Source organism: Streptomyces sp. 2P-4 (assembly GCF_030167965.1).
GTDB classification, from domain to species: domain Bacteria; phylum Actinomycetota; class Actinomycetes; order Streptomycetales; family Streptomycetaceae; genus Streptomyces; species Streptomyces globosus_A.
In genome coordinates this window covers 1-112,409 of sequence record NZ_CP095011.1, presented here as the reverse complement: position 1 = coordinate 112,409, position 112,409 = coordinate 1, and the positions used below count along the sequence as shown (strand labels likewise).

The 112,409-nt window shown below is 73.9% G+C and carries 101 protein-coding genes and 7 pseudogenes (1 of these 108 running past the window's edge); 61 read left to right on the top strand and 47 right to left on the bottom strand.

Annotated elements, in window-relative coordinates; genetic code table 11:
* Positions 1-111: the 5' portion of a carbohydrate ABC transporter permease gene (locus MUK52_RS00535; RefSeq protein ID WP_114055803.1), read on the bottom strand. 849 nt of this gene lie to the left of the window's left edge; the window shows 111 of its 960 coding nt (coding positions 1-111); its start codon is at positions 109-111; the stop codon falls past the left edge of the window.
* Positions 112-248: 137 nt separating this feature from the next.
* Complete coding sequence (locus MUK52_RS00530) at positions 249-1,550, bottom strand: ABC transporter substrate-binding protein (RefSeq protein ID WP_114055804.1); 1,302 nt, start codon at positions 1,548-1,550, stop codon at positions 249-251.
* Positions 1,551-1,825: 275 nt separating this feature from the next.
* Here MUK52_RS00530 and MUK52_RS00525 point away from each other — a divergent pair, with 275 nt between their 5' ends.
* The gene (locus MUK52_RS00525; protein WP_284574071.1) at positions 1,826-4,612 is read left to right on the top strand and encodes a glycosyl hydrolase; all 2,787 of its coding nucleotides are present in this window, start codon (positions 1,826-1,828) and stop codon (positions 4,610-4,612) included.
* Positions 4,613-4,702: 90 nt separating this feature from the next.
* Here the strand turns inward: MUK52_RS00525 and MUK52_RS00520 are convergent, their stop codons facing one another.
* The gene (locus tag MUK52_RS00520; RefSeq protein WP_114055806.1) at positions 4,703-5,752 is read right to left on the bottom strand and encodes a LacI family DNA-binding transcriptional regulator; all 1,050 of its coding nucleotides are present in this window, start codon (positions 5,750-5,752) and stop codon (positions 4,703-4,705) included.
* Between the two features lie 116 nt (positions 5,753-5,868).
* A complete protein-coding gene (locus MUK52_RS00515; protein ID WP_284574067.1) occupies positions 5,869-6,246 on the bottom strand; it encodes a thiol-disulfide oxidoreductase DCC family protein in 378 nt (125 codons plus the stop codon).
* 185 nt (positions 6,247-6,431) lie between these two features.
* Here MUK52_RS00515 and MUK52_RS00510 point away from each other — a divergent pair, with 185 nt between their 5' ends.
* Positions 6,432-6,857 (top strand): hypothetical protein, encoded by a 426-nt coding sequence (locus tag MUK52_RS00510; RefSeq protein WP_284574065.1) that lies wholly within the window; start codon positions 6,432-6,434, stop codon positions 6,855-6,857.
* Between the two features lie 22 nt (positions 6,858-6,879).
* Here the strand turns inward: MUK52_RS00510 and MUK52_RS00505 are convergent, their stop codons facing one another.
* Together MUK52_RS00505 and MUK52_RS00500 are read right to left on the bottom strand one after the other, a co-directional pair.
* Positions 6,880-7,908, bottom strand: coding sequence for an SPFH domain-containing protein (locus tag MUK52_RS00505; protein WP_114055809.1), 1,029 nt, complete (start codon positions 7,906-7,908; stop codon positions 6,880-6,882).
* A gap of 3 nt (positions 7,909-7,911) precedes the next feature.
* On the bottom strand, positions 7,912-8,343 hold the full coding sequence (locus MUK52_RS00500) for an NfeD family protein (protein ID WP_114055810.1): 432 nt from the start codon (positions 8,341-8,343) through the stop codon (positions 7,912-7,914).
* Between the two features lie 382 nt (positions 8,344-8,725).
* On the opposite strand from MUK52_RS00500, the gene MUK52_RS00495 reads away from it, so the two are divergent.
* From MUK52_RS00495 to MUK52_RS00485, 3 genes are all read left to right on the top strand, one after another.
* Positions 8,726-10,519: an N-acetylglutaminylglutamine amidotransferase gene (locus MUK52_RS00495; protein ID WP_114055811.1), complete on the top strand. Its 1,794-nt coding sequence runs from the start codon at positions 8,726-8,728 to the stop codon at positions 10,517-10,519.
* 58 nt (positions 10,520-10,577) lie between these two features.
* Positions 10,578-12,812, top strand: coding sequence for a prolyl oligopeptidase family serine peptidase (locus tag MUK52_RS00490; protein ID WP_284574060.1), 2,235 nt, complete (start codon positions 10,578-10,580; stop codon positions 12,810-12,812).
* Positions 12,813-13,143: 331 nt separating this feature from the next.
* The gene (locus MUK52_RS00485) at positions 13,144-14,283 is read left to right on the top strand and encodes an ATP-binding protein (protein ID WP_162793212.1); all 1,140 of its coding nucleotides are present in this window, start codon (positions 13,144-13,146) and stop codon (positions 14,281-14,283) included.
* A 118-nt stretch (positions 14,284-14,401) separates the two neighbouring features.
* On the opposite strand, the gene galK is transcribed toward MUK52_RS00485, so the two are convergent.
* The 4 genes from galK to MUK52_RS00465 form a co-directional block, all read right to left on the bottom strand.
* Positions 14,402-15,559 (bottom strand): galactokinase, encoded by a 1,158-nt coding sequence (galK, locus tag MUK52_RS00480; protein WP_284574057.1) that lies wholly within the window; start codon positions 15,557-15,559, stop codon positions 14,402-14,404.
* Entirely contained in the window at positions 15,556-16,584 is a 1,029-nt protein-coding gene (gene galT, locus MUK52_RS00475; RefSeq protein ID WP_284574055.1) for a galactose-1-phosphate uridylyltransferase, read from the bottom strand. The genes galK and galT overlap by 4 nt, the downstream gene beginning before the upstream one ends.
* Positions 16,585-16,734: 150 nt before the next feature.
* Entirely contained in the window at positions 16,735-17,481 is a 747-nt protein-coding gene (locus MUK52_RS00470; RefSeq protein ID WP_284574053.1) for a DUF4190 domain-containing protein, read from the bottom strand.
* A 77-nt stretch (positions 17,482-17,558) separates the two neighbouring features.
* On the bottom strand, positions 17,559-17,930 hold the full coding sequence (locus tag MUK52_RS00465) for a hypothetical protein (RefSeq protein WP_114055817.1): 372 nt from the start codon (positions 17,928-17,930) through the stop codon (positions 17,559-17,561).
* Positions 17,931-18,106: 176 nt separating this feature from the next.
* On the opposite strand from MUK52_RS00465, the gene MUK52_RS00460 reads away from it, so the two are divergent.
* From MUK52_RS00460 to MUK52_RS00440, 5 genes are all read left to right on the top strand, one after another.
* Positions 18,107-18,307 (top strand): hypothetical protein, encoded by a 201-nt coding sequence (locus MUK52_RS00460; RefSeq protein ID WP_114055818.1) that lies wholly within the window; start codon positions 18,107-18,109, stop codon positions 18,305-18,307.
* Positions 18,304-18,618: a DUF4190 domain-containing protein gene (locus tag MUK52_RS00455; protein WP_246042549.1), complete on the top strand. Its 315-nt coding sequence runs from the start codon at positions 18,304-18,306 to the stop codon at positions 18,616-18,618. Before MUK52_RS00460 ends, MUK52_RS00455 begins: the two co-directional genes overlap by 4 nt.
* Positions 18,619-18,847: 229 nt before the next feature.
* Positions 18,848-19,948 (top strand): LLM class flavin-dependent oxidoreductase, encoded by a 1,101-nt coding sequence (locus MUK52_RS00450; RefSeq protein WP_284574051.1) that lies wholly within the window; start codon positions 18,848-18,850, stop codon positions 19,946-19,948.
* Positions 19,945-20,598, top strand: coding sequence for a CE1759 family FMN reductase (locus MUK52_RS00445; protein ID WP_284574049.1), 654 nt, complete (start codon positions 19,945-19,947; stop codon positions 20,596-20,598). Before MUK52_RS00450 ends, MUK52_RS00445 begins: the two co-directional genes overlap by 4 nt.
* Before the next feature lie 119 nt (positions 20,599-20,717).
* The gene (locus MUK52_RS00440) at positions 20,718-21,344 is read left to right on the top strand and encodes an ATP-binding protein (protein WP_284574046.1); all 627 of its coding nucleotides are present in this window, start codon (positions 20,718-20,720) and stop codon (positions 21,342-21,344) included.
* 26 nt (positions 21,345-21,370) lie between these two features.
* Here MUK52_RS00440 and MUK52_RS00435 read toward each other — a convergent pair whose 3' ends face one another.
* Complete coding sequence (locus tag MUK52_RS00435) at positions 21,371-22,477, bottom strand: glutamate--cysteine ligase (RefSeq protein WP_284581627.1); 1,107 nt, start codon at positions 22,475-22,477, stop codon at positions 21,371-21,373.
* Between the two features lie 322 nt (positions 22,478-22,799).
* Between MUK52_RS00435 and MUK52_RS00430 the strand changes: the two genes are divergently transcribed.
* Genes MUK52_RS00430 through MUK52_RS00420 form a run of 3 tightly spaced genes read left to right on the top strand, consistent with a single transcriptional unit; the run spans position 22,800 to position 25,290 of the window.
* Entirely contained in the window at positions 22,800-23,558 is a 759-nt protein-coding gene (locus tag MUK52_RS00430) for an aspartate/glutamate racemase family protein (protein ID WP_284574045.1), read from the top strand.
* 48 nt (positions 23,559-23,606) lie between these two features.
* Positions 23,607-24,269 (top strand): HEAT repeat domain-containing protein, encoded by a 663-nt coding sequence (locus tag MUK52_RS00425; RefSeq protein WP_284574043.1) that lies wholly within the window; start codon positions 23,607-23,609, stop codon positions 24,267-24,269.
* Between the two features lie 13 nt (positions 24,270-24,282).
* Positions 24,283-25,290, top strand: a complete 1,008-nt coding sequence (locus tag MUK52_RS00420; protein ID WP_284574041.1) for a MerR family transcriptional regulator — start codon at positions 24,283-24,285, stop codon at positions 25,288-25,290.
* Positions 25,291-25,495: 205 nt separating this feature from the next.
* Here MUK52_RS00420 and MUK52_RS00415 read toward each other — a convergent pair whose 3' ends face one another.
* Entirely contained in the window at positions 25,496-26,545 is a 1,050-nt protein-coding gene (locus tag MUK52_RS00415; RefSeq protein WP_284574039.1) for an AraC family transcriptional regulator, read from the bottom strand.
* Between the two features lie 127 nt (positions 26,546-26,672).
* On the opposite strand from MUK52_RS00415, the gene MUK52_RS00410 reads away from it, so the two are divergent.
* The 4 genes and pseudogenes from MUK52_RS00410 to MUK52_RS00395 all read left to right on the top strand — a co-directional run bounded on the left by MUK52_RS00410 (position 26,673) and on the right by MUK52_RS00395 (position 29,670).
* Positions 26,673-27,047: a LysR substrate-binding domain-containing protein gene (locus tag MUK52_RS00410; protein ID WP_284574037.1), complete on the top strand. Its 375-nt coding sequence runs from the start codon at positions 26,673-26,675 to the stop codon at positions 27,045-27,047.
* 230 nt (positions 27,048-27,277) lie between these two features.
* Entirely contained in the window at positions 27,278-27,982 is a 705-nt protein-coding gene (locus MUK52_RS00405) for a carbohydrate binding domain-containing protein (RefSeq protein WP_350204888.1), read from the top strand.
* Positions 27,964-28,923 (top strand): annotated as a pseudogene (locus MUK52_RS00400) (chitinase); the annotation flags it as partial. The gene MUK52_RS00405 and the pseudogene MUK52_RS00400, both read left to right, overlap by 19 nt.
* Before the next feature lie 105 nt (positions 28,924-29,028).
* Positions 29,029-29,670, top strand: coding sequence for a GOLPH3/VPS74 family protein (locus tag MUK52_RS00395; protein WP_284574031.1), 642 nt, complete (start codon positions 29,029-29,031; stop codon positions 29,668-29,670).
* Positions 29,671-29,846: 176 nt separating this feature from the next.
* Here the strand turns inward: MUK52_RS00395 and MUK52_RS00390 are convergent, their stop codons facing one another.
* The 4 genes from MUK52_RS00390 to MUK52_RS00375 all read right to left on the bottom strand — a co-directional run bounded on the left by MUK52_RS00390 (position 29,847) and on the right by MUK52_RS00375 (position 34,580).
* Complete coding sequence (locus tag MUK52_RS00390) at positions 29,847-30,005, bottom strand: hypothetical protein (RefSeq protein ID WP_174250401.1); 159 nt, start codon at positions 30,003-30,005, stop codon at positions 29,847-29,849.
* Between the two features lie 86 nt (positions 30,006-30,091).
* Positions 30,092-31,138, bottom strand: coding sequence for a Gfo/Idh/MocA family protein (locus MUK52_RS00385; protein ID WP_284574028.1), 1,047 nt, complete (start codon positions 31,136-31,138; stop codon positions 30,092-30,094).
* A 71-nt stretch (positions 31,139-31,209) separates the two neighbouring features.
* Positions 31,210-32,286: an adenosine deaminase gene (locus MUK52_RS00380; protein ID WP_114055829.1), complete on the bottom strand. Its 1,077-nt coding sequence runs from the start codon at positions 32,284-32,286 to the stop codon at positions 31,210-31,212.
* A gap of 797 nt (positions 32,287-33,083) precedes the next feature.
* Positions 33,084-34,580: a glycoside hydrolase family 6 protein gene (locus MUK52_RS00375; RefSeq protein WP_284574024.1), complete on the bottom strand. Its 1,497-nt coding sequence runs from the start codon at positions 34,578-34,580 to the stop codon at positions 33,084-33,086.
* A 326-nt stretch (positions 34,581-34,906) separates the two neighbouring features.
* Between MUK52_RS00375 and MUK52_RS00370 the strand changes: the two genes are divergently transcribed.
* Positions 34,907-35,761 (top strand): hypothetical protein, encoded by an 855-nt coding sequence (locus MUK52_RS00370; RefSeq protein ID WP_284574023.1) that lies wholly within the window; start codon positions 34,907-34,909, stop codon positions 35,759-35,761.
* On the opposite strand, the gene MUK52_RS00365 is transcribed toward MUK52_RS00370, so the two are convergent.
* Together MUK52_RS00365 and MUK52_RS00360 are read right to left on the bottom strand one after the other, a co-directional pair.
* On the bottom strand, positions 35,686-36,735 hold the full coding sequence (locus tag MUK52_RS00365; RefSeq protein ID WP_246042550.1) for a PP2C family protein-serine/threonine phosphatase: 1,050 nt from the start codon (positions 36,733-36,735) through the stop codon (positions 35,686-35,688). The genes MUK52_RS00370 and MUK52_RS00365 overlap by 76 nt on opposite strands.
* A 387-nt stretch (positions 36,736-37,122) precedes the next feature.
* Positions 37,123-37,269, bottom strand: coding sequence for a hypothetical protein (locus MUK52_RS00360; RefSeq protein ID WP_174250402.1), 147 nt, complete (start codon positions 37,267-37,269; stop codon positions 37,123-37,125).
* Between the two features lie 496 nt (positions 37,270-37,765).
* Between MUK52_RS00360 and MUK52_RS00355 the strand changes: the two genes are divergently transcribed.
* The 5 genes from MUK52_RS00355 (at position 37,766) to MUK52_RS00335 (ending at position 44,134) form a co-directional block, all read left to right on the top strand.
* Complete coding sequence (locus MUK52_RS00355; protein WP_284574018.1) at positions 37,766-39,943, top strand: YcaO-like family protein; 2,178 nt, start codon at positions 37,766-37,768, stop codon at positions 39,941-39,943.
* 8 nt (positions 39,944-39,951) lie between these two features.
* Positions 39,952-41,211 (top strand): MDR family MFS transporter, encoded by a 1,260-nt coding sequence (locus tag MUK52_RS00350; protein WP_284574017.1) that lies wholly within the window; start codon positions 39,952-39,954, stop codon positions 41,209-41,211.
* Positions 41,204-41,740: a GNAT family N-acetyltransferase gene (locus MUK52_RS00345; protein WP_284574014.1), complete on the top strand. Its 537-nt coding sequence runs from the start codon at positions 41,204-41,206 to the stop codon at positions 41,738-41,740. The genes MUK52_RS00350 and MUK52_RS00345 overlap by 8 nt, the downstream gene beginning before the upstream one ends.
* Positions 41,737-42,336, top strand: a complete 600-nt coding sequence (locus tag MUK52_RS00340) for a response regulator transcription factor (protein WP_114055836.1) — start codon at positions 41,737-41,739, stop codon at positions 42,334-42,336. Before MUK52_RS00345 ends, MUK52_RS00340 begins: the two co-directional genes overlap by 4 nt.
* A 103-nt stretch (positions 42,337-42,439) precedes the next feature.
* Positions 42,440-44,134 (top strand): DUF885 domain-containing protein, encoded by a 1,695-nt coding sequence (locus MUK52_RS00335; RefSeq protein ID WP_284574011.1) that lies wholly within the window; start codon positions 42,440-42,442, stop codon positions 44,132-44,134.
* Between the two features lie 51 nt (positions 44,135-44,185).
* On the opposite strand, the gene MUK52_RS00330 is transcribed toward MUK52_RS00335, so the two are convergent.
* Positions 44,186-45,400 carry a glycosyltransferase gene (locus MUK52_RS00330; RefSeq protein WP_114055838.1) on the bottom strand — a complete coding sequence of 405 codons (1,215 nt, stop codon included), beginning with the start codon at positions 45,398-45,400 and terminating at the stop codon, positions 44,186-44,188.
* A 35-nt stretch (positions 45,401-45,435) separates the two neighbouring features.
* Between MUK52_RS00330 and MUK52_RS00325 the strand changes: the two genes are divergently transcribed.
* The 3 genes from MUK52_RS00325 (at position 45,436) to MUK52_RS00315 (ending at position 47,413) form a co-directional block, all read left to right on the top strand.
* Positions 45,436-46,371 carry an adenosine kinase gene (locus MUK52_RS00325; protein ID WP_114055839.1) on the top strand — a complete coding sequence of 312 codons (936 nt, stop codon included), beginning with the start codon at positions 45,436-45,438 and terminating at the stop codon, positions 46,369-46,371.
* 128 nt (positions 46,372-46,499) lie between these two features.
* Positions 46,500-46,910 (top strand): phage holin family protein, encoded by a 411-nt coding sequence (locus tag MUK52_RS00320; protein WP_284581626.1) that lies wholly within the window; start codon positions 46,500-46,502, stop codon positions 46,908-46,910.
* On the top strand, positions 46,907-47,413 hold the full coding sequence (locus tag MUK52_RS00315) for a DUF3618 domain-containing protein (RefSeq protein ID WP_284574007.1): 507 nt from the start codon (positions 46,907-46,909) through the stop codon (positions 47,411-47,413). Before MUK52_RS00320 ends, MUK52_RS00315 begins: the two co-directional genes overlap by 4 nt.
* 24 nt (positions 47,414-47,437) lie before the next feature.
* Here MUK52_RS00315 and MUK52_RS00310 read toward each other — a convergent pair whose 3' ends face one another.
* Positions 47,438-47,851: a hypothetical protein gene (locus MUK52_RS00310; RefSeq protein WP_284574005.1), complete on the bottom strand. Its 414-nt coding sequence runs from the start codon at positions 47,849-47,851 to the stop codon at positions 47,438-47,440.
* Positions 47,852-48,134: 283 nt separating this feature from the next.
* Between MUK52_RS00310 and MUK52_RS00305 the strand changes: the two genes are divergently transcribed.
* Both MUK52_RS00305 and MUK52_RS00300 read left to right on the top strand, forming a co-directional pair.
* Complete coding sequence (locus MUK52_RS00305; RefSeq protein WP_284574003.1) at positions 48,135-49,838, top strand: PP2C family protein-serine/threonine phosphatase; 1,704 nt, start codon at positions 48,135-48,137, stop codon at positions 49,836-49,838.
* A gap of 10 nt (positions 49,839-49,848) precedes the next feature.
* Positions 49,849-50,826 carry an L-threonylcarbamoyladenylate synthase gene (locus tag MUK52_RS00300; RefSeq protein ID WP_114055843.1) on the top strand — a complete coding sequence of 326 codons (978 nt, stop codon included), beginning with the start codon at positions 49,849-49,851 and terminating at the stop codon, positions 50,824-50,826.
* Between the two features lie 42 nt (positions 50,827-50,868).
* On the opposite strand, the gene MUK52_RS00295 is transcribed toward MUK52_RS00300, so the two are convergent.
* The gene (locus MUK52_RS00295; protein WP_284574001.1) at positions 50,869-51,870 is read right to left on the bottom strand and encodes a helix-turn-helix transcriptional regulator; all 1,002 of its coding nucleotides are present in this window, start codon (positions 51,868-51,870) and stop codon (positions 50,869-50,871) included.
* Between the two features lie 61 nt (positions 51,871-51,931).
* Between MUK52_RS00295 and MUK52_RS00290 the strand changes: the two genes are divergently transcribed.
* From MUK52_RS00290 to MUK52_RS00275, 4 genes are all read left to right on the top strand, one after another.
* Positions 51,932-53,074, top strand: coding sequence for an epoxide hydrolase family protein (locus MUK52_RS00290; protein WP_114055844.1), 1,143 nt, complete (start codon positions 51,932-51,934; stop codon positions 53,072-53,074).
* Positions 53,075-53,216: 142 nt separating this feature from the next.
* Positions 53,217-54,209: a BtrH N-terminal domain-containing protein gene (locus MUK52_RS00285; RefSeq protein ID WP_284573998.1), complete on the top strand. Its 993-nt coding sequence runs from the start codon at positions 53,217-53,219 to the stop codon at positions 54,207-54,209.
* Between the two features lie 88 nt (positions 54,210-54,297).
* On the top strand, positions 54,298-54,825 hold the full coding sequence (locus MUK52_RS00280; RefSeq protein ID WP_284573996.1) for a hypothetical protein: 528 nt from the start codon (positions 54,298-54,300) through the stop codon (positions 54,823-54,825).
* A 29-nt stretch (positions 54,826-54,854) separates the two neighbouring features.
* The gene (locus MUK52_RS00275) at positions 54,855-55,766 is read left to right on the top strand and encodes a DUF1963 domain-containing protein (protein ID WP_284573994.1); all 912 of its coding nucleotides are present in this window, start codon (positions 54,855-54,857) and stop codon (positions 55,764-55,766) included.
* A gap of 12 nt (positions 55,767-55,778) precedes the next feature.
* Here the strand turns inward: MUK52_RS00275 and MUK52_RS00270 are convergent, their stop codons facing one another.
* Entirely contained in the window at positions 55,779-56,720 is a 942-nt protein-coding gene (locus tag MUK52_RS00270) for a MerR family transcriptional regulator (RefSeq protein ID WP_284573991.1), read from the bottom strand.
* A gap of 102 nt (positions 56,721-56,822) precedes the next feature.
* Here MUK52_RS00270 and MUK52_RS00265 point away from each other — a divergent pair, with 102 nt between their 5' ends.
* Entirely contained in the window at positions 56,823-58,358 is a 1,536-nt protein-coding gene (locus MUK52_RS00265; RefSeq protein WP_284573990.1) for an alpha/beta fold hydrolase, read from the top strand.
* Positions 58,359-58,424: 66 nt separating this feature from the next.
* On the opposite strand, the gene MUK52_RS00260 is transcribed toward MUK52_RS00265, so the two are convergent.
* Entirely contained in the window at positions 58,425-59,582 is a 1,158-nt protein-coding gene (locus MUK52_RS00260) for a S8 family peptidase (RefSeq protein ID WP_284581625.1), read from the bottom strand.
* A gap of 450 nt (positions 59,583-60,032) precedes the next feature.
* On the opposite strand from MUK52_RS00260, the gene MUK52_RS00255 reads away from it, so the two are divergent.
* From MUK52_RS00255 to MUK52_RS00230, 6 genes are all read left to right on the top strand, one after another.
* Positions 60,033-60,596 (top strand): hypothetical protein, encoded by a 564-nt coding sequence (locus MUK52_RS00255; protein ID WP_284573989.1) that lies wholly within the window; start codon positions 60,033-60,035, stop codon positions 60,594-60,596.
* The gene (locus MUK52_RS00250; protein ID WP_284573986.1) at positions 60,577-61,230 is read left to right on the top strand and encodes a vitamin K epoxide reductase family protein; all 654 of its coding nucleotides are present in this window, start codon (positions 60,577-60,579) and stop codon (positions 61,228-61,230) included. Before MUK52_RS00255 ends, MUK52_RS00250 begins: the two co-directional genes overlap by 20 nt.
* Positions 61,231-61,351: 121 nt before the next feature.
* The gene (locus MUK52_RS00245) at positions 61,352-62,683 is read left to right on the top strand and encodes a globin domain-containing protein (RefSeq protein WP_284573984.1); all 1,332 of its coding nucleotides are present in this window, start codon (positions 61,352-61,354) and stop codon (positions 62,681-62,683) included.
* A 150-nt stretch (positions 62,684-62,833) separates the two neighbouring features.
* The gene (gene ctaD / locus MUK52_RS00240; protein ID WP_284573982.1) at positions 62,834-64,570 is read left to right on the top strand and encodes an aa3-type cytochrome oxidase subunit I; all 1,737 of its coding nucleotides are present in this window, start codon (positions 62,834-62,836) and stop codon (positions 64,568-64,570) included.
* A 66-nt stretch (positions 64,571-64,636) separates the two neighbouring features.
* Positions 64,637-65,074, top strand: a complete 438-nt coding sequence (locus tag MUK52_RS00235; protein ID WP_246042555.1) for a hypothetical protein — start codon at positions 64,637-64,639, stop codon at positions 65,072-65,074.
* A gap of 582 nt (positions 65,075-65,656) precedes the next feature.
* A complete protein-coding gene (locus tag MUK52_RS00230; protein ID WP_284573980.1) occupies positions 65,657-68,041 on the top strand; it encodes a phosphoketolase family protein in 2,385 nt (794 codons plus the stop codon).
* Between the two features lie 347 nt (positions 68,042-68,388).
* Here the strand turns inward: MUK52_RS00230 and MUK52_RS00225 are convergent, their stop codons facing one another.
* On the bottom strand, positions 68,389-68,715 hold the full coding sequence (locus MUK52_RS00225; RefSeq protein WP_114055853.1) for an STAS domain-containing protein: 327 nt from the start codon (positions 68,713-68,715) through the stop codon (positions 68,389-68,391).
* 165 nt (positions 68,716-68,880) lie between these two features.
* Entirely contained in the window at positions 68,881-69,756 is an 876-nt protein-coding gene (locus tag MUK52_RS00220) for a universal stress protein (RefSeq protein WP_114055854.1), read from the bottom strand.
* 413 nt (positions 69,757-70,169) lie between these two features.
* Between MUK52_RS00220 and MUK52_RS00215 the strand changes: the two genes are divergently transcribed.
* Together MUK52_RS00215 and MUK52_RS00210 are read left to right on the top strand one after the other, a co-directional pair.
* Positions 70,170-70,583, top strand: a complete 414-nt coding sequence (locus MUK52_RS00215; protein WP_114055855.1) for an SsgA family sporulation/cell division regulator — start codon at positions 70,170-70,172, stop codon at positions 70,581-70,583.
* A 221-nt stretch (positions 70,584-70,804) separates the two neighbouring features.
* Positions 70,805-72,058: an NAD(P)/FAD-dependent oxidoreductase gene (locus tag MUK52_RS00210; protein ID WP_284573976.1), complete on the top strand. Its 1,254-nt coding sequence runs from the start codon at positions 70,805-70,807 to the stop codon at positions 72,056-72,058.
* Between the two features lie 37 nt (positions 72,059-72,095).
* Here MUK52_RS00210 and MUK52_RS00205 read toward each other — a convergent pair whose 3' ends face one another.
* A complete protein-coding gene (locus MUK52_RS00205; RefSeq protein WP_284573974.1) occupies positions 72,096-73,586 on the bottom strand; it encodes a cryptochrome/photolyase family protein in 1,491 nt (496 codons plus the stop codon).
* Positions 73,587-73,833: 247 nt separating this feature from the next.
* Here MUK52_RS00205 and MUK52_RS00200 point away from each other — a divergent pair, with 247 nt between their 5' ends.
* The gene (locus tag MUK52_RS00200) at positions 73,834-74,349 is read left to right on the top strand and encodes a GNAT family N-acetyltransferase (protein WP_216827086.1); all 516 of its coding nucleotides are present in this window, start codon (positions 73,834-73,836) and stop codon (positions 74,347-74,349) included.
* A 63-nt stretch (positions 74,350-74,412) separates the two neighbouring features.
* Here MUK52_RS00200 and MUK52_RS00195 read toward each other — a convergent pair whose 3' ends face one another.
* On the bottom strand, positions 74,413-74,931 hold the full coding sequence (locus MUK52_RS00195; protein ID WP_114055859.1) for a ricin-type beta-trefoil lectin domain protein: 519 nt from the start codon (positions 74,929-74,931) through the stop codon (positions 74,413-74,415).
* A 292-nt stretch (positions 74,932-75,223) separates the two neighbouring features.
* Between MUK52_RS00195 and MUK52_RS00190 the strand changes: the two genes are divergently transcribed.
* A complete protein-coding gene (locus MUK52_RS00190) occupies positions 75,224-76,111 on the top strand; it encodes an RICIN domain-containing protein (RefSeq protein WP_284573969.1) in 888 nt (295 codons plus the stop codon).
* 37 nt (positions 76,112-76,148) lie between these two features.
* Here the strand turns inward: MUK52_RS00190 and MUK52_RS00185 are convergent, their stop codons facing one another.
* The gene (locus tag MUK52_RS00185; protein ID WP_246042556.1) at positions 76,149-77,114 is read right to left on the bottom strand and encodes a glycoside hydrolase family 183 protein; all 966 of its coding nucleotides are present in this window, start codon (positions 77,112-77,114) and stop codon (positions 76,149-76,151) included.
* A gap of 375 nt (positions 77,115-77,489) precedes the next feature.
* Between MUK52_RS00185 and MUK52_RS00180 the strand changes: the two genes are divergently transcribed.
* Entirely contained in the window at positions 77,490-78,377 is an 888-nt protein-coding gene (locus MUK52_RS00180) for a DUF4436 family protein (RefSeq protein ID WP_114055862.1), read from the top strand.
* Between the two features lie 78 nt (positions 78,378-78,455).
* On the opposite strand, the gene MUK52_RS00175 is transcribed toward MUK52_RS00180, so the two are convergent.
* Together MUK52_RS00175 and MUK52_RS00170 are read right to left on the bottom strand one after the other, a co-directional pair.
* Complete coding sequence (locus tag MUK52_RS00175) at positions 78,456-78,602, bottom strand: hypothetical protein (RefSeq protein WP_284573963.1); 147 nt, start codon at positions 78,600-78,602, stop codon at positions 78,456-78,458.
* Positions 78,603-79,197: 595 nt separating this feature from the next.
* Complete coding sequence (locus MUK52_RS00170; RefSeq protein ID WP_284573961.1) at positions 79,198-79,416, bottom strand: hypothetical protein; 219 nt, start codon at positions 79,414-79,416, stop codon at positions 79,198-79,200.
* A 299-nt stretch (positions 79,417-79,715) separates the two neighbouring features.
* Between MUK52_RS00170 and MUK52_RS00165 the strand changes: the two genes are divergently transcribed.
* Positions 79,716-80,927: a serine hydrolase domain-containing protein gene (locus MUK52_RS00165; protein ID WP_502963612.1), complete on the top strand. Its 1,212-nt coding sequence runs from the start codon at positions 79,716-79,718 to the stop codon at positions 80,925-80,927.
* A gap of 355 nt (positions 80,928-81,282) precedes the next feature.
* Positions 81,283-82,278 (top strand): DPP IV N-terminal domain-containing protein, encoded by a 996-nt coding sequence (locus MUK52_RS00160; RefSeq protein WP_284573957.1) that lies wholly within the window; start codon positions 81,283-81,285, stop codon positions 82,276-82,278.
* Between the two features lie 118 nt (positions 82,279-82,396).
* On the opposite strand, the gene MUK52_RS00155 is transcribed toward MUK52_RS00160, so the two are convergent.
* The 3 genes from MUK52_RS00155 to MUK52_RS00145 form a co-directional block, all read right to left on the bottom strand.
* Positions 82,397-82,648, bottom strand: coding sequence for a hypothetical protein (locus MUK52_RS00155; RefSeq protein ID WP_284573955.1), 252 nt, complete (start codon positions 82,646-82,648; stop codon positions 82,397-82,399).
* Between the two features lie 191 nt (positions 82,649-82,839).
* Positions 82,840-83,070: a hypothetical protein gene (locus MUK52_RS00150; protein ID WP_284573953.1), complete on the bottom strand. Its 231-nt coding sequence runs from the start codon at positions 83,068-83,070 to the stop codon at positions 82,840-82,842.
* Positions 83,071-83,270: 200 nt separating this feature from the next.
* The gene (locus MUK52_RS00145) at positions 83,271-83,720 is read right to left on the bottom strand and encodes a VOC family protein (RefSeq protein ID WP_114055867.1); all 450 of its coding nucleotides are present in this window, start codon (positions 83,718-83,720) and stop codon (positions 83,271-83,273) included.
* Between the two features lie 99 nt (positions 83,721-83,819).
* Here MUK52_RS00145 and MUK52_RS00140 point away from each other — a divergent pair, with 99 nt between their 5' ends.
* The 3 genes from MUK52_RS00140 to MUK52_RS00130 all read left to right on the top strand — a co-directional run bounded on the left by MUK52_RS00140 (position 83,820) and on the right by MUK52_RS00130 (position 86,841).
* Positions 83,820-84,401: a TetR/AcrR family transcriptional regulator gene (locus MUK52_RS00140; protein ID WP_284573950.1), complete on the top strand. Its 582-nt coding sequence runs from the start codon at positions 83,820-83,822 to the stop codon at positions 84,399-84,401.
* A 141-nt stretch (positions 84,402-84,542) separates the two neighbouring features.
* A complete protein-coding gene (locus tag MUK52_RS00135) occupies positions 84,543-85,574 on the top strand; it encodes an alpha/beta fold hydrolase (protein WP_284573948.1) in 1,032 nt (343 codons plus the stop codon).
* A 1,126-nt stretch (positions 85,575-86,700) separates the two neighbouring features.
* Positions 86,701-86,841: a hypothetical protein gene (locus MUK52_RS00130; RefSeq protein ID WP_284573946.1), complete on the top strand. Its 141-nt coding sequence runs from the start codon at positions 86,701-86,703 to the stop codon at positions 86,839-86,841.
* A gap of 78 nt (positions 86,842-86,919) precedes the next feature.
* On the opposite strand, the gene MUK52_RS00125 is transcribed toward MUK52_RS00130, so the two are convergent.
* Positions 86,920-87,678: an alpha/beta fold hydrolase gene (locus MUK52_RS00125; RefSeq protein WP_284573945.1), complete on the bottom strand. Its 759-nt coding sequence runs from the start codon at positions 87,676-87,678 to the stop codon at positions 86,920-86,922.
* Between the two features lie 133 nt (positions 87,679-87,811).
* Between MUK52_RS00125 and MUK52_RS00120 the strand changes: the two genes are divergently transcribed.
* A complete protein-coding gene (locus MUK52_RS00120; RefSeq protein WP_284581624.1) occupies positions 87,812-88,339 on the top strand; it encodes a PadR family transcriptional regulator in 528 nt (175 codons plus the stop codon).
* A 1,017-nt stretch (positions 88,340-89,356) separates the two neighbouring features.
* On the opposite strand, the gene rph is transcribed toward MUK52_RS00120, so the two are convergent.
* Positions 89,357-91,969: a rifamycin-inactivating phosphotransferase gene (gene rph, locus MUK52_RS00115; RefSeq protein ID WP_284573943.1), complete on the bottom strand. Its 2,613-nt coding sequence runs from the start codon at positions 91,967-91,969 to the stop codon at positions 89,357-89,359.
* 182 nt (positions 91,970-92,151) lie between these two features.
* A complete protein-coding gene (locus tag MUK52_RS00110; protein ID WP_284573941.1) occupies positions 92,152-92,847 on the bottom strand; it encodes an HD domain-containing protein in 696 nt (231 codons plus the stop codon).
* 104 nt (positions 92,848-92,951) lie between these two features.
* Here MUK52_RS00110 and MUK52_RS00105 point away from each other — a divergent pair, with 104 nt between their 5' ends.
* On the top strand, positions 92,952-93,971 hold the full coding sequence (locus tag MUK52_RS00105) for a GlxA family transcriptional regulator (RefSeq protein ID WP_284573940.1): 1,020 nt from the start codon (positions 92,952-92,954) through the stop codon (positions 93,969-93,971).
* A complete protein-coding gene (locus MUK52_RS00100) occupies positions 93,946-94,170 on the top strand; it encodes a hypothetical protein (RefSeq protein ID WP_284581807.1) in 225 nt (74 codons plus the stop codon). Before MUK52_RS00105 ends, MUK52_RS00100 begins: the two co-directional genes overlap by 26 nt.
* A 334-nt stretch (positions 94,171-94,504) precedes the next feature.
* Here the strand turns inward: MUK52_RS00100 and MUK52_RS33260 are convergent, their stop codons facing one another.
* The 3 genes and pseudogenes from MUK52_RS33260 to MUK52_RS00090 form a co-directional block, all read right to left on the bottom strand.
* Complete coding sequence (locus tag MUK52_RS33260; protein ID WP_502963527.1) at positions 94,505-94,804, bottom strand: hypothetical protein; 300 nt, start codon at positions 94,802-94,804, stop codon at positions 94,505-94,507.
* Positions 94,805-94,812: 8 nt separating this feature from the next.
* Entirely contained in the window at positions 94,813-95,091 is a 279-nt protein-coding gene (locus tag MUK52_RS33255; protein ID WP_502963640.1) for a hypothetical protein, read from the bottom strand.
* Positions 95,037-95,472 (bottom strand): annotated as a pseudogene (locus MUK52_RS00090) (hypothetical protein); the annotation flags it as partial. The gene MUK52_RS33255 and the pseudogene MUK52_RS00090, both read right to left, overlap by 55 nt.
* 207 nt (positions 95,473-95,679) lie before the next feature.
* Between MUK52_RS00090 and MUK52_RS00085 the strand changes: the two are divergent.
* Both MUK52_RS00085 and MUK52_RS00080 read left to right on the top strand, forming a co-directional pair.
* A pseudogene (locus MUK52_RS00085) lies at positions 95,680-96,151 on the top strand (GNAT family N-acetyltransferase); the annotation flags it as partial.
* A 646-nt stretch (positions 96,152-96,797) separates the two neighbouring features.
* Positions 96,798-97,235, top strand: coding sequence for a hypothetical protein (locus MUK52_RS00080; protein WP_472914256.1), 438 nt, complete (start codon positions 96,798-96,800; stop codon positions 97,233-97,235).
* A gap of 154 nt (positions 97,236-97,389) precedes the next feature.
* Here MUK52_RS00080 and MUK52_RS00075 read toward each other — a convergent pair whose 3' ends face one another.
* The 4 genes and pseudogenes from MUK52_RS00075 to MUK52_RS00060 all read right to left on the bottom strand — a co-directional run.
* Positions 97,390-98,052 carry a maleylpyruvate isomerase mycothiol-dependent enzyme family protein gene (locus MUK52_RS00075; protein ID WP_284573937.1) on the bottom strand — a complete coding sequence of 221 codons (663 nt, stop codon included), beginning with the start codon at positions 98,050-98,052 and terminating at the stop codon, positions 97,390-97,392.
* Positions 98,053-98,307: 255 nt separating this feature from the next.
* The gene (locus MUK52_RS00070; RefSeq protein ID WP_284573935.1) at positions 98,308-99,792 is read right to left on the bottom strand and encodes an oxygenase MpaB family protein; all 1,485 of its coding nucleotides are present in this window, start codon (positions 99,790-99,792) and stop codon (positions 98,308-98,310) included.
* Positions 99,789-100,475 carry a polyprenyl diphosphate synthase gene (gene uppS, locus MUK52_RS00065; RefSeq protein WP_472914257.1) on the bottom strand — a complete coding sequence of 229 codons (687 nt, stop codon included), beginning with the start codon at positions 100,473-100,475 and terminating at the stop codon, positions 99,789-99,791. The genes MUK52_RS00070 and uppS overlap by 4 nt, the downstream gene beginning before the upstream one ends.
* A gap of 439 nt (positions 100,476-100,914) precedes the next feature.
* Positions 100,915-101,088 (bottom strand): annotated as a pseudogene (locus MUK52_RS00060) (MmyB family transcriptional regulator); the annotation flags it as partial.
* Positions 101,089-101,117: 29 nt separating this feature from the next.
* Here MUK52_RS00060 and MUK52_RS00055 point away from each other — a divergent pair.
* The gene (locus MUK52_RS00055) at positions 101,118-101,495 is read left to right on the top strand and encodes a hypothetical protein (RefSeq protein ID WP_284581623.1); all 378 of its coding nucleotides are present in this window, start codon (positions 101,118-101,120) and stop codon (positions 101,493-101,495) included.
* Positions 101,496-101,549: 54 nt separating this feature from the next.
* Here MUK52_RS00055 and MUK52_RS00050 read toward each other — a convergent pair.
* A pseudogene (locus MUK52_RS00050) lies at positions 101,550-102,327 on the bottom strand (IS5 family transposase); the annotation flags it as partial.
* Between the two features lie 84 nt (positions 102,328-102,411).
* On the opposite strand from MUK52_RS00050, the gene MUK52_RS00045 reads away from it, so the two are divergent.
* The 5 genes and pseudogenes from MUK52_RS00045 (at position 102,412) to MUK52_RS00025 (ending at position 106,461) form a co-directional block, all read left to right on the top strand.
* Positions 102,412-103,119, top strand: a complete 708-nt coding sequence (locus MUK52_RS00045; RefSeq protein WP_284573932.1) for a winged helix-turn-helix domain-containing protein — start codon at positions 102,412-102,414, stop codon at positions 103,117-103,119.
* Entirely contained in the window at positions 103,116-103,691 is a 576-nt protein-coding gene (locus MUK52_RS00040) for a transposase (protein WP_284573930.1), read from the top strand. The genes MUK52_RS00045 and MUK52_RS00040 overlap by 4 nt, the downstream gene beginning before the upstream one ends.
* Positions 103,692-103,781: 90 nt before the next feature.
* Positions 103,782-104,321 carry an NUDIX domain-containing protein gene (locus MUK52_RS00035; protein WP_114058692.1) on the top strand — a complete coding sequence of 180 codons (540 nt, stop codon included), beginning with the start codon at positions 103,782-103,784 and terminating at the stop codon, positions 104,319-104,321.
* Positions 104,322-104,600: 279 nt separating this feature from the next.
* A pseudogene (locus MUK52_RS00030) lies at positions 104,601-105,819 on the top strand (IS256 family transposase).
* 471 nt (positions 105,820-106,290) lie between these two features.
* Entirely contained in the window at positions 106,291-106,461 is a 171-nt protein-coding gene (locus tag MUK52_RS00025) for a hypothetical protein (protein WP_284573925.1), read from the top strand.
* A gap of 359 nt (positions 106,462-106,820) precedes the next feature.
* On the opposite strand, the gene MUK52_RS00020 is transcribed toward MUK52_RS00025, so the two are convergent.
* From MUK52_RS00020 to MUK52_RS00010, 3 genes and pseudogenes are all read right to left on the bottom strand, one after another.
* The gene (locus MUK52_RS00020; RefSeq protein ID WP_284573924.1) at positions 106,821-107,399 is read right to left on the bottom strand and encodes a hypothetical protein; all 579 of its coding nucleotides are present in this window, start codon (positions 107,397-107,399) and stop codon (positions 106,821-106,823) included.
* Positions 107,396-107,851 (bottom strand): PKD domain-containing protein, encoded by a 456-nt coding sequence (locus tag MUK52_RS00015; RefSeq protein WP_284581622.1) that lies wholly within the window; start codon positions 107,849-107,851, stop codon positions 107,396-107,398. Before MUK52_RS00015 ends, MUK52_RS00020 begins: the two co-directional genes overlap by 4 nt.
* Positions 107,852-108,539: 688 nt before the next feature.
* Positions 108,540-111,172, bottom strand: a pseudogene (locus tag MUK52_RS00010) (helicase associated domain-containing protein).
* 677 nt (positions 111,173-111,849) lie between these two features.
* Between MUK52_RS00010 and MUK52_RS00005 the strand changes: the two are divergent.
* Positions 111,850-112,224, top strand: coding sequence for an ankyrin repeat domain-containing protein (locus MUK52_RS00005; protein ID WP_284573923.1), 375 nt, complete (start codon positions 111,850-111,852; stop codon positions 112,222-112,224).
* The last annotated feature ends 185 nt before the right edge of the window (positions 112,225-112,409 follow it).

The following is a 112,409-nucleotide window of genomic DNA, read 5'->3' as shown; positions in this document are numbered from 1 at the left end:
GGGGGCGATATAGGCGTACGGGGAGGCCTTGCGCCAGGCGCGCCGGGCGCCGGGGGCGCGGCCGGGCGGCGCCGGCGGGGGCGCCGTCCGGGCGGGTGCGGTCAGGGTCACGGTGCGGCCCTTCGGGGAAGTCGGGGCGGATGGAGCAAATGGAGTGGGTGGGGCGGCCCGGGGCGGGCGGCGCGGAGGCGGCGCGGGGGGCGGCGCCGGCCCGCGGCCCCGCCTCCGGGCGGCCGGTCGCGCGGGTCTCAGCCGATGGTGTTCCGGACGCCCTTCCTGGCGTTCCCCCACGCCTGCTCGGGCGCCGTGCCCTTGCGCTCGACCTCGCCGAGGGCATTGGTGATCTGCTGGGCGATGTTCTGGTCGTGGACGCCGAGCACCTGCACCGGGGCCGCCTTCGCCGCCTCGCCGAAGATCCGCCCGATCGGCGCGCCGGAGAAGTACGGGTCGGTCGCGTCGGCGATCTGCGCGATGGCGCCGGTGGCCGACGGGAAGTTGCCCTGCTTGCGGAAGAGCTTGGCCTGCTGCTCGGGTGCGGTGAGCCAGGCGATCAGCTCGTACGCCTCCTTCTTGTGCTTGGCGGCGCGCGGCACGGCGAGGTACGAGCCGCCCCAGTTGCCGGCCCCGCCGGGCAGCTTCGCGATGTCCCACTTGCCCTTGCCGGCCTCGCCGGCCTGGCCCTTGATGTAGCCGAGCATCCAGGCCGGGCAGGGGAGTGTGGCGAAGGAGCCGGCCGCGAACGCCTGGTTCCACTGCGGCGACCACTGGTCCAGCTTGGCGCTCAGCCCGCTCTGCGCCGCCGACACCGACGTGTCCCACGCCGTCTTCAGCGCCGGGTTCGTCTCCCAGACCAGCGTGCCGGAGGCATCGTAATAGCGCTCCTTCTGCTGGCCGATCATGACGGAGTAGAGGCTGCCGACGCTGTCGATCCAGGCGCTCTTCGCGGGGGCCTTCGCCTGGTACTGCCGGCCCAGCTCCAGGTACCCCTCCCAGGTGGACCACCGCTGCGCGAGCTCCTCGCGGTCGGTGGGCAGCCCGGCCTGCGCCAGGAGGTCGGTGCGGTAGCACATGGCCTCCGGGCCGACGTCGGTGCCGAGGCCGACGATCCGGCCGTCCTTCCCGGTGGCAGCCGCCCACTTCGCCTCGGGGAAGCCGGACCTGAGGCTCTCGGCGCCGTAGGCGCGGAGGTCCTCGAACCGGTCGCCCTGCTGCTGGACGGCGGAGGCGATCCGGCCGACCTCGATGGCCTGGACGTCGGCGAGGCCGCCCCCGCCGGCCAGGCGGGTCTGCAGCGACTTCCAGTAGTCGGCCTCGTCCTCGGTGTCGGTCTGCTTGACGGTCACGCCCGGGTGCAGCTTCTCGTACTCGGCGTAGAGCCCGGCCTCCTCGTAGCCGAAGGAGCCGAAGAGGTCCACGGTGACGGTGACCTTGCCGTCCGCGCCGCCGGCGGCGCCCTCCGGTGCACCGCCGCAGGCGGCAAGCAGCACCGCGGCGAGGGCGGCAGCCCCCAGGCGGACGGCGGTTCTTCCGGCGGCTCGGGCGTGGGACATGGGGGCCTCCTGGGCTCCGGGATCGGGGGAGAACTCTTCTGAGAGCGCTCTCATCAAGCGAGGGGAGCGTGCCCACGGCGCGCGCCATCCGTCAAGACTCGAAGCCGCGACAGACCGGAATGGGCATCAACTTCCCGTCCTGCATTCTCTCTTGACACCCCTCTTTCGGGAGTTCTACGTTTCCGGCCAGCTGAGAGCGCTCTCTCCTGTGTTTCCCGGACGCGACCCCGACACCGCCTGCGCACGTCCCCCGCCACGACACGAGGTGTTCCCGCATGCCCGTCCTCCTCCCGCGCCGAGCCGCCCCGCCCCTCCTCGCCGCCGCCCTCGCGGCCGCCGGACTCGGCATCGGCCTCGGACCGGCCGCGGCCCCCGCCGCGGCCGCCACCGTCCCGGTGGGCGCCGGAAGCTACTCCGACACCCGCCCCGCCGGCACCTCCGGCCCCACCAACAACACCGGCACGCCCGTCGCCCCCAAGGTGACCCCGGCGGCCCAGGGCAGACCCGTCCCCACGAACGACTGGTGGTCCTCCCTCGCCTTCCAGCGCTACGGCGACAACCCGTACTCCACCCCCATGTACGGCCACCCCCTCACCTACCAGGCGGCCGCCGGCGGACTGGACGTCGGCTACCCCACGACCCCCGCCGTCGTCGGGGACGGCCGCCAGTACGAGTTCGCCCACAGGCGCGACCTGACCATCGGCCTCGCCGGCCTGAACTCGCCCGACACGAAGGCCGACGCCTGGTCCGACTGGACGGTCACCCCCTACTGGTCCGACGGCGCCCGCACCCTGCGCACCACCATCGGCCACGGCAGCCCGTTCGTGTACGCCCAGGGCTCCGGCGGCGACGCCCGGATCACCACCGCGTCCGCCCCGGCCGTCTTCGCCGACCAGGGCAACGTCCTCGGCATCACCGTCGCCGGGCACCACTACGCCCTCTTCGCGCCGACCGGCACCGACTGGACCGTATCCGGGACCGCGATCAGCGCCGCCCTCGGCGGCCGGAACTACTTCTCCGTCGCCGTCCTGCCCTCACCGGACGCGCTCGCGACCTACCGCACGTACGCCTTCAGCTTCGTCACCGGCTCCCGCGTCGACTGGAGCACCTCCGGCGGCACCGTCCGCGCCACCTACACGCTCTCCACCGAGGCCAAGGAGGGCACCGAGCGCGGCACCCTCCAGGCCCTCTACCGGCACCAGTGGCTGCACACCAGCGACCCGCTCACCCCGTACACGTACGTCTCGCCGCGCGGCACGATGAAGGTCCGCGAGGGCGCCTCGTTCACCACCGCCCAGAAGGCGGCCCCCGTGCTGCCGGCCCTGCCGCGCACGGGCGCGGCCGACACCCCCGCGCTCCGCGCCCGGCTGAAGGAGGCCGCGAACGCGCCCGACCCGTTCTCCGGTGCGGTGGACACCTACTGGACCGGCAAGGCGCTCGGCAAGCTGGCCCAACTCGTGCCGATCGCCGACCAGATCGGCGAGACCGCCGTCCGCGACCGGCTCCTCGGCCTGCTCAAGGGGCGCCTGCAGGAGTGGTTCACCGCCGGCGGCGCCGGTGAGTTCTCCTACGACCGCACATGGCGCACCCTGACCGGCTACCCCGCCTCCTACGGCAGCGACACCGAGCTCAACGACCACCACTTCCACTACGGCTACTACGTGTACGCGGCCGCGATCACCGCCCAGTACGACCCCGGCTGGGCCGCCGACTCCGCCTGGGGCGGCATGGTCAAGACCCTGATCCGCGACACCGCGAACCCCTCCCGCACCGACACCGCCTTCCCGTTCCTGCGTGGCTTCGACGTGTACGCCGGCCACAGCTGGGCCTCCGGCCACCAGGGCTTCGCCGCCGGCAACAACCAGGAGTCCTCCTCCGAGTCCACCAACCTCAGCGCCGCCCTCGTACTGTGGGGCTCGGCCACCGGCGACACCGGCCTGCGCGACCTCGGCTCCTACCTGCTGGCCACCGAGGGCGAGGCGATCGCCCAGTACTGGTTCGACGCCGACGGCCAGGTCTTCCCGGCCTCCTTCGGCCACGACACCGCCGGCATGGTGTGGGGCAGCGGCGCCGCGTACGCCACCTGGTGGACCGCCAACCCGGAGGAGATCCACGGCATCAACGTGCTCCCGGTGACCGGCGGCTCCCTCCACCTCGGCGGACACCGGCAGGCGATCCGCCGCAACATCGCCGAGATGGAGCGGGAGAACGGCGGACCCGCCGTCGAATGGCGCGACATCCTCTGGGAGTTCCAGTCGCTCGCCGACCCGGCCGCCGCGAAGGCCAAGTGGGACGCCGGCAACGCCGGCTACACCCCGGAGGCGGGCGAGTCCAAGGCGCACACCCAGCACTGGATCACCAGCCTGGACGCACTCGGCGCCCCCGACCCGTCCGTGACCGGATCCATCCCCACCTCGGCGGTCTTCAACCGGAACGGCACCCTCACCTACGCGGCCCACAACCACGGGGCGACCGCCCGCACCGTCACCTTCTCCGACGGCAGGACCCTCACCGTGCCGGCCCGCTCCACCGCCTCCGGCACGGGCACGGGCCCCGGCCCCGGCCCCGGCCCGGAGCCCTCGACCGGGAACACGTTCCGGCTCCGCTCCGGCGGCGTCCTCACCACCGCCGGCGGCGGCACCGCGGGCAGCGACACCGTCCCGTCGGCCGGCGGCGCCAACCACGACGGCACACCGTACCGGCCGCTCGTCTACGAGGCCAAGGGCGTGAACGGCACGCTCAGGGCGGGCGCGGCCACCGCGTTCCGGCTCCCCGTGGACGCCGGCACCGCCGTCGGCCTCGGCCAGCAGGCCCGGATCTCGTACGACCTCACCGGCGACGGCACCTTCGACCGGACGGAGACCTACCACTACTTCGCCACCGACCCGGTCGCCGGCTGGGAGGAGTACCGGCAGGCCCGCGGCCTGAAGTCGGCCACCGGCACGCTCGGCGACCTGCGCGGCGGAACGGTACGCCTGGAGGTGTGGAGCGCCATCGGCAACGCCGACTCCCGGCTGCAGACGGGCACCGACACGGCCGTGGTCGTCATCCCGTACGACTGACCCACCCGCGGCCACGGCACAGGCGGCGGGTGCGGGGCCTCCCGCACCCGCCGCCGTCATGCCGCCCCCCACCCCGCCGTCACCGCCCCGTCAGGCCGATTCCCGCCGCACCAGCCCGGTCGGCGTGATGACGGAGGCCGGGGCCGCGTCCACCGCACCGTCCAGCATCCGCATCAGCAGCCGGACCATCAGCCGTCCCATCCCCTCGATGTCCTGACGCACCGTGGTCAGGGCCGGCTCCGTGGCCCGCACCACCGCGTCCATGTCGTCGAACCCCACCACCGCCACGTCCTCCGGCACCCGGATCCCCCGCTCGCGCAGGGCCCCCAGCGCCCCTGCCGCCATCAGGTCGTTCGCGGCGAACACGGCGTCCACGTCCGGCCGCCGCTCCAGCAGCCCGGCCATCGCGCGGGCCCCGCTCTCCCGGGTGAAGTCGCCCTGGCACACCAGCGCGGGATCGGCGTCGACCAGCACGTCCCGGTAGCCGGCGAGTCTGTCGAGCGCGGACGTCTGCGTGCCCGGCCCGGCGATGTGGCCGATGTTCCGCCGCCCGAGCGACACCAGGTACCGGACGGCTTCCCGCGCCCCGCCCCGGTTGTCGCAGTCGACGAACGGCACGGCCGGCTCAGCCCCCGACACCGGACGTCCCCCGAACACGACGGGGACCCTGCTCCGGGCGATCAGCGCGGGCAGCCGGTCGGCGGTGTGCAGCGAGAACGCCAGCGCCCCGTCCACGTGCCCGCCGTCCAGGTAGCGCGAGATGCGCTCGTGGTCGCCGTGTCCCTCCACCCACAGCAGCACGAGCTGGGTGTCGTGGGCGGTCAGCTCCCGGCTGATCCCGCGCACCTGCTTCTCGAAGAACGGGTCGGAGAATATCCGGAACTCGGGCTCCGCGATGATGACGGCGACCGCTCCGTGGCGCCGGGTGACCAGCGAGCGCGCCGCGTGGTTGGGGACGTATCCCAGTTCCCGGACCGCCTCGCGGACCTTCTCCGCCAGGGGGAGCCGCACTCCCGCACCGCCGTTGACGACCCGTGAGGCCGTGGCCCGTGAGACGCCGGCCCGCGCGGCGACGGCTTCCAGCGTGGGGCGGGACGACCCCGTGGTCTGCTCCGGCACGGCAGGCTCTCCTGACTCCATCCGCGGCCGACGCCGCGCCGCTGTCCGACGCGGAACAGGATAAACGCCGGACGCCCGCTCTGAGAGCGCTCCCAAACACATTGCGCCAGTACGGCTTCCCGCACCGGGGGAGCCCCTTACCGATCGCGGGGGAGCGCGCAGGCCGCCGTCCCTCCCGGCAGCCGGTACCGGTTGGCCGCGACGACCCGGTACACCGCGTCCGCGGCCCGCCGCACCCCGGGCAGCCCGAGCACGCCGCCGAGCACCGGCCAGGCGCCGCCCGCGCTCAGCAGCGCCTTCGCGACGGCCCGGGCCCCGCCGTGCACCGCACCCGACGGGGTCACCCACAGCACCTCGTACGCGGCGCGGTCCCGGCTCACGCCGAGCGCGCCGAGGTCGGCGGACTGCCAGGGGACGACGTCGCAGCGGGGCCGCACGCGCCGCTCGGCGAACCGCGCCGAGGTCGTGCAGAAGCCGCAGTCACCGTCGTAGACGAGCACAGGCCGGGTACGCATGCCCCCATCATGCGGCGTCCGCCCCGTCCCGCGCGGGGGCCGTCGATCCGGCAGGCCGCCCGGCAGGCGGCGCGGCCCCGCCCGGGTGCGGGAACGGTCCTGCGCGGGCCTGCGTCCTCCCCTCCGACAGGGCCGGCCGGACCGGCTCCGTGGGCCGGCGCCGCGGCGCCGGGGGAGGAGGGGCCGTGCGGGCAGGGCAAGGGGCGGGCGGATGGGCGGTGGCCCTCGCGGTGGGGCTTCCCCTGGCCGCCGCCGGGACCGTCGTGGCCGTCGTCCTCGGCGGCGGCGGCTCCGCCGCCCCGAGCCCGCTGCACCAGGCGGTGGACTCCTACCTGGAGCCGGTCGGGCGGGGAGCCCGCGCGCCCGCTCCCGGGCCGGACACCCGCTGCCCCGCCGGGGGCGACCCCGAGGGCTCCCTCCGCGCCCTCGCGGCGGAGTTCGGGCACCGCATCGTCTCCTCCACCCGCAGCGGCGACGGCGCCGTCGTCAACGTCGACCTCGCCCCGCCCGCCGGGGACCGGATCGAGGCGGCCCTGGAGCTGCGCCGCAGCGGCGACCGCTGGGACGTCTGCTCGGCGTCCCGGGGCCATGTGGAGATCGACCCGTTCTGACTCCCGCCGCGCCCGGCGCCGGCTACGGCAGCCGTCCCGTGGAGGCGTCCGCCTCGGCCGCGTCCGCCAGGGCCTCCGCGGCGGCCTCCGCGGCCCGGGCGGCGTCGCTCGCGGCCCGCGTCGCGGTCTCGTCGGTGCCGTCCGCCGCCCGCTCCCGGGTCGCCGGCGACGGCGGGAGGACCTCCCCGAAGGCCCGGGAGACCGCCCCCAGCGCGGAGGTCACCTCGCCGGGGATCACCCAGAAGGTGCTGCCCTGCCCCTGCGCGAGCTGCGGCAGCACCTGGAGGTACTGGTAGGCGAGGAGCTTGGGGTCCGGGTCGTTGCGGTGCACCGCCTGGAAGACCTCGTCGATCGCCCGGGACTGGCCCTCGGCCTTGAGGATCTCCGCCGTGCGGGCGCCCTCGGCGCGCAGCACCGCGGACTGCTTGTCGCCCTCCGCCGTCAGGATCTGCGCCTGCCGCTGGCCCTCGGCCGCCAGGATCGCCGCCCGCTTGTCCCGTTCCGCCCGCATCTGCTTCTGCATCGCGTCCTTGATCGACTGCGGCGGGTCGATGGCCTTGATCTCCACGCGGTTGACGCGCAGTCCCCACTTGCCCGTCGCCTCGTCCAGCACACCGCGGAGCTGGCTGTTGATCGTGTCGCGCGAGGTCAAAGTCTTCTCCAGGTCCATGGAGCCGACGACGTTGCGCAGCGTGGTGACGGTGAGCTGCTCGACCGCCTGGAGGAAGTTCGCGATCTCGTACGAGGCCGCCCGCGGGTCCGTCACCTGGAAGTACAGCACGCTGTCGATCTCGACGACCAGGTTGTCCTCCGTGATCACCGGCTGCGGCCGGAAGGAGACGACCTGCTCGCGCAGGTCGATCACCGGGTACACGCGGTCGACGTAGGGGATGACGACGTTCAGGCCGGGCTTCAGCGTCCGGTGGTAGCGGCCGAGCCGCTCCACGTTGCGGGCGCGCGCCTGGGGCACGATCCGGACGGCCCGCACCACGGTGAACACGGCGAGGACGGCGACGACCAGGGCGATGATCAGGGACCCCGATGCATCCATGGCTCACTCCCGGGGGTAGACGAGGGCGGTGCTGCCGCTGATCTCGATGACGTCGACGGCCGTGCCGGGAGGGATGACCAGCGTCTCGTCGTAGGCGCGGGCGGTCCACTCCTCGCCGCCGATCCGCACCCGGCCGTCCCGCCCGGACACCTCGCTGACGACGTACGCGACCCTGCCGATCAGCGCGTCGACGCCGAACCGCGCCTCCTGCGCGGGCTGGAGGCGGCGCAGCACGGTCGGGCGTACGAACAGCAGGCTGAGTGCGGCGACGGCGGTGAACAGCAGGAACTGCCAGGGCACCGGCAGGCCGAGCGCGGCGGCGCCCCCGGTCACGGCGGCGGCCGCGGCCAGCAGCCCGAGCGCCGCGGTGAGGGAGAACACCTCCGCGACGGCCAGCCCTGCCGCGGCGATCAGCCAGAGCAGCCACGGTTCCATGCGAGCCCTCCCTCCCACACATACAGGCGAGCGATATGCCGGAATTATTAGCGTATCTACCCATGGGAGGGGCGGGGGAACCCGCTGTTCACACCGCATTCCCTGCCGCCGGCCGCGTTCCGCTCGGCCGCCGCCCGCCACGCGCGCACGGACACCGCGGGGCATATTGGAGGAAGCGCCCAAAGATCGGCCCGGGGAACCGCCTCGAATGGAAACCGCCTGGTGGGGCAGGCGGCCTGTACGTCGATCGCCCGTCCCGCCGGTGTTTCGCCCGGACGGGCAGCACGAGGGAGTGAACTCACATGGTGCAGGTGTTCCGGACCCCCGGAGCAGGAGCAGCCACGGGCCGGCCCGCCGGCGTGCCCACCCAGGGGGGTGCGGCATGTGCGGTCTGAGCGGCGAGGTGCGCTTCGACGGCAGGCGCCCGGACCTGGCGGCGGTCGAGCGCATGACCGACGAGATGTCCGACCGCGGTCCGGACGGCAGAGGTGCCTGGTCGCAGGGCGCCGTCGCCCTCGGCCACCGGCGGTTGAAGATCATCGACCTGTCCGAAAGCGGCGCCCAGCCGATGACGGACCCCCACCTCGGCATCACCGCCGCCTTCAACGGCTGCATCTACAACCACCGCGAACTGCGCCGGCGCCTGGAGGGGCTGGGCCACCGCTTCTTCTCCGACTCCGACACCGAGGTCCTCGCCAAGGCGTACGGGCAGTGGGGCCCCGCCTGCGCGGAGCACCTGCTCGGCATGTTCGCCTTCGCGGTGGTCGAGCACCACACCGGGCGCGTGGTGCTGGGCCGCGACCGGCTCGGCATCAAGCCCCTCTACCTCACCGAGGACGCCGACCGGCTCCGCTTCGCCTCCACCCTGCCCGCCCTGCTGGCCGGCGGCGGCGTCGACACCGGCATCGACGCGGTCGCCCTGCACCAGTACCTGAGCTGGCACGGCACCGTTCCCGCCCCCCGCACCGTCCTGCGGGGCGTGCGCAAGCTGCCGCAGGCCACGGTCCGGGTGATCGAGCCCGACGGCACCTCCACCGACCACTGCTACTGGCAGCCGTCGTACACCCGCGGCGCCGGGCCCGGCGCCGGGCTCGGCGACGACCCCGAGGCCTGGCGGGAGGCCGTCCACGAAGCGCTCGGCCGGGCCGTGCGCCGGCGCATGGTCGCCGACGTCCCCGTGGGTGTCCTGCTGTCCGGCGGGCTCGACTCCAGCCTGATCGTCGCCCTGCTGGAGGAGCACGGCCAGAGCGGCACCGCCACCTTCGCCATGGGCTTCGAGTCCGAGAGCGGACAGGAAGGCGACGAGTTCCACTACTCCGACCTGGTCGCCCGCCGGTTCGGCACCGACCACCACCAGTTCATGATCCCCTCCGACCGGCTCCCCGCCGCGCTGGAAGGGGCGATCGCCGCCATGGACGAGCCCATGGTCAGCCACGACTCCGTCGCCTTCCACCTGCTCGCCGAGCAGGTGGCCAAGGACGTCAAGGTCGTGCTCTGCGGCCAGGGCGCCGACGAGGTCTTCGCCGGCTACCACTGGTACCCCGGCATCGCCGGGGCCGCCCGCCCCGACGCCGCCGACGCGTACGCAGACGCCTACTTCGACCGCACCCACCACGGCGTCAACGACCTGCTCCACCCCGACCTGGCCGCCGACCGCGACACCCCGCGCGAGTTCGTCGCGGCCCACATGGCCGCGCCCGGCGCGCAGACCGCGCTCGACGCCACCCTGCGCCTCGACGTCCACGCCCTGATGGCCGACGACCCCGTCAAGCGCGTCGACAACATGACCATGGCCTGGGGCCTGGAGGCGCGCGTTCCGTTCCTCGACCACGAACTGGTCGAACTGGCCGCCGCCTGCCCTCCCCGGCTGAAACTCGGCCAGGGCGGCAAGGGCATCCTCAAGGACGTCGGCCGCCGCGTCCTGCCCCGCGAGGTCGTCGACCGGCCCAAGGGCTACTTCCCGGTGCCCGCCGTCCGGCACATGGCCGAACCGGTCCTCACCCGCGTACGCGACGCGCTGACCGCACCCGAGGCCCGCCGGCGCGGTATCTTCGACCAGGGCCGCGTGGCCGACATGCTCGCCAACCCCGCACGCCACCGCACGAAACGCGGAGCCAGCACCCTGTGGCAGGTGGCTTCGCTGGAGATCTGGCTCCAGACCCACGGCATCGCCTGACCACCGACACCCGACACCGAGCGGTGACAGTCCCCCGGAAGCCCTCGAAGAGGCCCGCATGCCCCTTGACCGCTCCCCGCAGCGACACCGTCCCCGCACCGCCGGCGCCCCCGCTCCCGCCCCGGACCCGGCAGCGGACCCCGCGCCCGCACGGGACCACGCCCCGGCCCCCGCTCCGGCGCCCGCCGGAGCCGCCCCGGCCGTGCTCCACCTGGCGGACACCGGCGCCGCGGACCCGCCGGCGGTGCTCACCGTCCACGGCTGCTGGTACCCGTCGGCCGACCCCACCGGCGACCGCGTGGCGTTCATCTGCGACCGCGCCGGCGTCCCGCAGCTGTGGAGCGGCCCCGCGAACGGCTCGGAGGCCCATGTCCTCGACGCCGACCCCGACCCCGTCACCGAGGTGTCGTGGTCGCCCGACGGCCGGTGGATCGCGTACACCTCGGCGCCCGGCGGCGGCGAGCACACCCGCGTCCTGGTGGTCCGCCCGGACGGCACCGGCCGGCACGTCCTCGCGGGCGCCGAGCCGGGCGCCTCCGCCCACATCGGCAGCTGGAGCCGCGACGGCTCCGTCCTCGGCGTCACCGTCGCCCAGCCCGCCGGCCCCGGCGCGCACAGCAGCCCGGGCCACATGCCGCAGGACACCGACCCGGGCTTCGCCGACGGCGCCCTCCCCGACGGCGCGTATGCGGCTGCCCGCACCGGACGCGTCGGCCAGGCGACGCTCCTCCTCCCGCCCGGCCACCCGGCGGCCGCCCCCGCCGCGCACATGAACGGCACCCCCGTCCGCCCGCCCGAAGCCGCCCCCCCGGCCGCCGACGGCGCCCTGTCCGCGTACCTCATCGACCCGGACGGCACACACGCCCCCGCCCTCCTCCACACCGAGCCCGGCGCCGCCTCCCTCCGCGTGTGCGACATCGCCGCCGACAACCGCTTCGTACTGCTGCGCCGCGGACCGCGCGGCCGCCGCGAGGCCCTCCTGCTGGACCGGGCCACCGGCCGCATCCCCTTCCGCCTGCACGTCGCGGACGGCGACCCGTGGATCGGGCGGCTCTCGCCCGACTCGTCCACCCTCTGGCTGCGCAGCGACGCCGACCGCGAGTTCGCCGCCCTCCTGCGGGTCCGGCTCGCCGAGGACGGGACCGCCGAGGAGGTGTCCGCGGCCGCGGAGCGGGACGGATCCCAGCTCGACCTGCTCAGCCTGCCCGACCACGGCCGCTGGGCCCTCCTCGCCTGGAACGACCACGGCGCGAGCGACCTGGAGAGCGTCGGCCTCGACGGCGCGGGGGACGCCGTCGGCCCGCACCACCGCTCCGAACTCCCGCACGAGGTCGTCACCCGCATCGCGCCCGTCGCCCGCGGAGGCCTCTTCGCCGCCCTGTCCGGCTCCCGCCGACGGCCCGGCATCTGGCAGGCCGACGGGCCCTTCGGCCCCGTACGCACCGGCTGGACCGCTCCCGACGAGGAAGCGGCCCCGCCCGGCCGGCCCCCCGTCCGCCCCGTGCCGCTGCGCTGCCGCGCACGGGACGGCCTCGTGCTCGGCGGCTGGTACTACCGCGCCCCCGACCGAGACCCCGGCCGGCCCGGCCCCTGCGTCGTCCACCTCCACGGCGGCCCCGAGGAGCAGGAGCGCCCCGTCTTCAACCCGCTCTACCACGAGATCCTCGGCCGCGGCATCGACGTGTTCGCCCCCGACGTACGCGGCTCCTCCGGCTGGGGGCGCTCCTTCGTCGACGCCGACCTCGGCACCGGCCGCTTCGCCGCCATCGAGGACGTCGCCGACTGCGCCGCGCACCTCGTCGCCGAAGGCCACGCCGACCCGCTCCGCCTGGCGGTGATGGGCCGCTCGTACGGCGGCTACCTCACCATGGCCTCCCTGGTGTGGCACCCGGAGCTCTTCCGCACGGGCGTCGCCGTCTGCGGCATGTCGGACCTCACCACCTTCTTCGCCGGCACCGAGCCGTGGATCGCCCGCTCCGCGGCCGCCAAGTACGGCCACCCCGAGCACGACCGGGAACTGCTGCGCGCCCTCTCCCCGATGAGCCGGATCGACCGGCTGCGGGCGCCCGTCCTCGCCGTCCACGGCGAACACGACACCAACGTGCCCCCGACCGAGTCCGAGCAGTTCGTCCGGGCCGCCCGCGCCCAGGGAGTCCCGGCCGAGCTGCTGACGCTGCGCAACGAGGGCCACGACTTCCTGCGGGCGGACACCCGCCGCCTCTACCGGCGGGCCGCCGCGGACTGGCTGGAGCAGTACCTCGTACCCGACCGCACGGGCCGCCGGGCCACCTGAGCGGTTTCGCTCCCCGTGCCGGGTGCCCGCACGGCTCCGCCCCGGGGCCTCTTCGACGGGGCAGCGGGCGGGCGGGACGATCCGGCAGCGGGGGCGCCGGCGACTGCCCCCGGGCCACCGCCGCGTTTCCCGGCGCCGCGGCCGCCCGGGCCGCGGCGGTCGCCGCCCTTGGCCCTCGTGCGGGACCTCGTCCCGTGACGGCCCGCGGCCCGCGGCCGGCACACGTCGGCCGAGGACCGCCTTGACGGCCCACCTGCGGCGGGATCCACTGAAGGCCGCGGCACCCGCCCGTGCGGCGGACGCCGGGGGACCGGTCCACAGGGGGGACGGAGTGGGGCTTCAGCGTGCGCGGCGCGTCGCCGTGCAGGTCACCGGACTCTTCCGGCTGGCACACCTCCTGTACGCGGCCGGTGTGGTGGCGGCCGATCCCGTCGACGCCCGGGCCGCCGCCCTCCTGGCCGCCGTATGCGCCGTCACGCTGGCCGTGTATGCGGCGGGACTGCGGCACGGCCGGATCCCCGACCGCCTGATCTGGACGGACGCCGGCGTGAACGGATGCCTGCTCCCGCTCGCGGCCGCCGTCGCCGTCGGGGAGGGGCCCGCCGTGGAGGCGCACGGCTGGCTGGCGGTCCAGGCGCTCTCCGCCTCGACCGCAGCCGTCGTGTCGCTCCGCTGGCGCGGCACCGTCCTGTGCCTCGTCCTGCTGACGGCGACCTCGCTCGCCGTGCACCAGGTGGTGCGCCGGCCCGACACGGCCGGACTGCTGGAGCACCTCAGCGCCCTCGCGATGAGCAGCGGCCTGATGGCCGCCGGCTGGTGGTACGTCAGACGCCAGGGCATCCTCCTGGACGACGCGCAGCGGCGGGCGCTGGCCGCCGAGGCAGCCCGCGCCCGCCAGGCCGAGCGGACCGCCCACCACGCCGCGCTCCACGACACCGTCCTCGCCACCCTCACCACCATCGCCTCCGGCGGCGTCGATGCCAACGCGCAGGCCGTACGCGACCGCTGCGCCCGGGAAGCGGCCTACCTGCGGCGGCTCGTCCAGCTCACCGACGACCCCGGCCCCGACCGTCCGCCTTCCGCAGGAGGCACGCCCGGCACCGCAGCCCTGGAGGAGGCCGTCCGCTCCGCCGAGGCCCTGGGGCTGGTGGTGAAGGCGCAGTACCACGCCGTGCCGGAGCTCCCCGAGGCCGTCGCCGAGGCCGTCGCCGCGGCTGCCTCCGAGGCGTTGAACAACGTGCGCAGGCACGCCGGAACCGGCCTGGCCTACCTCACCGCGGTCGGCGTCGCCGAAGGCCTGGAGGTCACCGTCGCCGACCGCGGCACCGGCTTCGACGCCGCGGACACCCCCGGCGCCGGTACGGGCCTGCGCCGCTCCGTGCACGCCCGGATGGCCGCGGCCGGCGGGGCCGCCCGGGTGGACAGCCGGCCCGGCGAGGGCACCGTCGTCGAACTCCGCTGGCCGGCCTGACCCCCGCACGCCGGCCGGCCCGCCGCGGGTGCGGCGCCCCGTCTGCCGACGGGCCGGTCGGCCCGGCGTGCGCACGGCACGCCGGGGTACGGGGCCTGCGGCCAGGGCCGCAGGCCCGTCAGCCGATGCGGCGGGCGCCCGGCGACGGCACGGCCTCCAGTACGGCCGGCGCCGCGTGGCCGGCCGCCGCGAACGCCTCTGCCACCGCGCCGGCCACGGCCGCCGCCTCCCCGGCGCGGACCAGGGCGATCACCGAGCCGCCGAACCCGCCGCCCGTCATCCGCGCGCCGAGCGCCCCCGCCGCGACAGCGGCCGCCACCGCCAGGTCGGTCTCCGCGCAGGACACCCCGTAGTCGTCGCGCAGGGAGGCGTGCCCCTCCGTCAGCAGCGGCCCCAGCGCCTCGGGCCGCCCGGCGGCCAGCTCCGCCACGGCCCGGTCCACCCGCGCGTTCTCGGTGACCACGTGCCGTACGAGCGGGACGAGTTCACCGGGCAGCGCCGCCAGGGCAGACGGCAGGCCCGCACCGTCCAGGTCCCGCAGGGCGGGCAGGCCGAGCAGGCCGGCGGCCCGTTCGCACCCGGCCCGCAGGGCCGCGTACGCCCCGTCGGCGAGGTCGTGCCTGACGCGCGTGTCCAGCACCAGCAGGCGCAGGCCGTGCCCGCCGAGGCCGAACGGCACCTGCCGCACCTCCAGGCTGCGGCTGTCCAGGTGCAGCGCGTGGCCGCCGGTGCAGCACACCGAAGCCATCTGGTCCATCACCCCGCACGGCACCCCCGCGTACGCGTTCTCGGCGTGCTGCGCGGCCCGAGCCAGCTCCGGCCGCGCCAGGCCCAGCCCGTACAGCCCGTCGTACGCGAAGGCCACCGCGCACTCCAGGGCCGCGGAGGAGGACAGCCCCGCCCCCGCGGGGACCGTGCTGTCGAGGTACACATCGGCGCCGCCGACAGCCAGCCCGCGCTCGCGCAGCGCCCACACCACGCCCGCCGGGTAGCGGGCCCAGCCTGCGGTCGCGCCCGGGGCGAGGTCCGCCACCCGCAGTTCGGCGGTCGCGGCGCCGCCCTGGGCGCTGTGCAGCCGCAGCAGGCCGTCCCCGCGGCGCCGCGCGGCCAGTACCACCGCCTGCGGCAGGGCCATGGGCAGGGCGAACCCGTCGTTGTAGTCGGTGTGTTCGCCGATCAGGTTGACCCGGCCGGGCGCCGCCCAGACCCCCTCGGGGGAGCCGCCGTGGACCCGCCGGAAGCCGTCGCGGACGGCGCCGGCCGCGTCCGCGGTCACCGCGCCTCCCGCAGCCGCAGGGCGGCCGTCTCCGGGGCCACGTCGTTCATGAACGCCTCCATGCCGGACTCCGTCCCGGCCAGGTACTTGAGCTTGTCGGCGGTCCGCCGCACGGTGAACAGCTCCAGGTGCAGGGCGAGTTCGTCCCCGCCGGTGAGCGGTGCCTGGTGCCAGGCGGCGACGTACGGGGTGGGCGCGGGCAGCCCGAAGAGGCGGTCGAAACGGCGCAGCAGGTCCAGGTAGAGGCGGGGGAACTCGGCGCGCTCCGCCTCGGTGAGCCGGGTCAGGTCGGGCACCCGGCGGTGCGGGTAGAGGTGCACCTCGTACGGCCAGCGGGCGGCGTAGGGGACGAACGCGGTCCAGTGCTCACCGGCGAGGACCACGCGTTCGCCGGCGGCGCGGGCCTCGGCGAGCAGGTCCTCGAACAGGTTCCGCCCGGTCGCGGCGCGGTGGGCTGCCGCGGCGGCGAGGTGCTTGGCCGTCCGCGGTGCGACGGCGGTGAACGCGTAGACCTGTCCGTGCGGATGGGGGAGGGTCACCCCGATCTCGGCGCCCCGGTTCTCGAAGCAGTACACCTGCACCACGCCGGGGCGGGCGGACAGCTCGGACGTCCGGTCCGTCCAGGCGTCGAGGACGAGCCGGGCCCGCTCCGGGGTGAGGTCGGCGAAGCCGGAGTCGTGGTCGGGGGTGAAGCACACCACCTCGCAGCGGCCCGTGGGGCCGGAGAGGGAGGGGAAGCGGTTCTCGAAGACGGCCACCTCGTAGTCGGCGGCCGGGATCTCGCTCTCCCGCCCCTCCCGCGAGGGGCACAGCGGGCAGGAGTCGGCGGGCGGGTGGTGGGTACGCGACTGCCGGTGCGCGGCGATCGCCACCCAGTCGCCGGTGGCCGGGTCCCGCCGCAGCTCCGGAGCGCTCTCGACACGGTCCGGCGGCCGCCGGTCCCGGGCCCGGCGGTCCCGGCCCGGGGCGCTGTCGTAGTAGATGAGCTCGCGGCCGTCCGCGAGTTCGGTGACGGTCCTGTGCACGTCCTCGCCTGATCTGTCGTGTGGGTGCGCGGGCGGATGGGCCGGGGTGTGCCCGGCCCCTCCCCGTACCGGGCCGAACGCGGACTCGATGATACGGCCGCCGGAAGGCTCCCGCCGCGGCGGTGCGGGCCACTGCCGAGGTGCGCGGGATCAGGAGCCGGACGTGCGGATCGATCCGGTGCGCTGCCCGGCGGGGTCGCCGACGAAGCAGGTGACCTTGCGGTCGCCGTCGTCCCACGAACTCTCCGTCGGCAGGTAGTAGTAGAGCTCCAGGCTCCCGGGGAGGGCGGCGTCGGTGCCGCGGTAGGCGGCGAGGACCGTCTCGCCGCACCTCTGCTCGGCCGTCACCCGGATCCTGTCGGCGCCGGGGAACGCCGCGTCCCCGCTCCCGACGGTGAACACCGCGAACGCCTCCCCGTCGTGCGGCTGCCCGCACGGCACGATGTCCACGGACGGGGCGGCGGGCGCGCCGCTCGCGTCGTAGTCCCGTATGTCGTCGGGGGTGTTGAAGCAGTCGCCTGCGCGGATGTCCTCCGTCCCGCCGGATCCCGGCCGGGTGACCTCCCCGCTGCTGTCCCTGCCGGGCGACACGTCCGAGAGGGCGCCCCAGAGGACGCCGGCGGCGAGGACCACCGTGATGCCGTTGAGGATGATCGCTGCCACGGCCAGGCCGGTCCCCTTCTCCCCGCCGGCGCGGATCTGCCGGATGGCGACGATGCCCAGGATCATCGGGATCAGCGGCAGGACGCACAACAGGGACAGCACGAACGCGACGACGGCCAGGGTGTTCGTCTTCGCAGCCGGGCCGTGCGGCGGAGGCTGCGCACCCCAGCCCTGGGGGCTGCCGTACGGCGGCGGGGGCGGCGGGGATTGCGGGGGAGGGGGAGGAGTGGACATGCGCGCGGCACTCCTTGAACGGGAGGGAAAGACGCAACGGTCCGCTTCCCACGCTACCGAGGCAGCCCCCCGGGCGCTCACCGGCGGCCCGGCCCCCCGGGGTCGAGCGCGATCAGCACAGCGGCGCCGGCGAGCGCCAGTGCGGCCAGGGCCTGCAGGGCGGCGGAGAGGGGCGCGCGGCGCCCCAGCGGCCAGGCGCTCAGCCCGGCCAGGGCGGCCGGGACGAGGAGCGCCGAGGCGACTGGTGTCCAGTCCGTGCCCGTGGTGTCCGCGAACAGGTCGGCGTCCGTGTGGCCGAGGCCGACGAGCAGGGCGACGCACGCGGCCGCCGCGTCGAGGACCAGCAGCGCGGCTCCGGCCGCCGCGTCGGCGGCCGGATGGAGCCGCGGCCGTTGCAGGGCGGGCGGCGGCGGGGCCGGGGAGCGGCTGCTGCCGGGAGGCTGTGCCATGTCCACACTGTGCCCGGCGGGCCGGGCGGCGGCCTGAGTACGCGTACTCAGATCCTCCCGACTTCCGGCACCGCCTCGCCCGTGCCGGGGGAAGCGCCGGTAGTGCGCCGCCGGTACGGGGGTAACCGGACCGAGTAGTGCGCAGAACACCCGCTACCCGAACGGAGGGACGTCCGATGCTCTTCCTCGTGGCCGCCCTGCTGCTGCTCGGGGTCCTCCTCGGCGCCGTGGCCCACGTACCCGTGTCCGTCAGCGTTGCAGGCGGCCTCGCCATCGCGCTCTGGCTCGCCGTCTTCGCCGCCCGCGAGCGGCTCTCCGGCCCGGCCCGGGCGGGATCGCCGGGCCGTACCCGCCGCCGGGGAGGTGCCGGCCGATGAGCGCGCGCACCGGTGAACAGGCCGATGCCCGGACCGGGCAGGGGCGCCGGCCGGGCGGGCCCCTCCCGTACGCCGCCCGGATCCGGGAGGCAGACGCGATGGCCGTCACGGCGTTCGTCCTCGGCCTGGCGGGCCTGCTCGTGGCGAACCTGGTCCTCGGCCCCACCGCCGCCGTCCTCGGCGTGCTCGCCCTGCGCAAGGGCACCACCAGGCCTGGCCGGGCCCGCCTCGGCATCGCCCTGGGCGTGGCCGGCGTCGTGGTCCTCGGCTGCCTCGTCGCCGCGGACGGCACGTGGTCCTGGAGCGTGTGACCAGCCTCCGGCCCGACCGTCCGCCAGGGCCGGGCGGCGAGGTGACACACCCCCGCCGGCGCCCTGTCCGACCGGGCCGCGGGGCTGGTAGGCAGGGGCGTACGGGGGGTGGCCGGGGCGCCGGGGTCCGTCGCCCCGGCCGTCCTCCGGACCGCGGCCGGGAATACCTCGCAGGGCGCCCCCGTTCCCGGGTATAGTTGAAATGTAAACAACCTTGGGAAGGGGAGCCATGCAGTTCGGGATCTTCACCGTCGGTGACGTCACGCCCGATCCGACCACCGGACGCGTGCCCGGCGAGCACGAGCGGATCAAGGCCATGCTCGCGATCGCACTGAAGGCGGAGGAGGTCGGCCTCGACGTCTTCGCCACCGGCGAGCACCACAACCCGCCGTTCGTCCCCTCCTCGCCCACGACGATGCTCGGCTACATCGCCGCGCGCACCGAGAACCTCATCCTGTCGACCTCCACCACGCTGATCACCACGAACGACCCGGTGAAGATCGCCGAGGACTTCGCGATGCTCCAGCACCTTGCGGACGGCCGCGTCGACCTCATGATGGGCCGCGGCAACACGGGCCCGGTCTACCCCTGGTTCGGCAAGGACATCCGCGACGGCATCGACCTCGCCATCGAGAACTACGCCCTCCTGCGCCGCCTCTGGGACGAGGACGCCGTCACCTGGAAGGGCAAGTTCCGTACGCCCCTGCAGTCCTTCACCTCCACCCCCCGCCCGCTCGACGGCGTCGCCCCCTTCGTGTGGCACGGCTCCATCCGCTCCCCGGAGATCGCCGAGCAGGCCGCCTACTACGGCGACGGCTTCTTCCACAACAACATCTTCTGGCCGGCCTCCCACACCCGGCAGATGGTCAACCTCTACCGGCAGCGCTACGCCCACTACGGCCACGGCACCCCCGAGCAGGCCGTTGTGGGACTGGGCGGCCACGTGTTCATGCGCCGCAACTCCCAGGACGCGGTCCGCGAGTTCCGCCCGTACTTCGACAACGCCCCGGTCTACGGCCACGGCCCCTCCCTCGAGGAGTTCGCCTCCCAGACGCCCCTGACCGTCGGCTCGCCCCAGCAGGTCATCGAGCGCACCCTCTCCTTCCGGGACTACGCCGGCGACTACCAGCGCCAGCTGTTCCTGATGGACCACGCCGGACTGCCCCTGAAGACCGTCCTGGAGCAGATCGACATGCTCGGCGAGGAGGTCGTGCCCGTCCTGCGCAAGGAGTTCGCGAGCCTCCGCCCGGCCGGCGTGCCGGACGCGCCCACCCACTCGGCCCGCGTCGCCGCGGCCCGGCAGACCCCGAAGGAGAAGACGCAGGCATGAAGCTCATCGCCGTATCGGCCGGACTGGGCTCGCCCTCCTCGACCCGGCTGCTCGCCGACCGGCTCACCGCCGCGACGCTGGAGCACGTCGACGCCGAGCCCGAGGTGATCGAACTGCGGGACCTGGCCACCGAGATCGCCCGGCACTTCACCACCGGGTTCCCGTCCGCCCGCCTGGCCGCCGCGCTCGACGCGGTGGCCGCCGCGGACGGCCTGATCGCCGTGACGCCGGTCTTCGCGGCCTCGTACAGCGGCCTGTTCAAGTCGTTCTTCGACGTCATCGACAAGGACGCCCTCACCGGGAAGCCGGTGCTCCTCGGCGCGACCGGCGGCACGGCCCGCCACTCCCTGGCCACCGAGCACGCCCTGCGCCCGCTGTTCGCGTACCTGCGGGCGCTCGCCGTGCCGACCGCCGTGTACGCGGCCTCGGAGGACTGGGGCGAGGAGGGCCTCGACCGGCGGATCGCCCGCGCGGGGGCGGAGCTGGCGCGGTTCATGGCACCGGCGGGCCGGGCCGGAACCCCCGACACGGACACCGCCGCGGCGATCGCGCCCCGGTCGCTGACGGGCGCGATCACGTCGGTGGACCCGGCGGACGGCTTCGAGGTCGTGCCGTTCGCCCAGCGTTTGGAGGCCCTGCGGGTCCCGTAGCCGGCCCACCCGCCGGCGGGCACGGGCACGGGCCCGGCCCAGCCGCAACGGCTGCCGCCCCGGCAATCCGGGCCGGGGCGGCAGCCGTCAACGGGACGGCCGCGGGGCATACTTCCGGGATGACGACCACCCCGCGGGCCTCCTGGCGGAACACCACCCACGACTGGGCGGGCACCGTCGACCTCGGCCACCTGGAGCACATCCGCCGGAACCCGGCCGTTTACGCCCCCGGCGGCACCCGGCACCTCGTCCTCGAAGCCGTCGCCTACGCGGCCGACGAGGCGGCATCCGGCAACGGCGGGCACTGCCGGCTCACCCTCCACCCCGACGGCTCCGTCGCCGTCGCGGATGACGGACGCGGCACGGACACCCGCCTCGACGAGCACGGACGCCCCGTGAAGAAGCCCGTCATGGCGACCAAGGACCTCCGGTTCTTCGACCACCCCGCCGCACCGCCCCTGCCCGACGCCCACGCCCGGCGGGGCATGTCCGTCGTCGCCGCGCTCAGCACCTGGCTCGTCCACACCAACCGCCGCCGCAACGGCTCCTGGACCCAGCGGTACGAACTGGGTGTGCCGGCCACCGGCCTGCGCCCCGTCCCCGACGACGGCACGACCGGCACCACTGTCCACTTCCTCCCCGCCCGCGTGCTGCGGGAGGCGGGCGGCCCGACGACCGACGACCTGGCCCGGCTGACGGCGGCTTGGCCGCACCTCTGCGTGCAGATCGACGACCGCCGCACCTGACCCCCCGGATCCCGCGGGGAGACAGGCTACGGCCGGCCCGGCCCGCCCGCCGTCAGCCGGGCGCACTCGGCCACGACCTCCGGCAGCCCGCCGCGCTCCTCCAGCAGCCGGCGCTGCACCCGGGCCCCGTTGCCCCGCTCCAGCAGCTCCGCCACGCCCTTGCGGGCCGCCGCGGCGTCCCCGCTGTCCTCCAGGGCCTCGCCCACATGATTCAGCAGCGCCTCGACCACCGCCTCCGCCGGGGCCTGCCGCATGGTGCGCGGGTCGACGAGCGGGCCGTCCAGGCCCGACTTGCCCGCCCGCCACGACGCCAGCCGCAGCAGGCCGACACCGATCCGGGCCGGCGGCTCGCCCGCCCGCCAGGCCCGGGAGGCGGTCTCCACCAGCGCGCGGGCCAGGGCGGCCAGCAGCACCGGCTCGGAGGGGTCCAGGCACACGTCCGCCGTGCGCAGCTCCACCGTCGGGTACGCCGCCGACAGCCGGGCGTCGAAGTACACCATCCCCGCATCCCGCAGGACACCCGTGCCGAGCATGTCCCGGACCTGCTCGTGGTAGCGGTCGGCGCTGCCGAAGACCTCCACCGGCCCGGCGGACGGCCACCGGTTCCACACCCGGCTGCGGTAGCTGCCGTACCCGCTGTCCTGGCCCTGCCAGAAGGGGGAGTTCGCGCTCATGGCCGTCAGGACGGGCAGCCAGGGGCGGATCCGGTCCAGGACGGCCACGCCCTCCTCGTCGGACTCCACCGACACGTGGACGTGGCAGCCGCAGGTGAGCTGCTCCTGCTCGGTCAGGCCGAACTGCTCGCCCACCCAGCGGTAGCGCTCCCCGGGGCTCCTCGACGGCTCCACCGGCAGGGGCGAGGTGGCGAGCGCGGCAACCGAGGCCCCGGCCTCACCGGCGTGGCGTGCGGCCTCCGCCCGCCACCGGGCGATCTCCTCGGCGAGTTCGCCCATCTGCGTCACGGGCCGGGTCGCGAACTCGACCTGCTCGTTCTTGAGCTCGCGCTCGAAGACCTCCTCGCCGCCTCCGGGTGCCTTGCGCGCCGCCTCCAGCACGGCGGCCGCGAGCGCGATCGGCTCCCCGGTCCGCGGGCTCACCAGCAGCAGCTCCTCCTCCACGCCCACACTGCGCACACCCGTCACCGGCGGCCTCCCGCATGCCGGCCGCCCTCACGCCTGGTGGCGGTGAGGAGCACGGCCACCAGCATCGGCACGGTGAGCAGCACCACGTTTGCCATGACGAACCTTCCCTGTCGATGAGCAGGATGCCTACTGTCTGGCCGCTCCACGCGATCACAAACCCCCGACCCGCCGACTGCGCGCCCCGGACCCCGGCCAAAGCCGTCCTTATGAAAGAGAACCAAGAACCTTATTCGCCTTATGGAAGGATGATGGCGGCAAGCGGCAGCACAATCCGAGGCCGACGCCGACGCACGGGGAGCGGGGAGCGGGAGAGATGAAGACGATCGGGCTGATCGGTGGAATGAGCTGGGAGTCGACGGCCGAGTACTACCGACTCCTCAACGAGTTCACGCGCGACCGCCTCGGCGGACTCCACTCGGCCCGCTGCGTGCTCTACTCGGTGGACTTCGCGGAAATCGAGCAACTCCAGGTCCAGGGGCGCTGGGCGGAGGCCGGCGGCGTCCTGGCGGACGCTGCCCGATCCCTGGAGGCGGCCGGCGCCGACATGGTGCTCATCTGCACGAACACCATGCACAAGGTCGCCGACACCGTCGCGGCGGCCGTGTCCGTCCCGCTGCTGCACCTGGCCGACGCGACCGCAGCCGCCGTCCGCGCCTCGGGGCTGCGCCGGGTCGGCCTGCTGGGCACGGCATTCACCATGGAGCAGGACTTCTACCGCGGCCGCCTCGAAGCGGCGGGCCTCCACGTCACCGTCCCGGACGCCGAGGGGCGCGCCCTCGTCCACCAGGTGATCTACGACGAACTCTGCCGCGGCATCATCCGCGAGGAATCCCGCAGCGCCTACCGGAAGGTCATCCAGGACCTCGTGTCCGCCGGAGCGGAGGGCATCATCCTGGGCTGCACGGAAATCGAACTCCTCGCAGGCCCCGAGGACAGCCCGGTCCCCCTCTTCCCCACGGCCCGGCTCCACGCCGAAGCAGCCGTGACCGCCGCCCTGTCGGATGCCTGGAACGCCCCCGACGCCCCCGATGCCCGGGTCGGGCCGTCCGCGCCCTCCGTGCGTCCGGCTTGACCCTGACACCGTGGCAAGGGCTTCACTGCGGGCCAGGAGGTGGTTCCCATGGCCACGTCGGAATCCGACACGCAGACCGTGCGCGCCCTCGCGGCGCTCGCGCACGACGACCCGTCCGTCCGACTGCGGGCGGCGCTCGCGATCGGCTCGGCCCCCGACCCGGGCAGTGTCCGCCCGCTGGCCGAGCGGTGTGCCGTCGAGCCCGAGTTCCCCGTGCGCGAGATGCTCACCTGGGCGCTCACCCGCCACGCGCCCTCGGTGACCGTGCCCCTGCTGGTCGACGCGGTGCGGGGAGGGCGGGGACAGGTGCGGAGCCAGGCGCTGCACACCCTTTCCAAGATCGGGGACCGGAGGGCCTGGCCGGTGGTCACGCCCGCCCTGCTCGCCGACCCCGACGACGAGGTGGCCCGTAGTGCCTGGCGCGCCGCGGTGGTCCTCGTACCCGAGGGGGAGGAGCAGGCCCTGGCCGTAGGGTTGGCCACGCAGCTCGGGCGCGGCGGACGCGAGACGCAGCTGAGTCTCAGCCGGGCGCTGGTCGCGCTCGGGGAGGCGATGCTGCCGGCCGTGGACGCTGCGACACGCCACCCCGACCCCGGCGTACGCACGCACGCGCTGGCCACGGAGCGGCTGCGGCGCGACCCGGACGCCGGGTTCGAGCTCGCGATCGAGGAGGCGAAACGCGTCACGGCCCTGGGCGGGGCCGGGCAGTGAAGGGCGGTGGGCAGTGCTGATCGGCGACGTCGCGCGGCGCTCCGGGGTGAGCGCCCGCATGCTCCGGCACTACGAATCGCTCGGCCTGGTCCGCCCGGAGGTGCGGACCGCCTCCGGCTACCGGGAGTACTCCGACGCGGACATCCGGCGCATCTTCCACATCGAGAGCCTGCGCTCCCTCGGGCTGTCGCTGCGCGATGTCGGCCGCGCGCTCGACGACCCCGGCTTCGCCCCCGCCGGGCTCGTCGAGGACCTCATCGGCCGGACCCGGGAGCGCATCGCGGCGGAGACGGAGCTCCTGACGCGGCTGAGCCGGATCGGCGCCGCGGCGCCCGCCGACTGGGAGGACGTCCTGCAGACCACCGCCCTGCTCCAGGCGCTGGCGTCGCACAGCGCGGGGGCCCGGCAGCGAGCAGCCCTCGCCGCGGCCGCGGAGGCCCCCGTACCGGTGGAGGCACTGGTGGAGGCCGCGCTCGGCGAGGCGGACCCGCACGTCGCCGGAGCGCTCCGGTGGGCCCTGGCGCAGGCGGGCGGGGACGGTCCGGCGCTGCTCGGGGAGGGCCTGCGCTCGGCGGAGCCCGAGGTGCGCGGACGGGCCGTCCGGGCCCTCGCCGAGATCCCGGGCGCCGAGGCGACCGCCCTGCTGGAGGAGGCCCTCGCAGGCCCCGACACCGACGTCCGCTGCCGCGCGGCCCTGGCGCTCGGGGCGCGCGGAGTGCCCGGGGCCGTTCCCGTCCTGATCGCCATGGTCGTCGAGGACCGCAGCGACGCCGACGCGGCCGACGCACTGGCCGCCCTGGCGGGCGGTCCCGCCTCGGCGGACCGCATCGCCGCCGCCCTGGCCGACCGCCTCGGCGATCCCGCCACCCCGGCCCCCGCCCGCCGCCGCCTGACCCAGGCCCTCGCGGACGTCCCCGGCGCCGCGGCCGCCCGCACCCTCGCGGACCTCTGCCGCGACGCCGACCGGGTCGTCGCCTCAACGGCGGCGTACGTGCTCGGCCTGCGCGACGCCGGCCGGTAGGCAGCCCCGGCAGCAGGGCGACTGCCCGCCGGCGGCCGCGGCGAGGACCGGCTCCGCTGCTCCCGGGGCGCCCGGCAAGGGCGACGGCATGCACACGCTGGCACGCAAGGGATTCGCCGAGGACGCCCGCCGTGGCGCTCCCGCCAGGCGCGTTCCGGTCACGGGGGAGCATCTGAGGGGTTCGGATCCGCCGCCGCGGCCGGGTTCACGGCTGCCGGGCGCGCGGAAGCGGTCCGCGGCGCAGCGCGGCGGGGGTGGTCCCGTACCAGCGCTTCACTGCGCGGCGCAGCGTCCGCGCGTCGGCGTAGCCGGTGCGGGCGGCTACCCTGTCGACGCCGAGGCCGGTGCCGCGGAGCAGCCGGGTGACGTGGCTCCGCCGCAGGGAGTCGAGTTCACCGTTCCAGGTGGTGCCGTGCTCCTCGAGCCGCCGCTGGACCGTGCGGGTGCCGGCGGCCATGCGCCGGGCGACCGCCGCCAGTGTGGGGGTGGACTCCTCGTAGGCGGAGGCCAGAGCGGCGCGGAACAGGTCGAGCCAGTCGTGCAGCGGGACCGAGGCGGCGAGCGTCTGCTCGGCGTGCCGCTTCAGCACCGCGGACAGCCCCGGTTGGGCGGCAGGGTTGGGACCCTCCAGGTCGGAGGCCAGAAAGGTGAGGGAGCTGACAGGGGCCTCGAACTCGATGGCGCGGGTTCCGAACAGCTCGATCAGGGAGTCGTGCCGCCGGGGCGTTTCGGCGGCGAGCGTGACCCGCAGCGGAACCAGGTCGCGCTGAACGGCGCTGCTCAGGCGCTGCAGGTACACGCCGAGGGCGTAGGCGCTGATGGCGTTGCCCGCCTCGTAGGCGACATCGGCCTGGTTGACGTGGCCGACGGTGATCTGCCGGCCGTCCTCGCTGATGCCGAGGGCGTCGGTGGAGGGGTCGCCCACCGAGGCGAAGCAGGCGGAGGCGTCCCGGAGGCCTTCGAGGGGGGTCGGCGCGGAGGGAACCAGGTAGTCCCAGGCGCCGAGCGCACCGAATCGGGACTCCTTGGCCAGGGCGAGCGAGAGCATCGTCCAGGGGGCGCGCGCGGTCGCCAGCTCCGCCAGGCGGACCACCGTGCTCGTGGGGGTGCGGCACAGGTCGTCGTTCAGGTGCTCCGGCGCCAGCCCGAGCAGCCCCACGTAGCCCTCCGGCGGCACGTGGAGCAGCCGAGCGGCTGCCACGTAGACGCGGGCCAGGCCGGAAGAGGTGGTGTGGCGGTGGGGCGGTGCGGTCACAGGCGCCGAGGATAGTCCGGAGGCTCGCGGCCGCGGACGCCGGGGATGCGCACCCGCCGATGCGCAGTAGGCGCGCGGGGTCCGCTTGTCGGCGCGTGCGGCCCCCCGTGTGCCGGACACGGCACCCGTGGCCCGAGCGTCCACAGTCGGCGGGCGGCACCGTCGCCGCAAGGTCGTGCTCACCCCGGTGGGCGAGCAGCTGCGCGACGACCTGCTGCCCGCCCAGCGGCAGATCCAGCAGGCGGTCGAGCGCGCTCTGTCGGCCGGGCGCGGCGTCAGCGGTGTGCTGGACGTCGGGTACTCCGGTCCGACGGCCGCCGACGTTCTGCTCCGAGCCGCGGACGTCTTCCAGCTTCGGAACCCCCACTGCCAGGTCCGGATCCACGAGATCCAGCTCACCGACCTGTACGGGCCCATCCGCAGCGGCCAGGTGGACGTCCAGGTCACCGAGGGCCCCGTCGCGGAACCGGACCTCACGGCCGGCCCGCTGCTGTTCCGGTAGGACCGCGTCGTGCTCGTCTCCCGGGACCACCCCTTCGCCGCGTACGAGTCCGTCCCGGTCGAGGACTACGCCGCTCGCCGGCCATTGGTACAGACCTATTGACCCTCCCTTGGTGCGCTCCTACGATCCGGACCGGTACGGCCCCACCTGTCCCCGCGCATCCGGAGCCGGGCGCCACGCCCCCCATCGGCCTGTCATGGTCATGGTGTTCGGCTGGAAGGGAGCACCGCATGTTCCGTCGAAGGCCACGCCCCCCGCTCCCGCCGCCGTCGGGCGGCCCCGCCATGAGCGGGCCGCGCGCCCTGCAGCGCCCGCTCGCCGCCCTGAGCGCCGTCGCCGTCGCCGCCGCGGGCCTGGCCGTGGCCGGATCCGTCGCCGCCGGGGCCGCCACCTCGGCGGACGCGGCCGCCAACCTGGTCGCCAACCCCGGCTTCGAGAGCGGCCTGTCCGGCTGGAGCTGCACCGGCGGCTCCGGTACGGCCGTCGGCAGCCCGGTCCGCTCCGGCAGTTCCGCGCTCAGGGCTGTGCCGAGCGGCCAGGACAACGCCCGGTGCTCCCAGACGGTCGGCGTCCAGCCCAATTCCGCGTACACCCTGACCGCGCACGTCCAGGGCAGCTACGTCCACCTCGGCGCCACCGGCACCGGACTCACCGGCACCACCTCCGCGTGGACTCCGAACAGCGCCTCGTACGCACCGCTTACCGTCAGCTTCACCACCGGCCCGAGCACCACCTCCGTCACCGTCCACCTGCACGGCTGGTACGGCCAGCCCGCCTACCACGCGGACGACGTCTCCCTCACGGGCCCCGGCGGCACGCCCCGCCCACCAGCCCCCCGCCCACCAGCCCCCCGCCCACCAGCCCCCCGCCCACCAGCCCCCCGCCGACGAGCCCGCCTCCCACCTCCGAGCCGCCCGGCGAGACCTGCCCCCTGAAGCCCAAGCCCGCGGGCAAGGTCCTCCAGGGCTACTGGGAGAACTGGGACGGCGCCGCGAACGGAGTCCACCCCGGCATGGGCTGGATCCCCATCACGGACAGCCGGATCGCCGCCCACGGCTACAACGTCGTCAACGCCGCCTTCCCGGTGATCCGCTCCGACGGCACCGTCCTGTGGGAGGACGGCATGGACGCCACCGTCAAGGTGGCCACCCCGGCCGAGATGTGCCGGGCCAAGGCCGCCGGCGCGACGATCCTCATGTCCATCGGCGGCGCCACCGCCGGCATCGACCTCAGCTCCAGCACCGTCGCCGACCGCTTCGTGGCCACCATCGTCCCGATCCTGAAGAAGTACAACTTCGACGGGATCGACATCGACATCGAGACCGGCCTGACCGGCAGCGGCGACATCAACACCCTGTCCCCGTCCCAGGCCAACCTCGTCCGCATCATCGACGGCGTCCTGGCCCGGATGCCCGCCGGCTTCGGCCTGACCATGGCGCCCGAGACCGCGTACGTCACCGGCGGCAGCGTCACCTACGGCTCGATCTGGGGCTCGTACCTGCCGATCATCAAGAAGTACGCCGACAACGGCCGCCTGTGGTGGCTGAACATGCAGTACTACAACGGCAGCATGTACGGCTGCTCCGGCGACTCCTACCCCGCCGGCACCGTGGAGGGCTTCACCGCCCAGACCACCTGCCTCAACAACGGCCTGGTCATCCAGGGCACCACCATCAAGGTCCCGTACGACAAGCAGGTCCCCGGCCTCCCGGCCCAGCCCGGCGCGGGCGGCGGCCACATGGCGCCGGGTCTCGTCGGCCAGGCGTGGAACGCCTTCGGCGGCTCCCTCAAGGGCCTGATGACCTGGTCGGTCAACTGGGACGGCTCAAAGGGCTGGGGCTTCGGCGACAACGTCAAGTCCCTCCAGGGCCGCTGACGACAACCCGGCCCACGGGCCCGTACCGCACCGCAGCCGGCCGCTCTCCCTCCGGGGGCGGCCGGCTCAGGTGACAATGGACCTCTGCCGCGAGGGGAGACGCCGATGACCACGACAGCGACGACGGCGAAGGACCTGTTCCTCACCGCCATGGACCGCCGGTTCGCACCGGAGGTAGGGCAGGGCGACCTGTCGCTGGCCCTCGCCGGGGCGGAACTGCTCGACCTCCTCGGCGCGAGGGCGCTCACCCTGGACGGCGACCGCGTCGTGCCGGGGGCCGCGGCGGCACTCGGCGACGGCCTGCTGGACGAGGCCTCGGCCGCGCTCGTGCGGCAGCCGCCGTACGAGCAGGTGGAGGACTGGCTGTGGCGCCGGGGCCGCGGCCTCGCGGCGGCCTACCGGCGCGCCCTCGAAGCGGACGGCGGACTGTCCGCGCGGCGCAGCGGCCGCCTGGGCCTGGGCGCCGTACGGGTGGAACCGGTCGATTCCCCGGCGCGCGAGCGGGCCGCGGCCCGCCTGGAAGCGGCGGAACCGGTACTCGGCGCGCTCGCCGCCGCGATCGGCATCGGCATCGCCGCGGACACGGAGGCCGGACAGGCGGCCGTCCCCGCCGCGGCCGCTCTCGAAGACGAGCCGGTGACGACCGTACTGGCCGCGGTCATGGACGCGGTGATGGAGCTGGAGGCCGTACGCCGGCGGCGCTCCATCGAGGAAGCGGCGTTCGCGAACATCTGGCGGGCGCCCTGAGCGCCACGCGCGGCTTCCCAGTGCTGTGGCCGGGAAGGTTCACCGGGTCACGGCGCCCGGCACGGCGCCTCGCCGCGTTGGCGGACCGCACACGTACGCCCCGTACGCGCCGCGGCCTGCCGCCTTGCGATGCACCGCACCGGACACCGCGCCCCGGCAAACCTTCCCGGTCACGGCTAGTCGCCCCCGCCGCCGCAGGACGAGCCGCACGACGACCCGCCTCCCGAGCCGCCGCCGCTCCACCAGCTCTTGCGCCGCTTCGAGCGCCCGCCCGGAAGCAGGACCTTGAAGCCCACCACGACGATGACCACTGCGATGGCCAGGACGACTTCCATCCTCTGACCCCCCGTTCTTCCTGTGTACCGGTCGTGCACGGACGATGCCCCGCGCGGCAGCCCGCCGAAGCCCGGTTTGAGCAAGTTCAGAGGTTCGGGCCGCGCCCAGTCCGGCCGGCAGGACGCAGGCTGCGCAGCAGTTCGTCGCACAGCGCCATCGTGGCGGTGTTGTCCGCCGCCGAGGCCGCCTGCGGGGTGCCGTTGGCGACCGCCTCCAGGAAGTGCCGTACCTCTCCGGCGAACCCCCGCAGGTACAGGTCCTGGTGGCCGCCGGAGGCAGGCGAGTTCACCGAGCGCACGACGACGGTGTCCTCGTCCAGCTCCTGCCAGGCCTCGCCGCGGCCCGCCCCGGCGCGTCGCGCGTGGTGGTAGGCCACGGCGGAGAGGTTCTCGACCCGGGCGAAGCCGCGCTGCCCGGTCACGGTCAGCTCTTCCTGCTCGCGGCTCCAGGCAGGCACCCCGGCCAGCGTGAGGCTGCCGACCACCCCGCTGCGGAACCGCAGCGTCGCCGCCATGCTGATGTCGGAGCCCCGGGAGTTGGTGAGCCCGGAGACCTCCGCCACCTCCCCGAACAGCCACCGGACGAGGTCGACCATGTGGACGGCGCCGAACTTCAGGTACGTGTCGTCCCGGAGCGTGTCCGTCCACGGGCTGAACGCGAAGAACGCATGGAAGGACAGCACCCGCCCGAACGCCGCCTCGTCGGCCATGAGCCCCGCCAGCCGCCGGTAGGCCGGGGCGTGGCGCTTCATGAACCCGACTGCCACACTGCGCCCCGCCTGCTCCGCGGTGTCCGCGACGCGGCGGGCCTCGGCCTCGTCCATGCCGAGCGGCTTCTCCGCGAAGACGTGGGCGCCGGCCCGCGGGCAGTCCTCGGTGACGGCGGCCTGGTCCTCGGGGGCGACGCTGACGAACACCGCGTCCAGGCCGTCCTCGGCGAGCATCCGCCGGTGGTCGCCGTGCCCGCGGGCCGCCCCGTGCAGGGCTGCGGCGCGGGCGGCCGCGGCGCGGTCGCGGGTGGCGATGCTCGTGAGCCGACCGCCGGCCAGTCCGAGGGCCGGATAGAGGTTGGCGCGGGCGTGCCGTCCGTGCCCGATGAAGCCGATCCGCAGGTCCTCGATGCGCCGGGCCATCGTCCGTCCTCCCACAGGGCCTGGATGGGACTGCCGGCCGCCCCGGGGGAGGGGCGGCCGGTCCGTCGGGGTCAGGCGTGCGCCGCGTACGCGGGCAGCACCACGTCGGCGATGAGCGCCTCGCGCTCCGCCAGGGGGATGAAGGCGCTCTCCAGCGCGTCGACGGTGACCGCGCGCAGGTCGTCCAGGGTCCAGCCGGCCTCGTCCACCAGCAGCGACATCTCGCGGGTCATCGACGTGCCGGACACGAGCCGGTTGTCGGTGTTGACGGTCACGCGGAAGCCGAGCCTGCGCAGTTCGGTGATCGGGTGGGTCGCGATCGACGCGGCGGCGCCGGTCTGGAGGTTGGAGGTGGGGCACATCTCCAGGGCGATCCGGCGGTCGCGTATCCAGGACGCCAGACGCCCCATCCGGCCGTCGGCGATGTCGTCGGTGATGCGGACGCCGTGCCCGATGCGCAGCGCGCCGCAGGTCTGTACCGCCTGGTGGATGCTGGGCAGGCCGTGGGCCTCGCCGGCGTGGATGGTGAAGGGCACGCTCTCGGAGCGCAGGTGCGCGAACGCGGCCAGGTGGTCGGCCGGCGGGAAGCCGTCCTCGGCGCCCGCGATGTCGAAGCCGACGACGCCGGCATCCCGGTAGGCCACGGCCAGGTCGGCGATCTCGCGGGTCCGGTCGAACATGCGCATGCCGCACAGCAGGGTGCCCACCCGGACGGGGGTGCCGTCCGCGGCGGCCTTGGCCATGCCGGTGGCGAGGCCTTCCTGGACCGCCTCCACGACCTCGTTCAGGGTGAGCCCGCCCCGCACCATCAGCTCGGGCGCGTACCGCACCTCGCCGTAGACGACGCCGTCCGCGGCGAGGTCGAGGACGTACTCCTCGGCGGTCCGCAGCAGGCCCTCGCGGTGCTGCATCACGGCGAGGGTGTGCTCGAAGGTACCGATGTACCGGACGAGGTCGCCGGAGCCTGCGGCCTCGACGTACCAGGCGGCGAGCTCGGCGGGGTCGGTGGTCGGCAGCCGGTGGCCGACGGACGCGGCGAGCTCGACCAGGGTCGCGGGGCGCAGGCCGCCGTCGAGGTGGTCGTGGAGCACGGCCTTGGGCAGCCGGGCGATGGTGTCGGGCGACAGGGAGGTGACGGTGCTGGTCATGCCTGGTTTCTCGGTGCGGCGACGGATCGCGGGGGGCGGGCTGACGGGCGCGCCGGGAAGGCCGGGCCCGCGTTGCGCAGGCCGCCGGGCCTCCTCGACGCGGGTCAAGTTATACGTATTACGAATGCGGGGCAAGGGCCGCCCCGAGAGGGGCGCGTCGGCGGCCCTGCCGCCGACGCGACGCCCGCCGACGCTGCTGCCGCCGCGTCCGGCCCGGGTCACACCCGCGTGCAGGTGGCGCCGGTGACGGCGTCCAGGGCCGCGTCGGCAACGGCGGCGCGGGGATGTGGGAGGGCGGCGCCGGAGGCGGTACGCCCCCTGCGCCGGCCCCGAGGCGGTGCGCCCGCCGTCCGGGCCGGCGTACCGAACCCTGTGCACGGCATGCCGGTTGCGCCATGCTGAGCGCATGCACCCAGTCCCCGGCACCGCCCGTACGGCCCGCACCGAGGCGCGAGCCGTGCCGTCCCCGGTCCCCGCGCAGGGCGGATAGGCCGCCCATGCCCGGATACCGGTGCGCGGCATGCGGCCACCAGCGGATCGTCCACTCCGTCCTGCGCGGCGGCAGCTGCCGGGGCAGCCTCTCCTGCGAGTGCCGCGAGAGCCGCGCGGGCATTCCCGCCGCGCCGCGCCCGGCCGCGGCCCCTCAGGAGCCGTCGGAGCCGGAATGCGCCGCCTGCCGGTCACCCTTCGGCGCGTGCCGGTGCGACTCCTGGTGGGCCCGCGACGACGGCCGGCACGGCCCCTGCGGCGGATGCGGCGGGTAGGCGTCCCGGCCGCACCGCCGCGGGTGCCGCCCGTCAGCGGCCGTCGATCAGCGCCTCCGCAAGCACCGGCGAGAACGCGCCGGCCGGCGGCGAACCCGCCGGGCACTCGGCGGAGTTGCCGTCCGAGTCGCCGGGGTTCTTGAGCCACAGCTGGTACTCGGCGCCGCCCGCGCTGCCGGCCCGCGAGGTCACGCCCAGCTTGCGCTTGCCCGGGTTGCAGAACCCGACGTGGCCGCTGCCTGGATCGCCGGGGACGACGTACCCGCCGTTGCCGTTGCGGGCGGTGTCGACCACCCAGCGGCTGGTCACCCCGAAGTCGGCCTTCAGCCGGGCCGCCAGGCGCTTGCCGTAGTCGTCGGCGACGGCCGTCGCGTCGAAGTTCGCCACGTTGACCGACACGCCGCGCGCCGCTGCGACACCCGAGCGGTCGAGCAGGTACGCCATCCGCTCCAGGCCTATGCCCTGCGTGCCGCTCAGGTCCGGGCCGAGCGTCCAGGTGGCGTTGCCGGCGTCCAGGTACGTCTGCACGAAGCCGCCCTGGTCCCGCAGCCGCTGGGTCGCGTACCGGAGCATGTCGAAGCGCTCCTCGGCGGCGCCCTTCATGCACGCGTCGTCGGAGGACTGGGCCACGGCGTCCGGCTCCAGCACGACGACCGCCGGGCGGCCCGCGATGCCCTGCGCGAACTTGTCGATCCACGCCTTGTACGCGGCCGGAGAGCCCGCGCCGCCGGAGGAGGCGCCGCCGCAGTCCCGGCCCGGGATGTTGTAGGCGACCAGCACCGGCAGCCGGCCCTGCGCCGCCGCGGCGCCCACGTGGTCCGACACCTCCGTCTGGATGCCGGTGGCGGGATTCCGGTCGGCGTCCCAGTCCCCGAACCACTTCGACGTGTTGTGGTCCGCGACGGCCGCCTTGATCTTCGCGGCCCGCGGGTCGCCCGGGTTGCCCGCGACCCAGGCCGCCGCATTGTTGGCCGGGTCGACGTAGAAGCCCTCGCGGGCAGTGGAGGTGGTCAGCGAGACGTTGTCGAGGGTGATGGCCGTTGTGGCCGGCTGCCCGCCGATCTGGAAGTTCAGGGCCCCGGTGACGGTGTCGATGCCGGAGGTGAACGTCCAGGTGAAGCGCTTGGAGACCGTCGCCAGGTCGACCGTGCGGTCGAGCGCCGCCGTGTAGGGGGCGCCACCGAGCTGCGCCGTCGCGCGCAGTCTCGCCGGCGCGGACGCCTTGGCGTCGAAGGACAGTGTGTACGTCGCCCCCCGGCGCAGCCGGAGGCCGTTCTGGCCGACGATGGCGTCCCACGGGTTCTGCGTCCCGCCGGTGGCGGTCGCGGTGAGGGCGCCGCCGGCGGAGGCGATGGACGCGCCGGCGGACCACCAGCCGGCGGTGCCGGCGGCGAAGGTGCCGTTGGCCGCCAACTCGCCGTAGACCGGCTGCGGGTCGGCCGCCGAGGCGGACGGGGCGGTGGAGGCGAGGAGGGCGGCGGCCAGTGCGGGACTGGCGGCCGCGCGGAGCAGTCTGCGTGCGGTCGTCATGGTGGAACGGCCTCCTTCGGTCGCGGTGGGGGCCGGCCTGAACGGCGCGGGGGCACAGCCGGGCCGGGTCCCCCCTCGTGTGCCTGCCCGAGGCAGGCGCACGGACCCCACACCCATGATCACTGGACCGCGGGCCGCGACGCGACCCGGGCCGGTCCGCCTCCCTCTCAAATCCCCTGGCGGAGGCCCGAGTTCGCCGGCGGGCGATGTGGCGCAGCTCTCACGCCTTTCCCGCCGCCTGCGGCAACCCTTCCGCGCCCGGCGGCAACCGGGGGACGACAGACAGCAGTTCCCGACAGCCGCTCCCCCCGAAGGAGAACCACCCCGTGACCCTTCCCGCCGACCGCCGCTTCCCCCGCCGCCGCCTGGTCCTCGCGTCCGCGGGGCTCGCCGCCGTCGCCGGCCTCGGCGTACTTCCCTTCGCCACCCGCGCGGACGCGGGCACCCCCGACCTCGCGCGCACCGCCCTCGCCGCCCGCGACGGCTGGGCGTCGAGCGGCTCGGGCACCACCGGCGGGCAGGCCGCCGACGCGGCGCACGACACAACGGTCACCACCTGGGCCGAGCTGGTCAAGGCGCTCCGCGCCGGCCCATCCGGAGCCCCGAGGATCATCCGGATCAAGGGGCGGATCGACGCCAACACCGACGACCAGGGCCGCCGGCTCGACTGCGCCGACTGCGCGAAGGGCGCCGGCTACACGCTCGCCGCCTACCTGAAGGCGTACGACCCCGCCGTCTGGGGCCGCTCCGAACTGCCCGCCGGCGCCCAGGAGCCGGCGCGGGCGGCCGCCCAGGCCCGGCAGGCCGAACGCATCGCCATCGCCGTGCCGTCGAACACCACCGTCGTCGGCGTGCCCGGCACCGACGCGGGCATCAACGGCGGCAGCCTCCTGGTGCAGAAGGCCGACAACGTCGTCTACCGGTGGACCCTCAAGCCGGGCCGCACCGTCCCCCCGGGGGGAGCACGTCTTCGCCGTCCAGTACAACCACGCCCGGGGCCCGCGGGCCCCGGGCGCCGACACGTACACCGCGACGGCCGCCACCGCCGGAGGGCGGCAGCACACGGTCACCGGCCCGTTCCGCGCACCGGGCGGAGGCTGACCCCCTACCCGGAGCCCCGGCCCTCGCCCAGCCGGACGGCGAGGGCGGCGACGTCGTCGTCGAGGCGGCCCCGGCTGTAGCGCAGCAGGTCGCCGTGGAGGGCGGCGAGCAGCTCGCGGGGCGGCGTCTGCGGCTGTCGGCGCATCCAGGCCGCCAGCGGGAAGAACTCGCCGTCGCGGGAGCGGGCCTCGGCGATCCCGTCGGTGTAGAGGAGCAGCAGGTCGCCGGGGGAGAGGTCGAAGGTGTCCACGGTGTAGTGCTGGCCGATCAGCTCCGCCAGGCTGAGCAGCGGCGACGGCGAGTCGGGTTCCAGGACGCGGAGCTCCCTCCGGTTCAGGATCAGCGGCGGCGGGTGCCCGCAGTTGAGGATGCGGATGCGTCCCCCCTCGTGCGGGATCTCGGCGAGGAGCGCGGTGGCGAAGCGCTCCATGGGGCCATCCGGGGGAAAGGCGGCGTTGTAGCGGGCGCTGCTGGCATCCAGCCTGCGCGCGACGTCGACCAGATCGGCCTCGCCGTACGCGGCCTCCCGGAAGGCGTTGACGATGGCCGCCGCGGCGCCCACCGCCGGGAGGCCCTTGCCGCGGACGTCCCCGATCAGCAGCCGGACCCCGTACGGGGTGTCCACCACCTCGTAGAAGTCCCCGCCGATGCTGGCCTCCGCTGCGGCCGCCAGGTACAGCGACTCGATCTCGACGTTCCCGAAGCGGCGCGGCAGGGGGCTCAGCACCACCTGCTGTGCCGCGTCCGCCACGAGGCGCACCTGGAAGAGGGTGCGCTCCCGCTGAAGCCGGGCGTGGCTGCCGTACGCGGCAGCCACGGTGACCGCGATGATCCCCGCGGCCGTCCACCACGTCCCCAGGTCGGGGAAGACGAAGCCGAGGCCGATCATCAGGAGGAGGCACACCGTCCCGAGCAGGACGGTGGGCAGGACCGGCCACATGGCGGCGGCGAGGGCCGGGGCCGCCGGCAGGAGGCGGCTGAAGGCCATCTCCGGCGGCGTGGCGTAGGCCAGGCCGGCGATGACGACGGTCAGGATGACCGGCGACAGCCGCACAAGCCTTCCCGGGCCGGGGCGCCGACGGGGCTGCGGCCGTCCGGTCTCGATCACATCTACAGACTATCCATGCAAAGAGGACAAAGCGCCCCGGCGAGGCCGCGCAACCCTGTCTGAAATCGAACGTATGAGTGAAAATGGCGGGCGATGGCCAGACCATGCCGTTCTACTGGCTCCACCCCGACGGCGCCCACGCCGTCAGCGCCCTCCTCACCCCCGCACAGCCGCTCGTCCCCGCCCTCGGCAACCCGTGACCCGGACCGGCTGCACACCGCCGAGCAGCCCGACCGCCTTCGCCGGCCGCACGCGCGGGATCCGCGCGGAGTGCCCGGGCACCGTCGGCCCCGACGGAGGGGCGGGGGAGAACCCCGCCCCTCCTCCCGCTCGTCAGCGCCGGCCGCGGAGACTGCCGAGGAGCCTGCGCGCCTGCTCCTGCCTGCGCGGGTCCGCAGCGGCCCGGCGTACCGACGCGATGGCCCGCCGCCCCTGGGGGCTGCGGCTGAACACCTTGAGTCTGGCGAGTAGTCCGGACACGGTTCCCTCCCGGTGTGGCCCGTCGTTTCGACGCCGTGTTCCCCGGCCCCGCCCGCGCAAACGGCGGCCCCGGGGGGATTTGCATTCGCCGTGGGGGCCCAAAACGCCGATGAGCAGGGAAAACGCCTGCGGAACAAGCCCTCCCGCGGGGCGGAATCTGGAGTGCGGATGGAGCGCGGCTTTAATTGCGGCGGAATGTGAAAAACGCATCTGTGCAAGGCCGTTGGAGGCCCGTAACGTATTTCCCGTAAGCACGACCGAACGGAAAACAGGAGGAAAAACCATGATCTCCACCGTCAAGGCCAGCGCCGTCACCGCCGTCGTCCACAACCGCGCCGTGGTCCACAACCGGGCCGTCGTCCACAACCGCGCGGTCGTGCACAACCGCACGGTGGCCAAGTGAAGCTGACCGTCTAAGGTCCTTCTCCCACGGCCCCGGGATCCATCCCCCGGGGCCGTGGCCCTTTGTATCGGAACTCGTTTCATGGGGGCGGTAATGCCGGCGGAAGACACCGCTTGGGAACTCCTGGACACCGAGGTGTACGACCTCGGACAGGATATGTGCTTTCTTGCCACACCGAACGGCGGACAGTTCTACATTTCCGCCCCGCCGGAGGAGTTCCGCGCCTGGCTGGCACGCTGCGACGGCACCAGGACCCGCACCGAACTGCTCGCCGGAATGTCCCCCGACTACGCCGAGGTCGTCGACGTCCTCCGGGACGACGGCTGCCTGAGCCCGGCCGGGGCCGCCCGCGACGCCGACCGGGCCGCCCGCATCGCCCGCACCACCGTGCTCCTCACCGGCGCGCCCGAACTCACCAACCCCCTCGCCCACGCACTTGCCACCACCGGATACCGGCACGTCGGGCCGGCCCCCGAAGACCTAATCGCGATTGACGCCGCCGATCTCACCGACACCGTGCTCGTCGCCGCCTTCCCCCACCCCGCGCACGCCGAACTCGGCCGACTCGACGGACTGTGCGCGCGACTCGGCCTGCGCTGGCTGCCGCTGCGCCACGAACGCGGCCGGGCCGTCCTCGGCCCCGCCATCACCCCGGGCGTCTCGGCCGACTTCACCGACGTACTGGAGCGCCGGCTCAGCGCGGCTGCCGACCCGCGGATCCCCGAAGCCATGCGGGCCGCGCCGCCACCCGGGGCCCGCCGGCTCCGCGGCGGCGACATCCGCTGGACCGCCTCCCAACTCGCCGTGAGCCTGGAGCGCTGGATCAGCGGCGAGGCCGCCGTCGACGAGGCCGAGCTCGATCCGCGCCGCCTCACCCGCCTCGAACGCACCATCCTGCCCGTCCCCACCCGGCCGCGGCCCGTGGTCCGCGGCAACCCCGACGACGACCTGCTCCTCGACGACCAGGTCGGCGTGGTGACCGGAGTCCAGGAGCTGGCTCCGCTCCCCGGCATGCCCGCGCAACTGCGGGTGTGCGCCTTGGACGTCGCCGACATGCGGCGCGTCGCGGACTGGCCCAACGACCGGCAGGCGTTCGGCACGTCCTGGTCCGATTTCGACGCCGCCCGCCGCAGCGCCGTCGGAGAGGCAGTCGAACGCTACTGCGGCAGCCGGCTCCCCGAGGACCGCCTCCGCTTCGGCAGCCACGCGAGCCTGCGCCGGGCCGGGATCCCCGCGCTCGACCCGCGCCGCCTGCACCTGTACTCCGAGCGGCAGTACCGAAGCGACGGCTTCCCCTTCGCCCCGCTGACCACCGACGCCGAGTGCTCCTGGGTCGAGGGCCGCTCCTGGACGACCGGCGAACCGGTGTGGGTGCCCGCCTTCCTCGTCGCCCACGGCGAGCACGACCCGCTCCCGTACTCCGACCCGCTCGTCGCCGGCGTGGCCTGCGGCACCAGCGAGGAGCACGCCGTCACCTCCGGGCTCGAAGAGGTCATCGAGCGCGACACGACCATGCTGTGGTGGGCGAACGCAGCCCGCCTGCCCCGGCTGCCGATGACGGACCGGCTACGCGCCCTCACCGCGGACAGCGCCGACGCCTACGACACCACCCTGATCCCCCTGGACAACGAGTTCGGTGTCCCCGTACTCGCCGCCGTCGTCCGCGACCGCGCCACCGGCTGGCTCGCCATCGGCTTCGCCACCCGCCCCGACCCGTACGAGGCGGCGGAGAAGGCGCTCGCCGAGGGGTTCACCCTGCACCACACCTGCCGCTTCCTCGACGACGAGAAGGCCCTCGGGGACGGTGTGGCGGACCTGCCGCACCTCGGCAACCTCAAGCCGTACCGCGCCGACCGCCGCTACCTCGACTCCTACCGCCCCGACTTCGCGGACGTCCGCGACCTGCTGTGCCAGCAGCAGCTCCACCTCGACCCGCGGGCCGGAGAGCACGTCGCGCCCTGGCTGGAGGACCTCCCCTTCCGCCCCTGGCACGGGCTGCCCGCCCTCGGCGAGCGGCGCCTCGCCGTCTACCGGGAACGCGTCGAGGCCCGCGGATTCGAGGTCATCAGTGTCGACCTGACGACCTGTGACGCCGAGGCGGCCGGGTTCTCCGCCGCGCACACGATCGTGCCGGGCCTCGTGTCGAACTTCCCCGCCGGCATGCCCATGTGGGGCAACGGCAGGATCGGCCGCGCCGGCGTCCGGCTGGGCTGGCGGCCGCAGCCGCTCGCCGAGACCGAGTACAACGTATTCCCGCTACCCCACGCGTGAGGGACACGATGGCTGTCATCGACACGTTCGGCCTGCCCAACACCAAGGGCCGCAGGCCCCTGATCGTCGCGCAGATCGTCGACGCCCTGGGCACCGGCCTCTTCCTGCCCTTCGCGGTGGTGTACTTCCACGCCGCCAAGGGCATCCCCCTGACCACGGTCGGCCTGATGCTGTCGACCGGCGCCCTGCTCTCCCTGCCCGCGGGCCCGCTCGGAGGCAGGCTGATCGACCGGATCGGGCCGCGGCGCGTCCTCGTCTCGGCCAATCTGATCCGCGTCCTCACCTTCACCGCCTACGTGTTCACCGACACCCCCTGGCAGCTCGTTCTCCTCGTCACGGCCACCATGTGGGGCGACAGCCTCTTCCGGCCCTCCGTCTTCGCCCTCGTCGCCCAGGTCGCCGACGACGGGCACCGGGCCCGCTGGTACGCGATGGACCGCTCCCTGCGCAACGCCGGTATCGGCGCGGGCGGCCTCATCGGCAGCACTTTCGTCGGCTGGGGCGGCACCTCCGGCTACACCGCCGTCGTCGTCCTGAACGCCCTGTCGTTCCTCCTCGCCGCCGGGCTCGTCGCGACCTGGCGCCGGGGCGCCCTCCGGAGCCCCGCCGCGCCCGCCCCAGCCGACGCCGCCCGGAAGGCGGAACCGCGCGCCGGCTACCGGGAGGTCCTCGCCGACCGGCCGTTCCTCGCCGTCCTCGCCACCACCTGGGTCTTCGCCCTGTGCGACCTGGCGCTGACCCTGCTGCTGAGCGCGTACATCATCGAGGGGCGCGGGCTCCCCGAGTGGCAGCCCGGCATGCTCTTCGCGATCAACACGGTCATGGTGGTGCTCGGCCAGACCGCCCTGGCCAAGGCCGTGGAGAGGTACCGGCGGCCCGCCGTGCTCCAGACGGCGGCCGTCCTGTGGATGGCGTCCTTCCTGGTCATCGCGGCCGTGCCCGGCGACCACGCGAGCCTCGCCTTCTGCGGGCTCGTCCTCGGCATGGTCGTCTTCACGGTCGCCGAACTGCTCCAGGCCCCCACCACCAGCGCGCTGATCGTGGGCATGGCCGCGGGGCACCTCCGCGGCCGCTACCTGGGCATGGAGGAGCTGATGTGGAGCCTCGCCAAGGTGCTGGCGCCGACCGTGTTCACCGGGCTGCTGGCCTTCGGGGCCGCCCTGCCGTGGCTCATGCTGTGCGCCTTCTGCCTCGTCGCCGTCGTCCTGCTCCAGCGGCTCAACCGGGTGCTGCCGGCGCACGTCCAGCGGGAGACCGCCGATGTCTGAGCCCGGCTCCGCACCCCTGCACCTCGGCGAGTTCCGCGAGGTCTACCACCGGGTCTACCGCGAACCGCCCTACCACGAGGACACGGCGGACGCGGACGGCTTCGCCCGGCAACTCGCCGGCCACGCGGCCCTGCCGGGCTTCGCCGTCGCCACCGTCCGCGACGGCGCGACCCTGACCGGGTTCGCCTACGGAGTCCACCGAGGGGCCGGCTGGTGGCACCCGCGGGCCGCCGCCCCCGCACCTCGGCGGCTGCGCCGCCTGCCGTTGTTCTACGTGTACGAGCTCGCGGTCGTCCGGGAGGCCCGCGGCCGCGGGCACGGCCGCCTGCTCCTCGACCGGCTGCTGGCCGACCGCAGCGAGCCGTACGCCGTCCTCGCCGCATCCGGGAAGGCGCCGGCCCGCGACATGTACCGGCGGTGGGGCTGGACCGAGGCGGGCAGGCTGACGGGCCCGCCGCACGGCGTGGACCTCCTCGTCCTGCCGCTGCCGCAACAGCACCGTCCCGACCGCCGCGGGGAGACCGGATGAACACCGACGTGCTGGTCCACGACGACCTCGCCCTGTCCCGCGCCGCGCTCACCGCCCTCCTGGACGGCTTCCCCGGCCTCACCGTCGTCGCATCCGCCGACAGCGCGTACGCCGCCCTGGAGTTCGCCGAACTCCACCGTCCCGACGTCGTCCTCATCAGCTTCGGCGGCCGGGACGAGGAGACCCTCGAGGCCGCCGAGAAGATCGCCGTCCTCCCGGGCAGCCGAACCCTGCTCCTCGCCACCGCCTGCCCCCGGCCCCTCGTCCGCAGGGCCCTCGCCGGCGGCATCGGCGGACTGGTCCGCCGCAGCGACCCGCCCGAACGCCTCGCCGAGGCCGTCCGCCGCGTGCACCGCGGAGAGCGGGTCTTCGACGACGGGCCCGCGGCAGCGCCGGGCGGGGACTGCCCGCTCACCCGCCGGCAGCTGTCCGTCCTCGAACTCCTCCACCGCGGCGACCCCGTCCCGCAGATCGCCGCCCGGCTCTCCCTGTCCGAAGGCACCGCCCGCAACTACGTCTCCGCCGTCGTGTCCGCCATGGGCGCCCGCAACCGCATCGACGCGCTGCGCATGGCCCGCGAACGGGAGTGGATCTGATCCCGGCCGCCCCGGCCCCGCACCCCGCCCCGCCCGCACACCCCCCCACCGACCCGCCGGCCCCCATCCCGCCGACGCACCCACCCGTACAAGGACGGCTCGCATGCCCCACTCCACCGCCCCCAGCGGCGGCAGGCTGCCCCGGGAGGTCGCCGACGCCCACGTCGACGCCTTCGTCGCCCTCGACCCGATCGCCGCCACCTTCCTCGGTGTCGCCGCCGGCTCCGACCGCCTCCCCGACCTTTCGCCCGACGGCCGGCACGCCGCCGCCGACCTGGCCCGCACCACCCTGCGACAGCTCGCCGAAGCCGAGCGGGAGCCCGGCGCCGACACCGCCGCCGAACGCCGCTGCGCCCGCCTGCTCCGCGAGCGGCTCACCGCCGAACTCGCCGTCCACGAGGCCGGCGAGCACCTCCGCACGGTCGGCAACCTCGGCTCGCCGCTGCACGAGGTCCGCGACGTCTTCACCCTCACCCCCCAGGACACCGCCGAGGACTGGGCGGCGATCGGACGGCGGTTGTACGCCGTCCCCGACGCCCTCGCCGGCTACCAGGCGTCCCTGGGCACCGGACTCGCCCGCGGCCTCACCGCGGGGCCCCGGCAGACCGCCGCCGTCATCGGCCAGCTGACCGAGTGGATCGGCACGGACCGCAGCTGGTTCCAGGAGTTCACCGACCCCTGCCCCGAGCCGCTGCGCCCCGGGCTCGACGGCGCCGCCGCGGCCGCCACCGGTGCCCTCGCCGAACTCCGCGACTGGCTCCGCGACACCTACGCGCCGGCCGTCGCGGACGCTCCGGACGTCGCCGGCAGGGAGCGCTACGTCCGCCTCGCCCGCCACCACAACGGCACCGACCTCGACCTGGACGAGGCCTACGCCTACGGCTGGGCCGAGTTCCGCCGGCTGCTCGCCGAGATGCGCACCGAGGCCGGACGCGTCCTGCCCGGCGCCACCGACCCGTGGGAGGCGCTGGCCTGGTGCGACCGGCACGGCGACGCCGTCGAAGGCGTCGAGGAGACCCGGCAGTGGCTCCAGACGCTGATGGACGACACCATCGGCCTCCTCGACGGCACCCACTTCGAACTGGCCCCGCGCGTCCGCAGGGTCGAGTCGCACATCGCCCCGCGGGGCAGCGCCGCCGCCCCCTACTACACCGAGCCGTCCCTGGACTTCTCCCGGCCCGGACGCACCTGGCTCCCGACCATGGGCGAGACCCGCTTCCCCGTCTACGACCTCGTCACCACCTGGTACCACGAGGGCGTACCCGGCCACCACCTCCAGCTCGCCCAGTGGGCGCACGTCGCCGACGACCTCTCCCGCTACCAGACCACCCTGGGCCTCGTCGGCGCCAACGCCGAGGGCTGGGCGCTGTACGCGGAGCGCCTCATGGACGAACTGGGCTTCCTGACCGACCCGCAGCGCCGCCTCGGCTACCTGGACGCGCAGATGATGCGGGCCGTCCGCGTCATCGTCGACATCGGCATGCACCTGGAACTGGAGATCCCGAAGGACTCGCCCTTCCACCCGGGCGAACGCTGGACACCCTCCCTGGCCCAGGAGTTCCTCGGCCGGCACACCAGCCGCCCCGCCGACTACGTCGAGAGCGAGATCACCCGCTACCTGGGCATGCCCGGCCAGGCCATCGGCTACAAGCTGGGCGAGCGGGTCTGGCTGGCGGGCCGGGAGGCCGCCCGTGCCCGGCACGGCGCGGGCTTCGACCTCAAGGCCTGGCACATGGCCGCCCTGTCGCAGGGCTCGCTCGGCCTGGACGACCTGCTCGGCGAACTCTCCGCCCTCTGACGCGCGCCCGCGGGGACCCGCCCGCAGGGACCCGCCCGCCCTTGTGCGGTCTCATCCGGCACACCGCGAGCCGATGCGGGCGAGCACCGCGCCGGCGCCGTCCTCCGCCGCGATGCGGCGGGCGAGGGCGGCCGCCCGGCGGCGGTGGGCCGGCTCGGACAGGCAGGCGCGGATCGCGGCGCCGAGGGTTTCGGCGGTGAGGTCCCGCAGCGGCAGGGGCCGGGTGGCCACTCCCAGCCGGTGCAGCCGGGCCGCCCAGAAAGGCTGGTCGGCCATGACGGGCACCGGCACCGCCGGCACCCCGGCCCGCAGCCCGGCCCCGGTCGTGCCCGCCCCGGCGTGGTGGACGACGGCCGCGGTGCGGGGGAACAGCCAGTCGTGCGGGACGTCGCCGACGGCCAGGACGCCGTCACCGCAGCCGGCCAGGCCGGCCCACCCGGCCTGGACCACCGCCCGCACCCCCGCCCGCCGCACGGCCGCGGCCACCAGCGCGCTGAGCCGTTCCCCCTGCCCGGCCGCCATGCTGCCGAACCCGACGAACACCGGCGGCGGCCCCGCCCGCAGGAAGTCGGCCAGGTCGGCCGGGGGCCGCCAGCCGTCGGGCCGCGCGGGCCACCAGTACCCCGACACACCGACCCCGGAGGGCCAGTCGCGGGGGCGGGGCACCACCAGCGGGCTGAAGCCGTGGAACACAGGCCGGACGCCGTCCGGCTGCACGGGCGCCTCGGCCGGCAGTCCGAGCCGCCCGCGCAGCCGGGCCGCGGCGCCCGCGAAGACCCCGGCCGCACGCGCCACCACGTCCCGGCCCGCGGCGAGGTTCGCCTCGGGCCCCCGTCCCTCAGCGGGCCCCTCCGGCGGCAGCGGGAACCGCCGGGTGGCGAACGACGGGGTGAGGTAGGTGCCGATGACGGGGACACCGAGCGCCTCACCGGCCGCCAGACTGAGCGGAGCCGGCCCGAAGGCGGTGAGCAGCAGGTCCGCGCCGCCCGCCGCCGCCTCCGCCACCCCGTCGGCGAGCCCCTCCGCGTACGCCCTGGTCAGAGCCCGCGCCTCCTCCCGGGACGCCGCCCGCGACCAGCCCCGCATGAGCCCCTCGGGGTCCCCCGGCAGGGGCCGGCACTCGAGGCCGCAGCCTTCGACGAGCGCCGCCAGCGCCGGGTGCGCGGCTACGGCGACCTCATGGCCGGCATCGAGCAGGCGCCTCCCCAGCCCCGTGAACGGGGCGACGTCCCCGCGCGAGCCGGCCGTGACGATCAGAATCCGCATGCACCGATCATTCCCGACAGCCCGAGAGGAACCCCATGCCCCGCGACATCGACGTCCTGGTCCTGGGCGGCGCCGGCGTGGACACGGTCGTCCACGTCCCCCGACTGCCGCTGCCCTTCGCCGACAGCCACATGATCCGGCCCGGCATCACGACGCGCGCCGGGCAGAGCGGCGACTTCGTCGCGCTCGGCCTGGCCGCGCTGGGCCTGCGCACCCACCACATGGACCTGATCGGCGACGACCACGAGGGAGACCTGGTCCGCGCCCTCCACCGCGACCACGGCATCCCCCTCACCGCGCTCCCGCACCCGGCGGGCACCAAGCGCGCGGTCAACCTCGTCGCCCCCGACGGGCGCCGGCAGTCCCTCTACGACGCGACCCGCGCGGACGGCCCGGACCGGCTGCCCGAGGCGGCGGTACGCCGGCTCGCGGCCGCCTCCCGCCACGCGCACGTCGTCATCACCCACCCCTGGGCGCACGCGCTGCCCCTGCTCCGCGAGGCCGGCGCCACCCTCTCCACCGACCTGCACGACTGGGACGGCGCCGACCCCTACCACGAGGCGTACGCCCTCGCCGCGGACCTCGTCTTCCTGTCGGCCGCCGCCCTCGCCGACCCGGAGCGCACCATGCGCGGCATCGCCGCCCGCGGCCGGGCCCGCACCGTCGTCGCCACGGCCGGCGCGGACGGCGCCCTCCTGCTGGCGGACGGCGAGCTGAGCCACGTGGCGGCGGCCGAGCCGCCCGGCCCGGTGGTGGACACCAACGGCGCCGGCGACGCCTTCGCCGCCGGCTTCCTGTTCGGCCTCCTGAACGGCGAGGACCCGCGGCGCTGCGCCCGGTACGGGGCGGTCGCCGGGGCCCACGCGTGCACCGTCCCGTCGACGCGTACGGGCGCCGTCACCCGTACGGACCTCCTCGCCCGCGCCGCCGGGACGGACCCGGCGCAAGGGCTTCGTCCCCCTGCGGGGTGAAACCGCCGGCCGGGCCCCCGGAGGACCCCTTCACCCCTGCGGGTGGCGACGGGACGGATGCCCGGCCGGTCGGGGGGTAGGCGCACGCGGAGACCATCACCGACACGGGGAGGAAGGCGGGCATGGCAATGAGCTCCGTCGGACGCAGTCCACGCCAGGACGAGCCGGTGGGCGCGCTCGTCACGCGGGCATCCCAGCAGCTCTCGGAGCTCGTCCGGGAGGAGATGCAGCTGGCACGGGCCGAGATGGCCGGCAAGGGCAGGCACTACGGGGCGGGCGGCGGCCTCCTCGGCGGCGCCGGCCTCGTCGGCGTACTGGCCGCCCAGGCCCTGGTGGCCGCCGCCGTCGCGGCCCTGGCCCTCGTCCTGCCGGTATGGGCGTCGGCCCTGGTCGCCGGCGCCCTGCTCGCGGCGGTGGCCGCCGTACTGGCCCTGGCCGGCAGGCAGCAGGTCGCCAAGGCCGGCGCCCCCGCTCCCGAGCGGACCATCGACAGCATCAAGGCCGACGTGGCCGAGATCAGGGAGAAGGCACACCGATGAGCGAACAGCCCCGAAACGGCGAATCCGCACCCGCGCCCGAACCCGAGGAGCTGCGCGAGCAGGTCGAGCACACCCGCGAGGAGCTCGGGGCGACCGTGGAGGCGCTGGCCGCCAAGGCCGACGTCAAGGCGCAGGCCAAGGAGAAGGCGGCGGAGATCAGGGAGCAGGCGGCGGCGAAGGCGGCACACGCCTCCGACCAGCTGCGGGACAAGGCGGCGCACGCGGCCGAACGCGTCAGGGACAAGACCCCCGAGCCCGTCCGCGACAAGGCGGCCCACGCCGCCGCACACCTGCGCGACGGGGCCGCCCGGGCCGGTCACCTCGCCGCGGAGAAGACCCCCGAGCCGCTGCGCGAGAAGGCCGGCACGGCCGCGACGAAGGCGCGGGCCAACCGGGCGCCGCTGATCGCCGCCGGCGCGGTGGGGCTCGCCCTCCTCGTGATCCTGCGCCACAGCCACAGCCACAGCCGCAGCCGCAGCCACGGCCGGTGCTGGCGGAGGTGATCCGAGCCGTCCGGCCGCGTTCCGCTACGCGCCGATCCGGGCCAGGACGGCGGCCAGCCGCCGCACCGCGTCCTCGGCGTCGGCGAGCTGCTCCCGGGCGGGCTGCACGGTGTCGAAGTGGGGACCGTCGCCCGGCGGCAGCGCCCGCCAGTGCAGGACCGGCGTCAGCGCCTCGATGCACGCGGCGAGGAACCAGGCGAGGCGCCCGTGCGTGCGCGCCAGGGCGATCGCGAGTGCGGCCAGTGCCTCGCGCAGGTGCGCCAGCCGCTCGATGTCCGGCGGCGGGCCCCCGGCGGGCGGGCCGCCGACCGCCTCCTCCAGGCCGGCGGCCGCCCCGCGCGCCAGGGCCCGGTCAGCCGGCGTGAGGTCCCAGGCCCCGTCCTGGACCTGCTGATTCACCTCGGTGATCAGCCCTGCCACCGCCAACTGCACGTCCATGGCGCCCAAGATAGCGGCGCGGCCCCGCGCCCGACGGCCGATCCGGTCCGGTGTCCGGCCAGGGGCGGCGCGACCACCGCGGCACCACCGTGGCCCGGTGCGGCCCGGAGGAGGAACTCCCCTCCCGGACCGCGGACTTGCTCCATGGCCGCCCCGCCCGTGGCGATCGCTCCCACCGGCCGGCGCGGCCGGGCGCGGCCCTGTGTCCGGTACGGAGTCCGGACCGCCGCAGGCGGCGCCGGGCTGCATCCTGGGCGAACGGGCAATGTGACATGCTCGTTGCATGACTGACCACGTGCAGCCGTCGCCGCCCGGGTCCGACGGCATCGCCTCCGCTTCGGGGGACGGTGGGTCGGTCTACTTCCCGCGCCCCTGCACGGCCCGCAGGCCGCCGGACACGGGCGGCGAGCCGGCCCCCGTCCTGGCGGAGGCCGCGGTGCAGTCCGTGCTGGACGGGCTTCCCGGTTCGGTGACCCTGCTCCTGCCGGTCCGCGGCGCCGACGGCACGGTGGCCGACTTCCGCATCGCGGCGGCCTCGCCCGAGGCGGTCGACATCGGAGCCCGCCGGGGCAAGGAGCTGATCGGGCTGAGCGTGGCGGCCACCTACCCGACCGTGGTCGGATCGGCGCTGTGGGAAGGCTACCTGCGGGCCCTGCGGACCGGCCTGCGCTACGAAGGGGAGCCGTTCGAGTACGAGGAGGTACTCGCCGGCATTCCGCGGCTCTCACGGTTCGCCGTACTCGCCTCGGCCTCCCACGGCGGGCTGATCGTCTCCTGGGTGCGGCTCGACAACGGCGAACGCGAGCAGCGGCGCCTCGCGGTGATGCAGCGCCTCGGCGGCATGGGATGGGCGGACTGGGACCTCGTCCGGAACACCGCCACATGGTCGGAGCACGCCTACTCGGTCTTCGGCCGCGACCGGTCCGCAGGCCCGATGGCCCTGGACGAGCTGCCCGCGCACGTCGTCGGCGAAGACCGTGTGGAACTGAGCGCCGTGGTGGAGCAGCTGCTGGGCACCGGCAGGTCCGTCGACCACACGTTCCGCCTCACCACCCCCCGCGGCGAGGTCCGGCACGTGCGGATCGTCGCAGAGTCCGAGCGGGACGCACACGGCCACCCGGTCGCGATCCACGGCTTCTTCCAGGACCTCACCGCCGCGAAACGGGCCCAGGCGCAACTCCTGGAGAGCCAGCAGGCCGCCCTCGCCCACCGCAGCCAGCTGACCGCCGAGCGCGATGTCGCCGAACGCCTCCAGCACGCCCTCCTGCCGCTGGCCCAGCAGTCCCTCAGCCTGGCCGGCCTGACCGTGGACGTCGCCTACCACCCGCTCCAGGAGGGCCTCAACGTCGGCGGCGACTGGTACAGCGCGATCGAGCTGCCCGACGGCAGCGCCCTCCTCGTCATCGGGGACGTCGCCGGCCACGGACTGGACGCCGTGGCCACCATGGCCCAGCTGCGCTTCACCGCCAAGGGCATGGCCATCACCGGCATGCCCCTGCCGGCGATCCTGACCAGGCTGAACACCCTGCTGCTGCACACCGCCGAACGCAGCTTCAGCACGGCCACCATGATCATGGCCCACTACGAGCCCGCCACCTCCAAGCTCACCTGGGTGCAGGCCGGCCACCCGCCGCCGCTGCTCCTGCGCCGGGGCAGCGCCTCATACCTCAGCTCACCGCCCGGCATCCTGCTGGGCGCGGTGCCCGCCCCGCGCTACGAAGCCGCGAGCACGCACCTGCGGCCCGGCGACCAGCTCCTGCTCTACACCGACGGCCTGATCGAGAGGCCCCGGGAGGACCTCGACACCAGCCTGGCACGCCTCGCCCGCGCCGCCGTCCGCAGCGCCGCCGAGGGCGGCGCCCTCGACGGCATCCTGAACGCGCTCGTCGACCCCGTGACCCGCCGCGACGACGTCTGCGCCCTCCACGTCAGCCTCCGCAGCCCCGCAGCTCCCCACCCGGCCGTCCCCGCTTCTGCGGTCTCCTAGAATTGCGGGAATGGGTACGACAACCAGTGACATCGAGAAGGCAGCCGGTGTGCTGCGCGCCGGAGGGCTCGTCGCCCTCCCGACGGAGACCGTCTACGGTCTGGGCGCCAACGCCGAAGACCCGGCTGCCGTGGCGCGCATCTTCCAGGTCAAGGGGCGTCCGCCCTCCCACCCCCTGATCGTCCACATCGGCGGCGCGGAGCAGCTCGACAGCTGGGTGCAGGACGTGCCCCCGACGGCGCGGCTGCTCGCCGAGCGCTTCTGGCCGGGTCCGCTCACGCTCGTGCTGAGGCGCGGCCCCCGCGTGCCCCTCGAAGCGACCGGCGGCCTGGAGACGGTGGCCGTCCGCGTCCCCGACCACCCCGTCGCCCTGGAGCTGCTCGCCGCCTTCGGCGGCGGCGTCACCGCCCCGTCGGCGAACCGCTTCGGCTCCGTCAGCCCCACCACCGCGGACCACGTCCGCACCGAACTCGGGGACGCCGTCGACTTCGTGCTCGACGGCGGATCCTGCGAGGTCGGCGTCGAGTCGACGATCGTCGACGTCACCGGCGACGTCCCGAGCATCCTCCGCCCGGGCGGCGTGACGCGCGAGGACCTCGAAACGGCACTGGGCCGGCCGCTCGCCGTCCCCGCCGTGAGCACCGTCCGCGTGCCGGGCCAGCACCCGTCGCACTACGCCCCCCGCGCCCGCGTCGTCCTCGTCGAGCCGGAGGACGTCGCCGCCGAAGCCGCGCTGGCACAGGAGGCCGGCCACCGGGTCGGCGTCTTCCTCCCCGCCTCCCTCGCCGACACCCCCGTCAAGGCGCACGCGGTGGTCGCCGTGCCCCGCTCCCTGGAGGGTTACGCACGCGGGCTGTACGGGTTCCTGCGCGAGCTCGACGAGCAGGGCTGCGACCTGATCATCGCCTCCCTGCCCGCGGAGGAGGACCTCGGCCTGGCGATCGCCAACCGGCTGCGCCGCGCCGCGGGGCCCCGGACCGCGGTCTGACCGCGACCCGGCCCCCGCGGCTCCGGACGGCCCGCGGGGCGGTCAGCCCGATCCGGGTTCCGCTCCCGCATCTCCTGCGGTCGCCGGTCCGGGCGCCGGGGCCGCTGCCGTCAGGCGGGCGCCGAGTTCGCGGACGCGGTCGACGAGTTCGGCCGGTTCGTGCACCTCGAACGGCACGCCTGCCAGGCCCACCCACAGCGCGAGCTCGTCCAGGGAATCCGAACCGCAGGTCAGCAGGCAGGCGTCCGGTCCCTCCGGCTGGATCGTCGCGGTGGTCGGCGAGAACCGCGCGGAGACGGCGGAGGCCGGCGCGTGGAGCGTGAAGCGGGCCTGGTAGCGGTACGGGGCACTGGCGACGGCGCGGGAGGTGTACCGCGCGGGGTCGGTGTCGGGGAGGTCGCGGGGAGTGAACCGGGGGCCGTCCGGTGTGCGCAGGGCCATCCGGTCGAGGCGGAAGGTCCGCCAGTCCGAGCGCACCGTGTCGAAGCCCAGCAGGTACCAGTGGCGTCCCGTCGCCACCAGCCGGTACGGCTCGGCCTGCCGTACACCGGCGCCGCCCCGGGCGTCGGCGTAGTCGAAGCGGAGTGTGACGTGGTCCCGGCAGGCGGCGGCGATGGCGGTCAGCATGCCGGGGTCGACGGAGGGGCCGCCGGCCGCCATGGGGACCGTCGCCGCCTGCAGAGCGCGCACCCGGCGCCGTAGCCGCGCTGGCAGCACCTGCTCCAGTTTTGCCAGCGCCCGCACGGAGCTGTCCTCCATCCCGGCCACCGTGCCGCCGGCTGCGGTCCGCAGCCCGACGGCGACGGCCACCGCCTCCTCGTCGTCCAGCAGCAGCGGCGGCAGGTCCGAGCCGGGACCGAGCCGGTATCCCGCGACGCCGGCGAGTGATTCGACGGTGTACCCGAGCTCGCGCAGCCGGTCCACGTCGCGGCGGACAGTCCGGGTGGTCACCCCGAGCCGGTTCGCCAGCTCCGCGCCGGACCACCGGCGGCGTGTCTGCAACAGGGAGAGCAGTCTGAGCAGGCGGGCGGAAGTCTCCAACACCGCACTCACTCTGCCACACCTAGGACCGCAGCTGTCCTCACCCGATCCTACGGTGGGTGCCATGACGAACCCGATCCCGCAGCACCCCACGCCCCCTCACGCGGTACGCCCTTTCCGGATCGACATCCCCCAAGCCGACCTCGACGACCTGCGCGACCGCCTCGCCCGCACCCGCTGGCCCGCCCAGATCCCCGGGACCGGCTGGGACCGCGGGGTCCCGGTGGCCTACCTCAAGGAACTGGCGGCCTACTGGGCGGACGGCTACGACTGGCGCCGCTGGGAGGCGGTGCTGAACGCATACCCGCAGTTCGTCACCGGGATCGACGGCCAGGACGTCCACTTCCTGCACGTCCGCTCCGACGCCGAGGACGCCCTGCCGCTCGTCCTCACCCACGGCTGGCCCGGCTCGGTTGTGGAGTTCCTCGACCTGATCGAGCCGCTGTCCCGCGACTTCCACCTGGTCATCCCGTCCATTCCCGGCTTCGGGTTCTCCGGGCCGACCTCCGGCGAAGGCTGGTCGACGCAGCGGATCGCCTCGGCCTGGGCCGAGCTCATGCGCCGACTCGGCTACGAGCGCTACGGCGCGCACGGAGGCGACTTCGGCAGCGGGATCTCCCGGGCGCTCGGCGTCGCCGCCCCGCGCAACGTCGTCGCCGTGCACGTCAACGGCGGCACGACTTTCCCCAGCGCAGAAGAGGACGACCCCACCCTGACCGACCTGGAGCGGGCGCGGGTGCAGCGGATGAAATCGTTCATGGCCGAGGCCGGCGGGTACATCGGGATCCAATCGACGCGTCCGCAGACCCTCGCCTACGGCCTGACGGACTCCCCGGCCGGCCAGCTTGCCTGGATCGTCGACAAGATCCGGGACATGACCGACCTGGCCAAAGAGCTCCCGCACGAGGCGATCGACCGCGACGTGCTCCTCACCCATGTGTCGATCTACTGGCTGACCGGCACCGCGGGCTCATCGGCCGCGCTGTACTACGAGGACGGGCGTAGCTGGGGCGGCCAGGAGGCATCACCGGTCCCCCTGGGCGTGGCGATGTTCACCGTCCAGGACATCGCCCTGCGCCGCGACGAGGAGAAGGCCAACAACCTGGTCCGCTGGACGGAGTTCGACCGCGGCGGCCACTTCGCGGCGATGGAGGCCCCCGACCTGCTGCTGGCCGACCTCCGGGAGTTCTTCGCCGCATACCGCTGACCCGCGGCCCTGCTCGCCGCGTTCCGCGACCGCGCGCTGATCCTGCAGGCGAGTATGTGCACGGTGTACCTGGCCGGACCGGCGCAGTCCCGCCGCAGGAGCGGACAACCCGTCTGGCCCCCGAACAGAAGGAGGACGCACCATGACGGCCATCCTGCTCGACGTCGAAGCCCGCGGCATGCGGCACTGCGAGACGACCGCACTCGGGGTGCTGCTGCGCCACCAGGGCATCGACCTGTCCGAACCCATGCTCTTCGGCCTCGGCCGCGGCCTGTCCTTCGTCTACTGGGACGCCAAGAACCTCGACTTCCCCTTCCTCGGGGGACGGGTGCGCCCCTTCGAACTCACCAGGAACCTGGCCGCCGCACTGGGACTGGCACTCGACGTCCGCGAGACCGCCTCCCCGCGCAAGGCCTGGCAGAACGCCGCGGCACCCCTCGCCGCGGGCCTGCCCGTGGGACTCCAGCTGGACAGCTTCCACCTGGACTACTTCACCTCGAAGGTGCACTTCGGCGGCCACGTCGTGGCCCTGTACGGGTACGACGAACAGCGCGCCCACCTGGTGGACACCGACCAGCAGGGCGGCGCCGTGTCCACCTCCCTGGAGAGCCTCGCCCTCGCCCGGTCCGCACGCGGGCCGATGACGGCCCGGAACCGGTCCTTCACGATCACCGCGCCGCGGGAGCTGCCCGACCCGGAAACCCGGATCACGGCCGCGGTGACCGCATGCGCGGAAGCCTTCCTCGACCCGCCGATCGCCAACCTCGGCCACCGCGGCATCGACAAGGCCGCCCGACTGGTCCCCGGCTGGATCGGCCGCTCCGACCGGCCGGAGCGTGACCTGCCGCAGGCCGCCCGGCTGATGGAGCGCGCCGGAACCGGCGGCGCCCTCTTCCGCAACCTGTACCGCGACTTCCTCGCCGAGTGCCTCGCCCACGTCGACAGTCCGCACCTGCGCACCGGCCACCGGCTGTACACCGAGGCGGCGGCCCTGTGGACGCGGACCGCCGAACTCATCGCGCAGGCAGGGGAGTCGGGCGGGCCGGAGCAGCTCGCCGAAGCCGGCTCGGTCCTCCGCGACCTGGCCCGCATCGAACGCGAGGCCATGCAGTCCCTCCGGCGCCTGGCGGAGTGACGGCGGGCGGCCCGCGCCCGCTCGACGTGCCGATCGGCCCCGGCGCGCGCACCGTGGTGCCAAGGCCGAAGCGACGGAGGCGGGTGCCATGGGAGAACCGGCCGGGCCGCGGTACGAGGGGTGGGAGGACCGCTCCGGGCAGCGCGGCCCAGAGCAGCAGCCCGCCGGGTGGGGCCCGGGCGCGTCCCCGCCGGGCGGCCCGCGGCCGTCTCCGCGGCGGCGGCCCGTACGGGCCTGCCTCGTGGCCGGCCTCGCCCTCACGGGCCTCGCCGTCCTGGCCGCGGTCGCCCTCGGCGCCGTGCTGCTGGGCACCTACGAGGACCCCCACCGGGACGACCACGACGGGGACGTGCAGCTCTCGTCCTGCCGGGTCGATGCGGCGACGAACTGGCCGAGCGCGGACCTCATGGTGACGAACCGGAGCAGCAAGCCCAGCGACTACCACATCAGCGTCGAGTTCCTCGCCCCGGACGGGCTCCGGCTCGATGAGGCGCACGTCTTCCTCACCCGGGTCGCGCCGGGGCAGCAGGCCCGCGACACGGCGCAGAGCCTGACCCGGGTCGACCGGCCCGTCACCTGCCGCGTCACCGACGTCTTCCGCACCGCCTCGCCGTGACTGTCGGAGCCGGCCTGCATGATCTCCCCATGGGCGAACCACCGATCGCATACATGCGGGACCACGGGCTCCGCGAGGTGCCCCGGCGCCACCTGGACGACGAGGACGCCGCGCGCTGGGCCGCACTGCTGAGGCCCGGGCTGCGGCTCGTGCCCGGGGAAACATGCAGGGACGCGGTGCCCGCGGCCGCGAGGCTCGGCGGGCTGCCGCGGCTGCCGGCCGGCGCCGCGTGGCCGACCGGTCCCGACGGGGATCCGCCGGCGTTCGTCGCGGAGGTGGACTGCGCGGCCCTGCCGGCCGGCGCGCTCGACGTACCGCTGCCCGCCGACGGCCTGCTCCTGTTCTTCGCCTCCGCGCCGCTGGAGGAGGACCCGTCCGGCCGGTTCCGGGCCGGGGCGGCGGGGCCGGCGCCCGGCCTCGTCGTCCACGTCCCCGCGGCGGCGTCCGCCGCCGAGTGCCCGGCCCCGCCCGGCGTCCCGGTGTTCCGGCCCGTGAACCTGGCCGCCGTTGCGGAACTGACCGCGCCGTTGCCGGACCATCCGCGCGTACGGCACGCCTTCGCCCTGCACGCGCACGAGGACCCCTACGACCATCCTGTGCACGGCTACGGCTTCCTGGACGAACTGGCCGAGTACGCCCACCGCTTCGAGCACAGGATCGGCGGCTACCCCGTGTGCGGCGGGCACCCCGAGTACGAGGCCGCTGCCCGCAGCGCCGGGAGCACGGCACCCGCCCTGCCGCACACCGCCGGTGCGCAGGAGACGGAGCGGGCGCTGGAGTGGGTGCTGCTCGCCCAGTTCGCCTGCGACCCGGCCGAGGGGCTGCCGGCGCCGGCGGCAGCCGGCGGGCCGCCCCGGACCGGCCACCTCGTCTGGCTGATCCGCCGCGAGGACCTGGCCGCACGCCGGTTCGCCGCCGCCGTCCTCCTGCGCTGCTTCTGACGTGCCGGCTCCTCAGGCCGCCCGTTCCACGTCCGCGTCCAGCGCCGCGAGCAGCCAGTCGTGCGCCGTGCCGGGGGTGGCGGCCGGGCGGCCGTCCCGGGGGCCCGCCACCTCGGCCACCAGCTCCCAGTAGCGGTCGAAGCGCGGGTCAGCGGCGAGCCGGTCGCGGAGCCGGCGGCGGAAGACGGTCCCGTACGCCGCCGCGTACGCCGCCACGAAGCAGTCGAGGGCCGCACCCGCGTACGGCGCCCGGCCGTTCCGCAGCGGCTCGGCGGCCAGCCCGTACGCCTCGGCCAGCCCCGCGTACAGCACCGCGGCGCGGGAACGCGCGTCGGCGCCGTGGACGGCGGGCTGGCAGGGCCGGGCGGCCGGGCACGGGCCGGTCACCAGGGCGTGCAGGCGGGCGAACGCCAGTACCTGCGCGGGCGCCGGGTCGGCCGGCGGCTGCGGCACGGCGTGTTCCAGGAAGGCGGCGGTGGCCGGGGCCGGCATCCGCGGTGGCAGCCAGGCCCGCCAGAACCGCGCCAGCGCGTCCGTGGAGGGCGGTGCGGCCACCGCAGCGATCAGCCGGAGGCGGCCGGCCCGCTCCCGCGGCGGGCAGTCCTGCACCAGCCGGAGCCCGGCCTCGCGCCAGCGCAGCGCCGCCATCTGCTCCCCGAGCCGGCCCAGCCGGGCCGCGACGGCGTCCTCCAGCACCGCACCCGCACCGCCGTCCCCGGCCTCGTCCTCCAGGACGCGCCGCACCTCGGGCAGCGGCAGGTCCAGTGCGCGCAGCGCGCGGATCAGCCCCAGCCGGTCGAGCGCGCCGCTCCCGTACCGGCGGTGGCCCCCCGCACTGCGGGCGGTCTCCGGCAGCAGTCCGCGGTCGGAGTAGAAGCGGACGGTCTTCACGGTGGCGCCCGCGCGCTCGGCGAGTTCTCCGATGCTCCACAGGCCGTCCGCCGGACCGGGCACGCGCGACCTCCACTTGAAGCTCCATCAGGGGGAGTTCCTACGGTACCCGCGAGTCGTGCGCACGGACGCCGAAGGGCGTCACGAGGAGGCGAGGAGCAGACCATGACCGCATTCATCCTGGTCGGGGGCATGTTCACCGGCAGCTGGATCTGGGAGGAGACGGCGGCGCGGCTGGCGGACGCGGGGGCGCGGGCGCATCCGGTGGAGCTCACCGGCCTCGGCGCGCGCCGCGCGGACTCCGGCCCCGGCACGGACCTGGAGGCCCACGTCGCGGACGTGCTGCGGGTGATCGATGCGATCCCCGCCGGTGCCGGCCCGGACCTCGTGCTGGTGGGCCACGGCTACGGGGTGCACCCGGTGCTGGCCGCCGCCGATCGGCGGGCCGGCCGTATCGCCCGCCTCGTCTACCTCGACGCGGGCCCGGCGCGGGACGGGGCGCCGGCGCTGGCCGCCGTCCCGGACCGTGCCCTCCGCGAGAAGACGGCGCACGCCGGTGCGCAGGAGCGCGGCGGCGCGCTGGCGCCGCCCGCCGCGGCCGCGGAATGGCAGCGCTGGGGCAGCACCGCCGGCCTTTCGGGGCCGGCGCTGGACCGGCTGACCCGGCTCGCCGCCCCGCAGCCGCTCGGCACCCTGCTGCAACCGCTGCGGCTGAGCGGAGCGGTGTCGCAGGTGCCGGCCACGGGCGTGCTGTGCACGGCCGGCGGAGCGGGCATCGACATGGTGCAGATGCAGGTCGGCCTCGGCGACCCGGCTCTGCAGGCCCTTGCCGAGCAGGGTGTCACGTTCTTCGAACTCGCCACCGGGCACTGGCCCATGCTGTCCCTGCCCGCCGAACTGGCGGCAGCCCTGCTGTCCGCGGCCGAGGGCGGCGGCCGCCGCCTCATCCCGGCATCCGGGGAACTCCCGCCGCACCTGCGTCCGTTCCTCTTCGCAGACCCTGAGCTGCCTGTCGTCCCGCGCGAACGCAGCGGTGCCGTCGACCTGTACGCGCCTGAGGGCGACGGTCCCCGCGGGGCGCGGCCGGCGGTGGTGTTCGTCCACGGCGGACCGGTGCCCGCCGGTGCACGGCCGACCCCGCGGGACTGGCCGGCGTTCACCGGCTACGCCCGCCTCGCGGCCGGGCAGGGCCTGGTTGCGGCGACGGTCGACCACCGCCTGCACGGCACGGCTGACCACGCGCTCGCCGCGCAGGACGTCGCCGCGGCCGTGGACCGCGTACGGGCCGACCCGCGGGTCGACGCGGGCCGCGTCGCCCTGTGGTTCTTCTCGGGAGGCGGCCTCCTCTCCGCGGACTGGCTGCAGGCGCCGCCCCCGTGGCTCCGCTGCGCGGCCCTCACCTACCCGCTCCTCGCGCCGCCGCCCGCGTGGGCCATGCCCGGCGGCCGGTTCCGCCCCGCGGACGCGGTCCGCGGGGCGGGCAGCCTGCCGGTCGTCCTGACGCGGGCCGGCCGGGAGAGCCCCGAATTCGCCGCCACCGTCGAGGGCTTCCTGGTGGCGGCCCGGCGCTGCGGCGCGCACGTGGACGTGATCGACGTGCCGGACGGCCGCCACGGCTTCGAAACCCTGGACCGCACGGACACCGCCCGGGCGGCCGTCCACCAGGCGGTCCGCACGGTCCGCGCGCACCTTGCCCGCTGACCCGGCGGGGGCGGAGGGCAAGGTGCGCGCGGGGCGGCCGGCGCCGCCGCCGGCCCGGTCACAGCACTAGGGAGCCACCTTCAGGAGCTTGTTCGCGGTGCCTGTGGAGGGGTTCTTCACCGCACCGCTGGTCGCCGCCGCGGACAGGGCCGCGGCGATGTCCTCCGGAGTCGCCGACGGGTTGGCGGCCAGGTGGACCGCTGCGGCGCCGGCGGCGTGCGGGGCCGCCATCGACGTGCCGGATATCCGCTTGGTGGCGGTGTCGCTGTCGTGCCATGCCGAGGTGATCTCCGAGCCGGGCGCGTACAGGTCCACCACGGCGCCGAAGTTGGAGAACCCGGACTGCTCGTCGCCCTCGGTGGTGGAGGCGACCGTGATGGCCTCCGGGACGCGGGCCGGCGACTTCTGCCCCGCGTCCGCGGACTCGTTGCCGGCGGCGACCGCGAAGGTGACGCCGGCGGCGATGGCCCGCTTGACCGCGGCGTCGAGTGCCTCGTCCGCGCCGCCGCCGAGGCTCATGTTGGCGACCGACGGGCCGGAGTGGTTCTCGGTGACCCAGTCGATGCCCGCCACGACCTGCTCTGTGGTCCCGGACCCGTTGTCGTCCAGCACCCGCACGGCGACGACCTTGGCCTTCTTCGCGACCCCGTGCGCCGTTCCGGCGATGGTGCCGGCGACGTGGGTGCCGTGCCCGTTGCCGTCGTCCGCCGAACCGTCGTTGTCCACCGCGTCGAAGCCGTGGCTCGCCCGGCCGGCGAAGTCCTTGTGCGTGATCCTGACGCCGGTGTCGATGACGTAGGCGGTCACCCCCTCGCCGCCGCTGTCCGGGTACGTGTACGTGCGGTCACCTGCCGTCTGGGTCTGGTCGATCCGGTCCAGTCCCCAGGACGGCGGGTTCTGCTGGGTCTCGCTGATGGTGAAGCGCTTGTTCTGCACGACGGTGCCGACCGCGGGGTCGGCGGCGAGGCGTCGGGCCTCCGTCTCGGTGAGACCGGAGGCGGAGAAGCCGTTGACGGCGGAGCCGTAGGAGCGTTCCAGCCTGCCTCCGTACTTCTTCGCCAGGTCCTCCTTGTTCGCGGATGCGTCGAGGATGACGACGAAACTGCCGTCCACCGCACCCGGTGCTCCGAGACCGTGGACCGTTCCCTCGGCGGGGGTCGCCGCGCCGGCGAGGGGGACCGCAAACCAGGCTCCGGCCAGTGCCGTTGCTGCTCCGGCCGCCATCGCGGCATGCCGAAGCCGGTGGGGGCGCTTGTGAGTTGCCATGAAAGGAGTTCTCCTCCGGTTGACGTGTGGGGCGTCAAACGTTCGGTTCAACCCTGTTCCGGTTGACAGGAGCAAATCAAGGACGCACCCGGCGGAAAGGCGTGATCGACAACGTTTCTCGAAGAGGCCCCCGCATCGCCTTCACCCCGCACACCCCCTCTCCGCGCTCCCCCCACCGAACCCCCACGAATCGCCGGTACACCGCCCCGCCTCCGACGCCGACGGCGGGCCGGGCGAGGGACGTTCGGCCCCGGCGCAGCCGCCCCGCGGGCCGTTCGGGCCCTTACCCGGCCGCCGCACCCGCATGTTGACTCGTCGTCCGGGGCCGCCCCTCGGCAACGGCAGGGCCGGCCCGTACGTACGCGGGACGAGTGGAGGGCGCCTGATGGCGGGAAAGCGAGCGGACGGATGATCGCGGCGGTCGGCCACGCCGATCTCACTGCGGCAACGCTCGAACTGGTGGAGTCCGAGGTGCGGGACCGGCTGGAGCGCACGGCGGCGGAGGCCGCCGTGGTCCGCGCCGGCGCCGGCCTGCCCGTCGCGCTCGGGCGGGCCGTGCGCGCGGCGGGCCGGCGGCTGGTGGTGCTGCTCGCGGCCGACGGGGCCGCACCCGCCCCGCTGCCGCCGGGCGACCGCAGGGCCGCCGGCGAGCTGCTGGTCCTGGCCGACCGGGCCGGCCTGGTGGAGTTCGACCCGGAAGACCGGGCCGCCTGCATCGGCGCCGACGAGCGGATGATCCGTACGAGCCGCCGGCTGCTGGCCGTGTGGGACGGCTCGCCGTCCGACGGCCGCGACGCGACCGCCCACCTGGTGGCCTACGCCCGCGCCCGAGGCGTCCCCGTCGACGTCGTCTGGCCGGAGGGCGCCACCCGGCGCACCGGCCGCCCCCCGCACCCGGCGGCACAGCCCGACCGGGCACCCTCGGCCCCGCCCGCACGGAAGGGGGCCGACCGTGTCCGCCACCCTGCATGACCCCGCGCACGGGGCGCGCCCCCGCGCAGGCGGACCCGCCGCCCGGCGCGGCACCGTCGGCGCGGGGCGCGGCTTCGCCTGGCTGCTGATCGCCGCGGGCGCCGCAGGCCTCCTCGCCTCGTTCGCCATCACCGTCGACAAGTTCGCGCTGCTGCGGGACCCGGACTTCGTCCCCTCCTGCAACCTCAGCCCGGTGCTGTCCTGCGCCGACGTCATGGGCAGCGCGCAGGCCTCCGTCTTCGGCTTCCCCAACCCCCTCATCGGCCTCGCCGCGTACGCGGCCGTCGTCGCCGTCGGCTGCGGCCTCCTCGCGGGCGCCCGCTACCGCCGCTGGTTCTGGGCCGGACTCAACCTCGGCACCCTCCTCGGCGCGGCCTTCTGCATGTGGCTGATGAGCCAGGCCCTGTACGACATCGGGGCCCTGTGCCTGTGGTGCTGCCTGGTCTGGGCGGCCACCATCGCCCTCTTCTGGTACACCACCGTCCACAACCTCCGACACGGCGTGATCCGCGCCCCCCGCGCCCTCGTCAGCGGCGTCCGGGAGTTCCACTGGGCCGTTCCTGCCACCTGGTACGGCGTGATCGTGCTGCTCGCCGCCACCCGCTTCCAGGCCTACTGGGAGACGCTGCTGTGACGCCGGCCCCGCCCACCCCGCCGGCGGCGTTACGCGCGGCGCGCGCGGGGAGAACCTGCCGGCCCCCGCCCGGGGCGCGCACGCGACAGGGAGGCAGGCACAAGCGGAAGAAGCACACCACGTGAACCAGTACGACACCTACCACGCGCTCCTGGCGCGGCAGGACGCGATGCGGCTGCGCAGGCAGATCACGGCCCCGGCCCCGGCCCCCGCCCGGCGGCCGCCCGCGTACGGCCCGCATCCGGACGCCTACGACGGCGCCGCGGACCAGCGGCTCATCACCGCGAACCTGCCGCTCGCCGGCCCCTCGCCGGAGCTCATCGACCGCCTCTACGACGCCATGTTCGAGCACCACCCCTACCTGCGCGGCCTGTTCCCCGAGTCGATGGCCTTCCAGCGGGCCCACCTGGAGCAGGCGCTGCGCCACCTCATCGACCACCTGGACCGGCCGGACGAGCTCCGCGCCTTCTGCACCCGGCTCGGCCGCGACCACCGCAAGCTGGGCGTGCGCCCGGTGCACTACGAGGTCTTCGAGGCGTCCCTCGCGGAAGCCCTGCGCGGGTGCGCGGGCGCGGCCTGGAGCCGGGACCTGGAGCAGGCCTGGCTGCGGATGCTGCGGTTCGCGGTCGCGGCCATGGTCGCCGGGGCAGAGGAGGCGCTGGCCGAACCGCCGTACTGGAACGCGGTGGTGACCGGGCACCGGCTCTGCGGACCGGGCCTCGCCGTGGTCCACGCGCGCACCGCCGAGCCGTACGCCTACCGTGCCGGGCAGTACGCCCACCTCCAGACGCCGCTCCTGCCGCACGCCTGGCGGCCCTGCTCCTTCGCCTGCGCCCCGCGTGCCGACGGCGAACTGGAATTCCACATCCGCAGCAGCGGCACCGACGACGTCCTGGAGGCGCTCGTCGCGCACACCGGCGTCGGCGACCCGCTGCGGATCGGTCCCGCGCAGGGCGCCATGACCGTGGACGGCGCCCCGGACCGGGACGTCCTCATCGTCGCGGCGGGCACCGGCTGGGCCGCCGCGAAGGCCCTCCTGGAGGAGCTGGAGTGCGGGCCGCGCCCGCCGCGCACCCACCTGTTCCTCGGGGCCGGCACGCCCGGCGACCTGTACGACACGCCCGCCCTCGCCGCGCTGGAGGACCGCTGCCCGTGGCTGCGGGTGGTCCCGGTCCTCGGCCAGGCCGACGGTGGCCGCCACGGGCTCGCGGAGGCGGTGGCCCGCGGCGGCGACTGGTCCGCGCACCTCGCCTACGTCAGCGGCCCGCCCGCCGCGGTGTCCGCCGCGGTGCGGCAGCTGTCCGCCCTCGGTGTGCCCGCAGACCGGATCCGCCACGACCCGGTCACCGGTGCGGATTCCGGCCGCGACACCCCCCGGCCCCACCTGCATCCGCACGACCGGCCCGCGCCGGGCCTCGCCGTACGGCATGCGGAGAGGGCTGGACGGCCCTGACGGCGCGGGGGAGGGAGGGACTGTTCGGCCCTGCCGGGCACCCTCCCGCGCCGCCGATCATGGAGCGGCGCCGGGGTGCCAATCCCCTTTTATGCGGCATCTCCCGGTTCGCCAAGGCCACAGCTACAGGGAGGGCAGCGTCCGGTGGACGTGACAGGGACGAATCACACGGCGAGTACGAAGCCGCAGCCGGAGCGGCAGGCGCCGGACCCGCGGACGGGCCCGGAGAGCGGGCCGGGCGGCCCGGGCCCGGGCCGCCCGGGCGATGGCGGAACGACACGCCGCGCCGGCTGGGTCGACTGGCTGACGACCACCGACCACAAGCGGATCGGCACCATGTACCTGGTGAGTGCCTTCGCGTTCTTCATCGTCGGCGGCGTCATGGCCCTGATGATGCGGGCCGAACTGGCCCGGCCGGGTACGCAGATCATGTCGAACGAGCAGTTCAACCAGGCGTTCACCATGCACGGCTCGGTCATGCTGCTGATGTTCGCGATGCCCCTGTTCACCGGCTTCGCCAACTGGATCATGCCGCTGCAGATCGGCGCCCCGGACGTGGCGTTCCCCCGGCTGAACATGCTCTCCTTCTGGCTCTTCCTCTTCGGCTCGCTCATCGCCGCCTTCGGCTTCCTCACCCCGGGCGGCGCCGCCGACTTCGGCTGGTTCCTCTACGCGCCCCTGTCGGACGCGGTGCACTCGCCGGGCCTCGGCGCCGACATGTGGATCATGGGTGTGGCCCTGTCCGGCTTCGGCTCCATCGCCGGCGCCGTCAACTTCATCACCACGATCCTGTGCATGCGCGCCCCGGGCATGACGATGTTCCGGATGCCGATCTTCACCTGGAACGTGCTGCTCACGGCGCTCCTGGTGCTGATGGTGTTCCCGGTGCTCGCCGCCGCCCTGTTCGCCCTCGAATGCGACCGCAAGTTCGGCAGCCACGTCTTCGACGCCGCCAACGGCGGTGCCCTGCTGTGGCAGCACCTGTTCTGGTTCTTCGGCCACCCCGAGGTCTACATCCTGGCCCTGCCGTTCTTCGGAATCGTCAGCGAGGTCATCCCGGTCTTCTCGCGGAAGCCGATGTTCGGCTACATCGGCCTGATCGCCGCGACGATCGCCATCGCCGGGCTGTCCGTGACCGTCTGGGCGCACCACATGTACGTCACCGGCGGCGTGCTGCTCCCGTTCTTCTCCTTCATGACCTTCCTGATCGCGGTGCCCACCGGGGTCAAGTTCTTCAACTGGATCGGCACCATGTGGAAGGGCTCGCTGTCCTTCGAGACGCCGATGCTGTGGACGGTCGGGTTCCTGATCACCTTCGTCTTCGGCGGGCTGACCGGCGTCATCCTGGCCTCGCCCCCGATGGACTTCCACCTCTCCGACTCGTACTTCGTCGTCGCGCACTTCCACTACACCGTCTTCGGCACCGTCGTGTACGCCATGTTCGCCGGCTTCCACTTCTGGTGGCCCAAGTTCACGGGCAGGATGCTCGACGAACGCCTCGGGAAGACCACCTTCTGGACGCTCACCGCCGGCTTCCACCTGACCTTCCTGGTCCAGCACTGGCTGGGGGCCGAGGGCATGCCGCGCCGCTACGCCGACTACCTCGCCGCCGACGGCTTCACCGCCCTCAACACCCTCTCCACCGCAGGATCGTTCCTGCTGGGGCTGTCGCTCCTGCCGTTCTTCTACAACGTGTGGAAGACCGCCAAGTACGGCCAGAAGATCGACACCGACGACCCGTGGGGCTACGGCCGCTCCCTCGAATGGGCGACCTCCTGCCCGCCGCCGCGGCACAACTTCACCTCCCTGCCCCGCATCCGCTCCGAATCCCCGGCGTTCGACCTCCACCACCCGGAGGTCGCCGCACTCGAAGCAACCCGCCACTGACACTGATCCGGCCCGGCCGCCCGCGGCAGCCGGGCCGGCCGGCCCGCGTACCCCTGGGAGGTGCCCATGTCCCATCCGCTTCCGGCACTCGCCGCCGCGGTCCTCTGCGCGTCCGGCTGCGCCTGGTACGTCCCCGCCTTCGCGGACGTGCGCGCAGGCGCCGACCGCCCCGCATCCCGCCGGGCGGCAGCCCTGGCCTGCCTGACCGGCTGGGGCACCGCAGCGCTCGCCGTCCCCCTGCTCCTGACACCCGCCCCCTGGGCGGTCCTCGCCGTTCTGGCGGGAACCGGAGCCGGGGCCTCGGCAGCGCTGCTGATCCACGGCAGGATCCGGCACGGCGCCGAGCAGCGGGAGGCGGCCCGCCGCTGGGCCGACCTGGGCTGCGTACAGGCCTCCGCCGCCACGCCCCGCCGGCCCGCCCGCGCACGGGTCGCCTGGGCCCTGGCCGCGGCCACCGCCGCCCCGGCCGCGGCGGCCGCGCTCCTCCTGGCCGGCGGTCGCTGACCGGTTCCACGGCGCCGGGGGCGCCCGTACCTGGGGGCCTACGAGCTCTTCACCATGCCGAGCGGGCCTCCCCCCGGCTGGGACCGGCCGTAGCGGGCGGTGGTCCTCGGCGGGGGCACGGCCCCGGCAGGGTTCCGCACCGCCCGCACCGTGCCGCGGACTCGGCCCTGTACTCGCCCATGACTGCCGCCCGTCGGTGCGCCCCCCAGACGATGTGCCGGTTCACCTCCCATCCTAGGAAGGAGCCGCGGAGCCCGCGCGTCCCCGGCAAGCGCTCGGGCAGGACGCACACGCCGGCGGCGGTACTCCGCGGCCGCAGCGGGCACCCGCGACACCGGGACCGAAGCCCCCGGGGCGCCGTACCGCGCGAGGCCGGCCCCGCCCGGCAGCCGCCGCAGGCCCCGTGCAGCAGCGAGACCCGCGGCCCGCCCGCGGTGGCCCATCCGGCCCTTATCGCCGGCCCCGTGCCCGTGCCACCGTGCCGTACGGAGTCCCGTCCGGTACGACAGCGCAAGGGCCGTGCCCGCCCCGAACCCGCAGAACGCCCCGCCGGCCCCGGCAAGCCACGACGATGGAGGAAGCATGCGCAGCGACCAGCGCCCGCAGAACGCCCCGCTCGACGACGACGAGCTCAGCGCCCTCGACGCCCACTGGCGCGCGGCCAACTACCTTTCGGCCGGCCAGATCTACCTGATGGACAACCCGCTGCTGCGCAAACCCCTGGAACCGGCCCACATCAAACCGCGGCTGCTCGGCCACTGGGGCACCTCGCCCGGCCTGAACCTCGTCCACACCCACCTCAACCGGCTGATCCGCAACCGGGACCTGGACGCCCTGTGCATCTGGGGACCCGGACACGGCGGCCCCGCCGTCCTCGCCAACGCCTGGCTCGAAGGCAGCTACAGCGAGACCTATCCGAACGTCAGCCGCGACGAGGAGGGCATGTTCCGGCTCTTCCGCCAGTTCTCCTTCCCCGGCGGCGTCCCCAGCCACGTCGCGCCCGAGACCCCGGGCTCCATCCACGAGGGCGGCGAACTCGGCTACGCGCTCTCCCACGCGTACGGCGCGGCCTTCGACAACCCCGGCCTTCTCGTGGCCTGCGTGATCGGCGACGGCGAGGCCGAGACCGGCCCGCTCGCCGCCTCCTGGCACTCCAACAAGTTCCTCGACCCCGTCCACGACGGAGCGGTCCTGCCGATCCTCCACCTCAACGGCTACAAGATCGCCAACCCGACCGTCCTGGCCCGACTGCCCGAAACCGAACTCGACGAACTGCTGCGCGGATACGGCCACGAGCCCCTCCACGTCACCGGCGACGACCCCCGCCAGGTCCACCAGGCCATGGCCGCAGCCATGGACACGGCCGCCGACCGCATCCGGGGCATCCAGCAGCAGGCCCGCAGCGGCGCCGCCGACGGCCGCCCCCGCTGGCCCGTCATCGTCCTGCGCACCCCCAAGGGCTGGACCGGCCCCGCCGAGGTCGACGGCCTGCCCGTCGAAGGGACCTGGCGCGCCCACCAGGTCCCTTTGCCGGCCGTCCGCGAGGACGCCGGCCACCGCGCCCAACTGGAGTCCTGGCTCCGCTCCTACCGGCCCGAGGAGCTCTTCGACGACGACGGCAGGCCGCGCCCCCAGGTGCTCGCCTGCGTACCGGAGGGCCCGCGCAGGCTCGGCGCCACCCGGCACGCCAACGGCGGCCTCCTGGTACGGGACCTGCCCCTGCCGCCCCTGGAGCGGTTCGCCGTCCCCGTGGACCGCCCCGGCGGCACCCGCCACGAGCCGACCAGGGTGCTGGGAGACCTCCTCCAGGCCGTGATGGCCGCCACCGCCGACCGCCGCGACTTCCGCCTCGTCGGCCCCGACGAGACCGCCTCCAACCGCCTCCAGGCGGTGTACGCGGCCAGCGGCAAGGCCTGGCAGGCGCAGGTCCTGCCCGCGGACGAGGACCTCGACCGGCACGGACGGGTCATGGAGATCCTCTCCGAGCACACCTGCCAGGGCTGGCTGGAGGGCTACCTGCTGACGGGCCGCCACGGCCTGTTCTCCTGCTACGAGGCCTTCGTCCACATCGTCGACTCCATGGTCAACCAGCACATCAAATGGCTCCGGACCTCCCGCGCCCTGCCCTGGCGGGCCCCCGTCGCCTCCCTCAACTACCTGCTCACCTCGCACGTGTGGCGCCAGGACCACAACGGCTTCTCGCACCAGGACCCCGGCTTCGTCGACCACGTCCTGAACAAGAGCCCCGAGGTCGTCCGCGTCTACCTGCCCCCGGACGCCAACACCCTCCTGTCGGTGGCCGACCACGTCCTGCGCAGCCGCGACCAGGTCAACGTGGTCGTGGCCGGCAAGCAGCCCTGCTTCGACTGGCTCTCCCTCGACGAGGCCCGCGCCCACTGCGCCCGCGGCGCCGGCGTGTGGGAGTGGGCGGGCACCGAGGACGGCACGCGCGAACCCGACGTGGTCCTCGCCTGCGCCGGCGACGTCCCCACCCAGGAGGTCCTCGCGGCGGCCGACCTGCTGCGCCGGCACCTGCCGCACGTCGCGGTGCGCGTCGTGAACGTGGTCGACATGACCCGCCTCATGCCCCGCGAGGACCACCCGCACGGCATGACCGACCTCGAGTACGACGCCCTCTTCACCCCCGGCCGGCCTGTCGTCTTCGCCTACCACGGCTACCCCTGGCTCGTGCACCGGCTCGCCTACCGCCGCCACGGCCACCCGGACCTGCACGTCCGCGGCTACAAGGAAGTCGGCACCACCACGACCCCGTTCGACATGGTCGTGCGCAACGACCTCGACCGCTACCGCCTCGTCATGGACGTCATCGACCGCGTCCCCGGCCTCGCCGCCCGCGCCACGGGCGTCCGGCAGGCCATGGCCGACGCCCGCACCCGCCACCACGCCTACATCCGCGCACACGGCACCGACATGCCCGAGGTCGCGGACTGGACCTGGGACCACTGACCCGCCCCGGAATCCCCGCACACGGTCCGCGCGCCCCCGGGTTCCCGCCCCGCCCCGGCAGGGGCGCCGTGCCCGACACGGACGCAACGCCCCAGCCCGCCGGCCACGGCATGGCGCCCCTCGCCGAACTCCTCGGCGACGCCGCCCGCCACGCCCGCGCGTCCCGCGTCGAGGCCGCCCTGCAGGGTCGGCCGAAAGCCCGCCGCCACGGCCTCATACGACGGCCGGCAGCGCCTGGCGGGTGTGGACCAGGCGCTGCCGGCGAGAGCGTGCAGGGCCGCCGCAGGGCCTCGGCACGCCCGGGGGCATGCGCCGGGCGCGTCCGCGAAGCCCCGGCGGCCCCGGGTTCAGGCGAAGGAGCAGGGCACGGCCAGGTCCACGCCGAGCGCGCGGATGACCCGCCCGGGGAGCCGCTGCACCCGCCGCAGGCTCAGCCGCCGTCCGCTCGCCACACAGCGCTCGTGCACCCGCAGCAGGGACTCGGCCCCCGAGCTGTCACAGAAGGTCACCCCTGCCAGGTCGAGGAGCAGCTCCCGCTCCGCCCCGTCCGCCAGGCCGGCCAGTTCCGACTCGACGCGGCCGGCGGTGTGTATGTCCAGTTCCCCGGACACGGCGACCGCCACCGTGTCCGGCCCACCCCCGACCACCGTCAGGCTGATCTCGGCCGTGGCCATGTCTGCAACCCCTCTCCCGCCCCGCCCTCCGGGGCCCCTGGTGGGCCCGGACGCGCCGGCCCGTGGAGTCCACCACGCGCCGCACGGGGCACGGCAGGGCCGGCAAGTCCCCCGGGGTGGGCCGAAGGTCCCTGCCCCCGCGGCCGGCCCCGCCCGGGCGGCTTGTCACGCGGGCGGCACGACCGCCACGGGGCAGCCCGCGTGGTGCAGGGCCGCATGGGCGACCGACCCGATACGGCTGCCCAGGGGGACGCGGCGCACCCGGCGGCCCACCACCAGCAGCTGCGCCCGGGAGGCCGCCGACAGCAGCACCTGCCCCGCGCTGCCGATCTCCACGTGCTCGGTCACCGGCACGTCGGGGTACCGCTCGCGCCACGGGGCGAGCGCCTCGGCCAGCGCCTTCCGCTCGAACGGCTCCAGCCCGCCCGCCTCGTCCGCCAGGCGCAGCGACCCCGGGCTGTAGGCGAAGACCGGCGGCAGCGTCCACGCCCGTACGGCCCGCAGCGCCGCACCGCGCGCGGCGGCGGCCTCGAACGCGAAGCCGAGCACCGCCTCGCTGTCCTCCGGGCTGCCCTGCTGGCCGACGACGACCTCCCCGCCCTCGGCCGGGCCGCCCGCCTGCGCGTCGCGTTCCCGTACGGACACGACGGGAACCGCCGCCTCGGCGATCACCTCCTGTCCGTACGAGCCGAGCAGGAACCCGAGGAGCGCACCGTGCCCCCGGGAGCCGAGGACCAGCATCTGCGCCCGCTCGCCCTCCTCCAGCAGCGCCGTGACCGCGCCCGCCGACCTCACCTCGGCCGTCACGGGAAGGTCCGGGAACCGGTCGGCGACCCGCTTCGAGGCCTCCCGCAGCACCGCGTCGGCGGCGCGGGCCTGGCTCTCCTCGTCCTGCACCACGGGCACGTCCAACGGCTGCCACAGCCAGGCGTGCACGATGCGCAGCGGCACGCCGCGCAGTGCGGCCTCGCGTGCCGCCCAGTCGGCTGCCGCCAGGCTCTCCGCGGATCCGTCGACTCCTACCGCGATGGCGCGGGTCATGGGGTGCCTCCCTACCGGTTCGGCGGGCACGGCCCGTTCGGCCGCCGCCCCTTCCCTCCCAGCATCGGGCAGAGGAGCCCGTCCCCGCAGGGCCGTTCGGCCCTGCGGGGCGGGCCGTCCGGGCTCGCCGCACACCCCGTGCGCAGGTCAGCGGAGGCCGAGGAGCAGTCGGGAGAGCCACGCGGCGCGGGCGTGGCGGAGCTCCGCATGCCCGCCGCGCGCCAACGGCATGCAGGGCAGGCCGTGATGGCCGGGAGGCGCCGCGCCTCGCGCACCTCGCCGGCGGGCATCCCCCGCGCGAGGGCGTTCCGGCGCCGTCCGGCAGCCTCACGCCGGCGCCCGGCCGCACCGTGTGGAGCCCGCACCGCCGGGCATACGCGGGCAGCGCCCGTGTCCCCTCTGGAGGTTCCCCGATGCCCACCCACTCCGCCCTGGCCGACGTCTACATGGCGGTGGCCGGCGCCGGCCGTGTGCCGTTCCTGGCCCACCTCTTCTACGACTCCGCCGACCCGTACACGGTGCAGGTGCAGTTCTTCGACCGCGGAACAGCCCTGGCCCGCTGGCACTTCGACCGCCAGATGCTCGCCGAGGGCCTCCACCGCCGCGTCGGCGAAGGCGACGTCGCCTTCCGGCCGCACGGCACCGCGGACGGCGACGAGGTCCTCATGGAGCTCCGCGACCACACGGCGCCCGGTCTGCGGACGGCGGTGGTCGGCGCGGACACGGCGACGGTCGCCGAGTTCCTGGAGCACACGTACGCCCTCGTCCCGGCCGGGACGGAGACCCTGGACCTCGACGGCCCGCTCCAGGACCTCCTGGCACGGTGAACGCCCGCCGGGCCCGGGGACGCCCCCGGACCCCTTCCGGCCTTCCGGCGGAGCAGTGCCCGCGGCGCCCCTGCCGGCCGCCCGCTCCGGGTGGGGCTGCCCCCGGGCGGCCACCCGTCCGCCACCGGGCGGCAGGCCGGCGCATCCAGGGCGGGCCGACGGGCCGAATCCATGGTGAGCGGCCGGTACGGGCCGCACCGGCAGCGAAGGGAGGTGGCACCGTGTCGGCATCCCCGGACACGGCGGACGTGCTGGTGGTGGGGGCGGGCCTCGCCGGGCTGGCCTGCGCCCGGGACCTGCTGGCGGCCGGAGTCGGCGTACGGGTGCTGGAGGCGGGCGACGCCGTCGGCGGCAGGATGCGCTCGGACCGCGTCGAAGGCTTCACGGTGGACCGCGGATTCCAGGTGTTCAACACCTCCTACCCCCAGGTCCGCCGCCGGCTCCGGCCGCAGGAGCTCGGACTGCGTCCGTTCACCCCCGGCGTCCTCGTCCACACCCCCTCCGGGCGGCTCCGCTTCGGGAATCCCGCCCGCCGCCCGCGCATGCTGCCCGACCTGCTCGCGGGCCGCCTCGCCGGCCCCCGCGACGTGGCCGCCCTCGGCCTGCTGTGCGCCCGCGACGCGCTCCTTCCCCCGGACCGGATCAAACGCCTCCCGGACACCACCACCCGCACCGCGCTCGCCGGCGCCGGAATCTCCGACACCCTCGTCGAGGGGTTCTTCCGCCCCTTCCTGTCGGGGGTCTTCCTGGAGGACCGCCTGGAGACCTCGGCCAGGATGTTCCACCTCGTCTGGCGGAGCATGCTCCGCGGCAGCCTCTGCCTGCCCGACCGGGGCATCGGGGCGGTCCCGCAGGCCCTCGCAGCCGCCCTGCCCCCGGGCTCCGTGCACCTGGAGACCCCTGTGGCGGAGCTCACCGGAGACGGCGCGCTCACCGCCGCGGGCCGGGAGCTCCCGGCCCGCGCCGTCGTCGTCGCCACCGGCCCCGGCGCACTCCCGTCCCTGCTCCCCGAAGCCGCCGTGCCCGCCTACCGGGTCGTGACCACCTACTACCACGCCGCCCCCGGCAGCCCCCTCGGCGAGCCGACGCTCCTCGTCGACACCCGCCGCCGGTTCCTCAACACCTGCGTCCTCAGCGACGTCGCGCCCCGGTACGCCCCCGCCGGGCAGGCCCTCGTCGCCACCTCCGTCCTCGGCCGGGACGCGGGCGGCCGTGAGCGCAGCGTCCGGGCGGCGCTCGCCGAGGCGTACGGCGCCGCGACCGGCGGCTGGGACCTGCTCGCCGCCCGCACCGTCGAGGGCGCCCTGCCCGCCATGGCGCCGCCGCAACCGCTCACCCGCACCACCCGGGTCGCCCCGGGCCGGTACGTGTGCGGCGACCACCGCGCCACCGGCTCCGTCCAGGGCGCACTGGCCTCGGGCGCGCGGGCCGCCCGCGAGGTCCTGCGCGACCTGGGCCGCCGGGACCCGCGCTGAACACCCCCTGCGGCCGCCGCCGTCGGCCGGCCGCAGGTCACGGCGGGTCGCCGCCCCGCTGCGCCTCCCCCCGCAGCAGCTCCGCCAGGTCCGCCAGCCTGTCCAGGCCGCGGACCGGCTGCGCCATCCGCGGATTGCGCTCCAGACGGGCCCGGTGCCGGTGCAGGAAGGCCCAGTAGCCCGCCGTGTACGGGCAGGCCCGCTCGCCGACCCGGTCGCCGGGCCGGTAGGCGCAACCGCCGCACAGATCGCTCATCCGGTTCACGTACGCCCCGCCGGACGTGTACGGCTTGGTCGTCATGCGCCCCCCGTCGGCGTACTGCGACATCCCGACGACGTTGGGCACCATCACCCAGTCGTACGCGTCGACGAAGCAGCGGTGGAACCAGTCCGTGACCGCCTGCGGATCCCAGCCCCGCTGCAGCGCGTAGCCGCCCAGCACCATCAGCCGGGGAATGTGGTGCGTCCATCCGGTGTCCCTCACCTGGGCGAGCGCCGTGCCCAGGCAGCGTGCCCGCACCGCGTCCGCGTCCAGCTCCAGGAACCACCGGGGGAGCGGCTCGCGGTGCCGCAGCACGTTGCTGCGGCGGTAGTCCTCCCCGAAGTACCAGTACAGCTGCCAGACGTACTCGCGCCATCCGGCGACCTGGCGGACGAACCCCTCCACACTGCCCACCGGAGCACACCCCGCCCGCCAGGCGTCCTCGGCCCGCTCCACGCACTCCGCCGGGTCCAGCAGGCCGAGGTTGAGCGAGGACGACAGCAGGCTGTGGCTCATCACCGGATCCCCGGCCAGCATCGCGTCCTCGTGGGGCCCGAACCCGGCGAGCCGGTGCCCGACGAAGCGGCGCAGCGCGGCCAGCGCCTCCCGCCGCGAGGCGGGGAACCGGCGCGGGCCGTCCCGGCCGACGAAGGACACGGAGCCCTCGCGCTCCCAGCGGTCGAGGTCGTGGCGCACCTCCTCGTCGATGCCGTCCTCCCGCGGCCGGTAGGGCGGCGGGGCGCCCAGGGTGCGCGCCCCCTTCGGAGGGGGCTCGCGGTTGTCGCGGTCGTGGTTCCACCGGCCGCCGGCCGGGCGGTCGCCGTCCATCAGCAGGCCGTGCGAGCGCCGCACCCAGCGGTAGAAGTCCTCCTGCCGCAGCCGCTGACCGCCGTGGCCCCCCGCCCAGGCCCGGAAGTCGTCGTGCGGGACGAGGAAGCCGCGCGCGGGCAGCACGGTCACCGAGGGCAGCGACCGCACCAGCCGCAGCGCCGCGTACGACGTCGGGTGGTGCACCGTCACCGGGCCGTCCCCGACAGCCGTGCGCAGGCCCTCCCGGTAGGTCTCCGCGCGCACGTACCGCACCCGGTCGCCCAGCTCGGCCGCCCGGTGGCGCATCGCGGACAGCACCAGGTGCGCCTTGGCCCGGTGGAACCGGCGGCGCCGGAAGACCGAGCGCGCCTCCACCATCACGACCGGAACGCCGGCTCCGGAGGCCGCGAAGTGCGGCCCGAGCTGGTCGCCGAACAGCCAGTGGGGGACCGTCATGACAGCACTCCTCGCTCCCGGGCCCGGGCGTGCGGGCCGTGCACGGCGTCCTTCGCCGCCGCGGCCCACCCCGGATGCGGCGGGACGGGCGCGATGGCCGACTCTGCCACGGGCCGGGCGCCTCACGGCCGAGGAGCGAGGGCATGTCCGGCACTCCGTACGGGCCGGGCGGCCGCCGCGGCCCCCTCAGGACCCGCCGCCCCCTCACCCCGGCATACTCGTCGTGACGTTCCGACCAGGAGGCCGCGTGCGCACCCTAGAACCCGAAGCCGTCCACACCGACCGGCTGACCCTGCTCCCCCTCCGGACCGGACACGCCGAGGAGATGGCCGCAGTCCTCTCCGACCCCGCCCTGCACGCCTTCACCGGAGGCACGCCCGAGGACGCCCGCGCGTTGCGGGCCCGCTACGCACGCTGGGTGTCCGGCTCGCCCGACCCGGGCACGACGTGGTGCAACTGGGTGGTCCGGCTCGACGAGGAGGCCGCGCTCACCGGCACCGTCCAGGCCACCGTGGCACACGACGGGCGAGGAGCAGCGGCGGAGATCGCCTGGGTCGTGGGCACGCCCTGGCAGCGGCGCGGGATCGCCACCGAGGCGGCCCGGGCACTCGTCGCCTGGCTGCACCGGCACGGGGTGCACACCGTCGTCGCCCACATCCACCCCGACCACACGGCATCCGCGGCGGTCGCCGCCGCGGCCGGCCTCGCCCCCACGGGCCAGTGGCACGAGGGCGAGGCCAGGTGGCACCTCACCCCCGGCTGACAGCACCGCCGCCCCGTGCCCCGCCCCGGGGCCGGGCCGGGGCACGGGGCGGCTGCCGGGTCGTCAGAGCCAGCTCTGCTGCGGGCTCTGGTTGCACGTCCACAGCTGGACCTTGCCCCCGTTGCGGTTCTCGCGGGTGTCCTGGTCCAGGCACTTGCCGTTGTACTTCGAGCGGATCGTGTTGTCGGGGCCGCGGTACCACTGCTGCTGCGGCTGCCCGTTGCACGTCCACAGCTGGACCGTTGCGCCGTTGTTGTTGATCGTGTTCGTGTCGGCGTCCAGGCACTTGTTGTTGTTGAAGTCCACCCTCAGCGCCCCGTTCGGCTCCAGGATCCACCGCTGGTTGGCGGCGTGGTTGCAGTCCCACACCTGGGCCCGCCCCCCGTTGTTGTTGATGGTGTTCGTGTCGGCGTCCAGGCACCGGTTGCTGATCTGGACCCGGTAGGTGCGCGCGGCGGATGCCGCGGCCGTCCGGGCGTCCTTCTCCGCGGCGCCTGCGGCTCCTTCCACCGCGGCAAGGGGGAGGAGCGTGAGCGCCACGCCGGCCGACAGGTTACGGGCCGTGCGGATGTCGAAGCGCATGGTTGACGGACCTTTCGATGGGAGACGGGCCGGCGGCGGGCATACCGGTGCCGCGCAGGAAACGCGGGGGACGGGTGCCGCGGGCTTCACCTCACGGGGTGAACCGCCGACTGGATGCTCCGAGTTTGTGGCGGTCCGGGCACCTCCCGCAACGTTGTCCCGGTTGCTTCGCCCATGTCGGGATCCCTACCCTCCTGAACTGCCGGGACGGGCCCGTCCCGGGACAGGCGCGCCGCCGCGGGGCACCCCGGGCGGGCAATTCGGCGGTCATCCACGGGGAAGCGGGGCACGCATGAGCCACCTCGACGGCGTCGACCGGCACACCGCGCCGGCCCGCCGGCTGGGGGAGGCCCTGCGGGCGCTCCAGCAGCAGTCCGGCATGACGCTCCGCGACCTGGAACGGCGGGCCCTGGTCAGCGACTCCTCCCTCTCCCGCTATTTCCGCGGGTCGACGGTGCCGCCCTGGACCGTCGTACGGGACATCTGCCGGGCCATGGACACCGACCCGGCGGACTTCCGCGCCCTGTGGGAAGCCGCCGACCGCACGCAGAACCGCCCGCAGCCCGGCCCGGCCGCCGCAGCGGAACCCGCCGCGGGCGCGGAACGGGCGGCGGTCCCGGGCCCTGCCGTGCAGGGGAGGACCGGCCCGCCGGAGCCGCGCCCCGCTCCCGACGAGGCGCCGGCCGAGCCCCCGTCCCGGCCCCCGGAGCGCCCTGAGCGGCCGCCCGCGTCCGGCCGCCGGAGGTGGACTGCGGCGGGCTTCCTGGCCGGTCTGGCCGCGGGCGTCGCCGGCACCCTCCTGCTGAATGCGGCGCCGGCCCCGGACCCGGCCCGCGTGTTCCGGAACAAGGCCGCCGAAACCTGCCTGGACGACAGCGTCGAGGGGCTGCGGAGCTGGCCCTGCAACGGCCTGCACTACCAGGAATGGGAGCTGCGCCCCGGCGGCCCCGGACCGGGCGAGCTCCGCAACCGGGCGACGGGAGCCTGCCTGGACAACAGCGGAACGGCCCCCCGCGCCCGCTCCTGCAACGGCTCCACCCACCAGGACTGGACGGTCACGAGCCGGGACGACGGCACGGTCCAGCTCCGCAACCTGGCCACCGGAACCTGCCTGGAGGCGGGCCCGGCGGCCCTGGCAGCCCGGACGTGCGACGGCTCGGACCGGCAGCGCTGGACCTGACCCGCACCTGCCCGGCTCGCTGCCCGGCCGCCGGCCCTCAGCCCGGACGCAGTCCCCGGACCCGGAACTGCATCACCCGGTACGGCCAGCCGGCCCCCGTCCGCCACTGGCTCACCGCCAGGTGCAGGTCGTCGAGGCGCGAGCCGGGGACGACGTACCCGCCGTACGGCTGGGCGACGCGCGCACCGCCCTCCTCGCCCCAGGCCGCGCCGTGGATCAGAGTCCTCCGGTACGCCGCCCCGAGGTCAGCGGTCGGCCGGTCCGCGACGAGGGCCTCGATGCGGGCCTGCGCCGCGTTGAAGCAGACCAGCAGCCAGTGCCCGTCGAGCCGCCGCAGGCACAGCTCCCCGAAACCCCCGTCCAGGACCGGCGTCGGCGGGTTGCCCCAGCCCCAGGAGCCCGCACGGCGGCCCCACGGCACGTACGCGGCCGGATCGGCCAGCGCGTCCGCCGCCACCCGGTGCAGCAGCAGCGGCCCGTTCCGCCCGTACCCCGTGGAGTATGCGTAGACGTGGCCGTCGTCCGCGAGTGCCCACGTCAGCAGTTGGAACAGCCCGCCGTGGGCGTCGCCCGGGAAGCGGGCCCCGGTGTGCCGCCAGGTCGTGCCCGCGTCGTCCGACCGCCAGATCTCCGTCCACAGCACGTTCCCCCACCCGCGGTGCACGCTGACGTGCAGGTACAGGCTGCGCCCCAGCAGGATCGCGTCGGACGGCAGCATGGTGGTGAAGAGCGGGTTGTCGTGCTCGTACGCCCACAGCTGCCGGGCGTGCTGCCCGCCGACGGCCCCGCTCCAGGCGATCCCCTCGTCGAGGCGCGAGGTGTCCGAGTACAGGCCGACGGGGGAGCGCCACCAGCCGCCGCCCACGCGGGCCTCCTCGAAGGTGTCGCCGAACACGAAGAGCATCCGGCCGTCCGGCAACCGGACCGGAATACCGAGGTCCGTGGCCTCCATGCGGAAGCGCGTCGTGATGCCCGGGCCGGTGAGATCGCGCACCTTCTCCACCCGGATCTCCCCGGATCCGTCCCGTCCGGAGCCCTCGGGCCCGGCGGGGCCCCCGGTACGCCCGGCCGGGCCGGCCCCGAGGGCCGCCGCGGCCGCCGCCCGCACAAACACCGACCGGCGCATCCCCGGCCCCCGCACCACCGCCATGCCTGTACAACCCCCGCGGCCGCCCGCACGTCACGCCCCTCCCGGGGTGCACCCGGCTCCGCGCTCGGGCAGCCCTCCCGCCCCGTCGACGCCCCGCAGTGGGACGTTCGGGTGCATCCCGAACCGCCGCGACCCGTATCGGCAGCGTCGTCCGCCACGATGGAGGACGCGCCGCGGCGCCCGGCCCCGGACGAGCCCGCACACCCCTCCCACCCCGTCGGAGACCCCATGGCAGCACCGCCGGCCCCGCACCGCCCGCGCCGCTCCGGCGCGTCGCTCCTGCCCGTCCTCCTCCCCTTCGCGCTCCTGATCGTCGCGGCGGTGGGCGTCGGCTCGTGGCTGCAGTTCAGCGAGCGGCAGGCCGGCGACACGGTGTACGCCGCCGGATCCACGGGCGCCGACCGGGTGGACGTGGAGGCCGTCGTCCAGCGCGTGGACGCCGTGGCCAGGGAGCTGGTGCTGCGCGTCTGGGTGACCCCGCGCGGGACGCTCGGCGAGGCGGAGGGAACCGCCCCCGCGGACGACCTCGGCCTCCAGACCTCCGGGGCGACGATCGGCGACCTGGAGTTCGAGGCGCACGAGCGGATCGAGAGCAAGGACATGCAGGTCGCGCTCACCGGCGGGTCGGTCGGCGACTACCCGTTCGACAGCTACCGCACCGGCATCGCCTTCCGGGCGCAGCTGGGCGGCAAGCAGGTGCCGGTGCGCCTGCTCGTCGCCGACAACGACACGCTCTTCTCGATGACCGCGCGCCCGGCGCCCTCCGGACAGGAGGGGGCCGCGATGGTGCTGACGCTGTCCCGCTCCGGCAGCCTGCTGGTCTTCGCGGTCTTCATGATGGCCGTGATGTGGGCCCTGGCGGGGTCCGTGCTCCTCGGCGCCTGGTACCTGACGACCCGCAACAAGGGCCTCGTGTGGCCGGCGCTCGCCTGGATGGCCGCCACCCTGTTCGCGCTGGCCGCGTTCCGCAACACCGCCCCCGGCACCCCGCCGATCGGCTGCGTGCTGGACTGGTTCGCGTTCCTGTGGGCCGAGACCGTCATCGCCCTCTGCCTGGTCACCGTGGTCGTCACCGGCGTCCGCACCGCCCTCCGCGACGACACCCTGCCCGGGTAGGCCACGGGTAGGCCCGCAGGGGCCGCTCCGGCCGTCCCGAAGCGGCCCCCGCGGCCGTATGCGGCCCGCGCCCGCCGGTCAGCAGTGCGGCACGGACGTCTGGGCGGCGACCAGCGACGAGTGCACGTACCCGGTGCCCACCGGGCTGGCGACCCGGAACCAGCGGTTCGAGGCGTAGTTCGAGCTCGGCGGGTACACCCACTGGCTGTCCAGCCGGCACTTCATGCTGACCCCGGTGCCGGAGGTGTCCCGCAGCCAGACGGGTGCTGTCGGTGCTCGCCGAGGCCAGGGTCGCGCCGTCCGGGGCGAACGCGAGCGCGTACACGTAGCTGCTGGGACCGGTCAGCGGCGGGCCGGCGCTCACCGGACGCCCGCCGTCCGCCGCGCCGTCGAACCTCCACAGCCACACGTCCCGGTCGCCGGTCCCGGCGGCAAGCACCCGCACCGTCAGGCCGGCCTCCTCCCGCAGGCGGGTCAGTCCGGCGGCGAACTCCTCCCGCGGTGACGGCCCCGCGGCCGGAGCGTCCGGCGGCCCCGTCGGGCCGGGCGGCGCCCATGGCTCCCCGGCTGCCGCCCGGCCCGCTTCGGGCGGGGGCAACGGCTGTGGCGAACGGTCCATCGAGCCTCCGCGGACACGGTGCCGGGCGGGACACATGCGCAGGCATCCCGCACGCCCCGCCGCAGCGCCGCCCCGCCCTCTCCGCGAACCGGTCTCTTTCCCGTACACCCCGCGCGCCCCGGCGAGCGCTCCTGCGCACACCGGCCCGGAGCACCGCCCCCGGGCCGTCGGCGGGGGCCGGCGACCCGGGGGCGGCCCTGGTCAGTAGCCGGTGCTGCCGTAGACGCGCTGGCCGTCGTACGTGCCGCCTTGGCAGTACCAGTAGCCGCTGCTGTGCTTCACGGGTGAGCCGCCGCCGTACTTGCAGTCGCCCCAGGACACCTGGGGCGCGGCCGCCGAGGCCGCTTGGGAGGCGGTGACGCCCATCCCGGCCAACGCCAGCGAGGCGAGGGCCAGGCCGAGCAGTCGTCGGACGCGCATGGCTTGCTCCTCTCGGGATTAGCCCGTTCGGGTCATTCCCAGAGTGGCCGCACGCGGTGGCCGACTGCGCGCGCGACTACGCCATGTGGGTGACCCGGGGGAGGGGGCTGCCCCGCCCGCCCGGTACGGCGGCGGTAGGCCCGGGCCGGATGCCGCACCTTTTGTCGATCTTGAGTAGGCTCGGCGCCCGGGGCCGGTCCACCTGCGAACCGGCCCCCTTTGACGACCAGTTGAGGAGAACCGTGCGCCTGACCATCGACCGACGCCTCACTCTCGGTGCCGCCGTACTCGCCGTCGCCATGACGGTGACCCCGGTGTCCGCCGCAGTGGCCGCCCCGCCCGCCCCCGCACGCCCGGCGGCGGCGCCCGCACCCGCCCCGGACCTGGAGGGGATCTCGCAGGCACTGCGCAACACCCTCGCCGCCGGCGCGCCGGGCGCCATGGCCCGCTACACCGGCCCCGGCGGCGTCCAGCACCGCACCGAGGGGGTCCAGGACCGGACCACGGGCGACGCCATGGATTCCGCGTCCCGCTTCCGTATCGGCAGCGTCACCAAGACGTTCTCCACCGTTGTCCTGCTCCAGCTGGCCGCGGAGGGCAAGATACGCCTGGACGACCCGGTCACCGCCCACCTGCCCGGCGTGCTGCCCGACGACCGGATCACCGTGCGCCACCTGCTCAGCCACCGCAGCGGGCTGGCGGACTACACGAACGCCATGTTCGAGCGGACCGTCCCCGGCTTCGAGTCCGTCCGCCACCGCGTCTTCACCTACCAGGAGCTCGTCGACCTCTCGCTGAGCGAGCCCCGGACGACCGAGCCCGGCGCCGCCTACCGCTACTCGAACACCAACTTCGTCGTGGTCGGCATGCTCATCGAGAAGCTGACCGGCAAGCCCGTCGCCAAGGCGTACGAGCAGCGCATCATCAAGCCCCTGAAGCTCAAGAACACCTCGTACGTCCACCCGTCGACGGCCATCAAGGGCCGCCACGCCCGCGGCTACCTGCACCCCGACGAAGAGGGCGCGCCCCTCGTCGACTCCACCGAGCAGACCGCCTCCTGGGCCCAGTCCGCCGGCGCGATGATCTCGAACGAGGCCGACCTCTCCACCTTCATGTCCGCCCTGCTCCGCGGCCGGCTGCTGCGCGCGGACATGCTGGACGCCATGCTCACCATGGCCCCGACCGACGCGACGAACACCCGCTTCTACGGCCTGGGCCTGCGCCGCTACGACCTCACGTGCGGCACCTCCGTGTACGGGCACACCGGCACCGTCCAGGGCTTCTACACCTACGCGTTCACCACCCGCGACGGCCGCCGCAGCCTCAGCGCGATGGCGAACACGTCCAACCGCGGCGCCGCGAACACCGCCCTCGGCGGCACCCTCGAAGCGGCCTTCTGCGGCAAGAAGACCACCTCGGCGGGCCCGACCGCCCGCTCGGCGGCGCCGTCCGCCGCACAGCACGACGTCACCGCCCCGCGCGCCGAAGCCGACATCCGCGAAAACCGCTGACGGCGGGCCGCGGCCGCATCACGTGGTGCTCCCCGCAGGCGCGGGGAGCACCACCCGCGGCGTACCACACGGTGAGAAAGCGCCCGGACCCGCGCCTGCAGGTGAGCGCCACCGCCGTCGCCGAGTCCGGGCACGGCTGCGGCTCCATCACCACCGGCGGCCCCAGCAAGCCGGGACGAGTACGGCACAGAGGCCCACCCGGCTGATGCCGAGGCCGGCCGCGCGGGCGAGGGATGACGCTGTCCGAGCCGCAGCAGGCGCACTCTGCTCCGATGCGGCCATGCGGCCATGCGGTCGAGGCGGGCGCGGCCGACAGCACCGGGGTAGCCTCGGAAGTGGCAGGCAGGACGTGGAGATGGTGACCATGAAGCCGCGGTCACGCTACCCGATGATCGGCGCGCTGGCCGTCATCATGCTCGCACCATGGGCGTCGCATTCGGCGGCGGTCACGGAGGCCTTCCCCGGGACCAACGGGAAGATCGTGTTTGTCAGTGACCGCGATGGCGACGACGAGATCTACACCATGAACGCCGGCAGGACGCGCGAGGACGTCGCATCGCTCCGGCAGCTCACCCACAACTCGGTGCCCGACCGGGACCCCGTCTTTTCATCCGACGGCAGCAAGATCGCTTTCGCGAGCCTGCGCGACGACAACTGGGACGTCTTCACCATGAATGCCGACGGCACGGAGGAGGCGAGGATAACGGAGGAAGCTTCGGGCGAGTTCCAGCCCTCCTTCGCCCCCGGCTTCTCCCGGCCCCGGCAGACCATCGTTTTCACCAGCACCCGCGACGTGTCCGCGCGAGAGCCGTTCAACCACGAGGTCTACCGGCTGGACCCGGAAAGCGCCCGCCTCGCGATGCAACTCACCTTCGATCCGGAACTGGACACGGAACCCGCCTGGTCGCCGACCGAGTGCAAAATCGCGTTCTCCAGCAAGCGAAGCGGTGGAAATCGCGACATATTCATCATGGGATGCAGCGGCCTGGACCTGCGCAGGCTCACCACGAGCCCTGCAAGCGATTCCTGGCCCGCCTTCTCCCCTGACGGAAAGAAGATCGCGTTCCAAAGCAATCGGAGCGGAAACACAGACATTCATGTGATGAACGCCGACGGCACCGGGCAGGAACGCGTCACGAACGACGTGTCGGAGGAGTGGCAGCCGGCCTTCTCACCGGACGGCGCCTGGATCGTCTTCACCTCCTGGAACCGGCTGGGAAGCGCCGACATCTACACCAGGCGACTGGATGGAACGGCAGAGGTGCGGATCACGAGCGGGCCGAGGGACGGGGTGCGCAACACGCAGCCCGACTGGCAGCCGGTGCCGTCCGCCGCAGGCGGGGGCGGCTGACTTCTGCGATGGGCTCATGCCGAGTGCCGGGCGGGCACGCCCGAGGTCTGTCCGTGTCCACGGCGCCCGAATCCGAGGAGCCCGAGCAGAGGCGGCACTGCTCGGGCTTCGATGGCGGCTACTCGGGTGCGGGTTTGTCGGCCAGGGCTTTGGTGACGGTCTGGCCCGTCAGTCCTGTGGCGCGGATCAGGTCGGATTTGGGCACCCCGCACCTGTGTGCCGCCCGCATGGAGGCGTTGCGCAGCGCCACATCCGGCCGGAAGGGGTGGCGGGCCAGTCTGCCTTGCACGAGTGCGGCGAAGCGGAGCAGTATCCGGCCCTGCCAGGCGGTCAACGTGTTGCGCGGTGAGGGCGTTGCGGATGTTGCCAAGGCGTACCTTTCGCTCGACTTGTCTTCCCTTCGAAGGTGACGGCACTTCGGGCCACCCGGCAGAGCGCGACCGAGCCACTTCGGTACGACATCACAGAACGGATCCGCGAAGGAAGGCGCCTCAGGGGGCTCCCGTGCCGCCCCCTGCCCCACTCTGCGCGGCCTGATCCGCGCGGTGGCTCGGCCGAACCTCAGGCGTCCTCCCGCAGGCGCCGCGCGATGGCGATGCCGTCCCGCAGAGCGCTCCATCGCGGGAACGGTTCACGCGCCGCATCCAGGACGCACCCGTGCAGCCTGCCACCGGCCCGGGGCGGGGCCGCCTCGGCGTCGAAGACCTCCTCGGCCCGGTCCACTTCGACCTTCGCGCCCACCGGCGCGACCGCGACGACGATCACGTCGGGTTCCTCGTGGTTGCGGAACATCAGCTCGGCCCTCCGGAGACCTCCACGCAGCTGCGCTTCTGTGTCGGCTCGTTGCACCGGTCCGGTTTCACGGGCTCTCGAAGTCGATGCGCGGGGCGCCGTGCACCCCGTTCCGCCTGGCGTGCTCCGCCGCCACGGCCACTGCTCCGCCAATGATGCCGAAGCAGTGGCAGATGGCACGGCGAGCGTACGCCCGCCCGTCAGACGCCGGTGTACTGGGCCGCGTACTCCCCGCTGGGCGGCACGACGGTGATGACGTCGATCAGCACACCGTCCGGCGCGGCGGTGATGAAGTGCCGCTGGCCGAAGTCCTCGGTGCGCAGCGGCAGCACTTCCGGGAGGCCGGCCTCGGCCACGAGCCGCCGGTACTCGGAGTCGACGTCGTCCACTTCGAAGTTCAGCAGCAGGCCGCCCTGGAGTGCGACCCGATGGCCCTCCGGGATGGTCGGGTGGGTGTGGTCGAGGAGCGCCAGCTCGTACTGCGGTGCGTCGGGGCGGCGCAGGCTGACGTACCAGTCCGCCGCGAAGGTCACCTCGAACCCGAAGTGGCGCGTGTAGAAGTCGCGGGCGGCCGCCACGTCCCGGGTGGCGAGCACCGGGTAGAAGCCGCCCAGCTTGACCGCGGGCACGGTGGTGCGTTCGTCCGTCATGGCAGTGGGTCTCCCATCTCCATTTCACATACCCCGGGTATGTGAGTCATGCCGCTAGCATACCCTCGGTATGTGAAACGGGAAGGGCGGTGTCCATCGATGGCGGTCAGCCGAGCGGAACAGCGGGCGTCCACGCGGCGTGCACTGCTGGCGGAGGGGCGACAGCAGTTCGCCGCCGCCGGCTACCACCACGTCGTACTGGCCGAAGTGGCGCGGGCCGCAGGCGTCACCAAGGGCGCCGCCTACCACCACTTCGACAGCAAAGCCGGGCTCTTCCGGGCCGTCGTGAGCGAGGTGCAGCAGGAACTCGGCGAGCGGGTCGCGAGCGCGGCCGAACAGCACGAGGACCTCTGGCAGCAGCTCCGGGCCGGCTGCCGCGCCTTCCTGTCCGCGGGCACCGACCCGGCTGTACGGCAGATCCTCCTGCTGGACGCGCCCACCGTGCTCGGATGGGACGAGTGGCGGGCCATGGACGAGGAGGCCTCCGCCCGCCACCTCGCGGAAGCCCTGACGGCACTCGCCTCCGCCGGCGTCATCGCCGACCAGCCGGTGGAGCCCCTGACCCGCCTCCTCTCCGGGGCAATGAACGAGGCCGCGCTCTGGATCGCGCAGGGCGGAGACGCCGAAGCCGCCGAACAGGCCCTCGACCGCCTCCTGGCGGGCCTGCGCCCCACAACCTGACCCCGAGCAGGACTCCGCCCCTCGGCGCCCTGCTCCTCCGGCCCGCGGAGTGCACCGCGCACGGTGGGGGAGGACCATGGAACCGGAAAACATCCGGCCGCCCTTGCCCTCGGCCCGCCCCTCCGGCTCCGGGAGGCTCCCATGCCCTGGTGCCCGCCCCACACCCGCCGCGTCCGCGGCGGCGCAGTCGTCGGCTGCCTGCTGCTGCCGTGCGTGCTGACCGGCCTCACGGCCGCCTCCGTCACCGTCGCGGCGCACACCGACCCCGCTTCACCCTCGCCGACGGCGAGCGCCAGGCCCGCCGGGCGCGACGTCAACGGCCTCGTCGACATCGGCGGGGGCCGCAAGATCTACGCGACCTGCAAGGGCCAAAGCCAAGGCGGCTCCCCGACCGTGGTCCTCATCGCCGGCAAGGGCAACGGCGCCGACGACTGGATGTCGGTCCTGGACCCGGCCGACCCCGCGCACGCCGCACCCGGCGACGACCTGCCGTGGCGCAACACCGGCATACGCCGCAGCGACGACTCGGTGTTCTCCCAGGTCTCCCGCTTCACCCGCGTCTGCACCTACGACCGCCCCGACGTCCGCACCACCGGCACTGACATATCCACCCCCAGGCCCCAGCCCCACACCGTCGACGCCGACGTGCACGACCTCGGCGCGCTGCTCACGTCCCTCGGCGAGCCGGGGCCCTACGTGCTCGTGGCGCACTCGTACGGCGGCCTGATCGCCACCCTCTACGCCCGTACCCATCCGCAGAACGTCGCGGGCATGGTGATGGTCGACACCGTCACGGAGCGCATCGCCGAGGTGGCAAGCCCCGGAGCCGTGAAGAACTGGGACGCCTCCAACGCGAAGACATCACAGCAGTCCCGGGAGGGCGTGCGCCTCCTCGACGCCTTCAGGAAGATCAACGCGACCGGCCCGCCGCCGGCCGTCCCGGCGGTGGTACTGTCCGCGGACAAGCCGTGGCGTGTCGACCTCCTGCCCGCCGAGGCCAGGCAGGGCGAACAGGTCACGTTCGAGGACTGGCTGGCCTCCCAGCAACGGCTGAGCACGGCCCTCGGCGCCCGCGCGCACGTCACGAACACCCGCAGCGGCCACGACATCTACCTCTACCAGCCCCGCACGGTCACCTGCGCAATCCGCGACATCGTCGGGGCGTCCTCCTGAACCCCGAGGCGGCGGCAATCGGCGTCTACCGCCACTCGGCATGAGGCCTTGGACTGCCATGCGACTCCCGGCGCGCACGCCGGAACGGGGCGGCACGGCTTTCGGCGGGGGAACGTGCGATGAGCCGCCGGCTCCGTGCCGTGCTGTGATCGGCGCTCGCGATCGAGGTCGCCGGGCTGATGGGGACGTTCGCGTTGGCGGACCCCACCGTCTTCGTGCCGGAATACGACGGGCCGTGCGTTTTGGAGTGCGCGGATGTCGACGTCGGTCCACGTAGGGCTCGACCGTGAGGGCGAGGCCGCGTGCGGTCCGGGCTGCTGCCGGACGCAGGTGCGTATCGTCGGCGGCAACTGGGCGGCCCCGGTCGTGGAGGTAGGCGGGCTGCGTCTGGCCAAGCGGTGAGCGGTATGCGGTGCGCCCGCGCGTTCCCCGCGGACCCGCGGGCGCCGGAAGCCTCGCGTCCGCCCGCGACGGGCAGGTCAGTCGTGTGCAGGGCCAGGCCGGGGCACCTGCCGCCGATACGCCTCGGTGTCGGCCCTCTCCGGCATCGCCGACCACGCCCACGTGCGGCCTGCCCTGCCCGGTGGAGTAGTGGGGAGCGGCTGGAGGCCGCCCGTGGGGACGGGTGTTCACCAACTCCACGTACCCTCAGCAACTCCCCTCCACTTCCTCGCACCGAGGCTGAAGACGCCTGCTCCGCAACCACAACCGGCGCAACGCCGGGCCCTGAGCATCGCGGCGGCGCTGAGGCGTGCCGCTGAGAGGACACGTTCACCGCCGCGACTCCTCCGAGAGGCATGCGGGGCGTGCGCGGCCGGGACCTCGTCGGGTGAAGCGGGTGCCCCCAGCCGAGCGAAGGCACAGCTCATGCGAACGAAGACCCTGTCCACCGCGGTGGCGGTTGCTGTGGCGTTCGGCGGGTGGACAGCCGTCACCGTAACGACGGCCCGCCCAGCGGACCGCGCCGCACCCCGCGTCGACTGCTTCCTCTCGGAAGGGCCAGGGCGACCTGCCCGAAGTTCGTCTCGGACGAGGAGGCTGCGATCAAGTGCACCGTGGCCAAGGGCCCGGGAACGACTTACGGCGTGTCCGGCAGGGGCTTCCAGGTGGCGGAGACGGTCACATTGTGAAGAACTCCTCCGGCACCGTCGTGGACACCACGCACACCATCCAGGACGGGTCCTTCGAGTTCACCGGCGTCCCCAACGACACGTACACCGTCACCTCGAAGTTCGCGAAGGTGACCTGCGCCGAGGCTGCCGAGTAGCCCCACCCGCCCGGCTGCGGTGCCCGGGCCGGAACTCCCGTCGACCCCTGTGCTCCGGCGCACCCCTGGAGGGCCGCCTTACGGCGCCGCCGCGACGGCGCGTGCGAATGCGGTCGGCGCGTCGAACATGACGTTGTGACCGGCTCCGGGAATGGTCACGACGTCCACGCCCGCCGCCCGCAGTCCGTCCGCGCCGACCACATCACCGCTCAGCTCGCCCTGCAGGTAGGTGCGTGGCATGCGGGCGGCCTGCAGCATCTCCCGCATCAGGGGGCGGCTTCCCCGCACCAGATGGGTGGCGGAGCGGTGCAGGGCAAGCGGGTCCGAGAGCCGCATGGTCGCCGCCCAGGTGGGTCCGACGCGCTCCAGCACGCGGGCGAACCCACCGCCCTGTACGAACTCCTCCTCCGTGTAGGAGGCGATGCCGCTGCTGCCCGCCGTCGGCGGCGGGAACGGGTCGAGGTTGCCTTCGGTGACGACGAGTCGCCCCACCAGGTCCGGCCTGCGGTGGGCGAGGACGATGGCGACCGCGCCGCCCATGCTGTGCCCGGCGACCACGCCACCGTGTATCCCGGCTGCGTCGAGAGCCCCGGCCAGGGCGTCCGCGTGGTCCTCCAGGCGGTAGCCGAAGCCGGCGGGCCGGTCGCTGATGCCGTGCCCGGGCAGGTCGACGAACAGCATCCGCCGGCCCCCCAGTTCACTCCGACCTGCAATGTGGGCGTGATACACGGTGGAGGCGGCCCCCAAGCCGTGTACGAACACCACCGCCGGCCCCTCGCCGGCCGACTCGGTCCACCGGATGACACTGCCCTGCTCATTGAATGGAGCCTCGCGCACCGTCCACCCCTTTCCCTGCCACGTCCTCGCAGCAGCCCTCTCGATACCTCGCATCCACAGTACTACGTCAACGCAGTATAGCGCCGCCGGGGTACTGCGAAGGGTGTGCAGGGACATGAGGCAAGATGACGCCATGCTGGAACTCTCCATCCTCGGTTTCCTCTACGAGACCCCGCTGCACGGCTACCAGCTGCGCAAACACATCACCGCCCTCACCGGCCACGTACGCCCGGTCGGCGAGTCCACGCTGTACCCCGCGATCAAGCGCCTGGAGAAGGCCGGTCTGCTGGTCAGGGAGGTGCAGCCCGGCCCGGCCGCCGCGCCGCGGCAGGTCCTCACGCTCACCCCGGCCGGCCGGGACGAACTCCGGCGCCGCCTCGCAGAGGCCGAGGGACCCGACATCACCGACGAGAACCGCTGGTTCACCCTCCTTGCCTTCCTCCGCTTCCTCGACGACTCGGCAGCCCAAGCGGCCGTCCTGCGCCGCCGCCTCGCCTTCCTGGAGGAACCAGCGAGCTTCTTCTACGCCGGCGAGCACCCTCTGCGCGCGGAGGACCTCGACGACCGCTTCCGCCAAGGCATCCTCACGATCGCCCGCGCGACGAGCCAGGCGGAACTCGCCTGGCTGCGCACCACCCTCACCGACCTCGAGCGCGTCTGAGGTCGCTTCCTCGGCATCACAAGACGGTGGCGGTCCCCGGGGTGCATACGCCTTGTCGGCCAGGACCGCATGTGGCCTGGTCCCGGGGCTGCCGATCCGCCGGGGCGCCCGCAACCGGGCGGCGAGGGCGTGTCCGTCGACGGCCCGGGTCCTCAGCCGTGCGCGGGCCGGATGGACCCGCTGCACGACCGAGTTTGCGACCGCATCCACGGCGGACGCCACCCGCGCGGCGGGCGTGGGGCCAGGATGTGTGCGGGTTGTCGGGCGATGTTGGCGCTGTGCGACACATCTACAGCGAAACCGCCCCGCTTCCCGACTGCCCGCTGTAGCGGGAGGAAGCGGGCTGCCGCCACACCGCTGCCGCGCCGCTGCAGGGGAGTCCGGTCGAGCTGCCCGCCAGGGGCGCGCCTTGCCCCCGGCCGGTGCGGTGGCAGACGGCGCCGGGCGGCGGCAAGCACGGCGTCGATGGTGTGGCAGGGCAGGCTAGCGGCGCATGTGGGCCTTCAACGCCTGTGCACGTGAAAGGGGTACGTCGTGAACGAGGCCGAGCTCAGGGCGCTGTTGGATCGCATCGACACGGACGGCGACGGGCGGATCAACATCGTCGAACCGGCGGAGGGTTCAAGGCCGAGGGGTTCAAGGCCGAGGGCGCACAGGGGCACCTTGCCGAAGAGGCCAAGAAGGCCACGGCGGCCGACGCCAACCACGACGGGGCCCTCGACTTCGAGGAGTCTCGCACCCTGCTGAAGCAGAAGCAGAGGTGCAGGCGCGCCCCCGGGGGCAAGCCGCCCCCGAAGGGCGGCCTGCCCAGGCCGCGGGTCACGGGCCGTCCCGTACCGCCCCCGGCGCAGGACGTCGGCGTACCGGCAGCCGATGGGGCGGCGGACACCCTCCGGCTGAACTCTCCGGCTGTCGTAGTGGGGCCCCGCCGCGCCCCCCCCGGCGGCCGGAGCCGCACCGTGCACTTGCGCACACAGCCCCGCAGCCGGCCCCACCGGTTCGCCCGACGGGACCCGGTCAGGGGAGGATCTCGATGTACCCGTCGGTGCCGTGCACGCGGATCCGCTGGCCGTCCCGGATCAGGCGGGTGGCCCGCTCCACGCCGACGACGGCCGGCAGCCCGTACTCCCGGGCGATCACCGCGCCGTGGGTCATCAGGCCGCCCACCTCGGTCACCAGGCCCGCGATCCGGACGAACAGCGGCGACCAGCTGGGATCGGTGAAGGCCGTGACCAGGATGTCGCCCGGTTCGAGATCGGCATCCGCCATGTCGAGGACGACCCGGGCCCGCCCCTCGACCGTCCCGGCCGAGACCGCCACGCCGGCCAGCGCACCGGCCGGGACGCCCTCCCGTCGGTAGGACCCGGTGAGGGCCTCGCCCTCCGAGGTCAGCACCCGGGGCGGGGTGAGCGCCTGGTGCGCCCGGAACACCTCCTTGCGCTGCCGCACGAGCCGCGGGTCGACCGGCCGACCGGAGCGCACGACGTCGTCGAGCTCCTGGAAGGTGAGGTGGAAGACGTCCTCCGGCTCGCCGAGCACGCCCGCCTCCACGAGGCGTTCGGCCTCCTTCATCAGAGCTTGCTTGTAGACGAAGTAGCGGCTGACGATGGCGTACTTGGGGTACTCCCGGTACCCGATGAAGGTGCGGACCCGGTCGATCATCCGCTGCGTCTCGTCGGCCTTGCGGTCACCGTCCGGCAGAGCGCGCAGGCGTGCCAGCACGTCCTGTTCCTTCCGGTGCGCCTTCTGCCGGCCCAGCTCGAAGCGGCGTTCGGCGGCACCCCGTTCGAAGGTGCGCACGTGGTCGAGGATCACGGGGACCAGCGTGGCGGGGCGTTCGCGCCAGCGCGGCCTGGTGATGTCGATCTCGCCGACGCAGCGCATGCCGTACCGGTCCAGGTAGGCCTGGATGGCATCGCGGGCCTCGGGCCCTCCCGGGAGTTTCGCCAGCTCGTCCAGGAAGCCCTCGTCCTGCACGTCATGCAGGTACGACACCACCTCCGGCAGCGGGCGGACGACGTCCGCGACGTCGAGGAGGGCCAGCCCCATCTGCGAGGTGACGTTGCCGGGGGCGGACAGCGTCAGCGTGTCGGCGGCGTTCTTCTCTCCCAGCCACTCCTCCAGCTTCTCGTTGAGCCACCACGTGGCCTCCATGCCCGCCATGATCACCTGGATGCTCAGGGGATCGCTCAGGAGGCGCTTGTGCTCCTCGAAGGCTTCCGGCAGGAAGTCGAACAGCGCCGGTCCGCTCTTCGTCCGGATGTCGCGTTCCAGGGCGGCGAGGGAGGCCCGGCTGCGTTCGATCAGCTCGGCGACGATGGCCGGATCGGTCTCGATGGGCTCGGGCGCACCGCCACCGCCGGGATGCGGCCCGCCGGCTCCCGGGACCGGTTGGGGGAGCGGGGGAACGAAGCCGCCGCGGTCGAGGACCGTCTCCACAGCGTCCCTGACCAGCGGGTCGCCCTTGCCGAGGGCGTCGAGCAGGGCAGCCCGGCCCGCGGGCGAGGCCAGGCGCCGGGTGACGTCCACGAAGAGCCGCCCGCCGGCCTCGTGCATCGGCACCATGGCCGTCAGCTGCCACATGGAGAACCCCAGCGGCTTCATGGCGTCCGTCATCATCTGCGCGTGGCCGACGGAGACGTAGACGCGGTTGTCCCGGTCGTCGCTCTGCGGGACGGGGAACAGCGTCGTGATCGGCCGGCTCTGCACGATCCGGAAGCCGTCGTCCACCAGGCACCACTCGATGTCCTGGGGGCGGCCGAAGTGCGCTTCGATCCGCCGTCCGAGCTCGACCAGCCGCAGCGCCTGCGCGTCCGTCAGCGCCGGCTGCTCCTGCTGCTGCGGGCGGACCGCCACCTCGTGCGTGCCGCCGGCCGGCCGGGCGGTCAGGATGCGCTGCTTGGCGGCGGTCTTCCTGGCGACGACCCTGCCGTCGCGCACGGTGAGGACGTCCGGGTTCACCAGGCCGGAGACCAGTGCCTCGCCGAGGCCGAATCCGGCGTCGATGGTGGCGACCTTCCGGTTGCCGGTGACGGGGTCGGCCGTGAACAGGACGCCGGACGCCTTCGGGAAGGCCATGTGCTGCACGACCACGGCCATGTGGACCGTACGGTGGTCGATGCCGTTGCGACGGCGGTAGGCCACCGCGCGCTCGGTGAACAGCGAGGCCCAGCACCGGCTGATGTGCCGGAGGACCGCCGTCGGCCCGACGACGTTGAGGTACGTGTCGTGCTGGCCGGCGAAGGAGGCTGTCGGCAGGTCCTCGGCCGTGGCGCTGGACCGGACGGCATAGGCGGTCCCTTCGCCGGAGCGGGCGAGGGCGCGGGTGATCGCCGCCGCGAGGTCGTCCGGGACCGCGGCTTCCTCGATGGCCCGGCGGATCTGCGCGCTGAGCGTGCGAACGGCTTCCCGGTCGTCCGGGTCCGCGTGCGACAACCGATCGAGCAGGTCGCCGACCGGGGGTGCCTGCGCGACGATCCGCCGGAAGGCCTCGGTCGTCACGCAGAAGCCCGCCGGTACGCGGATCCCCTCGATGCGCGACAGTGTGCCCAGGTGCGCGGCCTTGCCGCCGACGGTCGCGGCCCGGGTCTCGTCCACTTCGTGAAGGCTCCACACGTACTGCTGGTTCACTGCGCTGCCTCCTGGGCGGTCATGGCTTGGGCAGTGATTCTGCGCCCTGCCCGGGGCCTTGCGGCAAGCCCCGGGGTGCGCTATAAGTTGAGAGTGGCAAGGAGAGTGCTCTCCTTGCCTTTGTCGTTTCCGGCCCGCGACCGCACTGGGCACCGTGGCATCGGGCCGACGGCGTGGTGCCGTCAGGCGGCGGGAGTGCCCGGGTGCGCAGGCGGCCGGTCGCCCCAGCCGGCCTCGGCGATCAGGTCGTACCAGTCGGGCAGCGCGCCGGGCGGCAGGTGGCGGCGCAGGAGCTGGCCGGGGAAGCTGAGCGGGCCGGCCTTCGCGGGGTTGGCCAGCGCCTGGCGGGTGATCAGGCCCGTTATCTCGTAGGCGAGATCAGTGCGCGGGAACGCGGCGTGCACGCGGTCGGCGAAGCCCTCGGGGAGGCTCTCCTTGCCCCGGCCCAGAACGTCCACCGTGATGCCTGCATGGGCCAGTGCGACTTCCGGCCCCTTGCGGGAGGCAATGCCCTCCGACGTGTGCAGGGCGATGGCGTCCCATACCACCGTCACCGCATCCTCATCGGTACCGTGCTCGCGAAGGAACCGCGCTGCCAGGTCCGCACCGTCGACTTCGAACCGCTGGTGTCCGTTGCCCTCTTCGGACAGCCCCAGGTCATGCAGGACACAGCTCAGGAACACCAGCTCGTCGTCGAAGTCCGCTCCCGCCTTCATGCCGTCGTGGTCCGCAAGCGCCCGGGCGAAGAGATAGCTGCGGACGCTGTGGCGGAAGATGACCTCGGGCTCCACCTCCTCGGCATGGCGCAGGGCTTGGGCGGCAAGCTCCGTGCGGGGCAGGTCGAATGCGTCGTAGACGGCAGGCAGGGCGACGGCCATCGCAGTAACTCCTCATGTGTGACAGCGGGGAACCCTCTCGATCCTGCGGCCCTGCGCGCCGCCCGGCGAGCGGCCGCAATGCCGTCATGCGCTAAATTCTGGCCATGACCATCAAGGTGGCCGTACTCGCACTGGACGGCGTCGTCCCCTTCGAACTGTCCACCCCCGGACAGGTCTTCGGCACGGCCAACGAGGCCGCCGCCACCCCGCACTACGAACTCCGGGTCTGTGCTCCCGGCCGCAGCGCAACGACCTCCCCCGAGCACGGCGCCTTCCGGATCGGCACCCCGTACGGCCTCGATGGCCTCGCCGATGCCGACACCGTCGTCATCCCCGCCCACGCCGGCTTCCTGGCACCCCCGCCCCCTGCCGTCGTCGAGGCGCTGCGGCAGGCGGCGGCGCGGGGCGCGCGCCTGGCAGCGGTATGCGTCGGCGCCTTCACCCTGGCCGCCACCGGTTTGCTCGACGGATACCGCGCCACGACACACTGGCAGTACGCCGACGAGCTCGCCCGCCGCCATCCGCGCATCCTCGTCGATCCCGCCGTGCTGTTCGTCGACCACGGCCGTCTGCTCACTTCGGCCGGGGTGGCCGCCGGGCTCGACCTGTGTCTGCACCTGGTGCGCCACGACCTCGGCGCGGCGCAGGCGGCCGCCACCGCCCGGCGCATCGTCATGCCCCTCCAGCGCGACGGCGGCCAGGCCCAGTACATCGAACGCCCCACACCCCCGATCGATCCGGCCGCCCTGCAGCCCGTCATGCAGTGGATGGAAGGCCGCCTCGACCGCCCCCTCACCCTGGCCGAGATCGCCGGCCACGCCAAGATCAGTGTCCGAACGCTCAACCGCCAGTTCCGGGCACAGACCGGAGCAACCCCGCTGCAATGGCTCCTGAGCGCCCGCATCGACCGCGCCCGGCTGCTGCTGGAGACCACCGACCTGCCCATCACGCTGCTCGCCGACCGCACCGGCTTCGGCTCACCGGCGACCCTGCGCCACCACTTCGCCCGCCGCACCGGAACCTCCCCCCACGCCTATCGGGCCGCCTTCCGGCAGCGGGGTCCCGGCGACGAGCGAAGCAGGCCCTCACCGTCGCCTCATGCACTCCAGGCGGACGCCGACTGACCGCGCCGCCGCCCTCGCCCCTGCCCTCATTCCGCAGCGATGGCTGGAGCGCTGCAACCTCGCCGTCGCGTGCACGAGTCCCGCGATGCACCTCACCGCCGTCGGCACCCGCACCGATCCCAGCCGTGCCCGGCTCACCGCCCTCGCCCGCGAGCTCCAGGACCCCGCGCGACGGTCGGCCGCATCGCCGGCGTCTTGAGGTCCGGGACGCCGTGGGAGCACGGCTGGGCCCTTCGAGTTGCCGTGGCGGCCGGTAGCGCGCGCTCCGAGGGCGGCGGCTGCGTGGGCTGGAGCGCCGAGGAGTCCGGAGAGACGGCCGTAGTGCGTGGTGCCCCTACGGTCGGTGACGGCGGTGGCCTGGAGGAGGGTGAGATCGCCTCGGACCACTCCGGCAAGACCCGATACGCCAACGAGCAGGGCGTACGGGCCCGCGACGGCCCCGAGAAGCTGACGGCCGACAGCCAGAACGCCCGGGTGCGCGCCAAGCCCTGGTGGCCGCCGGTGACGTGCGGAGGGCTGGCGGAGCCGACGGCTCATGGGGCCTTCAGCGCGATCGCGTGCGCCGGGATGGTCAGGGCCGCGAGGATGCCCGCGAGTACAGGGTAGGTGGCGCGCCAGGACACGTGGTCGGTGAGGACGGCGGTCAGGGGCGCGAAGACGGTGGAGGCGAGACCGCCGGCGAGGGCGACGGTGGTAAGCGCGGGGACGTGGTCGGGACCCCACCAGCGGGTGAGGGCAGCGAAGGCGGGCTGATAGAGACTGGCGGCCATCGCCGTTCCGGCGAGGAGCCACCCGGCGAAGAACACGGGCATGCCGGGGGCTGCGGCTGTCACCACCAGGCTCAGGCACCCAGGGCGGAGCCTGCCGTCATGACGGTGCGGGGCCCGCGGCGATCCAGGGTGCGCCCCATGCAGATCCCTGCGACCGCGGAGATGATGAGGCCGGCGGGGAACGCCGCGGCGGTCACACCGGTGCTCCAACCGGTGTCGGCGGTGATGGCCGGGTTGAGGACGGGGACGGCGTAGTAGACGATGCCCCAGCCGGTGACCTGGCTGAGGCGGAGGGCCCGGTGACCGCGTCGGCGTAGCCGCCGTCCACCGCGGCCTTCGCTGCCAGGCACAGGGCGCCGCGGGCGGGCAGCTGGTCGGCTTCGCCGCCCAAGGCGGAGCCGGAGATTCCGCGGCGCAGGATCCAAGTGGCGTGCGTGCCGGTACCGTCGTCGGCCCTGGCGAGGTGCGCGAGGGCGCTGAAGGCGGAGGCTCCGGAGCCGATGACGGCGGTGGGCTTGCCGAGGGTGTCGGCGAGGGGCTGGAGGTACAGGGCAGCCCAGTCGCCGCCGGTGGGGTAGGTGGCCGGGTCGGGCCTCACCCAGCCGGTCGGTGCGAGGAGCTTTTCGGCGGCGGGGTCGACGACCTCGCCCCAGGTGGAGAAGCCGCACGTGCGCCCACTCGCGGGTCGCGGTCCCGGCGTGGGGGCCGGCTTCGAGGACGAGGAAGTCCAAACACGGCGACGGGAGTTCGGTGGTGGGCTCGCTCGCGACATGCGCCTGTTTCGATAAGCGGCCACATGGATGTTCATCCAATCAAGAAGCTCAAGGAGGCCGGACTGCTGTCCTCCGAGCGCCGCGGAACATGGGTGACCGGGTCGAGCACGCCGTCCCTCTCTCCGCCATGGGCGCGCTCCTGTCCGGCGCTGCGAAGGTGACCGGGTGCGGACCGAAGCGCTCCTGCCCGAGCACGCCAAGCAGGTTCCCGCCGTCTACCAGGCGGGAATCGACGAGGGCAACGCCACCTTCGAAACCCGGGCTCCCGCCTGGGAGGCCTTCGACGAGGGCCGGCTGCCCCGGCACCGCTTCGTTGCCCTCGGGCGGCACCGTGCTGGGGTGGGTGGCCGCGAGCGCCGTTCCGGACCGGTGCGCATACGCGGGCGTGGTCGAGCACTCCGTATACGTCCACCCCGACGCCCGCGGCCGCGGCGTCGCCCGCGTACTCCTGGACGCCCTGATCGCCTCGACCGAGGCCGCCGGGATGGGGGCCATCCAGTCCGGGATCTTCCCCGAGAACGCCGCCGGCCTCGCCCTGCACCGGCGCGCCGGCTTCCGCGTCATCGGCACCCGCGAACGCATCGGCCGCCATCACGGCACGTGGCGTGAGGTCGTCCTGCTGGAGCGCCGCGCCCCGCGGTGTGCGCGGTGCCGCCGCGGCCCTGGGGCGGATGGGCGCTGTGGTGGCGGAGGTGCCTCGGTTCGGCAGGGGGCGGGCCGCAGCAGCGGGCTGCCGGCGTTGTAGGAGGGCTCGCGCGGGTGGATGGTGGGGTCGGGGCGGGGTGAACGTCTGTGTTCGGGGTAGGTTTGGTGGTAGCCGTTGGTGTGACCCGCGCTGCCGCATCCCTCTCTTCCGTGTGGTGGGGTGTTTTCCGGTACGGACCTCCTCGATCTCGCGGTCTCGGTGGTCGCGTGCTTCCTTCCCGTTCGCGGAAGGGGAGGGCTTCTCCTTCTACCGGGACGGCAGCCATGTACGGGCCCAGCCTGCAGTGTCCCCCTGTCCTACCGCGTACCTCTGCCCGGCCCCGAACCGGCCGCCGGCCGGGGCCGCCGGCCGGGGCCGCCGGAAACGGCACGGGTCTCCTTGTCCGCCCAGGCCCGTCGGCTGCCCCTGACCGGCACCACGGGCCCGTCCACCGACGCCCCGGACCCGGGCACCGCCCGCCGCGGCGCCGGCCCGGCATGGCTTCCTCCGGTCCCCGGGGCAGGGCATGAACGCGGCTGGGGGCTCCGGCCCCGGACCGGCCGCTTCACCTGCGGGAATGCGGGCCCACGTGTCGGCCTTGGCCGTTGAGGCGGAGCAGCTCGTACAGGACGGGGCGTGGGAGGTGGCGCCGGAGGACGCCGAGCTGGCCTGTCGGGCGGCGGAGAACCTGGCCGCGGTCATCGGCCCGCCGGCAGGGCAGGAGGACCTGTCCGGACTCGAGCGGTTGGAGCATCTGCGCGAGGCCTTGGCGGTCTTCGCCCTGACGACCGCCCGCACGCACGGATACCTGGCGTGGTTCCTGGCGGGGACCAGCACAGCCCTGGCCCCGGTGCTGCGCTGGCGTGCCCTGACGGCGGACCCGCGCCGCTCCTTCGGCACGGTCGTGCCCTCGGCGGCGGAACTGGCCGATGCTGAGGAAGCCGTCCGCCACGTGTGCGCTGCCCTCGCTGCGGTGGCCGGCGTGGCGGACGGCGGGAACACCGCGGACGCCAGGGGCCCCGGTTTTCTGACCTGACACCGGCTCCCGGGCCTGGGAGGCCAGAGCTCCTGCTCCCGCGCCTGTGGCGGCCACGGGCAACCTGACCTGCCCATCTCGGAGGTTGCGCTGCCGGTGGCGGGGCGTGACCGGCCCCGCTCTCCGGGCGCCGATGCCGATTCCGTCGTCGTGCTCAGGCCTGGGCGGGGCCTTGAGGTGAGCGCGTGGTGCTGTCCCACTTCCACCGGGTGAGCCGCTCTCGTCCCGTCGGCTCTCCTCGGCCGGTCGCCCACAGGAGGGTGTGCCAGGGGTCGCCGCCGGCAGGAACGTCGGGGAACAGCCTCTGCAGCACCCGCGCACAGATCGCCGCAGGTGCTTCCCAATCGAGGCCGAGGCCGAGAGCCAGGTCATCGGCGTGCACGAACAGTTCCACCAAACCCATGGCCGCCGAGCCCTCGGGATCCGTCGTTCCGAACACATGGAACGCACGCGCATGCGGCGGCGCTGTCCGCACCATCGCGACGAGGAGTGCCGCGCACGCCTCCAGCACCTGCACAAGGCCCTCCGGCCCGCCCTCCCGTTCGGCGAAGATCACGTTGAAGGGCTTGCCCGGAGCCTCCTGTCGCCAGATGAAGGGCACATCAGCGCCGGCCGGAGGCGCTTGCGGCCCCAGCTGCGCGGCATAGGCGAAGAGGTCGTCGGCCGAGTGCTCGGCGGTCTCCCAGCAGCTCCACTCCGGCGTCCCGGCCGCCCGGTTCCAGTCGGCGGCCAGAGCAGCCGGCTGACGAGGACGAGCCGGACGCTTCCGCGAGATCGTCCGCGGACACCGTTCCCACGGCACGAGGCTGTGCTGCATGTCCGAAGTGGGACATGCGCTGAGCCTACGAGCACGACGACGCGGGGCAGGACTGCGGGTGCCCCTGGCGGCCGCTCGGGCCCGGCCCCGTCGGCGGACGCCGGCCACGTCACCCAGGTCGGCCTCGCCCGCGCGCCGGCCATCGCCGGCCCTCCGGAGGCTGTCGCGGCGGGATCCGCCGGCGTCGACGGCCGTATCGCCGACAGCGGATGGACACAGCGGATCAGCCGACAGCCAGGTCGCGTGGACGTGCTCTCAGGCGTCGGCGAGGAGGGGGTCGTACGGGGTGTTCGTTCGGCGGCCCGACATGAAGGAGAGGAAGTCGCCGACGAAGGCGCTGCGGCTGTAGGTGTTGTCGGTGGTGGTGAGGTCGCGGTGGAAGGCGGTGCGGAAGAGGGTTCGGTACTCATCGGCGTCGATGGTGCCGCTGCCGTCCTTGTCGGTGGCGTCGAAGAGGACCTCGGCGACCCGGATGAGGGCGGGTCCGGCAAGGGAGGGTACGGCGGCGGCGTACTCGTCGGCGCTGATGCGGCCGTCGCCGTCGGTGTCGAGGGTGGCCTGGAGTTCGCGCCACCAGGAGGCGAAGGCGTCGTAGAGCCGGGTCTCTTCGGGTTCGTCCAGGTCCAGGCGGGTGGCCAGTTCGCGTGCCATGGCGGCGAGGTCGGGCCAGTCGAGCCGGCCGTCGCCGGTCTGGTCCAGCACCTGATGGAAGAACTCCTTCGCCGAGCGCCGGCCCTTCTCCGTGCCCGTGCCCTTCTCCGTGCCCGTGCCCGTGCCCGCGGCCGGGACGGTGCCGGGGTTGTCGCTCAGCGGTGTGAGCAGGCGGAGCAGGGCCGATGCCCGCTTCATACGGGCCCGCAGCGCGGCGACGGTCCGGGCACGGGGGTCGTCGCTGTCGGGCGCGAGGGAGATGATTTCGATGACCGTCTCGGCGCTGATCCATCCCGCGGGCAGGAATCGGGTGAGGCCGGCGGCGAGATAGGCGCCCTGCATCAGCGTCGGGGCGCCGGGCATCTCGGCCAGACCGGCCTTGCGCCGGTACGGCTCGGGAAGCGAGGCTACGGTGATCGCGCCGAGGAGCGGGCCGACGACGGCCCGGCCGGCCGCCCACAAGGTCGGTGCGGAGGCGAGCAGCGCGGGAGCGGGCAGGTGGTCGAAGAGCCGGTAGAGGATGACGCGCGCTGCCTCGGTGTTCTCCAGCTCGTCCTCGACGACCCTGTCGAAGTACCGCCAGAAGTCGCTGACGTCCTCGGGGAGCGCCCCGGCGTCGCCGTCGAGCGCGGCGAGGAACGCCCGGTATTCGGCGTACATGCGCTCCATGGTGTCCTGGTCGAGTGGCTGGCCGCTCAGTCGGCACATGGTCACGGCGCTCTCGAAGAGCGTGGCGACCACCCAGGCCCGGGTGGTGCGGTCCATGGCGTCGTAGGCGCGGCCGCGGGAGTCGGAGCCGCTCATGCGGGCGTGCAGCCTGTTGAGCCGGGCCGCCTCCCGTTCGCGTACCGCAGGATCGGTGTCGAACATCCGCCGCATGCTGAGGAAGGTGTTGCGCAGCCGCCGCCAGGGGTGGGCGACGAAGGTGGAGTTGTCGGCGAGAGCGGCACCGATCTGCGGATGGGCGGCCTCCAGCACGGTTGCACGGATCATGGCCAGTGCCCACCGGGGGTCGTCGAAGAAGGCACGGAACTGCGACTCCGGCCCGAACAGCGGCGGCTCGCCGGCCGTGGTGCTTCCGGTCGTCATGACGGGTCTCCGTTCGTCTGGGGCGGCACGCCGCCGAAGCGGCGGTCACGGCGCTGGTAGGTGTGCAGACAGGCGAGGAAGTCGGGGGCACGGAAGTCCGGCCAGAGCGCCTCGGGGAAGACCCACTCGGCGTAGGCGACCTGCCAGAGCATGAAGTTGGAGATGCGCTGTTCACCGGAGGTGCGGATGACGAGGTCCACGTCGGGGGTGTCGGGAAACGGCAGATGGTCCGCGAAGAGCCGCTCGGTCACCTCGTCGGCAGGCGTCCCACTGCGGATCAGCGACCTGGCGGCCTCCACGATGTCCCGCCGCCCGCCATGGTCGAAGGCGACGGTCAGCGTCATTCCCCGGTTGCCGGCGGTCAGCGTCGCCAGATCGCCGAAGTCCTGAGCCAGCTCCCGGGGGATGCGGGGGTCCGCGGCTCCGAGGAAGCGGCAGCGGATGCCGCGGGCCAGCAGAAGCGGCGCGTGCTTGCGCACGACCCGGCGGACCAGGCGCATCAGGTAGTCGACCTCGGAACCGGGACGGTTCCAGTTCTCGGTGGAGAAGGCGTACAGGCTGAGCCACTCGACGCCGGCCCCGCGGGCGGCCTCGATGATGTCGATGACGGTGGTCTCCGCGGCCTGATGGCCCGCCGTCCGCGGCAGCGCACGGCGCTGCGCCCAACGGCCGTTGCCGTCCATCACGCAGGCCACGTGCCGCGGCACCGCCCGTCCCGGCCCGTCGCCGTCCTGCCGCCCACCCGGGCGGTCCCCAGCCGCCCCGCGTGCGCGCTGGACGCCGCGGTCCGGTCCCGTGCCCCCGGGAGTGCCACGGTCGACACCACTGCGCTCGGCCACACCCACCCCGCATCCCCCGTACACGTGCCCCAGCGGGCGCATCTCTCCTCGGGAGTCTGACGGCTCGGGAGCGGCCTGACCGGCCGAACGGGCGACCGTCACCCCTGGCTCGCATGCCCGATTTCCTTCCGCGCCCGGCTCCTGCGGTGACAGGGATCGGAAACGCGGCGCACCCGGGCTGCTCCGTCACGAGGGGAGAGGCGCTGCATGAGGCCGCGGCCGCGGCGGGCTCCCCTCGTGGCCAGCATGCACCCCGGACGAGCGGTTCGCGGAGGCCGCGAGGTCAGTGGGCGTCGGCAGGCGCGTGGAGGGCGCCGAGGAGGGTGAGGGCCTCGGCGCCGGCGGTGCCGGCGGCAGCCTGGTAGAGGACGAGTTGCAGGCCGGGCGCCTCACGCACGTCGAAGGAACGGTAGGCGAGGGCGAGCGGACCGGCGTCCGGGTGGTGGAAGTGCTTGGGGTCCGATCCAGACGTGTCACGATGCCCTCATGAACATCCCTACTCCTGCGGCCCGTCGCCACATGCTCATCAAGGCCGTGATCACAGTCGCGGCGGCTGCGCCGGCACAGGTGGCTTGGCTGGAGAAGTACGACGTGCCGCCGGATGAGATCGCCTTGTGCTTCGATGACGCGTTCCGCCTTGCTGGGCATTTGGTCGAGGACGGGCAGCTCAGCCCGACGGTGCTGCCTCATCTGCGGGCGATTGACGAGGTGTTCGCTGAAATGAGCCGGACCGCGGGAGTGGACCGGTGGACGAAGGCGGCAATGTCCACGGACGTGGGATGGAATCGGGCCCGGCGGCTGGCCCGAGAAGTCCTCGCGGTGGAAGGCGAGGGCGAAGTACCGCTGCCCCACCCGTCTCAGTGACCGGCCCGTCTGGGCGGCATGTTTCCGCTCAGGCCGGGCGATCACCAGCCTCATTGCGACGTGGATCATGGCTTCGGAGCGGGCTGGGAGGGCTTGGTAGTCGCGGGCGAGGCGGCGGTGGTTCATGAGCCAGCCGAAGGTACGCTCGACGACCCAGCGGCGGGGCTGGACCACGAATCCCCTGGTTGTGGGATCGCGGCGGACGATCTCGACGTCGATGCCGAGGGTCGCGCCGTGTTCGATGACGGCGGTCTTGTAGCCCATGTCGGCCCAGGTCTTGCGTACGGTGGGGTGGTCGGAGGCGACCGCGGTCAGCAGGTGCTGGCCTGCGGTGCTGTCCTGGACGCTGGCGGCGGTGACCAGGACGGTCAGCAGGAGTCCGATCGTGTCGGTGACGATGTTCCGCTTCCGGCCGGCGATCTTTTTCCCGACGTCCACGCCCCTGGGTGGCCGCAGGGGCGTTGGTGGAGGTCTTGACGCTCTGGGAGTCGATGATGCAGGCCGTCGGCTCCGGATCGCGGCCCTCGCTGGCGCGGACCAGGCGGCGCAGGAGCCCGTCGAGATGCTCGAACACGCCGTCGCGTTGCCATCGGGCGAAGTAGGCGTAGACCGTTTGGTGGGGCGGGTAGTCGTGCGGGAGGTAGCGCCAGGGGATGCCCGTGCGGTCGACGTAGAGGATCGCGTCGAGGAGGGCTCGCAGGTCGTGCTCGGGCGGCCGGCCGAAGGCGAGTGCGCGTGCGGTCCGGGCCTGGCGCCAGGCTGTCAGGGTTGGTTCCACCAAGGCCCAGCGGGCGTCGGACAGGTCGCTCGGATATCGTCGACGATCCGTCATAACGACGGCATACTGCGGGATCGCCGCTCTGGCCAGGGTCCGCGGGAGTAGGCAGACAGATACTCTCCGGCCAGGCCTTTTGGAATGAGACAGAACGAAGTGCACAGTTCCGGCGGAAATTCGCGCGCCGGCGACACTCCTGCCACCACAGCTTTTGGAGTCACCACAGCAGAGCCGATCACACACCCCGCGAACCTGCTTGAAACGGCGATTTCAGAGACGAAACACCAATTACTGATCTTTTCGTTAGTTCTGTTGGTGCGGTGGAGTCGTTGGTGGGATCCTGATGGTGTGTCTTTCAAGCCTTCGCCTGTTGTTCCTCCTTTGACGCGGCCGCAGTTGGCCGAGGCCCGGCGTGTGCGGGCGGCCGCGTTGTTCGATCAGGGACGTTCGGGTGCCGAGATCGCGCGGATGCTGGGGGTCAGTGACGAGAGTGTGCGGCGGTGGAAACGGGTCTGGGAGGAAGGCGGCGCCGATGCTCTGCGCCGGCGCCCGGCCACCGGGCGTCCGCCCAAGCTGGACGATGTCCAGGTCGAGCGGGTGCGGACCGCTCTGGAGCAGGGCGCCCAAGCCCATGGCTTCGAGGCCGATCTGTGGACCCTGGAACGAGTCGGCCTGGTGGTCGATCGGGTGACAGGAGTGACGCTGTCGAGGGCGTCGGTGTGGCGGCTGCTGACCGGCCGGCTCGGATGGAGTCTGCAGCGGCCCGAACGGCGGGCGGTCGAGAGGGGCGAATCCGAGATCGCCCGCTGGATCGTGCACGAGTGGCCGCGCATCAAAAAGGGGCCGTGAACACACATGCCTGGATCGTCTTCCTCGACGAATCAGGTGTCTCGCTGCTGCCGCAGGTCCGCCGCACCTACGCACCCCGCGGCCGCACACCTCTCCTGCGGCACCGGCTGAACTGGAAACGCGCCTCGATGGCCGGCGCCCTCGGCTACCACGCCGCCGATCCCCATCGCGGTCCTCGGTTGTGCTTCCACCTCAAGCCCGGCAGCTACGACACCCCCGCTCTCATCGAGGTCCTGGAGCAGATGAAGGTGTTCTACCGCGGGGAGCAGGTGGTGCTGGTACGGGACGGGCTGTCCGCTCATTGGAGCCGGGCGATGCGGGCCTGGGTCGCCGAGCAGGACTGGCTCACCCTGGAGCGATTACCGGCTTACGCGCCTGAGCTGAACCCGGTGGAACTGCTGTGGTCCTCGCTCAAGAAGCGTGAGCTCGCCAACCTCGCCGGCGACCACCTCGCCGATGTCGCCGACGCCACCGAACAGGGCATCCGCCGGATCAACGACAACTCCCGATTGCCCTGGTCCTTCCTTGCCCACACCGGCCTCGCCCTCCACCCACCAGCCCCACAGAACTAACGAAAAGATCAGTCAGGCCCCGGGCGCGGGGTGGGTGAAGTCGGGGCGAAGCCCACCCGGTACCTGGCGCTGGCCGAGATACTGGCCGCCATGACGAACACCCCTGCCACACCCGCCCCGTTCTCCCGGATCAAGATCCGGACCGGGGCGCTGGTGTTCTGCGGCGACGACGTCGCCCTCATCCGCCGCGACCGCGCCGACTCCACCCACTACACCCCGCCCGGCGGCAACGTCGAGGACGGCGAAGACCTCGACGTTGCCCTCGCCCGGGAACTCGCCGAGGAACTCGGCCTGGACACGGCGCTCGCCGAAGGCGGAGACCTGCTGTGGGTCGTCGACCAGTGCGTCACCCGGCCCGGCCCGACTCCGCCCCCGCGCAAGCTCCACCTGATCTACCGCTTCCACATCAGCCCCGACGTCCGCGCGACGCTCGCCGAGCAGGAGCTGGACGAGCTGCCCGACGGCAGCCACGAAGTCGGCGTGATCGAGTGGATCGACTACCGCAAGACTGCCGAACTGCCGATCTTCCCGCCCATCGGCTCCGCCCTCGCCGCCCTCGCCGGCCCCCGTGCCGCCGTCGCCAACGCCGCCCTGGACGCCGTCACCGACGCGAACTACACCTGGGTCTGACCGAAGCGAAGCGAGGCAGCAAGCACCGCCGACCCGGCCCCCGAACCAGCCGTCCCGCGCCGTTCCGCGCGTGAACGCCGACGACCCGCTAGCCGCGTACAACAAGCGCAGGCGCCCGCCGATGGACGTCTACCGCCGTCACCGGCCCGTGCACGGCGGCGCCGGCCTCCGGCGGGACTGTAAATCGTTCGGTGTAACTTCCGATCAAGGAAGGTGCACCGATGGCCAGAGAACGTGACCGAGGCCGTCGAGGCGGCTGCGCGGCAGCGGGCCAGGGCGGTGGACGGCCGGCTGATTGATGAGCTGGTGTCCCGTGCCCAGGCCGAGGGCGTGCAGCTGACCGGTGAGGGCGGGCTGCTGCAGCAGTTGACGAAGCGGCTGCTGGAGTCTGCCCTGGAGGGTGGGATCACCGACCATCTTGGCTATGACAAGCACGACCCGGCGGGAAGAACGGCGGCAACTCCGCAACGGCACCCGCGCGAAGACCGTCCTGACCGAGGTCGGGCCGGTGGAGATATCCGTGCCCCGCGATCGCGGCGGCTCGTTCGAGCCGAAGATCGTCAGAAGCGGCAGAAGCGCCTGTCCGGCGTGGACGAGATGGTCATCTCCTGTCCGCGAAGGGCCTGACGACCGGTGAGGTCCAGGCCCACCTGGCCGAGGTCTATGGCGCCGAGGTCTCTCCAGAACGATCTCGACGATCACCGACAAGGTCCTCTAGGGCATGGCCGAATGGCAGAGCCGGCCCTTGGACGGCGTCTATCCGGTGGTGTTCATCGATGCGGTCCACGTGAAGATCCGTGACGGAGCCGTCGCCAACCGGCCTGTCTGCGTCGCCCTGGCCGTCACCGTCGAAGGCCGCCGCGACATCCTGGGGCTGTGGGCCGGCGACGGCGGCGCGGGCGCCGAGCACTGGATGCACATCCTCACCGAGATCAAGAACCGCGGCGTGAACGATGTCCTCATGCTCGTCTGCGACGGCCTGAAGGGCCTGCCCGACGCGGTCGAGACCGTCTGGCCGAGGACGATCGTGCAGACCTGCGTGGTCCACCTGCTGCGGAACTCCTTCCGCTATGCGGCCCGCCAGGACTGGGACAAGATCGCCAAGCTCCTCAAGCCCGTCTACACGGCGGCGACCGAGGAAGCCGCACTGGAGCGGTTCGCCGAGTTCGCCGACGCCTGGGGCCGCAAGTATCCGGCGATCGTGCGCCTGTGGGTGAACTCCTGGGAGGAGTTCACCCGTTCCTCCGCTTTGACACCGAGATCCGCCGCATCGTCTGCACCACGAACGCGATCGAGTCCGTGAACGCCCGCATCCGGCGGGCGGTCAAACCCGCGGGCACTTCCCGAACAGACCGCCGCCCTGAAGTGCGTCTACATGGCGATCATGTCGCTCGACCCCACCGGGAAGGGCCAGGCCCGCTGGACCATGCGCTGGAAGACCGCTCTGAACGCCTTCGACATCACCTTCGACGGCCGCCTCTCCGCAGCACGCCAGTAACCCCAACCACCCCCGTTACACCGTTCGATTGACAGACCCGTCTGGGATGGCCGGCCCGAGGCCGAGGAGGGGCATGGTGGCTGGGAGGAGAAGGCGGAAGATCGACTATGAGTCGGTCACCGGCGATGTGGCGGTGTGGGGTACGGGTTGCTCTGGGGACTTGATCCGGCTGGGCCGCCCCTGGGTGTGGCGGGTACGGTTGTGCTGTGCGGGGAGGGCTGAGGTCGAGAGGGTGACCCGGTCGGAGGGTACGGCGCACGGGGTGAAGCGGTACAGGATCGATTTCTGGCCGAAGGCGGGCTGAGCGGCGGGGCGGGCCCGCGTGGGCGGACCCGCCCCGCCGCGTGTGCATCAGGTGATCTTCACGATGAACCCGTCCTCGAGTCCGTCGATGATCCGGTTGTTGTTGTAGAAGCCCCGGTCGGCACCGGGGCCCGGCAGTCGTGTTGATCGATTGGCTGGAGGTCCGGGGTGCCGATCGAGTCTTTGACGGATGAGCAGGCTGCCGCGTATGCGGCGTTCCGTGGGGCGCCGTCCCGTACGGAGCTGGAGCGGTTCGTCTTCCTGGACGACGCGGACCGGGAGCTGATCGAAAGCAGTCAGGTGCGGCGGCCCCTGCGGCCGCCGCCCGCAGATCAGTAGGCGTCGTACTCGCCGAACCAGTCGACGATGTAGTGGACCTCCCGGCTGCTCTGGTTCCAGAGGTCGATGACGCCGTAGGGCCGGTCTTGGCCTGGACCAGGTTGGAGACGTCCTTGCCCGCCGTCCAGTTCAGCGCGGAGGTAGTGGGGCGAGGCGGCTTGACCGCGTACCCGTACTGGTACGCGTGGGCCGAGTTCGGGTCGGGAGCGACGGAGGTGTCCCGCTCCGGTCGTGCTGGCGACGGTGACGTTCGTGACGTAGGCCTCGATGGGAGGTCGTAGCGGTTCCCCGAATTCAGGTGCAGGGCGTAGTAACCGCCGGCGAAACAGGGCCAGGTGTTGGGAGGCAGGCCCCTGGTGTCAATGTGACGGAACGGGCCGCCTTCCGCCGGGAGGCCGAGCCGCCACGTGGCGAAGGCAGCCTTGCTGCCGGCACCGTAGTAGCCGACGACGTCGATAATCACGTCGGTCGGCCCAGGCCCCGTTGCGGACGTTGATCTTTCCGTCGGCGCCGACGGGGACGATGACCGAGTTGGCGACAGTCTGTCCGGCAGTGAAGTTCAGGCTGGAGGTGGACGGGGCCGCCTGGCCGCTCGGGAAAACCGTCAGGTGGCCCGTCTCCCGGGGGTTGGTGACAGTCACGTTGAGCGCCACAGCAGTCGCGCCGGCAGGGATACCGCTGCGGCCGGTGATCTGGACCCCGAAGGTGTCCTGTCCGGCGACCTGCCCGCGCGCCGCGCCGAGGCCTTCGCGGGTGTCGACGAAGCGGACCGGGTTCAGCGAGGTGTAGCCGTCGGCGGCCGCACGGTCGAAGTAGCCGGTCACGTCCGCGATCAGGTCCACGGCGTTCCAGCCGCCGTTGTACAGCTCGATGTACCCGTCCTTGCCGACGGGTACGATCACCTGGTTCGGGATGGTCTGCCCGGCGGTGTAGTTCACGTTCGAGGTCTTCGGCCTGTCCTGCCCGAGTGAACACTGACGTGCCCTCCGGCGGTGGCATTGGTCGCCGTGACGTTGAGGACGACCGCGGTGACGCCGGCCGGGACCTTCGCGTTGCCCGCGATCTTCAGCCGGACCGGCGTGTACGCCCCGACCTTCGACCGGGCCGCGCCGATACCGGCCCGGGTGTCGAGCAGCCGGGTGGGAGCGTGCGGAGCGAAGAAGGAACCCGGCGTCGTGAACGGGAGCCGGTTGACCGCCTGGACGTTGTTCACGGTGTCCGTGGCCGTCACGGTGACGGTGTAGTCGCCGGGCCGGGGGTAGGTGTGCCTGACGTCGTACAGGATCTGACCGCCGGTGACGGTGGCCGTGTGCGTCGTGCCGTCGCCCCAGGCGATGGTGACCTCGTGGGGGACGGGCGCCCCTTGGTAGAGGTTGACGCCGAAGGAGATGCTGCGGGCGGTCCTGGCATCGCCCGCATAAGGAGTTCGAGGTTCGAAGCGTCGGCGGAGGCCTGTGTCGAGCCGCCCTCCGCCGCGCTGGAAGGCAGGACCGTACGGACCGTGTTCTCGCCCGGACTGCGGAAGGTTCCGGACTCGGCGGCCGCCGCCTCGTCAGGAGCGGACTCGGGGGCGGTGCGGAAACCCAGGCGCCGCAGGACCGGCGGCCTGCGCCGCGCCCGGTATGAGACCGACGCCGACCGCGAGAGCGGCAGCTGAGACAACGAGTCGGCGACTGCGCACCGGCCCCCCAATTCTGTTGCTGATTGAACGAGTTCGAAAGCCCGCCCAGCGTACCGATCGGAACGGACATGTCATACGCCTGACCAGGGCTGATCAGGGCACGGTCTGATCACATCGGGGCTGGGGCGCCGCTCGGGCCGGGCGGGGCGCCAGACTGGTTGCTTTCGCGTGCCGTCAGGGCCAGGGCGAGCGCCGCGGAGGCGGTGACCGCGATGCAGGAGACGGCGAAGGCGGCCCGGTGGCGGTGGGCGGCTCACGCGCTGCGGCGCGGGCTCCTCGTCGCGGCCGTCTTCTTGGCGTCCCGTCTTGCGCGGTGCTGCTGGTCTTCTGCTTGGCGGGAGGTCGTGCACGGTGGCGGGTTCGCCGCGGGTGGCTTTCGCGTTCTTCTGCGCGGGTATTACGCCCAGTCGACGCCGAGCTTCCGCAGTGCGTCCAGCTGCTCCACGTTGAGCTTGTCCCGGCGGGTTTTGGTGTTGGAGATCCATACGCCCAGCTTTACGATCACCGGCTCGGTCTCGTCGTCGGCCGTGATTTCCTCGGCGTGGTTGCGGGGGACGGGCCGGTGGGCGCCTTCCCGTTCGACCCATTGCGTGAGGGCTGCAAGGCCCCGTTGGAATGCCTGTTGTGCCTTGCTCGGCCCCTTCGCCGTACGCGCTGCCGTCGAGGCCGGAGGCGGCGCCTGGGCGGGTTCGACGCCCAGTGCGGTGAGCCGTGTCTGCTGTTCGGGCAGGAGTCGTGTCCAGGTGGTCGGCTGTTTCTGTTGTTGGAGCCAGCGTCCGATGTCGTCGCCGTCCATGAGTACGCCGGGGGCGATGTCGGGCAGGTGTCCGTCGGCGTCGACGAGGTCGGCGAGGACGCGGTAGTGGCGCTGCCAGTCCAGCGGCCAGGGGCAGTCCCAGTCCGAGTCGATCTCCGTCAGCTGCGCCGCGCGCACGGCGCCGCCGTTCGGGTCCTTGCCGAGGCCGTTCTTGGTGCCCTTGCGGCGGAGGTTGGCCACGTATTGGCCGATGGGCACCATGGCGTCGTTCTCGCCCCACATGGCGTCTTGCCGGGGGCGAGGTGGCCGGTGGCGCGCCGGTAGGACCGGAGCACGGCGAGCTTGCTTCCACGCCTCCTCGCCGGGTTCCCACCATCCCTGCCTCCGGCGCGTCTAGCAGGGTCTTGCGCCGCTCCTCGAGCTCCCGGTGCGTAGGGCTTTGCGCTGCTGGTGCACCCACCTGCCGAGTGGGAACGCCTTGGTTACGCCGACCTCGGTCTCGGTGTCGTACGGGACGGCGTACAGGCCGGTGATCCCGTTCTCGGCCCGCCACCGCAGCAGGGCCTGGTAGCCCTCCAGCCACACCAGCGACTCGGGCCGGTAGACCCGGGTGCGCAGGAACGCGGCGATGGTGGCGGCGTCGCGGGGCTGGAGAGTGCAGCAGCGCCGACTCCGCGGCCGCGTCGGTGTCGTCCTCCTGGTCCTCGCCCTCCCCGCCGGCCCCGATGATCCGGCCGTCCTCGTCGCGCCGGACGTGGACTTTGCGCTTGCCGCTCGTCAGGGCGCGGGAGGCGAGCTGCTCGACGAGGCGTTCATCGTGACTGCGCAGGCCCTGAAGGACCGCTACGAGCGGCGAAGCTGGCGGAGGCGACCATGTCGGTGGGGTCCTCGTTCGGCTCCAGGAAGATGGGCACGATGATCCGGGCGATCTTCGTGGTGCCGTCCTTGTTGAGTCGGAGCGCGCGGCCGATGTTCTGGACGATTTCGACCTGGGAGCCGCGGGTGTCGGCGAAGCAGATGGCCTCGACCCCGCGCTCGCCGGTGATGTCGACGCCTTCCCCGAGGACGCGGACGGAGGCGAGAAGGCCCGTGTACACGTCTGTTGTTGGCGTCGATGCCGTTGGCGAATTGGCGCAGGACTTCGCGGCGCTCGGTGACGAGGTGGTCCCCGCATGCGGACCAGACCCGGTCGGGCGGGACGTGGCGGCCGGCTTCCAGTTCGTAGAACTCCGCGTCGATGGACGACTTCGGCAGCCTCTCCGCGGCCGCCAGATCGGCATCCGAGGCGTGGGTGGCGTACAGCTCGGCCGCCGTTTCGGGCAGCTTCTCCGCGAACGCGGCGGCCTCTTCCACCTTCTGGTGGAAGGTCATGACGGTGCGGAGGTTGTACGCCGCGGCGTGCTCCAGGAGCGCGGTCTGCAGGAGCGCCAGGCGCCGGCCCCGCCGCGCCTCCTCCGTTTCCGAGGACGGGGAGGGTCGTGGATCTCCAGGACGTCGATTTCGAAGCCGGCGAGGATTCCCCGCTCGATCGCCTCGCTGAGGCCGAGCTCGGCCAGCCATGCCCCGTACGTGCCGTCCGGGTCGTCTGCCATGGAAGCGATCTCCAGCTCCTGGCCGCCAACGGTCTTCTGCGGGCGGGCGGCTGCGAGGATGCGCGGGGTGGCGGTGAGGTAGAGCCGGAAGTGGGCGGGGATGCGGGTGTTGTCGTGGATGGCGGCCCAGGGCGTCCGAGGTCGCCTGCGGTGCCGTGGGCTTCGTCGACGATGGCGAGGTCGAAGCCTGCCATCTGCTGTCCGTAGAGCCGTTCCCCGCCTGCAAGGGCGGCCTCCAGAGGCCCGCGGACCTTCCGTCGGCCTTCGGGTGCGTCGGTGTCCTCGCGGTCCACGAGGGCGTACGTGGCGAACACGACTACAGGCCCGTGCCCGGCCACAGGGCGAGTTGAATGGGGTTGGTGGTGGTGCGCACGCCGAGCTTGTTCAGGACTGGGTCGTTTTCCAGCGAGCACACCGCGACCATCGGGGTCGGTGGCCCACCAGGCGCCATGCCTGGGCGGTCTGGGCGAGGAGGTCTAGGGTGGGGACGGTGACGAGGATTCGGCCGTCGGGGAAGCAGTCCAGCGCGCTCGCGGCGGCCGTGATCGTCTTCCCTGACCCTGTCGCGGACACGATCGTGGCCCGAGCGCCTTGCGGGGGCACGGATGATCTTGCAGGAAATCCCACCCAGTTTCGGAAACTCGATTTCTGATCCACTTGGTGCTCTCGGAGTGCGATCAAAAGTTCTCCTGGTTCGGGTAGGACCTGTTCGACGGATGTGATGTGGCTCGTCCGGTAGGCGCCTTCGGGTCGCTCGTAGGTGTTCCAGGCTCGGTGGGCTGCCTCGCTGAGCGTGCCGGCCATCAGGTGGACGACGAAGTCGGCGCCAGCTGAGGCGTGCTGGCCGATGGGTCGGCCGGTGATGCGGTAGACCCGGTGTCTGAGCAGTTCGAGGGGCGCCTGACCGTCAGGCTTTCTTGCGTGTGCCCGGTCTTCTTCAAGGCGTCGTAGCCGTTGCTCCTCATGGCGGACGGCGCGTGGGTCCTTGGAGGGCTCGTAGTGGGGCATCCGTTGTTCGGTCATGGCGTGAGCGATCCGTCGCCACTGGTTGTGCTGAAAAGAAGCGATCCACCCCTCGCTCAGTGCGAGCGGCTCGACCGACCCGGTACTCGCGAGCGCCTCGCGTTCCTGCGCGAGACGTACCTGCTCCGTAACCTGGGCCAGGTCCATGCCCGTCGCTCTTCTCAGCACGAGGCGAGCTAATTCATGGGGCAGGTACTCGTAGACAGACATCCGTGAACCCTGACTCGAAGCTCCGGGAAGGAGTGACCCTATTTCCCCAATGGTACATGCTGCATCATGTAGGGTCGAAGGCGAGCGCATAGCTGACAGTGTGTAGTGGAACTAAAGAGAGCCGAATGGTCGAGAACCCCTGGACGCCCGCCCACCAGGCGGTCGAGTCCAGCGACCACGCCGCGCTGACCCGCCTCCTCGAGGAAGGCGCAGACGTCAACGAGGTCTGCTGCGGAATGACTCTCTTGGAGCATGCCATCGACCTGGAAGGGGACTCGGCACTTCAGTCAGGGGCCCCGATCGACAGCCGGCTCACAGTGATCCTGCTGGCCTACGGGGCCGATCCGAGACCGCAACCCCCGGGGAGCATGAGCGCGGTCGATCTGGCCGACTACTACGGTCACGATATCGCCTACCGCCTGATAGACCGCATCACCTCAGCTACTGCCAGCCGCCCGCGAAGCGGGCTGTGGTCCTGGAGGCGAAGCCGGAAGGACTGACGGACGTGAGTGAAGCGCACGCCCAATGGGCCGAAAGACGGACGGACTCTGTGAAATGGCGCCACCGGGGCATGGCCCTGGAGGCGAAGCCGGAGACCGGGGAGCGCATCCACCCCAGCCGCCACCCCAAACCCTTTGCAGCCAGCCCGGCCCGCGCCAGCGCCGTGGCGTCCCATGCAGCGCAG

Bases quoted from the DNA above. Each gene is read 5' to 3' on its own strand.
- MUK52_RS00530 (WP_114055804.1), bottom strand. From the start codon at position 1,550: ATGTCCCACGCCCGAGCCGCCGGAAGAACCGCCGTCCGCCTGGGGGCT.
- MUK52_RS00525 (WP_284574071.1), top strand. From the start codon at position 1,826: ATGCCCGTCCTCCTCCCGCGCCGAGCCGCCCCGCCCCTCCTCGCCGCC.
- MUK52_RS00520 (WP_114055806.1), bottom strand. From the start codon at position 5,752: ATGGAGTCAGGAGAGCCTGCCGTGCCGGAGCAGACCACGGGGTCGTCC.
- MUK52_RS00515 (WP_284574067.1), bottom strand. From the start codon at position 6,246: ATGCGTACCCGGCCTGTGCTCGTCTACGACGGTGACTGCGGCTTCTGC.
- MUK52_RS00505 (WP_114055809.1), bottom strand. From the start codon at position 7,908: ATGGATGCATCGGGGTCCCTGATCATCGCCCTGGTCGTCGCCGTCCTC.
- MUK52_RS00500 (WP_114055810.1), bottom strand. From the start codon at position 8,343: ATGGAACCGTGGCTGCTCTGGCTGATCGCCGCGGCAGGGCTGGCCGTC.
- MUK52_RS00495 (WP_114055811.1), top strand. From the start codon at position 8,726: ATGTGCGGTCTGAGCGGCGAGGTGCGCTTCGACGGCAGGCGCCCGGAC.
- MUK52_RS00490 (WP_284574060.1), top strand. From the start codon at position 10,578: ATGCCCCTTGACCGCTCCCCGCAGCGACACCGTCCCCGCACCGCCGGC.
- MUK52_RS00470 (WP_284574053.1), bottom strand. From the start codon at position 17,481: ATGTCCACTCCTCCCCCTCCCCCGCAATCCCCGCCGCCCCCGCCGCCG.
- MUK52_RS00465 (WP_114055817.1), bottom strand. From the start codon at position 17,930: ATGGCACAGCCTCCCGGCAGCAGCCGCTCCCCGGCCCCGCCGCCGCCC.
- MUK52_RS00460 (WP_114055818.1), top strand. From the start codon at position 18,107: ATGCTCTTCCTCGTGGCCGCCCTGCTGCTGCTCGGGGTCCTCCTCGGC.
- MUK52_RS00455 (WP_246042549.1), top strand. From the start codon at position 18,304: ATGAGCGCGCGCACCGGTGAACAGGCCGATGCCCGGACCGGGCAGGGG.
- MUK52_RS00450 (WP_284574051.1), top strand. From the start codon at position 18,848: ATGCAGTTCGGGATCTTCACCGTCGGTGACGTCACGCCCGATCCGACC.
- MUK52_RS00445 (WP_284574049.1), top strand. From the start codon at position 19,945: ATGAAGCTCATCGCCGTATCGGCCGGACTGGGCTCGCCCTCCTCGACC.
- MUK52_RS00440 (WP_284574046.1), top strand. From the start codon at position 20,718: ATGACGACCACCCCGCGGGCCTCCTGGCGGAACACCACCCACGACTGG.
- MUK52_RS00430 (WP_284574045.1), top strand. From the start codon at position 22,800: ATGAAGACGATCGGGCTGATCGGTGGAATGAGCTGGGAGTCGACGGCC.
- MUK52_RS00425 (WP_284574043.1), top strand. From the start codon at position 23,607: ATGGCCACGTCGGAATCCGACACGCAGACCGTGCGCGCCCTCGCGGCG.
- MUK52_RS00405 (WP_350204888.1), top strand. From the start codon at position 27,278: ATGTTCCGTCGAAGGCCACGCCCCCCGCTCCCGCCGCCGTCGGGCGGC.
- MUK52_RS00395 (WP_284574031.1), top strand. From the start codon at position 29,029: ATGACCACGACAGCGACGACGGCGAAGGACCTGTTCCTCACCGCCATG.
- MUK52_RS00390 (WP_174250401.1), bottom strand. From the start codon at position 30,005: ATGGAAGTCGTCCTGGCCATCGCAGTGGTCATCGTCGTGGTGGGCTTC.
- MUK52_RS00385 (WP_284574028.1), bottom strand. From the start codon at position 31,138: ATGGCCCGGCGCATCGAGGACCTGCGGATCGGCTTCATCGGGCACGGA.
- MUK52_RS00380 (WP_114055829.1), bottom strand. From the start codon at position 32,286: ATGACCAGCACCGTCACCTCCCTGTCGCCCGACACCATCGCCCGGCTG.
- MUK52_RS00375 (WP_284574024.1), bottom strand. From the start codon at position 34,580: ATGACGACCGCACGCAGACTGCTCCGCGCGGCCGCCAGTCCCGCACTG.
- MUK52_RS00355 (WP_284574018.1), top strand. From the start codon at position 37,766: ATGCCGGCGGAAGACACCGCTTGGGAACTCCTGGACACCGAGGTGTAC.
- MUK52_RS00350 (WP_284574017.1), top strand. From the start codon at position 39,952: ATGGCTGTCATCGACACGTTCGGCCTGCCCAACACCAAGGGCCGCAGG.
- MUK52_RS00345 (WP_284574014.1), top strand. From the start codon at position 41,204: ATGTCTGAGCCCGGCTCCGCACCCCTGCACCTCGGCGAGTTCCGCGAG.
- MUK52_RS00340 (WP_114055836.1), top strand. From the start codon at position 41,737: ATGAACACCGACGTGCTGGTCCACGACGACCTCGCCCTGTCCCGCGCC.
- MUK52_RS00335 (WP_284574011.1), top strand. From the start codon at position 42,440: ATGCCCCACTCCACCGCCCCCAGCGGCGGCAGGCTGCCCCGGGAGGTC.
- MUK52_RS00330 (WP_114055838.1), bottom strand. From the start codon at position 45,400: ATGCGGATTCTGATCGTCACGGCCGGCTCGCGCGGGGACGTCGCCCCG.
- MUK52_RS00325 (WP_114055839.1), top strand. From the start codon at position 45,436: ATGCCCCGCGACATCGACGTCCTGGTCCTGGGCGGCGCCGGCGTGGAC.
- MUK52_RS00320 (WP_284581626.1), top strand. From the start codon at position 46,500: ATGAGCTCCGTCGGACGCAGTCCACGCCAGGACGAGCCGGTGGGCGCG.
- MUK52_RS00315 (WP_284574007.1), top strand. From the start codon at position 46,907: ATGAGCGAACAGCCCCGAAACGGCGAATCCGCACCCGCGCCCGAACCC.
- MUK52_RS00310 (WP_284574005.1), bottom strand. From the start codon at position 47,851: ATGGACGTGCAGTTGGCGGTGGCAGGGCTGATCACCGAGGTGAATCAG.
- MUK52_RS00305 (WP_284574003.1), top strand. From the start codon at position 48,135: ATGACTGACCACGTGCAGCCGTCGCCGCCCGGGTCCGACGGCATCGCC.
- MUK52_RS00300 (WP_114055843.1), top strand. From the start codon at position 49,849: ATGGGTACGACAACCAGTGACATCGAGAAGGCAGCCGGTGTGCTGCGC.
- MUK52_RS00290 (WP_114055844.1), top strand. From the start codon at position 51,932: ATGACGAACCCGATCCCGCAGCACCCCACGCCCCCTCACGCGGTACGC.
- MUK52_RS00285 (WP_284573998.1), top strand. From the start codon at position 53,217: ATGACGGCCATCCTGCTCGACGTCGAAGCCCGCGGCATGCGGCACTGC.
- MUK52_RS00280 (WP_284573996.1), top strand. From the start codon at position 54,298: ATGGGAGAACCGGCCGGGCCGCGGTACGAGGGGTGGGAGGACCGCTCC.
- MUK52_RS00275 (WP_284573994.1), top strand. From the start codon at position 54,855: ATGGGCGAACCACCGATCGCATACATGCGGGACCACGGGCTCCGCGAG.
- MUK52_RS00265 (WP_284573990.1), top strand. From the start codon at position 56,823: ATGACCGCATTCATCCTGGTCGGGGGCATGTTCACCGGCAGCTGGATC.
- MUK52_RS00260 (WP_284581625.1), bottom strand. From the start codon at position 59,582: ATGGCGGCCGGAGCAGCAACGGCACTGGCCGGAGCCTGGTTTGCGGTC.
- MUK52_RS00255 (WP_284573989.1), top strand. From the start codon at position 60,033: ATGATCGCGGCGGTCGGCCACGCCGATCTCACTGCGGCAACGCTCGAA.
- MUK52_RS00235 (WP_246042555.1), top strand. From the start codon at position 64,637: ATGTCCCATCCGCTTCCGGCACTCGCCGCCGCGGTCCTCTGCGCGTCC.
- MUK52_RS00230 (WP_284573980.1), top strand. From the start codon at position 65,657: ATGCGCAGCGACCAGCGCCCGCAGAACGCCCCGCTCGACGACGACGAG.
- MUK52_RS00225 (WP_114055853.1), bottom strand. From the start codon at position 68,715: ATGGCCACGGCCGAGATCAGCCTGACGGTGGTCGGGGGTGGGCCGGAC.
- MUK52_RS00220 (WP_114055854.1), bottom strand. From the start codon at position 69,756: ATGACCCGCGCCATCGCGGTAGGAGTCGACGGATCCGCGGAGAGCCTG.
- MUK52_RS00215 (WP_114055855.1), top strand. From the start codon at position 70,170: ATGCCCACCCACTCCGCCCTGGCCGACGTCTACATGGCGGTGGCCGGC.
- MUK52_RS00205 (WP_284573974.1), bottom strand. From the start codon at position 73,586: ATGACGGTCCCCCACTGGCTGTTCGGCGACCAGCTCGGGCCGCACTTC.
- MUK52_RS00195 (WP_114055859.1), bottom strand. From the start codon at position 74,931: ATGCGCTTCGACATCCGCACGGCCCGTAACCTGTCGGCCGGCGTGGCG.
- MUK52_RS00190 (WP_284573969.1), top strand. From the start codon at position 75,224: ATGAGCCACCTCGACGGCGTCGACCGGCACACCGCGCCGGCCCGCCGG.
- MUK52_RS00180 (WP_114055862.1), top strand. From the start codon at position 77,490: ATGGCAGCACCGCCGGCCCCGCACCGCCCGCGCCGCTCCGGCGCGTCG.
- MUK52_RS00175 (WP_284573963.1), bottom strand. From the start codon at position 78,602: ATGAAGTGCCGGCTGGACAGCCAGTGGGTGTACCCGCCGAGCTCGAAC.
- MUK52_RS00170 (WP_284573961.1), bottom strand. From the start codon at position 79,416: ATGCGCGTCCGACGACTGCTCGGCCTGGCCCTCGCCTCGCTGGCGTTG.
- MUK52_RS00165 (WP_502963612.1), top strand. From the start codon at position 79,716: ATGACGGTGACCCCGGTGTCCGCCGCAGTGGCCGCCCCGCCCGCCCCC.
- MUK52_RS00160 (WP_284573957.1), top strand. From the start codon at position 81,283: ATGGTGACCATGAAGCCGCGGTCACGCTACCCGATGATCGGCGCGCTG.
- MUK52_RS00150 (WP_284573953.1), bottom strand. From the start codon at position 83,070: ATGTTCCGCAACCACGAGGAACCCGACGTGATCGTCGTCGCGGTCGCG.
- MUK52_RS00145 (WP_114055867.1), bottom strand. From the start codon at position 83,720: ATGACGGACGAACGCACCACCGTGCCCGCGGTCAAGCTGGGCGGCTTC.
- MUK52_RS00140 (WP_284573950.1), top strand. From the start codon at position 83,820: ATGGCGGTCAGCCGAGCGGAACAGCGGGCGTCCACGCGGCGTGCACTG.
- MUK52_RS00135 (WP_284573948.1), top strand. From the start codon at position 84,543: ATGCCCTGGTGCCCGCCCCACACCCGCCGCGTCCGCGGCGGCGCAGTC.
- MUK52_RS00120 (WP_284581624.1), top strand. From the start codon at position 87,812: ATGCTGGAACTCTCCATCCTCGGTTTCCTCTACGAGACCCCGCTGCAC.
- MUK52_RS00110 (WP_284573941.1), bottom strand. From the start codon at position 92,847: ATGGCCGTCGCCCTGCCTGCCGTCTACGACGCATTCGACCTGCCCCGC.
- MUK52_RS00105 (WP_284573940.1), top strand. From the start codon at position 92,952: ATGACCATCAAGGTGGCCGTACTCGCACTGGACGGCGTCGTCCCCTTC.
- MUK52_RS00100 (WP_284581807.1), top strand. From the start codon at position 93,946: ATGCACTCCAGGCGGACGCCGACTGACCGCGCCGCCGCCCTCGCCCCT.
- MUK52_RS00075 (WP_284573937.1), bottom strand. From the start codon at position 98,052: ATGCAGCACAGCCTCGTGCCGTGGGAACGGTGTCCGCGGACGATCTCG.
- MUK52_RS00070 (WP_284573935.1), bottom strand. From the start codon at position 99,792: ATGACGACCGGAAGCACCACGGCCGGCGAGCCGCCGCTGTTCGGGCCG.
- uppS (WP_472914257.1), bottom strand. From the start codon at position 100,475: ATGGACGGCAACGGCCGTTGGGCGCAGCGCCGTGCGCTGCCGCGGACG.
- MUK52_RS00055 (WP_284581623.1), top strand. From the start codon at position 101,118: ATGAACATCCCTACTCCTGCGGCCCGTCGCCACATGCTCATCAAGGCC.
- MUK52_RS00045 (WP_284573932.1), top strand. From the start codon at position 102,412: ATGAGACAGAACGAAGTGCACAGTTCCGGCGGAAATTCGCGCGCCGGC.
- MUK52_RS00035 (WP_114058692.1), top strand. From the start codon at position 103,782: ATGACGAACACCCCTGCCACACCCGCCCCGTTCTCCCGGATCAAGATC.
- MUK52_RS00005 (WP_284573923.1), top strand. From the start codon at position 111,850: ATGGTCGAGAACCCCTGGACGCCCGCCCACCAGGCGGTCGAGTCCAGC.